The sequence below is a fragment of the Microbacterium algeriense genome (assembly GCF_008868005.1).
In the GTDB taxonomy this organism is placed as follows: domain Bacteria; phylum Actinomycetota; class Actinomycetes; order Actinomycetales; family Microbacteriaceae; genus Microbacterium; species Microbacterium algeriense.
The window spans coordinates 677,832-774,412 of record NZ_WAAO01000003.1 but is presented as its reverse complement, the minus strand read 5'-3'; the positions used below and the strand labels follow the sequence as shown (position 1 = coordinate 774,412).

Annotated in this window: 93 protein-coding genes and 1 rRNA gene (1 of these 94 only partly in view); 35 read left to right on the top strand and 59 right to left on the bottom strand. The window is 66.9% G+C overall.

Annotated elements, in window-relative coordinates; all coding sequences use genetic code 11:
* Positions 1-98, top strand: a 5S ribosomal RNA gene (gene rrf, locus F6A08_RS17385); the annotation flags it as partial.
* A gap of 59 nt (positions 99-157) precedes the next feature.
* On the opposite strand, the gene F6A08_RS17380 is transcribed toward rrf, so the two are convergent.
* On the bottom strand, positions 158-949 hold the full coding sequence (locus tag F6A08_RS17380; protein WP_420846047.1) for an IclR family transcriptional regulator: 792 nt from the start codon (positions 947-949) through the stop codon (positions 158-160).
* A gap of 58 nt (positions 950-1,007) precedes the next feature.
* On the opposite strand from F6A08_RS17380, the gene hutH reads away from it, so the two are divergent.
* Genes hutH through hutI form a run of 3 tightly spaced genes read left to right on the top strand, consistent with a single transcriptional unit; the run spans position 1,008 to position 5,391 of the window.
* The gene (gene hutH, locus F6A08_RS17375) at positions 1,008-2,549 is read left to right on the top strand and encodes a histidine ammonia-lyase (RefSeq protein WP_151460126.1); all 1,542 of its coding nucleotides are present in this window, start codon (positions 1,008-1,010) and stop codon (positions 2,547-2,549) included.
* Positions 2,542-4,215 (top strand): urocanate hydratase, encoded by a 1,674-nt coding sequence (gene hutU / locus F6A08_RS17370; RefSeq protein WP_151460125.1) that lies wholly within the window; start codon positions 2,542-2,544, stop codon positions 4,213-4,215. Before hutH ends, hutU begins: the two co-directional genes overlap by 8 nt.
* Before the next feature lie 12 nt (positions 4,216-4,227).
* The gene (gene hutI / locus F6A08_RS17365; RefSeq protein WP_151460124.1) at positions 4,228-5,391 is read left to right on the top strand and encodes an imidazolonepropionase; all 1,164 of its coding nucleotides are present in this window, start codon (positions 4,228-4,230) and stop codon (positions 5,389-5,391) included.
* 30 nt (positions 5,392-5,421) lie between these two features.
* Here hutI and F6A08_RS17360 read toward each other — a convergent pair whose 3' ends face one another.
* From F6A08_RS17360 to F6A08_RS17345, 4 genes are read right to left on the bottom strand one after another with little or no spacing between them, the layout of a single operon-like run.
* Positions 5,422-7,287 carry a glycogen debranching N-terminal domain-containing protein gene (locus tag F6A08_RS17360; RefSeq protein ID WP_151460123.1) on the bottom strand — a complete coding sequence of 622 codons (1,866 nt, stop codon included), beginning with the start codon at positions 7,285-7,287 and terminating at the stop codon, positions 5,422-5,424.
* A complete protein-coding gene (locus tag F6A08_RS17355) occupies positions 7,284-8,126 on the bottom strand; it encodes a carbohydrate ABC transporter permease (RefSeq protein ID WP_124894603.1) in 843 nt (280 codons plus the stop codon). The genes F6A08_RS17360 and F6A08_RS17355 overlap by 4 nt, the downstream gene beginning before the upstream one ends.
* Positions 8,123-9,220 carry a carbohydrate ABC transporter permease gene (locus F6A08_RS17350; protein ID WP_151460122.1) on the bottom strand — a complete coding sequence of 366 codons (1,098 nt, stop codon included), beginning with the start codon at positions 9,218-9,220 and terminating at the stop codon, positions 8,123-8,125. The genes F6A08_RS17355 and F6A08_RS17350 overlap by 4 nt, the downstream gene beginning before the upstream one ends.
* A gap of 2 nt (positions 9,221-9,222) precedes the next feature.
* Entirely contained in the window at positions 9,223-10,473 is a 1,251-nt protein-coding gene (locus F6A08_RS17345) for a sugar ABC transporter substrate-binding protein (RefSeq protein WP_151460121.1), read from the bottom strand.
* A 148-nt stretch (positions 10,474-10,621) separates the two neighbouring features.
* On the opposite strand from F6A08_RS17345, the gene F6A08_RS17340 reads away from it, so the two are divergent.
* Complete coding sequence (locus F6A08_RS17340; protein ID WP_124894606.1) at positions 10,622-11,626, top strand: LacI family DNA-binding transcriptional regulator; 1,005 nt, start codon at positions 10,622-10,624, stop codon at positions 11,624-11,626.
* Positions 11,627-11,641: 15 nt separating this feature from the next.
* Here F6A08_RS17340 and F6A08_RS17335 read toward each other — a convergent pair whose 3' ends face one another.
* Positions 11,642-12,904, bottom strand: a complete 1,263-nt coding sequence (locus tag F6A08_RS17335) for an MFS transporter (protein ID WP_151460120.1) — start codon at positions 12,902-12,904, stop codon at positions 11,642-11,644.
* Positions 12,905-12,986: 82 nt separating this feature from the next.
* On the opposite strand from F6A08_RS17335, the gene F6A08_RS17330 reads away from it, so the two are divergent.
* The 7 genes from F6A08_RS17330 (at position 12,987) to F6A08_RS17300 (ending at position 19,843) form a co-directional block, all read left to right on the top strand.
* Positions 12,987-13,289 (top strand): ArsR/SmtB family transcription factor, encoded by a 303-nt coding sequence (locus F6A08_RS17330; protein ID WP_017202000.1) that lies wholly within the window; start codon positions 12,987-12,989, stop codon positions 13,287-13,289.
* Positions 13,290-13,540: 251 nt separating this feature from the next.
* Entirely contained in the window at positions 13,541-14,107 is a 567-nt protein-coding gene (locus F6A08_RS17325) for a TetR/AcrR family transcriptional regulator (RefSeq protein WP_151460119.1), read from the top strand.
* 102 nt (positions 14,108-14,209) lie between these two features.
* The gene (locus tag F6A08_RS17320) at positions 14,210-15,628 is read left to right on the top strand and encodes an MFS transporter (RefSeq protein WP_151460118.1); all 1,419 of its coding nucleotides are present in this window, start codon (positions 14,210-14,212) and stop codon (positions 15,626-15,628) included.
* A gap of 216 nt (positions 15,629-15,844) precedes the next feature.
* Entirely contained in the window at positions 15,845-16,624 is a 780-nt protein-coding gene (locus F6A08_RS17315) for a DUF2520 domain-containing protein (protein ID WP_151460117.1), read from the top strand.
* Positions 16,621-17,487 (top strand): pantoate--beta-alanine ligase, encoded by an 867-nt coding sequence (gene panC / locus F6A08_RS17310; RefSeq protein ID WP_151460116.1) that lies wholly within the window; start codon positions 16,621-16,623, stop codon positions 17,485-17,487. The genes F6A08_RS17315 and panC overlap by 4 nt, the downstream gene beginning before the upstream one ends.
* A 52-nt stretch (positions 17,488-17,539) precedes the next feature.
* Positions 17,540-18,409 carry a 3-methyl-2-oxobutanoate hydroxymethyltransferase gene (gene panB, locus F6A08_RS17305; protein ID WP_151460115.1) on the top strand — a complete coding sequence of 290 codons (870 nt, stop codon included), beginning with the start codon at positions 17,540-17,542 and terminating at the stop codon, positions 18,407-18,409.
* Between the two features lie 99 nt (positions 18,410-18,508).
* Entirely contained in the window at positions 18,509-19,843 is a 1,335-nt protein-coding gene (locus tag F6A08_RS17300; protein ID WP_151460114.1) for an HNH endonuclease signature motif containing protein, read from the top strand.
* Positions 19,844-19,858: 15 nt separating this feature from the next.
* On the opposite strand, the gene F6A08_RS17295 is transcribed toward F6A08_RS17300, so the two are convergent.
* The 3 genes from F6A08_RS17295 to F6A08_RS17730 form a co-directional block, all read right to left on the bottom strand.
* Positions 19,859-20,062, bottom strand: coding sequence for a helix-turn-helix domain-containing protein (locus F6A08_RS17295; RefSeq protein ID WP_017201993.1), 204 nt, complete (start codon positions 20,060-20,062; stop codon positions 19,859-19,861).
* Positions 20,062-20,550, bottom strand: a complete 489-nt coding sequence (locus tag F6A08_RS17290; RefSeq protein WP_017201992.1) for a DUF2975 domain-containing protein — start codon at positions 20,548-20,550, stop codon at positions 20,062-20,064. The genes F6A08_RS17295 and F6A08_RS17290 overlap by 1 nt, the downstream gene beginning before the upstream one ends.
* Positions 20,551-20,635: 85 nt before the next feature.
* The gene (locus tag F6A08_RS17730; RefSeq protein WP_192576811.1) at positions 20,636-22,267 is read right to left on the bottom strand and encodes a glycosyltransferase family 2 protein; all 1,632 of its coding nucleotides are present in this window, start codon (positions 22,265-22,267) and stop codon (positions 20,636-20,638) included.
* Between the two features lie 191 nt (positions 22,268-22,458).
* Between F6A08_RS17730 and F6A08_RS17275 the strand changes: the two genes are divergently transcribed.
* The 3 genes from F6A08_RS17275 to F6A08_RS17265 all read left to right on the top strand — a co-directional run bounded on the left by F6A08_RS17275 (position 22,459) and on the right by F6A08_RS17265 (position 26,939).
* Positions 22,459-23,070 carry a PadR family transcriptional regulator gene (locus F6A08_RS17275; protein ID WP_026049694.1) on the top strand — a complete coding sequence of 204 codons (612 nt, stop codon included), beginning with the start codon at positions 22,459-22,461 and terminating at the stop codon, positions 23,068-23,070.
* A gap of 45 nt (positions 23,071-23,115) precedes the next feature.
* A complete protein-coding gene (locus tag F6A08_RS17270; RefSeq protein ID WP_151460113.1) occupies positions 23,116-24,888 on the top strand; it encodes an ABC1 kinase family protein in 1,773 nt (590 codons plus the stop codon).
* 68 nt (positions 24,889-24,956) lie between these two features.
* On the top strand, positions 24,957-26,939 hold the full coding sequence (locus tag F6A08_RS17265) for a BCCT family transporter (RefSeq protein ID WP_017201989.1): 1,983 nt from the start codon (positions 24,957-24,959) through the stop codon (positions 26,937-26,939).
* A 19-nt stretch (positions 26,940-26,958) separates the two neighbouring features.
* Here the strand turns inward: F6A08_RS17265 and F6A08_RS17260 are convergent, their stop codons facing one another.
* Positions 26,959-28,563 carry an SDR family oxidoreductase gene (locus F6A08_RS17260; RefSeq protein WP_151460112.1) on the bottom strand — a complete coding sequence of 535 codons (1,605 nt, stop codon included), beginning with the start codon at positions 28,561-28,563 and terminating at the stop codon, positions 26,959-26,961.
* A gap of 90 nt (positions 28,564-28,653) precedes the next feature.
* Here F6A08_RS17260 and F6A08_RS17255 point away from each other — a divergent pair, with 90 nt between their 5' ends.
* The 3 genes from F6A08_RS17255 (at position 28,654) to F6A08_RS17245 (ending at position 30,762) form a co-directional block, all read left to right on the top strand.
* Positions 28,654-29,874 (top strand): MFS transporter, encoded by a 1,221-nt coding sequence (locus tag F6A08_RS17255; protein ID WP_202814839.1) that lies wholly within the window; start codon positions 28,654-28,656, stop codon positions 29,872-29,874.
* A 91-nt stretch (positions 29,875-29,965) separates the two neighbouring features.
* A complete protein-coding gene (locus F6A08_RS17250; RefSeq protein ID WP_151460111.1) occupies positions 29,966-30,448 on the top strand; it encodes an SRPBCC family protein in 483 nt (160 codons plus the stop codon).
* On the top strand, positions 30,445-30,762 hold the full coding sequence (locus F6A08_RS17245; RefSeq protein ID WP_026049692.1) for an ArsR/SmtB family transcription factor: 318 nt from the start codon (positions 30,445-30,447) through the stop codon (positions 30,760-30,762). The genes F6A08_RS17250 and F6A08_RS17245 overlap by 4 nt, the downstream gene beginning before the upstream one ends.
* 9 nt (positions 30,763-30,771) lie before the next feature.
* On the opposite strand, the gene F6A08_RS17240 is transcribed toward F6A08_RS17245, so the two are convergent.
* Positions 30,772-31,326, bottom strand: coding sequence for a MarR family winged helix-turn-helix transcriptional regulator (locus tag F6A08_RS17240; RefSeq protein ID WP_017201984.1), 555 nt, complete (start codon positions 31,324-31,326; stop codon positions 30,772-30,774).
* Positions 31,326-31,565, bottom strand: coding sequence for a hypothetical protein (locus F6A08_RS17235; RefSeq protein WP_017201983.1), 240 nt, complete (start codon positions 31,563-31,565; stop codon positions 31,326-31,328). The genes F6A08_RS17240 and F6A08_RS17235 overlap by 1 nt, the downstream gene beginning before the upstream one ends.
* A gap of 125 nt (positions 31,566-31,690) precedes the next feature.
* Here F6A08_RS17235 and F6A08_RS17230 point away from each other — a divergent pair, with 125 nt between their 5' ends.
* A complete protein-coding gene (locus tag F6A08_RS17230; RefSeq protein ID WP_151460110.1) occupies positions 31,691-32,134 on the top strand; it encodes a MarR family winged helix-turn-helix transcriptional regulator in 444 nt (147 codons plus the stop codon).
* Positions 32,135-32,204: 70 nt separating this feature from the next.
* Positions 32,205-32,528 (top strand): DUF7882 family protein, encoded by a 324-nt coding sequence (locus F6A08_RS17225; protein WP_124894618.1) that lies wholly within the window; start codon positions 32,205-32,207, stop codon positions 32,526-32,528.
* A gap of 154 nt (positions 32,529-32,682) precedes the next feature.
* Here the strand turns inward: F6A08_RS17225 and F6A08_RS17220 are convergent, their stop codons facing one another.
* From F6A08_RS17220 to F6A08_RS17210, 3 genes are all read right to left on the bottom strand, one after another.
* Positions 32,683-33,435, bottom strand: coding sequence for an SDR family NAD(P)-dependent oxidoreductase (locus F6A08_RS17220; RefSeq protein WP_017201980.1), 753 nt, complete (start codon positions 33,433-33,435; stop codon positions 32,683-32,685).
* A gap of 1,169 nt (positions 33,436-34,604) precedes the next feature.
* Complete coding sequence (locus F6A08_RS17215; protein ID WP_083512992.1) at positions 34,605-35,324, bottom strand: RES domain-containing protein; 720 nt, start codon at positions 35,322-35,324, stop codon at positions 34,605-34,607.
* Positions 35,240-36,001: a hypothetical protein gene (locus F6A08_RS17210; protein ID WP_017201976.1), complete on the bottom strand. Its 762-nt coding sequence runs from the start codon at positions 35,999-36,001 to the stop codon at positions 35,240-35,242. The genes F6A08_RS17215 and F6A08_RS17210 overlap by 85 nt, the downstream gene beginning before the upstream one ends.
* Before the next feature lie 258 nt (positions 36,002-36,259).
* Between F6A08_RS17210 and F6A08_RS17205 the strand changes: the two genes are divergently transcribed.
* Positions 36,260-40,018: a hypothetical protein gene (locus tag F6A08_RS17205; protein ID WP_151460109.1), complete on the top strand. Its 3,759-nt coding sequence runs from the start codon at positions 36,260-36,262 to the stop codon at positions 40,016-40,018.
* Between the two features lie 51 nt (positions 40,019-40,069).
* Here the strand turns inward: F6A08_RS17205 and F6A08_RS17200 are convergent, their stop codons facing one another.
* Positions 40,070-40,720, bottom strand: a complete 651-nt coding sequence (locus F6A08_RS17200; protein WP_151460108.1) for a hypothetical protein — start codon at positions 40,718-40,720, stop codon at positions 40,070-40,072.
* A gap of 280 nt (positions 40,721-41,000) precedes the next feature.
* Between F6A08_RS17200 and F6A08_RS17195 the strand changes: the two genes are divergently transcribed.
* The 3 genes from F6A08_RS17195 (at position 41,001) to F6A08_RS17185 (ending at position 45,080) form a co-directional block, all read left to right on the top strand.
* A complete protein-coding gene (locus F6A08_RS17195) occupies positions 41,001-43,733 on the top strand; it encodes an NACHT domain-containing protein (protein ID WP_151460107.1) in 2,733 nt (910 codons plus the stop codon).
* 76 nt (positions 43,734-43,809) lie between these two features.
* The gene (locus F6A08_RS17190) at positions 43,810-44,127 is read left to right on the top strand and encodes an ArsR/SmtB family transcription factor (RefSeq protein ID WP_040568244.1); all 318 of its coding nucleotides are present in this window, start codon (positions 43,810-43,812) and stop codon (positions 44,125-44,127) included.
* Entirely contained in the window at positions 44,124-45,080 is a 957-nt protein-coding gene (locus F6A08_RS17185; RefSeq protein ID WP_017201972.1) for an arsenate-mycothiol transferase ArsC, read from the top strand. Before F6A08_RS17190 ends, F6A08_RS17185 begins: the two co-directional genes overlap by 4 nt.
* Here F6A08_RS17185 and F6A08_RS17180 read toward each other — a convergent pair.
* From F6A08_RS17180 to F6A08_RS17160, 5 genes are all read right to left on the bottom strand, one after another.
* Positions 45,062-45,640, bottom strand: coding sequence for a winged helix-turn-helix domain-containing protein (locus F6A08_RS17180; RefSeq protein ID WP_017201971.1), 579 nt, complete (start codon positions 45,638-45,640; stop codon positions 45,062-45,064). The two genes, F6A08_RS17185 and F6A08_RS17180, sit on opposite strands and share 19 nt — an antisense overlap.
* A gap of 104 nt (positions 45,641-45,744) precedes the next feature.
* Positions 45,745-46,518: a phosphate ABC transporter ATP-binding protein PstB gene (gene pstB / locus F6A08_RS17175; protein ID WP_225855885.1), complete on the bottom strand. Its 774-nt coding sequence runs from the start codon at positions 46,516-46,518 to the stop codon at positions 45,745-45,747.
* Positions 46,519-46,610: 92 nt separating this feature from the next.
* On the bottom strand, positions 46,611-47,525 hold the full coding sequence (gene pstA, locus F6A08_RS17170) for a phosphate ABC transporter permease PstA (protein WP_017201969.1): 915 nt from the start codon (positions 47,523-47,525) through the stop codon (positions 46,611-46,613).
* Positions 47,525-48,481, bottom strand: coding sequence for a phosphate ABC transporter permease subunit PstC (gene pstC, locus F6A08_RS17165; RefSeq protein WP_017201968.1), 957 nt, complete (start codon positions 48,479-48,481; stop codon positions 47,525-47,527). Before pstC ends, pstA begins: the two co-directional genes overlap by 1 nt.
* 14 nt (positions 48,482-48,495) lie before the next feature.
* Complete coding sequence (locus F6A08_RS17160) at positions 48,496-49,461, bottom strand: PstS family phosphate ABC transporter substrate-binding protein (protein WP_026049689.1); 966 nt, start codon at positions 49,459-49,461, stop codon at positions 48,496-48,498.
* Positions 49,462-49,713: 252 nt separating this feature from the next.
* On the opposite strand from F6A08_RS17160, the gene F6A08_RS17155 reads away from it, so the two are divergent.
* Positions 49,714-51,183, top strand: a complete 1,470-nt coding sequence (locus F6A08_RS17155) for an FAD-dependent oxidoreductase (RefSeq protein WP_017201966.1) — start codon at positions 49,714-49,716, stop codon at positions 51,181-51,183.
* Here F6A08_RS17155 and F6A08_RS17150 read toward each other — a convergent pair.
* Both F6A08_RS17150 and F6A08_RS17145 read right to left on the bottom strand, forming a co-directional pair.
* Positions 51,157-52,329, bottom strand: coding sequence for an MFS transporter (locus F6A08_RS17150; protein WP_017201965.1), 1,173 nt, complete (start codon positions 52,327-52,329; stop codon positions 51,157-51,159). The genes F6A08_RS17155 and F6A08_RS17150 overlap by 27 nt on opposite strands.
* Positions 52,326-52,670 carry an ArsR/SmtB family transcription factor gene (locus F6A08_RS17145; RefSeq protein WP_017201964.1) on the bottom strand — a complete coding sequence of 115 codons (345 nt, stop codon included), beginning with the start codon at positions 52,668-52,670 and terminating at the stop codon, positions 52,326-52,328. Before F6A08_RS17145 ends, F6A08_RS17150 begins: the two co-directional genes overlap by 4 nt.
* Before the next feature lie 83 nt (positions 52,671-52,753).
* Between F6A08_RS17145 and F6A08_RS17140 the strand changes: the two genes are divergently transcribed.
* Entirely contained in the window at positions 52,754-54,058 is a 1,305-nt protein-coding gene (locus F6A08_RS17140; protein ID WP_151460106.1) for an FAD-dependent oxidoreductase, read from the top strand.
* A gap of 61 nt (positions 54,059-54,119) precedes the next feature.
* Positions 54,120-54,278, top strand: coding sequence for a hypothetical protein (locus F6A08_RS17725; protein WP_017201962.1), 159 nt, complete (start codon positions 54,120-54,122; stop codon positions 54,276-54,278).
* A gap of 96 nt (positions 54,279-54,374) precedes the next feature.
* Here F6A08_RS17725 and F6A08_RS17135 read toward each other — a convergent pair whose 3' ends face one another.
* The 10 genes from F6A08_RS17135 to F6A08_RS17090 form a co-directional block, all read right to left on the bottom strand.
* A complete protein-coding gene (locus F6A08_RS17135; protein ID WP_017201961.1) occupies positions 54,375-55,775 on the bottom strand; it encodes an FGGY-family carbohydrate kinase in 1,401 nt (466 codons plus the stop codon).
* A complete protein-coding gene (locus F6A08_RS17130; RefSeq protein WP_017201960.1) occupies positions 55,772-57,271 on the bottom strand; it encodes an FAD-binding oxidoreductase in 1,500 nt (499 codons plus the stop codon). The genes F6A08_RS17135 and F6A08_RS17130 overlap by 4 nt, the downstream gene beginning before the upstream one ends.
* A gap of 42 nt (positions 57,272-57,313) precedes the next feature.
* A complete protein-coding gene (locus tag F6A08_RS17125) occupies positions 57,314-58,090 on the bottom strand; it encodes an SDR family oxidoreductase (protein WP_017201959.1) in 777 nt (258 codons plus the stop codon).
* 10 nt (positions 58,091-58,100) lie between these two features.
* A complete protein-coding gene (locus F6A08_RS17120; RefSeq protein WP_017201958.1) occupies positions 58,101-59,585 on the bottom strand; it encodes an NAD-dependent succinate-semialdehyde dehydrogenase in 1,485 nt (494 codons plus the stop codon).
* On the bottom strand, positions 59,582-60,535 hold the full coding sequence (locus F6A08_RS17115) for an NAD(P)-dependent oxidoreductase (protein ID WP_017201957.1): 954 nt from the start codon (positions 60,533-60,535) through the stop codon (positions 59,582-59,584). The genes F6A08_RS17120 and F6A08_RS17115 overlap by 4 nt, the downstream gene beginning before the upstream one ends.
* A gap of 23 nt (positions 60,536-60,558) precedes the next feature.
* Positions 60,559-61,077 (bottom strand): formaldehyde-activating enzyme, encoded by a 519-nt coding sequence (gene fae / locus F6A08_RS17110; protein WP_017201956.1) that lies wholly within the window; start codon positions 61,075-61,077, stop codon positions 60,559-60,561.
* On the bottom strand, positions 61,077-62,018 hold the full coding sequence (locus tag F6A08_RS17105; protein ID WP_017201955.1) for a glycine betaine ABC transporter substrate-binding protein: 942 nt from the start codon (positions 62,016-62,018) through the stop codon (positions 61,077-61,079). The genes fae and F6A08_RS17105 overlap by 1 nt, the downstream gene beginning before the upstream one ends.
* A 62-nt stretch (positions 62,019-62,080) precedes the next feature.
* Entirely contained in the window at positions 62,081-62,878 is a 798-nt protein-coding gene (locus F6A08_RS17100; RefSeq protein WP_017201954.1) for an ABC transporter permease, read from the bottom strand.
* A complete protein-coding gene (locus tag F6A08_RS17095; RefSeq protein WP_017201953.1) occupies positions 62,875-63,912 on the bottom strand; it encodes an ABC transporter ATP-binding protein in 1,038 nt (345 codons plus the stop codon). The genes F6A08_RS17100 and F6A08_RS17095 overlap by 4 nt, the downstream gene beginning before the upstream one ends.
* Positions 63,905-64,618: an ABC transporter permease gene (locus tag F6A08_RS17090; RefSeq protein WP_017201952.1), complete on the bottom strand. Its 714-nt coding sequence runs from the start codon at positions 64,616-64,618 to the stop codon at positions 63,905-63,907. Before F6A08_RS17090 ends, F6A08_RS17095 begins: the two co-directional genes overlap by 8 nt.
* A gap of 69 nt (positions 64,619-64,687) precedes the next feature.
* On the opposite strand from F6A08_RS17090, the gene F6A08_RS17085 reads away from it, so the two are divergent.
* On the top strand, positions 64,688-65,536 hold the full coding sequence (locus tag F6A08_RS17085) for an IclR family transcriptional regulator (RefSeq protein WP_017201951.1): 849 nt from the start codon (positions 64,688-64,690) through the stop codon (positions 65,534-65,536).
* A 143-nt stretch (positions 65,537-65,679) separates the two neighbouring features.
* On the opposite strand, the gene F6A08_RS17080 is transcribed toward F6A08_RS17085, so the two are convergent.
* Positions 65,680-66,087: an arsenate-mycothiol transferase ArsC gene (locus F6A08_RS17080; protein ID WP_017201950.1), complete on the bottom strand. Its 408-nt coding sequence runs from the start codon at positions 66,085-66,087 to the stop codon at positions 65,680-65,682.
* A 91-nt stretch (positions 66,088-66,178) separates the two neighbouring features.
* Here F6A08_RS17080 and trxB point away from each other — a divergent pair, with 91 nt between their 5' ends.
* From trxB to F6A08_RS17055, 5 genes are read left to right on the top strand one after another with little or no spacing between them, the layout of a single operon-like run.
* A complete protein-coding gene (gene trxB, locus F6A08_RS17075; RefSeq protein WP_151460105.1) occupies positions 66,179-67,153 on the top strand; it encodes a thioredoxin-disulfide reductase in 975 nt (324 codons plus the stop codon).
* A complete protein-coding gene (gene trxA, locus F6A08_RS17070) occupies positions 67,150-67,476 on the top strand; it encodes a thioredoxin (RefSeq protein ID WP_017201948.1) in 327 nt (108 codons plus the stop codon). Before trxB ends, trxA begins: the two co-directional genes overlap by 4 nt.
* Positions 67,473-68,564 carry an ACR3 family arsenite efflux transporter gene (gene arsB, locus F6A08_RS17065; RefSeq protein WP_026049682.1) on the top strand — a complete coding sequence of 364 codons (1,092 nt, stop codon included), beginning with the start codon at positions 67,473-67,475 and terminating at the stop codon, positions 68,562-68,564. Before trxA ends, arsB begins: the two co-directional genes overlap by 4 nt.
* 2 nt (positions 68,565-68,566) lie before the next feature.
* Positions 68,567-69,562 (top strand): metalloregulator ArsR/SmtB family transcription factor, encoded by a 996-nt coding sequence (locus F6A08_RS17060; RefSeq protein ID WP_017201946.1) that lies wholly within the window; start codon positions 68,567-68,569, stop codon positions 69,560-69,562.
* 28 nt (positions 69,563-69,590) lie between these two features.
* Entirely contained in the window at positions 69,591-69,998 is a 408-nt protein-coding gene (locus F6A08_RS17055) for an arsenate reductase ArsC (protein ID WP_017201945.1), read from the top strand.
* 194 nt (positions 69,999-70,192) lie between these two features.
* Here F6A08_RS17055 and F6A08_RS17050 read toward each other — a convergent pair whose 3' ends face one another.
* From F6A08_RS17050 to F6A08_RS16990, 13 genes are all read right to left on the bottom strand, one after another.
* Positions 70,193-72,520, bottom strand: coding sequence for a zinc-ribbon domain-containing protein (locus tag F6A08_RS17050; RefSeq protein WP_192576810.1), 2,328 nt, complete (start codon positions 72,518-72,520; stop codon positions 70,193-70,195).
* Entirely contained in the window at positions 72,517-73,560 is a 1,044-nt protein-coding gene (locus tag F6A08_RS17045) for a TniB family NTP-binding protein (RefSeq protein WP_017201943.1), read from the bottom strand. Before F6A08_RS17045 ends, F6A08_RS17050 begins: the two co-directional genes overlap by 4 nt.
* On the bottom strand, positions 73,557-75,593 hold the full coding sequence (locus F6A08_RS17040) for a Mu transposase C-terminal domain-containing protein (protein ID WP_029264081.1): 2,037 nt from the start codon (positions 75,591-75,593) through the stop codon (positions 73,557-73,559). The genes F6A08_RS17045 and F6A08_RS17040 overlap by 4 nt, the downstream gene beginning before the upstream one ends.
* Entirely contained in the window at positions 75,583-76,410 is an 828-nt protein-coding gene (locus F6A08_RS17035) for a TnsA-like heteromeric transposase endonuclease subunit (protein ID WP_164743619.1), read from the bottom strand. The genes F6A08_RS17040 and F6A08_RS17035 overlap by 11 nt, the downstream gene beginning before the upstream one ends.
* Before the next feature lie 575 nt (positions 76,411-76,985).
* A complete protein-coding gene (locus tag F6A08_RS17030; protein WP_017201940.1) occupies positions 76,986-77,192 on the bottom strand; it encodes a hypothetical protein in 207 nt (68 codons plus the stop codon).
* Between the two features lie 350 nt (positions 77,193-77,542).
* Entirely contained in the window at positions 77,543-78,352 is an 810-nt protein-coding gene (locus F6A08_RS17025; protein WP_029264083.1) for an RNA polymerase sigma factor, read from the bottom strand.
* A gap of 324 nt (positions 78,353-78,676) precedes the next feature.
* On the bottom strand, positions 78,677-78,931 hold the full coding sequence (locus tag F6A08_RS17020) for a hypothetical protein (RefSeq protein ID WP_081859903.1): 255 nt from the start codon (positions 78,929-78,931) through the stop codon (positions 78,677-78,679).
* A gap of 420 nt (positions 78,932-79,351) precedes the next feature.
* Positions 79,352-80,197 carry a F510_1955 family glycosylhydrolase gene (locus tag F6A08_RS17015; protein ID WP_017201937.1) on the bottom strand — a complete coding sequence of 282 codons (846 nt, stop codon included), beginning with the start codon at positions 80,195-80,197 and terminating at the stop codon, positions 79,352-79,354.
* Positions 80,198-80,340: 143 nt separating this feature from the next.
* Positions 80,341-80,937, bottom strand: a complete 597-nt coding sequence (locus F6A08_RS17010; RefSeq protein ID WP_026049681.1) for a DUF305 domain-containing protein — start codon at positions 80,935-80,937, stop codon at positions 80,341-80,343.
* Positions 80,938-81,023: 86 nt separating this feature from the next.
* Entirely contained in the window at positions 81,024-81,461 is a 438-nt protein-coding gene (locus F6A08_RS17005; RefSeq protein ID WP_151460103.1) for a DUF6153 family protein, read from the bottom strand.
* A 50-nt stretch (positions 81,462-81,511) separates the two neighbouring features.
* A complete protein-coding gene (locus F6A08_RS17000; protein WP_151460102.1) occupies positions 81,512-83,659 on the bottom strand; it encodes a heavy metal translocating P-type ATPase in 2,148 nt (715 codons plus the stop codon).
* A 55-nt stretch (positions 83,660-83,714) separates the two neighbouring features.
* Positions 83,715-84,038: a heavy-metal-associated domain-containing protein gene (locus tag F6A08_RS16995; protein WP_017201932.1), complete on the bottom strand. Its 324-nt coding sequence runs from the start codon at positions 84,036-84,038 to the stop codon at positions 83,715-83,717.
* A 32-nt stretch (positions 84,039-84,070) separates the two neighbouring features.
* Positions 84,071-84,352 (bottom strand): metal-sensitive transcriptional regulator, encoded by a 282-nt coding sequence (locus F6A08_RS16990; protein ID WP_026049679.1) that lies wholly within the window; start codon positions 84,350-84,352, stop codon positions 84,071-84,073.
* Positions 84,353-84,513: 161 nt separating this feature from the next.
* Here F6A08_RS16990 and F6A08_RS16985 point away from each other — a divergent pair, with 161 nt between their 5' ends.
* Positions 84,514-85,080 (top strand): TlpA family protein disulfide reductase, encoded by a 567-nt coding sequence (locus tag F6A08_RS16985; protein WP_017201930.1) that lies wholly within the window; start codon positions 84,514-84,516, stop codon positions 85,078-85,080.
* The gene (locus tag F6A08_RS16980; protein ID WP_017201929.1) at positions 85,077-85,838 is read left to right on the top strand and encodes a cytochrome c biogenesis CcdA family protein; all 762 of its coding nucleotides are present in this window, start codon (positions 85,077-85,079) and stop codon (positions 85,836-85,838) included. Before F6A08_RS16985 ends, F6A08_RS16980 begins: the two co-directional genes overlap by 4 nt.
* Positions 85,839-85,936: 98 nt before the next feature.
* Here the strand turns inward: F6A08_RS16980 and F6A08_RS16975 are convergent, their stop codons facing one another.
* The 12 genes from F6A08_RS16975 to F6A08_RS16920 all read right to left on the bottom strand — a co-directional run.
* A complete protein-coding gene (locus F6A08_RS16975; RefSeq protein WP_026049678.1) occupies positions 85,937-87,292 on the bottom strand; it encodes a M23 family metallopeptidase in 1,356 nt (451 codons plus the stop codon).
* A gap of 193 nt (positions 87,293-87,485) precedes the next feature.
* The gene (locus F6A08_RS16970; RefSeq protein WP_026049677.1) at positions 87,486-88,169 is read right to left on the bottom strand and encodes a copper resistance CopC family protein; all 684 of its coding nucleotides are present in this window, start codon (positions 88,167-88,169) and stop codon (positions 87,486-87,488) included.
* A complete protein-coding gene (locus tag F6A08_RS16965; RefSeq protein WP_151460100.1) occupies positions 88,166-90,064 on the bottom strand; it encodes a bifunctional copper resistance protein CopD/cytochrome c oxidase assembly protein in 1,899 nt (632 codons plus the stop codon). The genes F6A08_RS16970 and F6A08_RS16965 overlap by 4 nt, the downstream gene beginning before the upstream one ends.
* Positions 90,061-90,576 (bottom strand): DUF3515 family protein, encoded by a 516-nt coding sequence (locus tag F6A08_RS16960; protein WP_036304312.1) that lies wholly within the window; start codon positions 90,574-90,576, stop codon positions 90,061-90,063. The genes F6A08_RS16965 and F6A08_RS16960 overlap by 4 nt, the downstream gene beginning before the upstream one ends.
* The gene (gene lnt / locus F6A08_RS16955; RefSeq protein WP_017201926.1) at positions 90,561-92,162 is read right to left on the bottom strand and encodes an apolipoprotein N-acyltransferase; all 1,602 of its coding nucleotides are present in this window, start codon (positions 92,160-92,162) and stop codon (positions 90,561-90,563) included. The genes F6A08_RS16960 and lnt overlap by 16 nt, the downstream gene beginning before the upstream one ends.
* Entirely contained in the window at positions 92,146-93,096 is a 951-nt protein-coding gene (locus F6A08_RS16950; RefSeq protein WP_017201925.1) for a cytochrome c oxidase assembly protein, read from the bottom strand. The genes lnt and F6A08_RS16950 overlap by 17 nt, the downstream gene beginning before the upstream one ends.
* Before the next feature lie 25 nt (positions 93,097-93,121).
* The gene (locus F6A08_RS16945) at positions 93,122-93,457 is read right to left on the bottom strand and encodes a DUF6804 family protein (protein ID WP_017201924.1); all 336 of its coding nucleotides are present in this window, start codon (positions 93,455-93,457) and stop codon (positions 93,122-93,124) included.
* A complete protein-coding gene (gene lspA / locus F6A08_RS16940; RefSeq protein WP_263971446.1) occupies positions 93,454-93,966 on the bottom strand; it encodes a signal peptidase II in 513 nt (170 codons plus the stop codon). Before lspA ends, F6A08_RS16945 begins: the two co-directional genes overlap by 4 nt.
* Before the next feature lie 19 nt (positions 93,967-93,985).
* Positions 93,986-94,654: a copper resistance CopC family protein gene (locus tag F6A08_RS16935; RefSeq protein WP_017201922.1), complete on the bottom strand. Its 669-nt coding sequence runs from the start codon at positions 94,652-94,654 to the stop codon at positions 93,986-93,988.
* Positions 94,647-95,561, bottom strand: a complete 915-nt coding sequence (locus F6A08_RS16930) for a cation diffusion facilitator family transporter (protein ID WP_017201921.1) — start codon at positions 95,559-95,561, stop codon at positions 94,647-94,649. Before F6A08_RS16930 ends, F6A08_RS16935 begins: the two co-directional genes overlap by 8 nt.
* Before the next feature lie 9 nt (positions 95,562-95,570).
* Positions 95,571-96,557: an NAD(P)-binding domain-containing protein gene (locus F6A08_RS16925; protein ID WP_040568255.1), complete on the bottom strand. Its 987-nt coding sequence runs from the start codon at positions 96,555-96,557 to the stop codon at positions 95,571-95,573.
* On the bottom strand, positions 96,557-96,581 hold the 3' end of the coding sequence (locus F6A08_RS16920; RefSeq protein ID WP_151460099.1) for a DsbA family protein. The gene runs 641 nt beyond the window's last position; 25 of the gene's 666 nt are visible here — the last part of the coding sequence; the start codon falls outside the window, past its right edge; it ends in the stop codon at positions 96,557-96,559. Before F6A08_RS16920 ends, F6A08_RS16925 begins: the two co-directional genes overlap by 1 nt.

The window sequence follows — 96,581 nt, the reverse complement described above, 5'->3', positions numbered from 1 at the left end:
GGGAAACGCCCGGTTACATTCCGAACCCGGAAGCTAAGCCTCACAGCGCCGATGGTACTGCAGGGGGGACCCTGTGGGAGAGTAGGACACCGCCGGACTCCTTTTAAACAAGAAAGCCACCCAATGCTGGGTGGCTTTCTTGCGTTAACGCGCATGCTCACCGCTTCAAGCGGGCCTCGAGCATGGCCGCGCACTCCTGGACCGCGGCGGCAAGCAGCTCCTCGTCCAGATCCGCGCGGCCCCACGTCACCGCGACCGCCGCTACGGGCCACCCCGCAGCATCGAGCACCGCTGCTCCCACGCTGCGCAGCCCTTCCGCGATCTCGCTGTTCTCCGTGGCATACCCGCGAGCCCGCACGTCCCGCAGCAGCTCCCGCAGCTCCCGTGGCGTCTGCGGCCCCAACCCGGTGCGGTCGGGGAACGCCGAGACATCCGGGTAGAGGGCCCGCACCTGCTCCCGCGGCAGCGCCGCGAGCATGGCCCGCCCCGAAGCCGTGAGGTGCGCGGGAAGCCGCACTCCCACATCCGTCACCAGCGCCGGCCGTCGCGGCGCGCGTTCCTCCACGACGTACAGCACGTCTCCCCCGCTCATCACGGCCAGGTGCGCGCTCTCTCCCAAGCGGTCCGACAGCGCAGCCACCAGGGGGCGCCCTCTTCGCGCCAACGGCTGCTGCCGCGTGTACCCGCCGGCGAGCTCGAAGGCCGAGGTGCCCAGCCCCCACCGTCGCTCCTCCCGCAGATGCAGCACGAACCCGTGCGCGGCGAGCGTGGTGAGCAGGTGGTACACCGTCGACCGCGGCAGCTCGAGCTCGCGCGCGATCGCCGACGCCGCCACCGGCGCAGGCCGCGCGGCGAGATAGCTCAGGATGCGCAGCGTGTTCTCCGCGGCGGGCACCTGAGCGGCAGGCGCCCCTGGTTCCGTCGATCGTTCCCGCTTGTCTGGGATCACAGACACAGCATCGCATGATCGGGTGCCGCTGGCGACACCTCGGGTGTGGAATCGAACCATGACCGAACTCGCACCCGTGCTGGTCGGAGCGGCTCCGCTGTCGCCCGCCGATGTCGTCGCCGTCGTCCGTCACGATGCCCCCGTGCAGCTCGACGCCGAAGCTCTCACCCGCGTCGCCGAGACACGGCGTGTGGTCGACGGCCTCGCCGCCGACCCGAACCCGCACTACGGTGTCTCGACCGGATTCGGCGCGCTGGCGACCACCTTCATCGCCCCTGACCGTCGCCTGCAGCTGCAGGCCAGCCTGATCCGCTCGCACGCCGCTGGCACCGGCGCCGAGGTCGAGCGCGAGGTCGTCCGCGGCCTCCAGCTGCTCCGCCTGCAGACCCTCGCCTCCGGACGCACCGGCGTGCGCCCGGTCGTGGTCGAGACCTACGCCGCCCTGCTCAACGAGGGCATCACCCCCGTCGTGCGCGAGTACGGATCGCTCGGCTGTTCGGGTGACCTCGCCCCTCTCGCGCACATCGCCCTGGCCGCGATGGGCGAAGGCGACGTGCGTGACGCATCCGGCGCACTGGTCCCCGCTGCCGAGGCCCTGGCCGCCGCGGGCATCGAGCCGCTCACCCTCGTGGAGAAGGAGGGGCTCGCGCTCATCAACGGCACCGACGGCATGCTCGGCATGCTGGTGCTCGCCCTGCACGACCTGGAGACGCTCCTGCTCACCGCCGACCTCGCCGCGGCCATGTCGGTCGAGTCCCAGCTCGGCACCGATGCCGTGTTCGCCGCCGACCTGATGGCGCTCCGCGCACAGACGGGCCAGGCCGAGTCCGCGGCCAACCTCCGTGCCTTCCTCGGCGACTCCCCCATGGTCGCGAGCCACAAGGGCCCGGACGACGGCCGCGTGCAGGACGCCTATTCGCTGCGCTGCTCGCCCCAGGTGCACGGCGCGGCCCGCGACACCCTCGCCCACGCGACGCTGATCGCTGGACGCGAGCTCGCCAGCGTGATCGACAACCCCGTCATCACGCTCGACGGACGCATCGAGTCGAACGGCAACTTCCACGGCGCTCCCGTCGCCGCGGTCCTCGACTTCCTCGCCATCTCGGTCGCCGACGTCGCCTCGGTCTCCGAGCGCCGCACCGACCGTGCGCTCGACCCGGCCCGCAGCCACGGACTCCCGCCGTTCCTCGCCGACGAGGTGGGCGTCGACTCCGGTCTCATGATCGCGCAGTACGCGGCGGCCGGCATCGTCTCCGAGCTCAAGCGTCTCGCGGTCCCCGCCTCGGTCGACTCGATCCCCTCGTCCGCCATGCAGGAGGACCACGTCTCGATGGGATGGGCCGCCGCCCGCAAGCTTCGCCGCGCGATCGACGGGCTCGGACGCGTGCTCGCCATCGAGATCCTCACCGGCGCCCGCGCGCTCGACCTGCGAGCACCGTTGCAGGCGGGACCCGCGACCGGCGCCGTGCGCGACCTGGTCCGCACCGTCGCCGCAGGTCCCGGCCCCGACCGCTTCCTGTCCCCGGACATGGAAGCCGTCACCGCCCTCGTCCAGTCGGGCGCCGTCGCCCGCATCGCAAAGGAGCACACTCATGGTTGAGACTTCGACCGACGCAGCAACGCAGCCGCGCGTCGTCCGTGCCGCCCGCGGCAACCAGCGCACCGCGAAGAGCTGGGGCGCCGAGGCCGCCAAGCGCATGCTGATGAACAACCTCGACCCCGAGGTCGCCGAGCACCCGGAAGATCTCGTGGTCTACGGCGGCACGGGCAAGGCCGCCCGCAGCTGGGAGGCGTACGACGCGATCGTGCGCACCCTCGACGAGCTCGAACCGGATGAGACGCTGCTGGTGCAGTCGGGCAAGCCGGTCGGCGTGTTCCGCACACACGAGTGGGCACCGCGGGTGCTCATCGCCAACTCGAACCTGGTCGGGGACTGGGCGACGTGGCCCGAGTTCCGCAAGCTCGAGGAGCTCGGGCTCATCATGTACGGGCAGATGACCGCCGGCTCCTGGATCTACATCGGAACTCAGGGCATCCTGCAGGGGACGTACGAGACCTTCGCCGCCGTGGCCCGCTCGCTCGGCCGTGACTCGCTGCGCGGCACCCTGACGCTCACCGGCGGTGCCGGGGGAATGGGCGGCGCCCAGCCGCTCGCCGTGACCATGAATGACGGGGCGGTGCTGATCGTGGACGTCGACGAGTCGCGCCTCGCCCGCCGCGTGGAGCACCGCTACCTCGACGAGTACACGACCGACCTCGACGCCGCCGTCGCGCGCGTGGTCGCTGCCAAGGATGCGGGCGAGGCTCTGTCGGTCGGCGTCGTCGGCAACGCGGCCGAGGTGTTCCCCGAGCTGCTGCGCCGCGGTGTGCCGATCGACATCGTGACCGACCAGACCAGCGCTCACGACCCGCTCGCCTACCTCCCGCTCGGTACCACGGTGGCGGACTGGAAGGCCGAGGCCGAGCGCGACCCGGAGGACTTCACGCGTCGCTCCCGTGCATCGATGGCAGCGCACGTCGAGGCGATGGTCGCTTTCCAGGATGCCGGCGCCGCGGTGTTCGACTACGGCAACTCGATCCGCGCCGAAGCGCAGCTGGGCGGCTTCGACCGGGCGTTCGCGTTCCCCGGATTCGTGCCGGCCTACATCCGCCCGCAGTTCGAGGAAGGGCGGGGACCGTTCCGCTGGGCTGCGCTCTCGGGCGACCCCGAGGACATCTACAAGACCGACCGGGCGATCGCCGAGCTCTTCCCCGAAGACGCCGCCCTGCACCGCTGGCTCGAGAAGGCCGGGGAGAAAGTGCACTTCGAAGGGCTGCCCGCCCGCATCTGCTGGCTCGGGTACAAGGAGCGCCACCTCGCCGGACTCAAGTTCAACGAGATGGTCGCCTCGGGTGAGCTCTCGGCTCCGATCGTGATCGGTCGCGATCACCTCGACTCCGGGTCTGTCGCCTCTCCGTACCGCGAGACCGAGGCGATGAAGGACGGCTCCGACGCGATCGCCGACTGGCCCCTGCTGAACGCCCTGCTCAACACGGCGTCCGGCGCCTCCTGGGTGTCGCTGCATCACGGCGGCGGCGTCGGCATCGGCCGCTCCATCCACGCCGGCCAGGTGACGGTCGCCGACGGTTCTGACCTCGCCGCCCAGAAGCTGGAGCGCGTGCTGACGAACGACCCCGGCACCGGTGTGATGCGCCACGTCGACGCCGGGTACGAGCACGCCCGCGAGGTCGCCCGCGAGCGCGGCCTGAACGTGCCGATGCTCTGAGAGGGTGAGGACATGTCCACGCTCATCACGAACATCGCCGAGGTCACTACCAACGTCCCCACGCGCGATGACCGCACCGGGACCCTGACCGATGCGGCGGTGCTGATCGACGGCGAGCGGATCGCCTGGGTCGGCCCCGCCGCGGACGCTCCGGCCGCCGACGAGGTGGTGGACGCTGCGGGGCGTGCCGTGATTCCTGGGTTCGTCGACAGTCACAGCCACCTCGTCTTCGGGGGCGACCGCGCCGCCGAGTTCGAGGCGCGCATGGCGGGGCAGAAGTACGCCGCCGGTGGCATCCGCTCGACCGTCGCCGCCACCCGTGCCTCGACCGATGACGAGCTGCGCACGCGCCTCCGCGGCTTCCTCGACGAGATGCTCGCGCAGGGCACGACGACCGTGGAGATCAAGAGCGGCTACGGGCTGAGCGTCGCCGACGAGGAGCGCCTCGTGCGCCTGGCGGCAGAGGTGACACCGGAAGTGACGTTCCTCGGCGCACACGTCGTGCCCGCGGAGTACGCCGACCGCCCGGACGAGTACGTCGACCTGGTGACCGGGCCGATGCTCGACGCCTGCGCTCCGCACGCGAAGTGGATCGATGTCTTCTGCGAGACGGGCGCCTTCACGGTCGCGCAGTCGCGGCGGGTGCTGGAAGCCGGCATCGCCCGCGGCCTCGCCCCCCGCGTACACGCCAGCCAGCTCGGTCCGGGAGAGGGCGTGCGGCTGGCCGTCGAGCTCGGCGCTGCATCTATCGACCACGGCACCTACCTGGCGGACGCCGACATCGACGCGCTCGCCGGCTCCGACACCGTGCTCACCCTGCTGCCGGGGGTCGAGTTCTCGACGCGGCAGCCGTATCCGAACGCCCGACGCCTGATCGACGCGGGAGTGACCGTTGCCCTGGCCTGCGACACGAATCCGGGGTCGAGCTTCACCTCGTCGATGCCGTTCTGCATCGCCGTGGCCGTGCGCGACATGGGGATGACCCCGGCCGAGGCCGTCTGGGCGGCGACGGCGGGCGGGGCGAAGGCACTGCGCCGCGACGACGTCGGCGTGATCGCGCCCGGCGCCAGAGCCGACCTCGTGCTGCTGAAGGCGCCGACCCGCATCCACCTCGCCTACCGACCGGGCGTTCCCCTCGTCGACACCGTCTGGAAGGACGGACGCGAGATCCGCTGAGGCTCGCGGGCGCTCAGCCGATCGCCCCGGTCATCCGAGCGCCTGGGCGACGACGACCGCGGCCGCAGCCGACCACGCCTGCGGCCGGCACGCGGCAGGGTACGGGATGGGGGCGCCGCCCGGCACCCACGCATCACCGGAATGCAGCTCCGGCACGCGATAGTCGAACCCCTCCGCCAGGTCGAGCAGCTGCTGCGCGACGACCCGCGCCTCGGCGTCGAGGCTGGCGCGCAGCATCCCGTGCGCGGCGATGGCCGTGTCATGCGCCCACACGCTGCCGCCGTGATAGCTCAGCGGCCAGTAGCCCGCGGCATCCGTCGACATGGTGCGGATGCCGTAGCCGCTCGACATGCTCGGCGCGGTCAGCAGCGCAGCGCACGCCCGCTCCTCGTCGGGATCGAGGATGCCGGTGCCGATCAGGTGCCCGATGTTGCTGGTGAGGGTGTCGACCGGTGCGCCGTGCGCATCCAAGGCGATCGCGGGGTAACGGCCCTCCGGCGTGGTCACCCAGTACGCGGCACGGAACCTCTCGCGCAGGTCCGCCGCCCACGCCCGCAGCTCGGTGGCGCCGGATTCGCCGAGCGCGTCGAGCAGCTCGGCCCCGCGGGTCGCCGCTTCGTAGGCGTAGCCCTGCACCTCACTGAGGGCGATCGGCCCCTCGGCCAGGCGTCCGTCCCGCCACTGGATCGAGTCGCCCGAGTCCTTCCAGCCCTGGTTCGCGAGTCCGTGTCCCGACTCGTCCTTGTAGTCGATGAAGCCGCTGCCCGAGGCGTCGCCGTGCACGGTCATCCAGGTGAGGGCGGCGCGAAGGGCCGGAAGCAGTGCGCGCACCTCCGACAGCGGCATCCCGGCGTCACGCGCATCCGCGAGCAGACAGATCCACAGCGGCGTCGCGTCCACCGTGCCGTAGTACAGCGGCGGCAGGTGCACGCCCTCATTGGGCAGGGAGAGCGTGCCGCTGCGCAGCTCGTGCGGGATTTTGCCCGGCGCCTCCGCCGTCGACGCGTCGTGGGTCGTGCCCTGGAGGCGGGCCAGCACCCTCAGGGTGGACGCCGCCATGTCGGGGTCGACGGCGAGGGCGAGGCGCGCGGCCCAGAGCGAGTCGCGTCCGAAGAGCGTGAAGAACCACGGGGCGCCCGCGGCGTAGAACGCATCGTCCGGGTCGGCGGGCAGTGCGAGCCGGAGGGCGGAGAGGTCGGCCGCGGCCTGGTCCATCCAGCGTGCTGCTCGCGGGTCGCCGGACGACGGTGCCGGCACCATGCGCGACGGGCGAGCGGCGGTGACGACCAGGGCGGGATCGTCCAGGGCGAGCGACCAGTCCGCGACGACGGACCCTCTCGGCGGCACGGTCGCCTCCCACCGCAGCACGAGCGCATCGCCGTCGCGCGTGACCGCGGCCTCGGGAGCCGCGAGCGTGAAGGAGGCATCCCCCGCACGGCAGACGGATCCGTCCCAGCTCCACGCCGCGCTCGCGGCCGATCCCGCCTTGACCTGCTGCATCGGGGCGAAGTCCGGGACGACGCGCACGGTCACCACCACCGCGGTCGCGGTGCCGAGGTGCGAGGCGACACGGATCCGCTCCGAGAACGACCCGGCGGCGACCCGGCGATCGCGGTCCATCCGCACCTTCGGGTCGGCGGATGCGTCGTCGAGCCCGCGCAGCAGATCCGTCAGGACCGTCTGCTGCGGCACGGGTGAGGAGCAGCCGATGGACTCGAGCGCTGTACCGTCGACCGCGATCTCGATGCTCCGGATGTGCCGGACGTCGCCGTGGTAGATGCCGTGGATCGGGGCATCGCCCATGCGCCCGGCGCGGTCCGACCACGCCTGGGTCGGCGCTTCCAGCATGATCACGGCGTCGTCCAGCAACGGCTGCAGGGGTGGGGTGGGAGTCATTCCTTGACGGCTCCTTCGGTGGAGTTCATGATGCGGCGCTGGAAGACGAAGAACATCACGGCGACGGGGATCGTCATGATGAGCGCGGCCGCCAGCTTGAGCGGGTACTGCGTGCCCTGGCTGAGCTGTCCGCTCGCGAGAGAGGCGACGCCCTTGGTGAGCGTGGTCAGTGCGGGGTCGTTGGTCGACACGATGAAGTGGCTGAGCTCGTTCCAGGACCCCTGGAACGACAGGATGATGATCGTCACGAGCGCGGGTGTCGCCATCGGCAGCACCACGGACCAGAAGATCCGGAACGTGCCGGCGCCGTCGATCCGGGCCTGCTCCTCCACGGACTCCGGGATCGACTCGAAGAAGTTCTTCATGATGAACACGCCGGCCGCGTCGACGAGCAGCGGCAGGATCATCCCGGCATAGGAGTTGAAGATGCCGAGCTGGTTGATGACGAGGAACTTGGGGATGAGCAGCACCACGGTCGGCACCGACATCACCGCGATCAGTGCCGCGAAGACCACGCCGCGCCCGCGGAAGCGGAGGCGGGCGAGGGCGTATCCGGCGAGCGAGTTGAAGAACACCCGGCCGAGGGTGACGAAGATCGTCACGATCGCGCTGTTCACGAACCACGACGGGAAGTCGGAGTTGCGGAACAGGCGCTCGTACGCCGCGAACGTCCACACCTCGGGGATGAGCGTGATGCCGCTCGTCGCCGCATCCTCATCGGTCTTGAAGCTCGTCGCGACCTGGATCAGGAACGGGTAGATGTAGATGACCGCCAGGACGATCAGCAGGGCGTAGAGCACGATCTGCCAGGTCAGCTGCTTCGCGGAGAGTCGCCTCATGACGATGCTCCCTTCGACGGCGACTCGTACGCGCGGATGCGGCGCTTCGAGACCGGCCGGTCGCGCAGGACCCACCGCTGCAGCAGCGTGAAGACGACGATGATGACGAACAGGATGAAGGCGATGGCTGCACCCTGACCCCACTCCTGGTTCTGGAAGGCCGTCTGGTACGACAGGTAGGCGGGGGTGAGCGTGGTCTTGCTCGGCGCCCCTCTGGTGCCCGTGTAGATCTGGTCGAAGACCTGCCAGCAGCCGATCAGGCCCAGCGTGAGCACGGTGAACAGTGTCGGGCGCAGTTGGGGGAGCGTGATGCGCCAGAAGCGCTGCCACCCGTTCGCGCCGTCCATCATGGCGGCTTCGTCCACGTCGGCGCCGAGGTTCTGCAACCCGGCCAGGAAGATGAGCATGAACGTGCCGGAGGTCGTGAAGACGGCCATCAGGATGTAGGCGCTCATGGCGACCGAGGGGCCGGCGAGCCACTCCCACCAGGACACGCCGAGCGCGCCGCCCTCGGTCAGGGAGGCGGGACCGGTGTCGACGCCGATCGTGCCGAGGGCGAGGTGCAGGATGCCCCGCGGATCGTTGAACCAGTTGGGACCGTTGATGCCGAACCAGGAGAGCACGTCGTTCACGGCGCCGCTCGCCGTGAACAGGAACGTCCACAGCACGGTGATCGCGACGGTGCTGGTCACGGACGGGAAGTAGTAGGCGGTGCGGAAGAACCCGCGCCCCCGGAGCATCGCACGGTTCACCAGCACGGCGAGGAAGAGGGCGAGTGCGGTCTGCAGCGGCACGACGAGCAGCACGTACCAGGCGTTGTTGCGCAGCGCGGTGCCGAAGTCCTTCGTCGCGAGGCCGCCGTCGCCGAGCACGGCGGCGAAGTTGTCCGCCCCGACGAAGGAGACGGAGCCGGACAGGGGGCTGCCGCGGCCGGCCCAGTCCGACACGCTCACCCAGAGCGCCATCAGGACGGGGATGAGGAGGAACACGCCGAGGATCGCGATCACCGGCGCGGTGAACAGCCAGCCGGCTGCCGCCTCGCCGCGACGGAGCCCGGAGGCCCCACCGCGGCGAGGCGCTGCCTTGACCGCCATGGTTACTCGACGACCGCTTCGAGGTTCGACTGCACCGAGTCGAGGATCGTCTTCGGGTCGGCCGTCTTGAGCGACTCGAGCTGCGAGTTGAAGTCGGCGATGACATCCGCGGATCCGGCCTGGTTCGGCGGGAACTGCGCGTACTCCGCGCCGGCGAGGAACGGCTTCAGGGTCTCGTTCGCCGCGGTCCAGTCAGAAGCGGCGGACTTGATGGACGGCATCGGCCCGAACGCCTCCGAGAACGCGAGCTGGCTGTCGGCGCTGGTCAGGTACTCGACCAGGTCGAGCGCGGCCTGCTGGTTCGGGCTGTCGGCGGCCATGCCCCAGCAGTTGGTGAACTGCAGCGTGCCCTTGCCGCCGGGACCCTCGGGGAGCTCGGCGACGGTGTACTCGAGGCTGCTGTAGTCGTTCGACAGCGCTCCGGTGATCCAGTTGCCCTCGATCACCATCGCCGCGGACTCCTTGCCGAGCGCCTCGCCGCCCCAGCCGGCTCCGACATCCTTCGCGTAGGCGAACGTGCCGTCGGCGAGATGCGCCTTCACGTAGTCGAGCGCCTCGACGTTGGCCGGGTCGTCGGCGATCGCCTTGCCGTCCTGGACGAGGCCGCCACCGGCCTCCGCCATGAAGACGCCGACGCGCTGGTACTCGGCGCCGAAGGCCAGGCCGACGTGCTCGGGGGTCGTGAGCTTCTGCGCGACGGTGGCGAGGTCGTCCCAGCTCTGGGGGAGGTCCGCGTCGGTGAGTCCGGCCTCGGCCCACATCCGGGAGTTGATGACGAGCGCGAGCGTGGAGAAGTCCTTCGGCGCGCAGATGAACGTGTCGTCGACCGTGAAGTTCTCGACGAGCGACGGGTAGAAGTCGTCCTTGTTCGACAGCTGGTCGCCGTAGGCCTGCAGCGAGCCGTTGCTCGCGTAGCCGGACGCCTGGTCGGCGGACAGGTAGAACAGGTCGGCGGGCTCGCCCGCAGCGAAACCCTGCGACAGCTCCTGGTCGAGGTTGCTCGCGACCTGCACCTTCACGTCCGTTCCCGACTCCGCCGACCAGTCGTCGACGGCGGACTGGACGGCGGCCGTCTCGGCATCGCCCGAGGAGCCGATGAGCAGCGTCAGAGCGTCGTCCGAGGACGTGAGTCCCTCCGCATCGTCCTTCTGGTCGTCGCCCGCGAAGCCGGACCCGCAGCCGGTGAGGACGAGCGCGCCGGCGAGCAGCACCGCCCCGGTTCCGAAGACTGCGCGAGTGGTATGCCGTGTCATGGTCTCTCTCCTTTGATGAGTCACTGCGATCGGCGCCCGGGAAGGCTCGTCGGGATCGACACAGAAATTTGAACGATCAAACTCCGTGTGGAATAGGCTAGGCGGCAGTCGCGGGAAGTGTCAACCCGGGCGTGAACGAGGAGGTGCGATGGCGAAGGCGCCCACCGTCGAAGACGTCGCCGAGCGCGCGGGCGTCTCGCGGCAGACGGTCTCGAACGTGCTCAACACCCCGGACATCGTCCGCCCGGCGACCAGGGAGCGCGTCCTCTCCGCGATCCACGATCTCGGCTATCGGCGTCACGCCGCCGCTCGGCGTCTGCGACTGCGCCGCAGCTCGACCATCGGCATCCGCCTCGATCCGTACGTCGGCGGCATCTCCGGCGTCGTGCTCGACCGCTTCGTGCATGCCGTCACCGAGCGGGCGAGCGAGCGCGGCATGCGGATGCTCGTCTATGCCGCACGCACGCGGGAAGAGGAGATCCAGCGGCTGTCGGAGCTGTGGGAGGGGTCCGAGATCGACGCCGCGATCATCACCGGCACCTCGCGCGACGACCCGCGCGTGCGCAGCCTCGACCAGGACGGGCTGCCCTTCATCTCGTTCGGCCGGCCGTGGGGGGAAGACGACATCGCCGATCCGCGCCACCTCTGGGTCGACGTCGACGGCGCCGCGGGAACACGCGCCGCGACGGAACACGCGCTGACCCTCGGGCGCCGGGTCTCGTTCCTCGGGTGGCCGACGGGGTCGGGGACCGGCGACGACCGCGAGCGCGGCTGGCGGGAGGCGATGGCTGCGGCCGACGCCCCGGGGGAGCGGCTGACCGCGGAGGAGGGCGTCCCCCACGCTCGAGCCTGTCTGGACGCCGCGCTCGCCGCAGGGCAGGTGCCCGATGCCCTCGTGTGCGCCAGTGACTCGCTCGCCGTCGGCGCCCTGCTGGCCGTGGCCGCTGCGGGGCTCACGCTGCCGGTGATCGGGTTCGACAACACCCCCACGGCCGAGGCTCTGGGCTTCTCGAGCGTCGAGCAGCGCCCGGAGGATGTGGCGACGGCGATCCTCGAGCTCCTGATGGGCCCGACGGGGGAGATCGTCGCCCCGCGCAGCCTGCAGGCCGGCTCCGCGCATGCGCTGATCACGCCGGAGCTGATCGTCCGCTGAGGCGCTCTGCGGCTGCTATGCCGCCCGGCGCAGACGCAGCGCGAACGCGATACCGGCGAGGGCGATCACCACGACCCCGTACCCGACGCACACGGCCTCGAGCCCGACCGCCCCGACGAGCGCCCCGGCGATCACGGCCGGCACCCCGAACGCCAGGTACGACAGCAGGTAGATCGCGGCGAAGGTGTCGGCCCGCTCGGTCGCGGGGATCTTCGGCGCGAGGGACGCGACCACCCCGGAGAAGGCCGTCCCGAAGCCCATGCCGGTCACGGCGGCGGCAGCGAGGTAGAACGGCAGGGACGTGACGCTCAAGGCGATCAGCGACAGCAGGGTGCCGACCGCGAGCGCCGCCGTGCCGAACAGCACCATCGACCGGGCCGCGATCTTCCGGAGGGTGAACGCGGTGACCGCCCCGACTCCCGCGAGCAGGACGACGCCGAGCCCCTGCCAGACGTGCGCCTCACCCCCGAGCTCACCCCGCACGATCGTGGCCCCGAGCGACAGGAACAGCCCGCCCGTCGCCCACCCCGCGATCACGGCCGGAGCTCCGCGCCAGAAGTCGGACCGGATCGCGGACGGGATCGTCAGCCGGAAGCTCAGCGACGCCCAGGCCCCTGCCTTGCGCGGCGCGGTCTCCGGCACCCCCAGGAACAGCACCGCGATCACGAGGTAGACCGTGCTCAGGGGCGCGAACACATCCAGCAGCGCCTCGCCGCTGAGGTCGAGCATCACGGCCGAGACCAGTGCTCCGAGCGCGAGACCGATGCCCGGGCTGAGGGCGTTCCACAGGGCGGCGACCCCCGCCCGACCGCCCGGCGCGAAGTCGAGGGCCGTGGCGGAGAGGGCGGAGAGGAGCAGCCCGCTGGCGACACCCTGCAGGATGCGGGCGAGGAACAGCACGGCGACGGCATCCGCGTGCCAGAACAGCAGCATGCTCCCCGCCAGCAGCACGAACCCGGCGACCACGACCGGGCGGCGGCCGATGTGGTCGGACAGCGAGCCGGCGGTGAGGAGCGTCAGCAGCAGTGAGCCGGCGTAGACCGCGAACACCGCGCTGATGACGATCGCGTCGAAGCCGATGTCGTGCGCGAGGACCGGGTAGAACGGCGACGGTGCGCTCGCCCCGGCCGCCATCAGGATCTGCGCCGCCACTGCGAGGGGGAAGCCCAGGCGCGAGCGGCCTGCGGTCCGTGGCGCGGTACCGGAGCGGGACGATGAGCGAACCGGCGCGGACGCGGTGGGGACAGGCGGGGCGACGATCGGCTGAGTGGGGGTCATGGCTGCTCCTCGTAAGGTTCGAGAATCATCGAACTATCGGAGCGTACTCGCCATCCACTTATTGTTCAACTATTATCGAACCATGCCTGGCGATCTTCCTCACCCGGAGCGCTCCGAGATCCAGCTCACGGACGTGCTCTTCGCCCTCAGCGACCCGGAACGCCTCGCCATCACCCGCCAGCTCGCCGACGGTCCCCTCGACATGGCCTCGTGCCACGCCACCGACCCGAACCTCCCGAAATCGACCAAGTCGCACTTCATGAAGGTCCTGCGCGAAGCCGGCGTCATCCGCAACGAGCCCAACGGGCGTCGACGGATGCTGACACTCCGCCGCGACGACCTCGACGCCCTCTTTCCCGGTCTGCTGGACTCGGTCCTGCGCTGACGCCGGGCGCTTCGACAAGCTCAGCGACCCAAGGGTAGGGCGCTTCGACAGGCTCAGCGACCCAGGGTACGGGAGGGCCAGCGACCCAGGGTACGGCGCTTCGACAAGCTCAGCGACCCAGGGTAGGGGAGGGCCAGCGACCCAGGGTGCTGCGCTTCGACAAGCTCAGCGACCCAGGAAAGGTGCGGGCTGAGAGACCCGAGAAGGGGGAGAGCTTGCCGAAAGGAATGAGTGAGTGTACAGTCACTCATATGTCCACCACTCGCAGTTCGATCCTCTCCACTGCCGATGCGCGGCGGCCCTTGGTCGCTTCGGCCGCGGTGGCGGCCTTCGCGCGCGGCGGGTACCACGGAACGACCGTCGCCGACGTGGCACGCGAGGCGAAGATCTCCCCGGCGTACGTCTTCAAGCTCTACGCGGGCAAGGAGGCGCTGTTCGTCGCCGCGCTCGAGGCCTGCTTCGACGCGATCCTCGTGGCGCTCGAAGAGGGCGCAGAGGCTGCGGTCGATCCGTCGCCCGACGGCATCCTCGACGCGATGGGCGACGCCTACGCGCATCTCATCGCCGACCGGAAGCTGCTCATGCTGCAGGTGCACGCGCAGTCCGTCGCAGAGATCCCCGCGATCGGCGAGGCGCTGCGCGTCGGACTCGGCCGGGTGGCCACCTTCGCGCAGAGCCGTTCGCATGCCGCGGACGACGCCGTGCAGCGCTTCATCGCCTACGGGCAGCTGTGCCACCTGATCGTCACGACCCAGCTCGACGGGCGGCCCGAGGAGTGGGTCGCCGCATTGACCAAGGGGATCACGCACCCGGACTGATTCGCGCCCCGGGTGCTGTCCCGTCTTTTGCTGTCCATCAGAGTGAGTGAGTAATCACTCATAACACCATCCGATGTCCCTCATCCAGAACGGGAGTACCCCATGACCACTCTGACCATCCCGACTGCCGCGACGGCACCGCGCAGCACACATCGCTGGCTGGCTCTCGGCGTCCTCGCCCTCGCGCAGTTCCTCGTCGTGCTCGACGCCTCGATCGTGAACATCGCCCTCCCCGTCCTCGGTCGGCAGCTCGGCATGGACACCGCCGCGCTCGCCTGGGTGATTACGGCGTACGTGCTCGCGTTCGGCGGACTGCTCCTCCTCGGCGGGCGGCTCGCCGATCGCTACGGGCACCGCCGGGTGTTCCTCTTCGGAACGGCGGGTTTCGTCGCCGCCTCCGCCCTCGCCGGGTTCTCCGTCTCGAGCGAGATGCTGCTCGGCGCTCGCGCACTGCAGGGCGTCTCCGCCGCGCTCCTCGCCCCGGCCGCTCTCGCCCTGCTGACCCACCTCTTCCCGGATGACAGGGAGCGCACCACCGCGCTCGGCGTCTGGGGCGCCGTGGCCGGGATCGGCTCGGCCGCGGGCGTGCTGCTCGGCGGGGTGCTCACCGCGACCCTGGGCTGGCAGTCCGTGTTCTTCGTGAACGTCCCGGTCGGCGCGCTCGTGCTGATCGCGATCCCGCTGCTCGTCACCCGCGACGGCGCGCGGACTCCCGGCCGACTGGATGCGGCGGGCGCGGTGACCGTGACGGCAGCGCTGGTCGCGCTCGTCGGAGCCCTCAGCGCTGTGGAGCAGCTCGGGTTCCTGCACCCGCTCCCGCTCGTGCTGTTCGCGGCGGCGCTCGTCCTCGGTGCCGTCTTCATCGCGGTGGAGCGTCGTGCCGTCGAACCGCTCGTCCCGCTGTCGGTGTTCCGCAACCGCAACCTCGCGCTCGGCAACGTCGTCATGCTGCTGGGCGGCGCGGCGATGGTCGCCCTCTTCTTCGCCCTGTCCGTCTTCATGCAGGCCGTGCTCGGCTACGACGCGCTCACGGCCGGGCTCACGCAGCTGCCCCTCGCCGGTGTGCTGGTGCTGGTCGCCGGCGGAGCTCCTGCCCTCATCGCACGCCTCGGCACCCGTCCCGTCCTGATCGGATCGCTCCTCGTCCTCGCCGTCGGCCTGCTGTGGCTCGCCGCCGCGCCGTCCGACGCGGCGTTCCTGACCCAGCTGCTGGGTCCGACCGTCCTCATCGGGATCGGGCTGGGCGGCGCCGTCGTCGCGACCACCCAGCTCGCGGTCGACGGCGTCGCCGGGGGAGAAGCGGGCCTCGCGGGCGGCCTGATCAACACGAGCCAGCAGATCGGAGGAGCGGTGGGACTCGCGGTCCTCGGCACGGTGGCCGGGCTGCGCACCGCGGCGCTCACGGCGAGCGGCGCCTCCGCGGCCGACGCGATGACCGGCGGGTTCTCGTGGCTGTTCATCGGCGCGGCCGGCCTGGCGCTGCTGGGTGCGGCGACCGTCGCGGTCTGGCGCCGCGGCTGACGGGGCCCGCACCATACCCCGGAGCGTGGTTCGCGCTCCGGGGTATGGTGCTGCCTCACTGAGAGCAATCAGCACGTTTATTGGTCGCTGATACCTGCAGAATGCCAAGCAGATCGTGACTTTCTCGGTGCTATCTGCTCTGCGATTTGGCGGTGGCGCACTTCCCGGCGGATACTGCTGACACCCGAGACGCCACCGAAGGAGCCCGGGAAACCCATGCAGACCGCACTGCTCGCCCCCACCGCCACCCTCGCCGTCCTCGGCGGAGGCCGGCTCGGCGTCGTGCTCGCCCGGGCGCTGTCGGACGCCGGGTTCGCGGTGCACGGCCCCTTCGGGCGTGGCGCGAGGATCCCCGAGGTCGACGTCGCGCTGCTCTGCGTGCCGGACGCCGAGATCCCGGAGGCCGCATCCGCCGCTCGCCCGCATGTGCGACTGGTCGGTCATGTCTCCGGCGCCACGCAGTTGGGCGATGCCGACTTCAGCCTGCACCCGCTGCAGACGTTCACGGGCGCCGAGTCGTCCGACGCCTTCCACGGGATCGGTGCCGCGATCGCCGGGCGCACGCCGGACGCGCTCGCCGTCGCGGAACAGCTCGCGCTCGCTCTCGGAGCCCGTCCGTTCGCAGTCGACGAGGCGCACCGTGCGAGCTATCACGCGGCGGCGTCCTTCGCCTCCAACTTCGTGCTGACGCTGCTGGACGCCGCGGAGGAACTCGCGTCCTCGGCGGGGCTCCGAGCCGGCGACGCCCGACGGATCCTGGCGCCCCTGGTCCACCGCACGGTCGACAACTGGGTCGCCACCGGGGCACGGGCTGCGCTCACCGGTCCGATCGCCCGAGGCGATGCGCGCACGGTCACGCGACAGGGCGCGGCGATCGACGAGGACGCTCCGACCCTCCGTCCGCTCTTCGACGAGCTCGTCACCGCGACGCGGAGCCTCGCCGCCGCGCCCGCGGAGCCGGCCAGGGCCGCGGACGCGGAAGAGGGAGCCGCATGAGGATCCTGCGCACGATCGCCGACGTCCGAGCCGCCGTCCGTGCCGCCCGGCGAGACGACCGCACCGTCGGGCTGGTGCCCACGATGGGCGCCTTCCACGACGGGCACCTCTCGCTCATGCGGACGGCCCGCGCGGACTCCGACCTCGTCGTGGTATCGCTGTTCGTCAACCCGACGCAGTTCGGTGCGAACGAGGACCTCGGCTCCTATCCGCGTGACGAGGCCCGCGATGCCGCGCTGGCCGAGGCCGCGGGCGTCGACATCCTCTTCGCCCCCGATGTCGCGGAGATCTACCCCGACGGCTTCGCCACCACCATCCACGTGGCGGAGCTCACGGACGTGCTCGACGGCGCGAGCCGCGGGCCGCATCACTTCGACGGCGTCGCCACCGTGGTCACGAAGCTCTTCGGGATCGTGCGACCGGATGCGGCGTACTTCGGCCGGAAGGATGCGCAGCAGGTCCTGGTCGTCCGCCGCGTCGTGCGCGACCTCGACCTCGACGTCCGGATCGTCCCGTGCCCGATCGTGCGCGAGGCGGACGGACTCGCCATGAGCTCGCGGAACGTCTACCTCGACCGCGCCTCGCGCGCCAGGGCGACGGCCCTGAACCGCGCCCTCGACGCGGGCGAGGCGGTGTTCGCCACCGGGGAGCGCGACGCGGAGGCCATCCTCTCCGCCGCGCGGCGCGTGCTCGACCACGCCGGGATAGCCCCCGAATACCTCGAGCTTCGCGACGCCGAGACCTTGCGGGACGTCACGACGGTGGAGCGCGATGCACTGCTCGCGGTCGCCGCCCGGGTCGGCGGCGCTCGGCTGATCGACAACCACCTGCTGACCGTCTCCGATGCGAAGGGCGCCGAATGATGTGCACCACCCCGAGGAGCGCGAACCTCCGCCGCATCACGGGAGTGCGCCCATGAGCGCGCACGCCGCCCCGCGCGCTCGGGTCACGCTGGCGGGTCTCGTCGCGAAGAAGGCCGGCAGAGAACCCATCGTGATGGTCACCGCGTACGACCACCCCGGCGCGCAGATCGTCGAGGCGGCGGGCGTCGACATCGTGCTGGTCGGCGATTCGGCCGCGATGACCGTGCTCGGCTACGACAGCACGGTACCCGTCGCGGTGGACGAGATGCTCATGCTGACGAAGGCCGTGCGCCGCGGTCTCACGACGCCGCTGCTCGTCGGAGACCTGCCCTTCGGGTCGTACGAGGCCTCGGACGAGCTCGCGATCGCGACCGCCCTGCGCTTCGTCAAAGAGGCGGGCTGCGACCTGGTGAAGATCGAGCGCGGCGGCACCACCGTCGAGCGTGCGCGGGCACTCGTCCAGGCGGGCATCCCGGTGGTCGGACACGTCGGGCTCACCCCGCAGACGGCCACGGCGCTCGGCGGATACCGCGCCCAGGGACGCACCGCCGAAGCCGCGCTCGCCGTGATCGACGACGCTGTGGCGCTGCAGGAGGCGGGGTGTTCGCTGCTCGTCGTGGAAGCCGTGCCCTCCGAGGTCACCGCGGCCGTCGTCGCGCTGCTGGAGATCCCGGTGATCGGGATCGGAGCGGGAGCGGATGCCGACGGCCAGGTGCTCGTGTTCCACGACCTGCTCGGTCTGTACGACGGGGGAGCCGCTCGGTTCGTGAAGCGCTATGCCGAGCTGCGCACGGCGGCCGTCGCCGGGGTCGAGGCCTACGCGGCGGAGGTCCGCGGCGGCGTCTACCCGGCTGCCGAGCACGGCTATGCGATGGCCGAGGGCGAGGCCGCACGGCTGCAGGAGCTGCTGGCCGCGCGCTGACGCCTCCGCTCGGGTGAGGGGGATTGCGGAATGCCGGCATGCGTTCGAACAAAGCTTCGAAACTCGAGGCGATCCGAGATAAAATGAAGCATGTCGAAAATGTCCGGGTTGCACGAGGCGATGTCTCGCCTCGACGAGGCCTGGGCTGACGCCGACGACGCCGGTGACCTCTCGCGTGAGCAGCTCATCACGGTCGTCGAGGCGATCGGTCTGCTGCAGCGGCGCCTGGATTCCGTGCACGTCGACGTGGCGGCAGGCATCGCGCGCGAGTCGCGCCCCGAGCTCGGCGCCGAGAGCCTGGCGAAGCAACGCGGCTTCCGCACGGCGGCGAAGCTCATCGCGGCCGCCACCGGAATCTCCACCGGCGAGGCCCAGCGGCTGGTGAAGGTCGGAGAGGCGACTGCCCCGAGAAGCGACCTGATCGGCTCGCGGCTTCCGGCTCGATACCCGCTCATCCGAGAAGCTCTCGGCTCCGGCGCTCTGGGCGCGCAGGCGGCGGCCCTCCTCATCGCACTTCTCGATCGCTGCCGTATCGCCGCGGGAGCCGAGCGCATCGCCGAGGCCGAGCGGCTGCTGGTCGCTGCGGCCGAGGGGCTCGAGCTCGATGCCGTGCGCAAGCTCGTCGTCCGCGCGGAGGCCTGGCTCGATCCGGACGGCGTCGAGCCGCGCGCCGATGAGCAGCGCGCACGCCGTTCTCTGCGGATCTTCGAGCGCGGCGGCATGGTGCATCTGCACGCCCAGCTCGACCCCGAGACGGCGGCCCCTGTCGTCACCGCGATCCGCGGCTATGTCTCCGCCGCATTCGCCGCCCGCTCCGACGCGCCCTTCCCCGGCGCGCCCGACGCGGACCGTCGCACCGTCGCCATGGTCCAGGCCGACGCCCTCTCCGTCTTCTGTGCTCACGTGCTCGGCTGCCGCGGCGATCGGGTTCCGCTCGCGGGTGCGACCGTGGTGGTCCGGGTGGGGCTGGAGGATCTTCAGTCCGGGCCGGGCTCCGCGACGATCGACGGACTCGACCAGGTGGTCGACATCGGGGCGGCGCGGCGGATGGCGGCCAGCGGCGGCGTGATCCCCTGGGTTCTCGGTGGTGCCAGCGAGATCCTCGACTGGGGCAGGGAGAAGCGACTGTTCACGCGAGCGCAGCGTCTGGCTCTCGCCGAGCGCGACGGTGGCTGCGCCATGTGCGGACTCCCGCCCGAGATGACCAGGGCTCATCACATCCGTTGGTGGCAGCGGGATCGAGGGCCGACCGACCTGTCGAACGGCATCCTGCTCTGCGAGACCTGCCACCATCGCATCCACGACAACGACTGGGAGATCGTCATCGAGGGTTCGGGGGTGAGCGGTCGGCCGTGGTTCATCCCGCCCCGCGCCGTCGATCCGGATCGAACTCCGCGGCTCGGCGGACGCGCACGGTTCGACATCGCGGCATAGCGACGATCGGCGCGGCTAGGGCTCCCAGCGCAGCAGGTCACCCGGCTGGCAGTCCAGCGCCTGACACAGGGCGTCCAGGGTGGTGAAGCGCACCGCCTTCGCGCGGCCGTTCTTGAGCACGGCGAGATTGGTCGGAGTGATGCCGATCCGCTCGGCAAGCTCCCCGACGCCGATCTTCCGCCGCGCCATCATCACATCGATGTCGACCACCACCGGCATCAGATCACCTCGTCGTCGAGCTCGGAGCGCAGCGACCGCGCCTCCACGTCGCGCGCGATCGCCTGGCGCAGCAGCGCCTTCATCACGACCACCAGCAGTGCCATCCCGGCCAGCACCACGCCGGCGCCGCCGATGAGAGCCACCACGCCCGGGGCGATCGACCCCGGCGCGAGGACGGCGGCGAGGATCCACGTGAGCGCCGCGGCCACCAGGATCGCGCCGATGATCACATCGACGGGCCGGAACGACGACTCCGAGAAGATTGAGCCGCGGCGCACCTTCGTCAACAGGATCCACACGCACACGCCGAACACCTGCATCGTCGCCACGCCGAGCCCGATGATCGACACGACCAGGAGGCGCCCCCACAACTCGCCCTCGGCCAGATCGAGCCACAGCAGCGGCAGGATCAGCGCCTGCACCGCCACCGAGCCGACCAGGGCCAGAGCGATCACGACCCGCAGCACCGCGATCGTCGTCTTCGCCACGTCGCCACCTCCCGAAAACCATCGAATGACAACGAGAATCTATCGTTAATCGTTCGATCCGGCAATCGGAAGCGATGAGAGACCGTTACCCCCGGCGCAGCCGAGACCGCACGCGGCGAGCCGTCCGCGCGACGGCATCCCGCCAGGCGCCGCCCGGCCACTCGCGGCGCAGCTGCACCGTTCCGTCGGCGTCGACGGCCAGCTCGCAGCGCCGACCGGCGAGCAGCGGCGAGCGACCGGCCTTCTCCAGCGCCCCCGGTGCAGCCGTGAGCGGCGCCGTGAGGTTCCACCCCGCGCGCCGGACCGTCACCGCCAGCGCCGCCGACCTGGCCTTGCCGTCGCCGAAGACCTTCACCGGGTCGACGGCGAGCGGGATGGCCGTGAGGTTCTTCGGTCGCTTGTCGGCGAGGCGGCGCTCGGGTTCCGACTCGGTCGCCGGTGCCGCTCCGGCATCCGACGCGGCCTGCGCGGCGAGTCCGATCCGGTCGTTCCTGGTCTCCTTGCCGACGATCAGGAGCCCATCCAGCAAACCGTCCAGCGAGGTCAGCGGCAGCGACACGAGCCGCTCCGTCGACCCCGCCTTCTCGAAGACCAGGGCCTCTTCGCCGTCCCGCGTGATCCGGACGCGCACCGTGAGGTGGAGTCCGCCGCCGCGCGACCAGCGGGCCGCCGTCACCGTGGCGGTGCACTCCATCCCGGCCTCGAACTCCGCCAGCCGCACGAGGTCCTCCCGGCGGTCCGCTCGCAGCAGGCCGGCGCGGATGCGCTGCGGGAAGGAGAGGCCGGCGTCGACGCCGGGGCCGAACCGCCGCTGCACCAGCGGCACCACCACATCCAGCAGCCGCTCGCGGTACTCCGCCGGGTACTTCACCATCCGCCGTCCGGCGATCCGGTTGAGGATCTTGCCTCGGAACCAGTGCCGCAGCAGTCGGTCGCGCACGCGACCAGGCTCGGTGTTCGCCTCGACCACATCGAGCACGGTCTCCAGGTGCGGGAAGTACGACTCCGGCTCGATGCGCGCCGAGCTCGCGCTGCCCGGCTGCTTCACCCACGCGTAGCAGGGCTCGCTCGCCAGGATCGAGATCGTCTCGGCGGCGAAGTACGCCTGCATGACGAAAAGGTGGTCCTCGAGGCGCACCTTGCCCTCCGGGAAACGGATGCCGTGCTCGCGCAGGAACGCCGTGCGGAACATCTTGTGCGGCGTCAGCATCTCCAGGAGCGGATCCTGTCCGAGCACCGCGTGCGGGATGTCGCGGCGGAAGATGCGGGCGGGCAGCTTCCGGCCGATCCCGACCTCCTTGCCGACCACGACGTCCGAGCCGTTCTGGTCCGCGTAGTCGCACAGCTTCTCCAGGGCGCGCGGGAACAGCCGGTCGTCCTGGTCGACGAACTGCACGTACGTTCCGCGGGCGGCCTCGACGCCGCGGTTGCGCGGAGTGCCGGGCCAGCCCGAATGGGGCAGTGACAGCACCCGGATGTTCGGTCGGGTGCGAGCGGCCTCGGCGAGTCGCTCGGCGGTCTCCGGGCCGGATCCGTCATCGCACAGCAGGACCTCGAAGGCGTCCCGGTCCAGCGTCTGCGCGTCGAGCGAGGTGATCAGCTCGTCGAACGACGCCTTCGGCTGGAACACGGGCACCACGACGCTGACCCTGACGCTCCCCGTCGGCTCTCCGCCGGTGCCGTCCCCGATCGTGCCTTCTCCGGTCGTGCTGCTCATCACTGCTCTCTCCCCCACTGCTCTCGAACCCCGCCATGCCTGCTGATCAGCCAAGCATCCCTTCCTGGACGGCGCACCAGGCTTGCGGCGCGCTGGACGGTATGCACAGGAACGCTCCCACCCGAAACTCCCACCCCACATCCAGGCTGAACGATATATCGTTGACTATCGTTCACGACTGGGAGGTCATCATGAGCAACGCATTCCCGTCCAACCCGTTCGGCGGAGACGGCAGCACCGGCGGCGGTCTCTTCGGACACGGCTTCGGCGGACCCAACGGCCCGGCCGGCGCGCTCTTCGAGGCGATGGACCAGCTCCGCAAGTCGTTCGAGTCCCGTCCGTCCGGCGGTTCTCGCATGGCGCGCGGCGACGTCCGCACGGCCGTGCTCTCGCTCCTCGCCGAGCGTCCGATGCACGGCTACCAGATCATCAACGAGATCGCCGAGCGCAGCGGCGGCACCTGGAAGCCCAGCGCCGGCTCGGTGTACCCCACGCTGCAGCTGCTCGCCGATGAGGGCCTGATCGAGGCCGAGGAGCAGAACGGTCGGAAGACCTACTCGCTCACCGAGGCCGGCCGAGACGTGGCCGCCGAGGCCACGGAGACCCGCGCGCCGTGGGAGCCCGCGAGCAAGGACGGCAACCGCGACAACGCTCGCTTCAGCGCACTGCCCAAGGCCGGGGTCGACCTCGCCGCCGCAGCCGCGCAGGTAGGACGCAGCGGTTCGCCCGAGCAGGTGCAGCAGACCATCGAGGTGCTCGACGAGGCCCGCCGTAGGCTGTACTCGATCCTCGCGCAGGACTGACCGCGCAGTGCGGCATCGGGTGGGGACCTGCGAGAGGACCACGCGATGACGGATGCTGCGGCACAGGGCGCCCACCGCGCCCGGTACCGCCGCATCCTGTCGTTCGCGGGCCGTGAGTTCCTGAAGATCTGGTGGTTCGAGCTCGTCCTGCCGCGCTTCGGCATGAGCGGCATCGCCGAGCGCACGCGCGGGCAGCGGATGCAGCATTTCGCGCGGCGCTTCCACGTGCTGGCTGTCGACCTGGGCGGCCTCATGATCAAGGTCGGGCAGTTCATGTCGTCGCGTCTCGACGTGCTCCCGCCGGAGATCACGAAAGAGCTCGAGGGTCTGCAGGACGAGGTGCCGGCCGTGCCGACGCCGAAGATCCGCGCGCTCGCGGAGGCCGAGCTCGGGATCCCGCTCGAACGCGCCTACGCCTGGTTCGACGAGACGCCCGTCGCCGCCGCCTCCCTCGGGCAGGTGCACCGCGCCCGACTCTCGGCCCTCGACGCCGCGGACACCGGGCTCGAAGAGGTCGTGGTCAAGGTGCAGCGACCGGGCATCGGCGACATCGTCGCGGTGGACCTCGCCGCCCTCCGCCGCGTCGCCCGCTGGCTGACCCGCGTGCGGATCGTCGCCGACCGCGTCGACGCGCCCGCCCTCGTGGAGGAGTTCGCGACGACCAGCCTCGAGGAGATCGACTACCTGCACGAGGCCGCGAACGCCGAGAGGTTCCGGGAGAACTTCGCCGACGACCCGCGCATCGATACGCCGGAGATCGTGTGGGAGCGCTCGACGCGTCGCGTGCTCACACTGTCGGACGTGACCGCGATCAAGATCAACGACACGCACGCACTGCGCGCGGCGGGCATCGATCCGGCCGAGGTGGCCGCCGTGTTCGCCGAGGTCATGTTCGACCAGGTCTTCACCCACCGCTTCGTGCACGCCGACCCCCACCCGGGGAACATCTTCGTCACGCCTGTCCCTTCGACGAGCTCAGGGACCCAGGCTGGCGCAGGGGCCCAGGCTGGCGTAGGGACCCAGGCTGGCGCAGGGACCCGGGATGGCGCAGGGACCCAGGGGCGGTTCCGGCTCACGTTCATCGACTTCGGGATGATGGCCGAGGTGCCCGACAGCCTCCGCGACGGACTGCGCACGCTCCTCATCGCCGTCGCCAGCCGCGACAGCAGGAGCCTCGTCGCCGCCGCGCAGGAGATCGGCGTGCTGCTGCCCTCCGCAGACACGGCCGAGCTGGAACGCGCCCTCACCGCGCTGTTCGCCCGCTTCGGGGGCATGGGCTTCGCGGAGCTGAGCACGGTCGACCCGCGGGAGTTCCGTGACTTCGCGGAGGAGTTCGGCGACATGGTGCGCTCGCTCCCGCTGCAGCTGCCCGAGAACATGCTGCTGCTGATCCGCGCGGTATCGCTGACCTCGGGCATGTGCAGCGGCCTCGATCCTGCGTTCAACGTCTGGGATGCCGCGGAACCTTACGCCGGACGGCTGCTTCGCGATGAGAGCGGGAACCTCGTGCAGGAGTTCGCGGGTCAGGCCATGGACACCATAACCACGACGTGGCGGCTGCCCGGTCGCATCGACCGCATCATCACGCGCATCGACGACGGCAACGTGTCGTTCGACACCTCGCGGCTGGAGCGTCGCCTCGACCGGCTCGAGGGCATCGCGCGACGCATCGCCTCGGGTGTGCTGTTCGCCGCGATGCTGATCGGCGGCGCACTGCTCGTCCCGTCGCTCCCGCCGCTCGGGATCACCCTGATCTGCGTGTCCGTGCTCCCGCTGCTGCACTCGCTGTTCGCCGGCGTCCGCCGCCGCTCCCGCTGAGCCCCTCGCACCTGCACGATCTGCGGTCCGGCCACGCCGCCGCGCCTCGCGTGGAAAGATGGGTTCTCATGGATACGCCTGACGAGAAGCCCACCGAACGCTCCGCAGGAGGTCCGACCCCGCGCCCGCGCACCGACGCGATCGTGACCGGGACGCACCGCCAGGCGGTCAAGGCCTCCGAGGCCGCACGAAAGATCGTCCGGGACATCACGACCGTCCCGCCGCGCAGCGTGCACCCCGCGCTCGTCCCCGGGGTCTCGGTCGAGGAGACGGGCCGCACCTACCGCACCGACCCGCTCGTCTTCGGCGTCGCCGCCGCGTTCGCCATCGCCTTCATCGCGTGGGGCGTGTTCGCGGGGGACAACCTCGCCGGCACCACGAGCACGGTGCTCGCGTGGGTCGTGGAGTACTTCGGGTTCTTCTTCACCACGATCGCCACGATCATCCTCGTCTTCATGCTCTTCGTCGGCTTCAGCCGCTACGGGCGCATCCCGCTCGGACGCGACGATGAGGAGCCCGAGTTCTCGATGTTCTCGTGGATCTCGATGCTCTTCGCCGCGGGCATGGGCATCGGCCTGGTGTTCTGGGGTGCCGCGGAGCCGCTGACGTTCTTCGAGAACCCGCCGCCCGGCACGGTCGAGGCGAACACCCTCGAGGCGATGCATACGGCGCAGACCCAGGTGCTCTACCACTGGGGTCCGCAGGCGTGGGCGTTCTACGCGCTCGTCGGCGGCGCCATCGCGTACGGCGCCTACCGCCGCGGTCGCACGCCGCTGATCTCGTCGATCTTCGCCCCGCTGCTGGGCGAGAACCGCACGACGGGCCCGGTCGGCCGCACGATCGACATCTTCTCCATCATCGTGACCCTGTTCGGCACGGCCGCCTCGCTGGGCCTCGGGGCGCTGCAGATCGGACACGGCGTCGAACTCGTCAGCGGTGCCGGCCCGCTCGGCAACGGCATCCTCATCGCAGTGATCGCGGTGCTCACGGCGTGCTTCATCGCCTCCGCCGTGTCGGGCGTCTCCAAGGGCATCCGCGCGCTGTCGAACATCAACGCCGTGGTCGCCATCCTGCTGGCGTTCTTCGTGTTCTTCGTCGGCCCGACGCTGCTGATCCTCAACGTCATCCCGTCGGTCGCCGTGCAGTTCCTCGGCGATCTGCCCACTATGATCGGCCGTTCCGCCTCGCAGGGTGAGGCCGCGCAGGCCTTCCTGTCGAGCTGGACGATCTTCTACTGGGCGTGGTGGATCTCCTGGTCGCCGTTCGTCGGCATGTTCATCGCGAAGATCTCGCGCGGCCGCACGCTGCGCCAATTCGTGTCCGTCGTCATCGTCGTGCCGTCCGCGATCTCACTCGTGTGGTTCGCGATCTTCGGCACCACGGCCATCCAGCAGCAGATGGACGGCGCGGGCCTCGTGGTCGACCCGCCGGAAGAGGTGCTGTTCGGGGTGCTGGAGAACCTGCCATTCCCGCTGATCACCAGCATCGTGCTGATCATCCTCATCGCGATCTTCTTCATCACCGGTGCCGACTCCGCCTCGCTCGTGATGGGCACGCTCTCGCAGCAGGGCCGCCCGGAGCCGTCACGCTGGGTCGCCGTGGTCTGGGGTGTGCTCGTCGGCGTGATCGCCGCCGTGCTGCTGGTGAGCGGAGCCGAGGGGAGCGGGCTGCAGTCGCTGCAGAACGCGACGATCATCGCGGCGCTGCCGTTCGCGATCATCATGGCGTTCATGATGATCGCGTTCATGAAGGATCTGCGGCGCGATCCGCTGATCCTGCGCGACCGGTATGCCAGAGCGGCGGTTCGGCACAGCGTCATGGCCGGGCTCGAGGAGTACGGCGACGACTTCGCGCTCGTGCCCGTCGAGTACGACCACTCGGAGGACGACCTCGCCTGGATCGACGAGGACACCGTCGACGACACGCTCGCCGAGGTGTACGAGGCCGCGACCGAGGCGATCGACATCATCCCGCCCGCCGAGGTGGAGGCCGCGGTGGACGCCGCGCTGGATGCCCCTGCGGACGACCCGGCGCCTCCCCGCGCCGACTGACCTTCTCGAGATCAGGCGATCACGCCGGATCAGGCAGTTCCTCGTCGGAACGGCCTGATCCGGCGTGATCGCCTGTTTTCGCAGGAGCGGTGGGCTGCTCTGCGGCCGCAGTGATGCGCGCGGCCATGCCGGCGAAGATCAGTCCGTGGAAGGGCAGCACCGCGAGCCAGTACAGCCGACCGGTGAGCCCGCGGGGGAAGAACACCGCGCGCTGCTCGTACCGGGCGCCCTCGACATCCGGTACGGCGCGGAGCTCGAGCCACGCCTCTCCCGGCACCTTCATCTCGGCGCGCAGCCTCAGCAGATGACCCGCCTCGGTCTGCTCCACCGCCTCCACCCGCCAGAAGTCGATCGCATCGCCCACACGCGCGGCGGTGCGACTCCGGCGTCCGCGGCGCAGCCCCACGCCGCCGACGATGCGGTCCATCCACCCTCGGATCGCCCACAGCAGGGGCGAGGAGTACCAGCCGTTCTCGCCGCCGATGCCGAGGATCACGCGCCACAGCTCCTCGACAGAGGCGGCGGTCCTGACCGAACGGGCGTCGGTGAACACGGTGCGTCCCGCCCAGTCCGGGTCGCTCGGCAGCGGGTCGCTCGGCGCACCGGAGACCTCCGCATCCTGCCAGCTGGTCTCCACATCGTCGGCCTCCACGCGTCCGAGGGCCAGGCCGACGGCGCGCCGATACGGCGTCAGTCCATCCGCGGGACGCGGGATGAGGTCGTCGACCGCGTGGTCCTTCATGATGCACTCGTTCTGCAGCGACGCCACGAGCGGCCGCGCGATCGACCGCGGCACGGGAGTCACCAGGTTCACCCAGTGCGAGGCGAGGCCCGGGGTGAGCACGGGCAGGGCGGCGATGGCCCGCTGCGGCAGGCCGGCCTCGACCGCGTAGCCGTTCATCATCTGGCCGTAGCGGAGCACATCCGGCCCTCCGATGTCGACGGCGCGGTTGACCTCTGGCGCGACGCGGGCGGCGCCGAGCAGGTAGTGCAGCACGTCGCGCACGGCGATCGGCTGGATGCGGTTGCGCACCCACTTCGGCGCCGGCATGTAGGGCAGCACGTCGGTCAGGTGCCGGATCATCTCGAACGACGCCGACCCGGAGCCGATCACCACGCCCGCCTGGAGCACGAGCGTCGGCACGCCCGAGTTCAGGAAGATCTCCCCCACGTGCACCCGCGAACGCAGGTGCGGAGACAGGTCCACGTCCTCGGGATGCAGCCCGCCGAGGTAGACGATGCGCTGCACCCCGGCGCGCACGGCCGCTGCGGCCACGGTGCGGGCCGCACGCTCGTCGCTCTCCTCGAACCCGGCGCCCGCGGTCATCGAGTGGATGAGGTAGTACACGACGTCCACATCGGCGACGGCACGGGCCACCGCGTCCTCGTCGTCGGCGGAGCCCTCGACGATCTCGCAGTCCCGGCCCCAGGGGAAGGACGCCGCCCGCTGAGCGTCTCTGGCGAGCACGCGCACGCGGTAGCCGGCGTTGACGAGGCGAGGGGTCAGCCTCCCGCCGATGTATCCGGTGGCCCCGAGCACCAGCGCGCGCGGGGCGGTGCCGTCGGCGCGGGGTCGGGCGCGCAGCGTCTCTTCGCGGCCGGTGGGCTGGGTGAGCTCGGTCATGGGTCGAGCGTACGTCCAGCCGGGCGTCCGGAGGACGGGCTTGCGGAGGGGGAGGAGGCTCAGTAGGGACGTGCCTGTACGATCGAGGACATGCTGTCTGTCGAATCGATTCGATCCGCGCCGGATCAGGCTTCCCGCCGCGCCCGTGTCGCCGTGTCCGCACTGTTCCTGACCAACGGCGCCCTGTTCGCGAACATCCTGCCGCGCTACCCCGAGATCAAGGCATCGCTCGGCCTCGACAATCTCGGCTACGGCGTCGCGATCGCGGCTTTCCCGGCGGGCGCGATCGCGGCGGGACTCCTCGCCGCGGTGCTGATCCGCCGATTCGGCTCGGCCCGCATCGCCGTGATCGGAACCGTGCTCACGAGCCTGGGGCTGCTGTCGGCGGCGCTCGCTCCGTCCGGAGTGCTGTTCGCTATCGCGCTGCTCCTCGGCGGAGCGTCGGATGCCATCACGGATGTCGCCCAGAACGCGCACGGACTCCGCGTGCAGCGCCGCTACGGCCGCTCGATCATCAACTCCTTCCACGCGATCTGGTCGATCGGCGCGGTGCTCGGCGGGGTGATGGCCGCGATCGCGATCGCGCTGCGGCTGCCCTTGGGCGTGCACCTCGGGATCTCCACGGCCGTCTTCGCGACGGTCGCCCTCGTCGCGCTGCGGTTCTGCCTTCCCGGACGCGACGACGAGACCGAGGCGGATGCCGCCGCGGAGCCGTCCGCGCTCGCGGGCGCCGTGCGTCGCGGCGTGCGTCCGCGGACCGTGATCGCCGTCATCGCGCTGACCCTCATCGCCATGGCGGGCGCCGTCGCCGAGGATGCGGGCAATTCCTGGGCGACGCTGTATCTCGCGGATTCCCTGGGGGCTGCCGCCGCGATCGCCCCGCTCGGCTTCATCGCCCTGGTCGGCGCGCAGTTCGTCGGACGTCTGCTCGGGGATCCGCTCACCGACCGCTTCGGGCAGCGGTGGGTGGCCCGGATCGGCGGTCTCATCGCCGCGGTGGGGATGACGCTCGCCCTCGTCTTCCCGAGTGTGCCGGGGACGATCCTCGGGTTCGCGGCGGTCGGCTTCGGCATCGCGACCCTCATCCCCGCGGCGATGCACGCGGCGGACGAGCTCCCCGGTCTGCGACCCGGTGTCGGGCTCACGGTCGTGTCGTGGCTGCTGCGCCTGGGCTTCCTACTGTCGCCGCCGTTCGTGGGGTACATCGCCGAGACGCAGAGCCTCCGGGTGGGACTCATCGTCGCCCCGGCCGCCGCCCTCGTCGCGGTGCTGCTGGCCGGATTCCTCGACAAGCGCAGAACTGCAACATAAGGGTTGCACTGAGCGAGACCGATGTGCAACTCTAGAGTTGCAGTCGGCGCAGGGCCGACGAAGAAGGCGTGAAGCACCGAAAGGAAGCATCATGGTGAACATGACCCACAACGAGGCATCGGTCGTCGACGAGGAGACCTTCTCGGTCCGGCGAAGCATCCAGATCGCGGCACCGATCGAGAAGGTCTGGCGTGCCGTCGCAGAGCCCGAGCACGTCTCCCGCTGGTTCGGCCGAACCGTGCTGGACGGTACCGGGGTCGGGGCGACCGGGACGATGACGTTCCCCGACTACGACGTGATCCCCCTCCGGATCGAGGAGTACGACGAGCCGCGGCGCATCGCGTACCGCTGGAACAACGACGACGCGCTCGGGAAGCTGCCGGATGCCGTCGACGAGGCGACCTCGACCGTCTTCACCTTCACGCTCGAGGAGTCCGACGGCGGGACACGGCTCACCGTCGTGGAGTCCGGTTTCGAGCGCACCTCCGACCCGCTCGCGAACCTCGAGGCGCACCGCACGGGGTGGGACCTGGAGCTCGACAAGATGGTGGCACTGGTGGAAGGCGAAGCGTGACGACAGGAACCCTGACGCCCATGTTCGCGGCCCTCGCGGACGAGACGCGGTGGAGCATCCTGACGGCGCTCGGTGAGGGGGATGCTTCGGCGTCCGCCCTCGCCGGGCGTCTTCCGGTGAGTCGCCAGGCGATCGCGAGGCATCTGAGCGTGCTGCAGGAGGTCGGGCTCGTCGAGCCCGTGCGCGCCGGCCGCGAGCTGCGTTTCCGCGTGGTCGGAGCGGAGCTGTCCGCGACCGCGCAGAAGCTCGACGCGATCGGGCGCGAGTGGGACCGTCGCCTCGCCGCGATCAAGGAGATCGCCGAAGGACTCTGAGCCCCGGCGTCACTCCGACTTCTCGGGGCCCTCGTGGTCGCGGATCACATCGCGCAGCTCCTGGTCGAGGTCGGAGGCCTCTTCGATCGCTGCCGTCATCCCCGCGAGGAATCGCGTCACGACCGCCCGCTCCTGGTCGGAGAGCTCGTCGACCAGCGTGAGCATCCGGCGGTGCATCGCGCCGAGGGTGGCGCGCACCTCCTCGTCGCTGCTGACACTGGGGACGATCACCCCGGCGCGCCGGTCCGTGGGATGCGCCTCGCGACGGACGTGGCCGCCCTTCTCGAGGCGGTCGATCAACGTCGTCGTCGATGCGGTCGAGATGTCCAGCATGCGGGCGATGTCGATCGGGCGGACGATCCGGCCGGCGCGCTGCTCCCGGAGGAGGAAGCGCAGCGCCATGAGGTCGGTCTCGTTCATGCCCATGGACGCCCGGGTGCGCGCGCGCATGGCGGTCTCGGCGGAGCGGTAGCGGCGCAGCATGTTCAGCACATCGACCGTGCTGACGCTCTCGCCGTCGGGGTACCAGTAGCCGGATCGGGCGTACTCCTGTGGTTCGGACATCACTCCACCTCGCCGTCTTCGCCTGTGCCCACCGGCTCCCGCTCCAGCATCTCGATCGCGCCCGTTGCGACCTCGGCCGGGACGATGCGGAGGAAGCCGCCGGTGATCGCGTCGTTCTCCGCGACGATGATGCTCTCGATCCGGTGCCGCGCCACGGCGGGGAACTGCTCCTGCAGCTGGTCGAGCAGCTCGGTGTACCCGATGTACTTCGCGTCTTCGAGGCTGACTCGCTCGAACATGGCATCCTTTCGCCGCGGGTTCTCATCCTCTCACCCGGAGAGCCCCTGATCGAACCGGAATTTTGCTAGATAAGCCAGTAACCAGCTGAGCGAGGTACCATGTTCGGCGGGACGGGAGAGGTGACATGGGGAACATGGTGGAGACCGCGACGTCGGAGCTGGCGCGGGGCGTGGATGAACTCCGCCGGGTCGATGCGCAGCTGACGCGGCGGCTCGTCGCGCAGCGGCAGCCGAACGAGACGGATCGCGCGGCCCTGCGGTACATCTCGGCCGCGCCCGCCGAGCAACCCGTCACGCCGGGCGCGCTCGCGGCGCACCTCGGGGTCAGCACCGCCGCCGTCACCTCGGTGATCCGTCGCCTCGCCGACCGCGACATGATCGTCGTCGCGCCGCATCCGGACGATGCGCGTTCGAAGATCCTCCGTCCGTCGTCCCGGGATGCGTCCTCGCCGGCGGACGACATCTCGCGGCGCATCGAACGCCTCGAGAGCGAGTTCTCTCCGGAGCAGGTCGAGGTCATCGCACGGTTCCTCCGACGCCTGACGGAGGAGCTCTCGGAGTCCGAGTGACTCGGATTTCCATTTAGCTAGCTAAACTAGTAATCTAACTTCCATAACATCTCTTTCACGAGGAGGGGTCATGGGACAGCTCAGCTACGCAGGTGAGGCGCAACGGTTCGAACTCGACGACGAGGTGCTCGCGCATCTGCGGCTCGTCACGGTCACGAAGCTGCGCCGAGGGGAGTCGTTTCCGCTGACCGTGCCGACGTGTCGCGGAACCTCCGAGACCCTGTGGGTCCACGCGTCGATCCCGATCCGGTTCGAGGTCCGTGACGACATCGAGCTCCAGCGTCCGCTCCTCGTCAAGATGATGGCGGCGGCGAGCACGTCGACCGGCCTCGACCTCACCGACCTGGAGCTCGCTCCGTCGGGCCTCGCGCCGCGGATGCACGCGGTCGCCTGACCCTCAGCCCGCCTCCCCGCCGGTCGCACTCTCGGGCAAAGCTGTGCGACGGACGAGGTGAGGTGCGAGGCGACGCGACCGGGGGGTTGACGCGTCGCCGCACACGACATCCGGCCACCGGGATTCGGGTTCCCGCTGGCCGGATGTCTGTGGATCAGAGAGCCGTGTAGCCGCCGTCCACGAGGTGGTAGCTGCCGGTGATGAAGCTCGCCGCGTCGCTGGCCAGGAAGGCGACGAGGTTCGCGACCTCATCCGCCTGGCCGAGACGACCGATCGGGTGCTTGCTCACGAGGAAGTCCTTCGCCTCGGGGCCCATGTTCGCCAGCAGCGGGGTGTCGATGAAGCCGGGACCGACCGAGTTCACGCGCACGCCCTGAGCGGAGTACTCGAGTGCTGCCGACTTGGTCATGCCGACCACGCCGTGCTTGGCCGTGACGTAGGCGGGCGAGCCCGCGAAGCCGACGCTGCCGAGGATCGACGCGATGTTGACGACCGAACCGCCGCCGTTCGCGAGGATGGACGGGATCTGCGCCTTCATGTTGCGGAACACCGCGTTGAGGTTGATCGCGATCACCTTGTCCCAGGCGTCGTCCTCGTATTCGGCGGTGGGAGCGCTGGCGCCGCCGATGCCCGCGTTGTTGACGCCGATGCGCAGCGGAGCGAGGGTGTTCGCGAGCTCGACGGAGGAGGCGATCCAGGTGGCGTCGGTCGCGTCTCCGACCGAGGCCTCTGCAGTGCCGCCCGCGGCGCGGATCTCCTCGACGACCGCGTTCGCATGCTCCGCGTTCAGGTCGTTCACGACCACAGCCGCGCCGTTCTTCGCCAGCAGGAGGGCGGTCGAGCGCCCGATCCCGCTGCCTGCTCCCGTCACGATCGCCGAGCGGTTCGAGACGTCGTACTGAGCCACGAGAGACTCCACTTCCGAACGGGCGCGGTGCCGGGAGATCTTCTCGGACGGTCCGTCCTTCCTCCAGCCTACGCCTCGGATCGAGGGGTAGATTCAGGTGAATAGATGTCAGAATCGCGATGAAATCGGACTAAGTCCGATGTAAAGCGCGAAGCCCACTCCCTCACCGAACCGCCTCACGAAGGGGCTGATTCGATCATACGGATGGGGTCGGACATCTCGCCTCAGGGAGCTCTGAATCCCCATGGCGCGCATCTCGGCGACCCAGCGCTCCCCGATCGGCCAAGCAGGACAGCTCTAGCGTCGAAGTTCGTAACCCTGTTCGTTAAGGAGGTTGATTGCGATCTCGAGCAGCGTCCCAATGAACTCGATGAGGTCTGCGATCAACTCCTCGTCTGGTTCGTACAGAGTCCTGCCCATCTGAGGTGTAGATGGGCGCGTCTCGATCGCGTGGCGCAGAGTGGTGATGAACTGCCCGTGCGCGTGGGCCGAAGTTATCGCCCAATAGTTGAAGGTCCGCAACGTGGGGCCTGGAACGCGACTCGCAATCTTCCTTGTGATCGAGGAGGGATCGATCAATGGCGCACTGAGAACGTCCTCTGGATCGGACCCGAGGTTGGTCGCGGTGGTCCTAAGGAAACGCCCCAGCGCGGCTATTCCTTGTTCCGTTCTGTCATCTGGTGTTTGAGCTTTGCGCAGAGCGTTCGTCAGCTTCAGCCCGTGCCTGTACTCGATGCGGGCGATCTCGAGCGCCCTGCGGACTCGAGGAATCGGTGCCGTCCAGGATCCAGATGAGCTCCGCGAGCCCCTCCAAGACAGGACGGAACAAGGTGTAGTCAGCCTGCATATGAAGGAGCAACACGTTCTCCTCGGGGCTAGCGGCAAGCTCCGCCCAGGCGGATACGTGGTCCGCAGCGGTGAGGACGAGCCCGGAGACTATGGCATGAGGGATGACGATGTTTCCTGCGAGGGCTTGATCTTCCTCCGCCATTGACCCCTTTCGAACCGTGGGCACTCCACTCTTGATCGCCGCCGCGAAGTCCCGGAATCCTTCGACAGCACCGCCGAGAGTCTGCAATGTGGAACGCTTTGGCATAGCACTGAGAGTACGGGTGGATCGAGCGTCATCTGATAATCCGAGAATCGCGGACTGCCGTCCTGGGGCGGTTCTATTTCTTAACGCGGTAGCCGAGCCTTTTCACGGCTTTCGCGAGGTACACGTTCGCACTGGATGAGTCCAGTCGGGTGTGCACCAACGGCAGCGGCGGGAACGAGCCCTCGGCGGACGAGAACAGCGTCACCATCGGGCCGAAGTCGATCGATGACACATGGTAGAGCCCGTCGATGCTCGACCCAAGCTGGTCATGGATCGCATTCGCCCAGTTCCGCGTGTATCGCTTAGGCCCCATCTGGATCGAAGAGGTCGTCCCGTTGATCACGGGCCAGTTGCTGGTGAGATCCAGTAACCGAAGCTCACGCGTCGGCCGCCAAGCCGCGAGGGTGTTTCCACGAACGCGCCGATTGATTAGTCGGCCCTTCTGAAACACCTCGCCGAGAGCTGTTGTAGATCCGGCAGCTGCGTACGTCACGCCATAATCGGCATGGTGCTGCTGCGGCTCGGGATGCGGGTCAAAGCGCATGGTTCTGATCGGCCCGAAGTGCCGTAGCTCATCCCACGCCTGTGGGTGAGCACCTCTCGTAGCGAAGACCCGCCAGAGGATCCCATCGAATGATCTCAGGTGCTCACTCGCGTCGAGTGTGAGCGGCGCCGGGGGTGTTGCGGGGACTTTCGCGTTCGACGGGCTCACGTGATGTCGGCGTCTTCGAGGATGTCCACTACGGGTGCAGGATCCTTCGCGGCAGCCAGCCACTCGATCGGCGTCATCCATTCCTGGGGGTCGACAGACTCATCGCTCGACCGCAAGTCGTCTTGAGGTGTTGTCATGAAGCCTTCGACGTCGGCCGGATCCCAGTCGGACGGGATCGCTCGGACGAGCAGCGGGAGGTGGGGGATCGTCGAGACCCTATCGCCGGAAATGAACTGCCATCGAGGGTAGAGGCGGATCCTTCCTGCCCGGAAGCCGTACAAGGTGTTCTTGCTCTGGCGGTGACGCACACTGGAGGCATCGATGCCGAGGAGCGCTGCGACCTCGGATGCGGTGTAGGTGTTGGTTAGGGCGCGCACGTGAGTCTCGCGCTCGAGCTTGGCGATCCCACCGCTGGTGACGAATGCGGCTGCCTCGGCGAGCTCCTCCGGAGTGAAATCGCCAGACTCGATCAGGAAGTTGGCTTCCTGCTCTGTGAGGCCCAGCTCGGTCGATTGACGGTCGGTCATGGCATCGGCGAGCTCGTCGATGAGTGCGTTGAACACGGATACGTCGACGTTTGACGTCTTCGCCACCTGCGCAAGGCGCTCGACACCGGCTTGTACGTCGGTCTTTGCGGGGGCCTTGGTCGCCACGACGAGCTTCGGGTTCCCGTTGAGGAATCGACCTGTCACTGTGCCGCGGTTCACAGTCGCCTCGCGAGCGGAGGCGGCACGAGTGCGACTTTTCTTCACGGCCATCTTGCCTCCTCGTGTCGTCATCTGGTTAGCGCGTACACGCAATATCTTACGCGCGCTTTTGCGTGTATGCACCCCCGCGAGGTGACGAGGTGAGAGCGGTCAAGAGCTCCCTGGCCCGGGAGCAGCGGCGTTGAAGGAGACCTGTCGTCCGCGCGTTCGAGGCGGCACCCCAACTCTTCGCCACCTTCCTCCCCGGCGCAACGCTTTCAACGCTCAGTAATCAGTGCGGATGTCGTTGGCTTACGCTTGAATGCTTGCGTGGGAAAGAGCAAGAAAACTCGGAGAAGCAAGCGGTCTCGATCTCAACCGCGGGCGGTGAGCGCCGCGCGACGGGAGCCCGACGCACTCGAACTGGCCTTTTCAGCGTACGATCCGGACGAGCTCTGGACGCTGATTTTCGCCGCCGCCACGTCCCCCGGCAACAGGCATCGGTCGGTGACATTGGGGAGCAGCTTCGCGGCTGCGCTACGAGCCTCCGCCGCTCCGGCGCCAGACGAATACCAGCCGCTGCCTTCGATCCAAGCACTGTCCGATCTAGCGGCTACCACCTATGGGATCGGCCCGGCGCGTGAAGATTTCATCCCCACCGACCCGACTCGAACTGTCTTCCTCGCGGTCGGCTCTGAGCCGCTGCGCGCGGTGCCTGGCCTCACCGAACGGCCGGTCGCCGACCTCACGCGTGCGCTCAGAATGGCGGAAGCGGTAGACGGTCGGCTTCACAGACGATTTCAATTCGGCATCGCAAACGTGGTGAACGTGGCGATGAAGTACGGCGACTTCTGCGCCCGCCACCTTGCAGACGCATGGGTACCAGCCCCGGACCTCGCGCTCAACGACGAGGTCTCCCTGCCGGACGCGGAGTACGAAGCGACGCGGGCCCTCCTCAACCTGAACCCGCTCGACCACATCGAACTCGGTGAAGCTGATGAAAGGGCGTTGGAATGGATGACGAACTCCGCAAGTCGGGCCACGTTCGACGCGGAGAGTCTCTCCAGCCCGTTCGGGAGGTACCTTCGCTTCGCTGACTCGGCGGGTGCACATCGATGGGTGCCGCCACTTTTCATCCCAGAGATCATGGCCCATGCCGTACGAGAACTGGTGTCTGCGCTCGACCGGGACGGGCAAGCACGACGAGCCCTCCGGAGTTCTTGCCTGAACCAGATTCGCCAGTCCCTATGGCGCTTTTCCAACAGCTTGATCGAAGCTCCTCCCAACAGCGAAGGCCTCGATTCCCCGCTTCGCGGGATTGACGTTCAGTGGTTGGTGCCGGTGAACCCGTCCACTTTCATCGCCGTCTCAGTCATCTACGTCCCCGACCTGGGGGCCGCGCCGGCGCCATACATCGGCTCAGTGGAGCTGGCGAAACAGGTGAGGTCGCAATCAGACCCTGTGCCGGTGCGGATGGCGGGCGGGCGACGAGGAACCGTCAGGCCGGGCGCGGAGGTCATCCCGTTGACGGTGTTCGCTGCGCCCGGTCACATCGCTGTGCCGCAGGCGGTCGGCGAAGCAAAACTCGCGCTCGAAGACCTGACCTGGATCGCGGAAACGGCTACGTCCGACGATGATCTCTACGCATTCACGCGGGACCTGAGCGCTCCCGATTTCCCTGAGAGTTTCGGATGGGAAGCGATCAACTACTGGGAGCCATGGAAAGCCAATGGCAAGTCTTTTTTCAAGGGTGGCGTGGTACCCAATGCCGTCTACTTTGAAGCGCACGCGGGCGAGGCCGAGTGGGATCGAGCGGTAGAGCTATCGGATCTCGAAGTGGCGCTCCTCAGGGTTGGGCTTCCCCCGATTCGAGACCTCCGAGCGGCAGAAGTCGCCCCGGGGCCCGTCGCAAACGTCGCGATGATCGCAGGTGACCCCATGTACGACGCCACCCGCGGTGTCAACATCGCGCCGAGTGTTGACGGGTGGTCTCTCGCTCTCACCGAACCTCCCGTTGCCGTGGCACGGGCGAGCCTGGAGGAAGCATCTGCCGACCACCGACGGTTCTTCTTCGACTTCTGCGGCGGGCTAATCTACGGCTTCGCTGCGCTTGGTGATCGATGGCGTTTCGCGCACCAGGAGATCGATGTGCCCGGATACGTCCTCTACCTCCACGCATCGGAAACGGTCTCGGGTGAACCGCCCGGTGTGGTCACGCCGTATCTCGACCCGCACGCGCGTGCCGTCGACGAACCAGTCAACTTCTTGTGGCGCATCGATGTCGAGGGATTCGCAGACTCGGCGAATGGAGATCCGCACGCGGCGAATCTCCTAACAGCGGATGCAGTGTTCGATCTGCTCCGCGCGGGCGGCATGGATATCGACACCGGAGCGGCGCTCCGCGACCAGTGGCGCACAGCGAGACCCTTTCTCATCTTGGAGATGAAGCAGGCCCGGACCACTCTCAATCACCTGCCTGATCCGTGGCGTCTACGACCCTCTGATGAGAGCCGCATGGTTGCGGCTTTGGGACGACGACTCCACGACGCCGGCGTTCAACCGGGAGAGTACCGAGCGGACGACGCGAATCGACTCATCCGCGAGCATCTTGCGCCCCTTGCTCTCGAGACCCTGACTGAAGGAATCAAGAGACACGACGTGAGCGAGGTGGTGCTCACGGGGATGGAGCAGCTGGCGAGGGTGATGGACAGTGCCATTCATCAGCAAGACGATCTATCCCGAGTCGCAGCGAATCTCGCGACCGAATGGGATCCGCTCACCCGCACGGCCGAGCTCTCGGCGGAGACACTTCAGCTTCGTCAGTGTAACGAGATCGTGGTGGAGGCTGCCTTGCGCATCCTGGGCAATCCGGCGGCGGTGAAGCCGATCACTCCTCAGGAGTGGAGCGGTCTTCTTGCCGCCGCAGATGCGTACCTCACCGCGACCACGCTGAGTGAGCGGATGTATCACCAAGTCGCGCCCGCAGTCATCAACCTCAGCCCGATGTACGAGCTGGCAGTTGACGACGATCCGCATCCCGACGCATCGGCGTGGGGCCTGCGAAACGACGAACTGACCCGTGCAGCTGCGAGCGTCCGATTGCACGGCACTCAAGACGACGACTCGCTGCAACAGGCGAACGAAGAAGACGACGTCGAAGATGCGTTCCAGCCGGCATGGGGAGCGACGTCGCAGGACATGCTCGCCGCACTCGCCACCCTCGCAAAGTGGGAAACGTTCGAGCCAAGCAGGACGACCGCGCACGTCACCGTGGCCGAGGCAACAGCATGGGTCTGTGACGCGCTGGGCCCGGACGCGGATGAGTCGCAGAGAACGCGTGTTGACGCCGCTATTCGGATGCTCACCAGCACGGCCGTCCAGATGCAAGCCGTGGAGTGGAAACCCTGGCAAACGCGCACACGGCGTCACCGGCTCCTCGTGCAACCGCTGGTGCAAGACTCGGACGGACGACTCATTATCAGCCCGCAGTACTTACTGACGTCCTTCCAGGTCTACTACCGCCACCTCCTCCAAGGAGTTCTTCCCTGGGCGGGAGACGTTCCCCAGCCTGTCAGCAACGCGCTTGCGGATCGCCGTGCGCGCCGCAATATTCGGTTCGAAAGATTCCTTCAAGACCGGCTAGAGGAACTCGGCTACACCACGGTCGCCCGCGTGAAACCCAACGACCACGCGCGACTCGGCGTGCCGATTCTCACGACCGAAGTTGACCTCGTGTGCGGACGCCCTGGCGATAGCACCATCTGGTTAATCGAGGCGAAGGATCCTGCGTCGGTGCACGGATTCGCTGAGACGGCACGCCAACTGCGCACCTTCTTCCGGGACCAGGTAGGAGACCGCGGGGCCAAGCCCTGCTACGCCACGCAGCTAGCCCGCAAGGAGAGCGAACTAGCGCCCCACGTCGCGAGCATTGCGACGCGCCTCGGACTCGGGGACCCGCCTGAAGGCGAGCAGTTTCGCCTGAGCACGCTCTTCGTAACCCGAAATCTCACTCCGGCAAACTACGTCGACGAGCGGTATCGGGTTGAGACGGCGACGGAGTTTCTCGCAGCTCGAGGCCAAACGCCGTAGGTGACATGCGAGAGCGGCGGCGCGCACGAATTCACGTCCCCAGCAGGAGCTCTATCGCCACTTCTGAGCCTCGATGATCCGAGCCAGGGTCTCCGCGTCGCCGCCGCGCCTGAACCATTCCACAGGGCTCTGGTGCCCGTCGGTGACCATGATCGACTGGGGCGTCGCCATGAGAGCCGATACCGACACCCATCCTTTGTCTTTCACAATGTCGATGATCTCGGTCAGGTGCGGCAGGATTTTTCCTGGCGACGAGAGACTGAACTGCCACGACGGAAACCGTCTGGAGTGGGCAACATCGACGGCGTACAACTCGCCACGATCGGCGGCGGCGAAGAGCGAGTCCTCGTCCATACTCAAGAAGGCAGCGGCTGCGGACGCGGACATGGTTTGAAGCACGCCCGTCAGAAGGGTGCTCGCTTCGCTCGCCAGAAGACCGCCGCGAGCAACCCGAGTCGATGTCTTCTCGAACGACTCGGGCGTGAAGGCCTTGGACCGGGTGAGATAGCTGATCTCCTGCGGCGTCAGCTCTTCCTGGTCCGCGATCGGTCGCTCTGCGAGCAGCTGGTCAGTCAGCGCTCGAACGATGAAGTCCCCGTCGGCGTTCAACCGAGCGACGGCGTCAGTGAACGCCGCGATCACATCGGTGGATGGCTGTGCTTGCCAAGGGCGGGGCCGTGGCTGGCCATCGGTTTCATCCATGTGCGACAGCGTAGATGAGCCTTCACCGGAAGGGGAGGGTTCCCTGGGCATTGACGTCGAGGATCCGATCGGTTCAATGGCAGGCGGGCGGAGCTCAGGCCTCGCCCTACTCGGCTCAAATGTGCGCGCTGGTGATCGGATTGGGATCGTTTCTCGTCGCCGGGAGAACCCCGTACGGTCGAACGCGTTCGCTCGCCGGTTCAGCCGGATAGGCAGCAGCACTGGTACAGAATGTCTCTAATGCGCCTCATAGGCGTCGACGTTGACCCGGAGGGACTCTGTGGGCCACTACAACCTCAACCGAATGGGCTGGCAGCAGTTCGAGCACATGCTCCAAGCGCTTGCAAAGGCTGAGCTGGGCAATGGTGTCCGGCCGTTTGGGTCAGGTCGCGACGCGCAGCGCGACGCCACGTTCGACGGCCGCGTCGACTTCCCGGTCGGGGCGGGCGCGAAGTGGGATGGCTACGGCGTCATTCAAATGAAGTACAACGAGAAGCCTGTATCGACGACGGCTGACTGGCGTTGGTTCCTTGACGAGGTCCGCTCCGAGCTGCGTGGTTGGCTCGTAAAGAGGAGGGTCGGCGAGAAGACGCCGGAGTACCTGCTGTTCTCCACCAACGTTGTGCTGACGGGGACCAAAGACACGGGCGGCCGCGACCAGTTCGACCAGCTTCTTGCAGCCAACGCGGAAGATTTGGGGCTGCGTGGGTGGTACGTGTGGGACTACGACGAGATTCGCGTCATGCTCGACACCCACACGTCCATTCGACAGCGATACCTGGAGCAGATCGTCACCGGCGACTTTCTTGCGCAAGTCGCCGAACTGCTCCCGGAAAAGACAGCTCTCGAGGTGGACCGGCTTGCTGGGCATGCAGTCGCCGAGCTCATCAACAGGCAATGGGTTCGAACGGGCGACGCGGGGTACAACGACGCGTCGAAGGTGAGGCTCGCGGACATCGCTATCGATTTGCCGTTCACTGCGGAGGCGCGCGCGGGCGAGGAGGGCCACCTGCGGTTGATGACCGCGGCCGAGACGGTGCAAATCGGAGACCTCCACTTGTCGACCGTCTCAGGGCGGGGGCCTCGCGGGGTGGTCATCGTTGGAGGCCCAGGTCAGGGCAAGAGCACGATCGCCCAAGTGATCGCCCACACGTATCGTGTCGCCTTCCTCGCTGACACAAACGTCGCGGAGTACGGCGAGAGGGCGCAGCTCGCCTTCGATGGCCTCGACGCACGGCTCAGAAAGGCGGGAATCCCGAACCCGCAGAAACGTCGGTGGCCGTTCGTGATCGAGCTGGCAAAGGCGGGGGCCGCAATCGCATCCTCCCCGTCGACGTTTTCATTGCTCACCTACATTGCAGATTCCATCCTGATTCGGGGGAAGAAGTCGGACCCAGGGGCGTTGCTGGACTGGTTGCGCACCTGGCCGTCATGCCTCGTGCTCGACGGCCTTGACGAGGTGCCTGACGCGAAGATCCGCAGCCGGCTCATCGAGGCCGTCACAGCGCTAGTGAGCGAGCTCAGCTCTGAGAAGGCGGACGTGCTCTTCGTCGCCACAACACGCCCACAGGGATACCGGCGGGAGTTCGACGATGCGTTTCCCTGCACGCAGATCATCCTGTCTGAACTCACCGAGACAGAAGCGATTAGCTACTCGGAAGCACTCACCGCGTTGCGGGCGGTCGACGATCCGGACCTCGCCGAGCAGGTTGCACAAAGGCTCATCACGGCCGTCCATGAACGAGTGACGCAACGACTGATGACCACACCGTTGCAGGTGACGATCATGACTGCTCTCGCTGAAGAAGCAGTCGACCTTCCGACGGATCGATTCGAGCTGTTCGACCGGTACTATCGCGTCGTCTACGACCGTGAACTGGCGAAAAGTGAAGCCTTCACGGAACTGAAGTCGCTGCGCCCACACATCGACCATCTTCACGAACAGGCCGGGCTCAAGCTGCAAGCAAGAACTGAGCGACCAGGTAACTCGGACGCTATCCTCACGAAAGCCGAGATCTCCCGTATCCTATGCCGCCGGCTGAGCGCGGCTGGGTTCGAAGAGAGTGAATCGGAGTCGATCGCGACGACTCTCCTCAAACTGTCGACGGAGCGACTGGTCATGCTCGTCTCCCCGAAGACATCGAAGTATGAGTTCGAGGTGCGATCGCTGCAGGAATACATGGCGGCTCGCGCGATCACCGATGGTGACGAACAGGTCGTCTTGCAGAACCTGCGCGAACTCGTTCCATCAAGTCACTGGCGCAACACGTGGCTGCTCGCGGCGGGCCGCCTGCTGAAGCGTCGAGAGCACCTCATCGATGACCTCATCAACATCGTCGTTCAATACGACACTCAAGCCGCCGAGTCGCCGATCACAGCCCTCGGCGCGAGCCTCGCCGGCGACCTCTACCTCGACAACTTCGGGATCGAGTTCCCGGCGACACGACGCAAACTCCTCAGCGCCGCTGTGAACCAATTCGCAGATCTCGCTGATGGCATGCCGGCCGGCGTTGCGAACCTTCTGGCGACTGCGTTGGAGCAAGGCGAGCGAGAGCAGGCCATCGTGCTTGAAGCCCTGCACGAGCTCAGCCGCGAGAACCCTGCAAACCTCGCCACCCGCGCATTGAGCGACAATAGTGCCGGTATGTCAGATCTCGCCAAGCAGGCACGAACGACCTTGACCGAGGGGCGGAAATACATCAGACCCGAACCCGGACCGATCCACGCTGATGCGGCGATCCTCGCACGCGCTCTCGCCCGGGCATCCAACCCGACGGCGGAGGTCCTCCTCCTTGTCGAGCAACTGCAGACGCCTGGTGCTGTCTGGCGGGGACGTTCGCTCGGAGTCTCGGTCGACATGCTGATTGCTCTTGAGCGGGATGCCGCTCGTCCCGCCCTTGCAGCTGCTGCGAAGAGCTTGTCGCAGAGCAGTCCGGCAAGCGCAGCCCTCAGTATCGAGCTACTTCGGTTGCACGCCGCGTCGAAGCTTCGCGGCGACATGTTCGCGAAGTAGTCGCGTCTCAGTCCCGCACGTTTCGAGCACCGGCACGTCTGAGGGGGTCGCAAGGTTCGGCAACTAGAATCCTGGCATGACCGCTCAGCCTGCACCGAAGCCTCGGGTCGGAGCTGCGCTCAATCGTGGTGCGGCCGAAGAGCTGGCGCGGACGCTGAGGGCGGTCGCTGATCCGACTCGTCTCCAGATTTTGAGTATCGTGCTGGGCTCGGCTGATGAACGGGCGACCGTAGGTCAACTGACGGAGGCGCTGGGGCTGCGGCAGCCGACAGTGACCCATCACGTCCGCATTCTCTTGGACGACGGGTTCCTGGCACGTGAGCAGGACGGCAAGCTCGGCTGGCTCTCCGTGCACCCGACGCGCCGCAGCGCCGTTGAGGATTTTCTGCGGTGAGCGAGGAGTCGCAGCACCGAGTGGGAAGCCCTCTCGGCGAGCGTGCTGCCCGGGAGCGCGCAGGTCAAGTGTCGGTTCTCGGTAACCCCGACACGCTCCGTGTTCTCAGCGTGCTTGCTTCCGGTATCAAAGCGCCGGACATAGCGGTTGTGCTGAATGCCGATCTCTCGGTCGTCGAGCAAGCAATCCACTCGCTGGAGCTCGTCGATCTCATCCGCAGCGATGACGATGTCTGGGTGCCGACCGTCGATGCCTGGGTCCGTTTCGGGAGACTGCTGTTGAGTGAGTCGATTGAGCCGACAACCCCCGAGGCTCCCGTCACGGCTCTCCCACGCGCTGTGGCCACCGTCGTTGACGACCTCTCTTACAGATTCAGTTCAACCTTCAGCCGCGAGACAGTGGCCGGTTATGTCGCCCAAAGCTACCTGTTGCTGAGCCAGCGAACGCGAGTGCGTGAGCACCTGTTGACGATGACCGCTCGGTACGCGGCCGACCGCTTGGACGCACTGGCGACTAGTCAGGGCCTGGTTCTCCGTGACACTCCTGAGGTCCTGTTTGTGTGCGTTCAGAACGCGGGGCGGTCGCAGATGGCTGGAGCCCTGCTACGTCATCTTTCGGGCGGCCGGGTGCACGTGCGTACCGCAGGTTCCTCACCGGCGGAGGGTGCACACCCTCGTGTTGCCGCTGCGCTCGAGGAAGTGGGCGTGGAGCTGTGGGGAGAGTTCCCGAAACCGCTGACCGATGAAGTGGTGCGTGCCGCCGACTACGTCATCACGATGGGGTGTGGGGATGCGTGCCCCGTCTTCCCTGGGCGCCGCTACATGGAGTGGGATCTACCGGATCCGTTGGAGCTCGACCAAGACGGTCTTCGTGGCGTTCGAGACGACATTCGCGCCCGGGTGCTACAACTCCTGGTCGAGCTCAAAGTGGAGCCTCAGGACGCGAGCCGGTAGCCGGCGACTCGCACCGTCTCGATGAGGGCTTGTGCGGGGGCGAAAGTCGCCAGCCGTGCGCGCAGCTTCGTCATGGCGACGCGAACAGAGGCGTGCGGATCCTCAAGGTCGGAGCCGAAGGCGAGGGCGAGTGTGTCAATGCTCACGCTCTCCGGGTACGCGCGCATGATCTGATGCAGGAGTTCGAATTCGCGCGGAGGAAGCAACAGCGCATGCTTCTGCCAACGGAGGCTGCGGTGCGTGATGTCGAGGGTCAGTTCCCCGAATCGGAGGGTGCGGTCCAGCGGCCCTGTCCGTGGGTGCAAGCGGGCCAATTCACGCAATCGGTCGGGGGTGATGGGGAGGCGGATGGTGCCACGCATTCCTGCCCGCATCGCGGCTTCAATCATCGACGTCTCCGTGTCTTCGCTCACCCCGAAGAAGATCGGTCCTCCGCACACCGGCTCGGCGATCTGCACGATGGCCGCCAGCCGGTCAACTGACTCCCCGCCGGCGAGGACGAGCGACGCCTCGTAGTCGTGGGCCAAGTCTGCCAGCGCATCGACGATCTCAGCGTGCACCGCTATCGGGACGCCTGCATGCCTGAACTCAGCGAAGCTTCCACGAAGGATCTCCGAACTGCGTCCGTGCAGAACGAACCGCGGGTCACCACCAGACGGGGAGGTCATCCGAATCGTCCGCTGATGTAGTCCTCCGTGCGCTGGTCTTGCGGCTGCTCGAAGATGTTGCGGGTGAGGTCGTACTCGACGAGCACGCCGGTGCGGTCACCGGTGCTTTCGTCGGCGAGGGCGGTGAAGAATGCGGTGCGATCGGCCACGCGTGCTGCCTGCTGCATGTTGTGGGTGACGATGATGATCGTGTAGTCCTTGCGGAGCTCGTGCATGAGGTCTTCGATCCGAGACGTGGCGATCGGGTCAAGGGCGGAGCAGGGCTCGTCCATCAGGATCACGTCGGGTTGCACGGCGATCGTCCGCGCGATGCACAGGCGCTGCTGTTGACCACCGGAGAGACCGAACGCGGATTGTTTGAGCTTGTCCCTCACCTCGCCCCAGAGCGCGGAGCGGGTCAGTGCCTCTTCGACGAGGTCGTCCATGTTGTCGACTTTCATCCCGGTGACCCGGGGGCCGTAGGCGATGTTGTCGTAGATCGATTTCGGGAACGGGTTGGGCTTTTGGAACACCATGCCGATCCGCCGACGAACCTCGATCGGATCCACGGCCTTGGCATAGATGTCCTCGTCTTGGAAGAGGACGGTGCCCTCCACGCGGGCACCATCGACGAGGTCGTTCATACGGTTCAGGGAGCGCAACAGCGTTGATTTTCCGCAGCCGGAGGGTCCGATTAGCGCGGTGATCTCGTTACGCCCGAACTCGAGGTTGACGCCGGTCACGGCCCGGAAGTCGCCGTAGTACACATTGACGTCTTCGCAGCGGATCAGGCCACTGGGGGTGGCGGCGAGCCGTCGTGTTTCTGCGGCATGGAAGTTCGTGTGCGTCGCTGTCGCGGCGCTGCCTGTGGGAGTGCTCATGGTTACCACCGTTTCTGGAACTTGTTGCGGATGAAGATCGCGAGAGCGTTCATCAGGATGAGGACGGCGAGCAGCAGGATGCTGGTGGCGCCGGCGAGTTCGTGGAACCCTTCTTGCGGGCGGCCGGTCCAGTTGAAGATCTGGATCGGCAGCGTGGTGTAGCCACTGAGGAGCCCGTTCGGGTCGAAGGTGATGTACACCAGCGCGCCGAGCACGAGCAGCGGGGCGGCCTCCCCGAGTGCGCGGGAGAGCGCGAGGATGGAGCCGGTCGCGATCCCGGGAACGGATGCGGGGAGCACCTGTCTCCACGTCGTCTGCCATTGGGTGGCGCCGAGTGCGAGGGATCCGTCGCGAATCTCTCGCGGGACCGCGCGCAGTGCTTCTCTGGTCGCGATGATGATCACCGGCAGGATGAGCAGCGTCAGGGCGAACGCCCCGCCGATGACGATGTTTTTGTTGGTGACGCCGAGCATCGAGAGGAAGGCGAGCGCGAGCAGCCCGTACACGATCGAGGGCACTGCGGCGAGGTTCTGCACGTTGAGTTCGATGAACCGGTTGAACCACCGCTTCCGGTCGGCGAACTCTTCCAGGTGCACGGCGGCGGCGATCCCGAGCGGGAGTGTCATCACGGCGGTCGCACCGATGGCCCACACGGATCCGAGGATGGCGGGCCGGGCTCCGGCCTCGTCAGGGTCGGCGGAGGGGAAGTTGAACAGCAGCGCCGTGGAGAGCTTGTTCTGCCCGGTGAGGAAGATCGTGATCAGCAGTGTGATGAGCACCGCGAATGCGACGAACAGGGAGAGCCACAGCAGCACAAGGAACGCGAGTGCGCTCGGTCGCATCTCACCGTTGCGGCCGGTCGCGATGGGGGCCGAGGCGCGCAACGGTTGCGTCGCGGTCGTCGAGGTGGGGGACATCAGTAGGCCTCCCGGAAGCGGCGGACGAATCGGATGCTGATGAAGTTGATCAGCAGGGTGATGAGGAACAGCAGCAGCCCGACCGCGAACAACGTGTTGTATTCGAGGCTCCCGACACGGGAGTCGCCGAGGGCGGCGTTGGCGATGAATCCCGTCATCGTCTGCCCCTGATCGAGCGGGTTGGTGACGAGCTGTGCTTGGTTGCCGGCGGCGATGGCGACGATCATGGTTTCGCCGACCGCTCGGGAGATGCCCAGCACGACGGCCGCGACGATCCCGGACAGGGCGGCGGGGAACACGACACGGAGGGTGGTCTGCATCCGGTTCGCTCCGAGCGCGGCGCTGCCCTGGCGGAGCGCCTGCGGGACAGCGGACATGGCGTCTTCTGCGATCGACGCGATCGTCGGGATGATCATCACACCCATAACGAGGCCCGCCGCGAGGACACTGAACGCCCCGGTCGGAAGGTGGAGCCAGTCCCGCAGGACGGTGCCTTGCACGAACTGCAGGGCGAAGAATCCGTAGACGACCGTGGGGATGCCAGCGAGGATCTCGAGCAAGGGCTTGAGGACCTTGCGGACGCGGGGGCGGGCGTACTCGGCGAGCAGCGTTGCAGCCCCGAGCCCGAACGGCACCGCCACGAGCAGCGCGATGAGCGTGGTCCACAACGTCGCGGTGACCAGGGGCAGCACGCCGAACGATGCGTCGGCGAAGCGCGGCGCCCACCGGGTGCCGAACAGGAACTCCAGGACCGGGACCTCGGCGAAGAAGCTCAGCGACGGGATAAGCAGCGCGATGAGGATCCCTACCGTCGTCACGACGGTGACGGCTGCAGCCAGGCGCAGGGCGAGCTTGATGAGGAACTCGCCGGGGCGGCGGCGGCCGGCGAAGCTGCTGGCGGGGGCAGGGGCCCGGCCGGAAGCCGGACCCCCACGCCGTTCAATGATGGCGGTCATGGAGAGTGCGGTGCTCAGCCGAGCGAGGCGAGCTCGTCGGTGGCGATGGTGACCTGCTCCTCGGTCAGCGGCACGAACAGTGCACGCTCAGCGATCTCCGCGGAGTTGGCGACGTAGAAGTCGATGAACGACTTCACCTGCTCCTTGTCGACGTACGAAGCGTTGTTGACGTAGATGAACAGGGGGCGACCCAGCGGCGTGTAGGTGCCGTCCTGCACGGTCTCGGTGCTCGGCAGGACGCCGTCGACGGCGACTGCCTTGATGACGCCTTCGTTCTCCTCAACGTAGCTGAGACCGAGGAACCCGATTGCGCCGACGTCTCCGGCGACACCCTGGATGGTGATGTTGTCATCTTCGGAGGGGCTGTAGTCGGTGCGGATCGCACCGTCCTCGCCGTTGATCGCCTCGGTGAAATAGTCGAACGTTCCTGAGTCGGTGCCGGCGCCGAAGAGCGTGATGGCCTGGTCGGGGAAACTGGAATCGACCTGATTCCAGTTCGTGATCTCGCCTTCCGCTTCGGGACCCCAGATCAGGTTGAGCTGCTCGACGGTCAAGTCCTCCGCCCAGTCATTCTCCGGGTTCACGATGACCGACAGGCCATCGTTGGCGGCGATGATCTCGGTGTACTCGATGCCAGCGGCCTCGCACTCGGCGGCCTCCTCGTCCTTGATCGGACGTGACGCGTTGGACACATCCGTTTCACCGGCGCAGAACGTCTTGAAGCCACCACCGGTTCCCGACGTCGCGACCGAGACGTTCACGCCGCTCTCCTCGTCGCGGAACAGATCGGCGGCGGCCTCAGTCAGCGGGGCGACGGTCGATGAACCGTCGGTGTTCACCGAACCGGTCAGTCCGCCTCCGCTCGCGCCGGATCCAGAGGTGTCGCCACCAGAGGACTGCCCGCCGCACCCGCTCAGGGCTAGTGCCCCGATCACGACCAATGCGGTGGACGCGAAGATCTTTGCTGTGGACTTTCGCACGTGTGCTTCCTTCATCTCAGGTATTCGAGGGATGAAGCAGTCAAATCGCCGCTTCACATAGATGCTTGTCTATCCGACGTAGTTATAGAAGGCTATCTATATGAACGCGGGGTGAACGGGGGCGAAAGGGTTCGTTGATCTTCCCGCCCGGGTGTCGGATCGTGCCGTGATCGACGCGATGATCAGGTGCGCGGACGTCGCGCGCGTCAGTGAGGCTTCGCAGGCGGCGAGGTCTCGACAGAAAGGACTCACATGCACCTGGTCGTGATCGGGGGAAGTGACGCAGGAATCTCCGCGGCGCTCCGTGCCCGAGAGGTGGACGAATCCGCTGATGTGACGGTCGTCGTTGCCGATGCATACCCGAACTTCTCGATCTGTGGCATCCCTTACTACTTCTCGCGGGAGGTGCAACCGTGGCAGTCGCTCGCACATCGCACGCTTGCCGATCTGGAAGCGGCCGGTCTCCAGGTGCGCACCAACACGCTCGCGACGGGCATCAGCGTCAATGCCCGCACACTCACCGTGCGGAACAACGGTGGAGCGGAGTCCGCCATTCCTTACGATGCGCTCGTCGTCGGGACGGGCGCATCCGCCTCGACGGCGGGTATCCACGGGACCGACCGGCTCGGGCCTGCGGACGGGGTGCATACGCTCCACACGATGGGTGACACCTTCGCTCTTGAGAACTACCTCGATGAGCATCAACCGTCGACGGCAATCATCATCGGCGCGGGGTACGTCGGCCTCGAGATGGCCGAAGCGCTCACCATCCGCGGGCTCCAGGTCACGCAGCTGCAACGCGGACCCCAGGTGCTCTCCACCCTCGACACGGAACTCGGAGCGCTCGTGCGCGACGAGCTCGACCGCAACGGCGTCACGGTGGAAACGGGCATGCAGGTGCACGATATCGGCCGCGACAGCGGGCTCCTCGCGGTCCAGGGCACCCGCGACGGTGCCCCGTTCGTGCGTCGCGCCGAGCTGGTCCTCGTCGTGGTGGGTGTGCGCCCCAATGTGGAGCTCCTCACCGGAATCGGGGCACGAACCGGAGCCGGCGGCGCCGTCATCGTGGACGAACGGATGCAGACAGGGATCCCGCAGATCTGGGCGGGCGGGGACGGTGTGATCACCCGTCATCGCCTTCTCGGCGACACGTATCTTCCGCTCGGCACGACCGCGCACAAACAAGGGCGAGTCGCGGGCGCGAACGCGGTCGGCGCCGATGCGCGATTCCACGGCAGCCTGGGAACCCAGGTCGTGAAGGTGTTCGACCTGGTGGCTGCCCGCACGGGCCTTCGAGATCACGAAGCCGAAACCGCGGGGCATCGACCGCACAGCCACACCGTCACTGCCGACGACCACAAGCGCTACTACCCCGGTGCCACCCCCATCCACATCCGCGTGACCGGAGACTTCGAATCGGGGCGTCTCCTCGGCGCGCAACTGCTCGGATCGCGCAGCGCCGAGATATCCAAGCGCGTCGATACGTTCGCGACAGCACTGCACCACAGCATGTCCGTAGACGCGATCAGCGACCTCGACCTGTCCTATACCCCGCCGCTCGGCTCCCCCTGGGATGCGGTGCAGATCGCTACCCAAGCGTGGAGCACGTCAACCCGCGCAGCGGGATCAACGACCCCTGTCCACGCCGGTGCGTCTCGCAGCTCGGAGGCGGGCGGCATTGACCGGGCGGCGAGATCAGGTGAAGCGGGCGAAAATGAGTGAAAGCCCGGCGAACCCGACAGCAACCCATGCCATGGCGGAGTACGACCCCGTCGCCACCGCGATGAGCGGGCCGAGTGCGGGACCGACCGCACCGATCGCCGTGATCGGTGCGGCGAAGACACCATTGATCGAGCCGTAGTTCCGCGTGCCCCACCGGTCAGCGACGGCAGAGCCCTGCACGAGCGTCTGTGCACCGCGCACGGCTCCGACCCCCACGCCGATACTGATGAGCAGCCACGGCGGCCCAGGCACGATCGCGAGCAGAGCAAGCCCGATGACGCTCAGCCCCGCCGTCGCCGCCAACGCCACCCAGGGTGCGGCGGCGTGTGGGATGGCGACATACAGCAGTCGGCCGATCACCTGGCCGGCGCCGAGCAGCCCCAGCGCCCAAGCGGCGACCTCGTACGTCATCCCCTTCTCAGTGAACAGAGGAATGATCGCGAGTGTGACGCTGAACAGCGCCGCCGCCAAGGTGAGCATCGACGCCTCAAGCATCCAGAAGCGCCGCGTGCGCACCACGCTCGCCACCGTATGGTGATCGGCCGACGCATCATGGACGACGGGCGGCCAGGACGACTCGAGAAAGAACCAGTGCAGCGGTGTGGTCGTCACCACGAGGACGACGGCGAGGACAAGAAACACCGACCGCCAATCCATCACCGTCAGCAACACGGCGACGATAGGAGCGAAGACGGTCGACGCCAATCCTCCCGCGAGGGTGAGGATCGTCATCGCACCCCGGCGGCGGTCTCCATACCGGCGAGCGATCACCGTGAACGCGGCCTGGTACAACACCGCGGCCTGCGCGGTCCCCGCCACGATCCACCCCGCCGTGAACACGACAAGATTCGGCGCGGCCGCGACGATGACCAGCCCACCCGCACCGACAATGCTTCCCACGGTCATGATCATCCGAGGCCCACGCTCGTCGAGCCAGCGCCCGACAACGACGCCCGCGATCGCCGACGCAGCGAGTCCACCCGAGAACGACAACGTCACCAGCGCCACGGGCCACCCTGTCGCGTCCGCGATCGCGGGCGAGGCGACGATCAACGCATAGAACAGAACCCCCCAGCTGATGACCTGCCCCAGCGACAGCGCGACAAGCCGCCCCCCGAACCGGGAGCCCGGGGCCCGGGCCGTCACACCGAACGCAGGGTGTCCGCGGCGGCGTCCAGCGCCCCGTCGGTGATCGCGAAGTATGCCCACTTCCCTCGCTGCTCGCGGGTGACAAGCCCCGCGTCGGCGAGCAACTTCATGTGGTGCGACACCGTGCCCTGCGACAGTCCGACCGGCGCGGTGAGGTCGCAGATGCACGCCTCCCCACCGTCACCGGCGGCAATCAGCGACAACAGGCGCACCCGTGTCGGATCCCCGAGCGCTTTGAACACCCGTGCGACGCGCTCCGCGTCCTCGACCGTGATCGCTGCTGTCACCCGAGGGGCGCAGCAGGACGTCGAGGTGTCGAGGGTGGCAGGAAGACTCATGACACCAGTATCGCACGCATTGACAAACTTCGATAGGAGGAGCAGGCTATTCATATTGAAGTTTTTCGATTTGAGGAGATGTGATGAACGAGCTTCCCGTCGTAGTCATCGGCGCCGGCCCCCAAGGGCTTGCTGCGGCCGCCCACCTGACGGAGCGTGGCATCGCCGTGACGGTCGTTGAGCGAGGCGATGAGCCAGCTGCTGCGGTGTCCGAGTGGGGGCATGTGCGCCTGTTCTCCAGCTGGCCGGAACTCACCGACACGGCCGCCCGGCGTCTGCTGGAGCCGACCGGGTGGACCGCACCGCACTCGGGCTACCCCACGGGAGCCGAATGGGTCGCCGGCTACCTGGACCCGCTCGCCCGCGTCTTCGGTGACCGCGTCGTCTACTCGACGACCGTCACCGGTGTCGCCCGCAAGGGCCGGGATCTGATGGTCGACAGCGGCCGTAAGGGGCAGCCGTTCATCGTGCATACCCGGGACACGCAGGGGGCAGAAGGGCGGATCTCCGCGCGCGCCGTCATCGACGCCAGCGGCACATGGACGCTCCCGAACCCTGCCGGGGCGGACGGGCTGCCCGCGCTCGGCGAGCGGGCCGCGGTCGCGGCCTCACGGATCTCGTACCGCATCCCGGAGGATGTCTCCGCGTGTGCGGGGCAGCACCTGGTCGTGATCGGTGCCGGGCACTCCGCAGTGCATGCCGTCCTCCGGCTGAGCGAGCTGGCGCGCAGAACCCCAGGCACCCGGGTGACGTGGCTGCTGCGTCGCGGTACGACGGGCAACGTCTTGGGTGGTGGAGCGGGCGATGAACTGCCCGAGCGTGCAGCTCTGGGCACCCGAGCGCGCAAGGTGATCGAAGCCGGTGTTGTCGAGGTGGTGACGGGCTTCCGCGTCGCCGAGTTCCACGACGAGGCGGCGGGGCTGCGCATCGTCGCGGAGAACGGCAAGGAGGTCGACGGGGTGTCCCGCGTGTTCGCGCTGACCGGATTCCGCCCCGATGTGAGCATCCTGTCGGAGATGCGCATCGACCTGGATGCGTCCTTGGAGGCGGTCGCCGGGATCGCGGAAGAGATCAATCCGAACGTCCACTCCTGCGGATCGATCGGCGCCACCGGGGCCCGCGACCTCACCCAGCCCGAGCCGGACTTCTTCATCGTCGGCGCGAAAAGCTACGGGCGCGCCCCCACCTTCCTCGCTCTCACCGGGTTCGAGCAGGTTCGCAGCGTCGCCGCCCACCTCGCGGGCGACCATGCAGGCGCCGAGCGCAATGAGCTCGTCCTTCCCGACACCGGCGTCTGCGGCGGATCCGGAGACTTCGACGGGGCCGGCAGCAGCTGCTGCGCAGCGCCCGTCATCCAGCTCGAGCCCACCCGCGTCGCCGTCGGCTGACCGGCCGCTCGAACCACCACCCAGCGCCCCGCGGGGCGCAATCAACCCAAGGAGTACTCACATGGCCAACCAGCTGATCGAGAAGAACGTCACGATCGAAGACCCCCGCGACGGCACCCCGCTCGCCGTCACCATCCAGCTCGAGCTGGATCTGTCCGACTGTGCATGCACGCCGCGCACGCCCTCCCTGGGCAACCCAGTTGGATACGGCTCCAAGTAGACCTGGACGTCGAACCTCGGCCCCGCGAAGGGGAGCTCTTCCACCTCGGGCGAGCTCCCCTTCTGCATGTATCGCGGGACATCTGCCGTGAGTGGCTTATGGGGAGAACAGCGTCCGCACGCGGGGAATCACTCGTCTGTACGTCTGACGGACTTCCCCGTACGCGCTGACGAGTTCGAGGTCGGGCTGAATTTCTTGTCCTGTCCCCACCATGGCAGTGATGGCGTCAGCCCAGGTGGGGTGCAGCCCCGTCCCGACGGCCGCGCAGATCGCTGCCCCCATACCAGCTGCGTCACGTACACGGGGTGTGCGCACGGGTACCCCATATACGGCAGCCAGGATGCGCAGCATGAGATCCGATTCGCTTCCACCGCCGGTGACGATGAGGGAACGACGGTCTCGCCCGAGCGCGCGGCGCGCACGGGCGTCAGCGCTCTCGGTCTCGATCGCGAGCGCCTCGAGGATCGCCCGATAGATGTGGAACCGTCCCTGCGTGCCGTCGAAGCCGACCAGCGCCCCGCGCCGCCACGGCTCATCCGCGGGCGCGAGCCAGTCCAGAGCAGCGACGAGGCCGCCCGCGCCAGCCGGGACGTTGTCGGCACCGCGGTTGAGGTCATCTTCCGACGTTGCCTCGATGGACCCGGATACGACGTCGCGGAACCAGCTGACCGTCCACATGCCGCGTCGCACTCCGGCGCTTTCGTAGAGGTATCCGCCGGGCTGTGACGAGAAGTTCGTCCACACGTCTGGATGCGGTGGCAGCGGACGATCCCCTGGCGTCATGGTCGCGACGTACGTGCCCAGGGACAACAATGCGTCCCCCTCGTCCTGGAGCCCTGCACCCAGGGCTTCGACGGCCTTGTCGTTCGACGTCGCGATCACGGGGATTCCCGCGGGCAGACCGAGCAGCAGTGCTACCTCGGAGGCGAGAGTGCCGAGTGCCTCGCCTGGAGCGACCAGGTCGAACAACATCTCCCGTCCCAGACCCACACGCTCATACTCGGCGGCATCCATGCTCCAGGCCCAGTGTGCAGTGTCGATAGGCCAGCTGCCCTGTACGTTGCCCGCGGCATCCTGGCGCTCTCCGGTGAGCTTGTGAGTGATGTACCCCGACGAAGTTGTGACGTACACCGCCTCGTCGGTTTCACGCTCGTACGCGCGCGGCAGACGCTCGTCCATCCAGCTCATGACCGGCTGGGCGAGCGATCCGTCAGCGCGCAGCACGGCCCGGCAGAAGCGGATCGTGCACAGGCCGATGCCGCGGATCTCGGCCGGATCCCCCGCGAAGTCGGCGACCGCGGCGCGCGTCGCGGCGACGATCGAGTCCCACAGGTCGTCGTCCGGATGCTCCCATCGACCCGGCGCGGGCGACGAATACGGCCGCAGCGCGACACGGGCGCTCGCGTGCACGGTCCCGTCGCCGTCGACGATCAGGACCTTCGTGCTCTGCGAGCCGTTGTCGATCGCGACGACGTACCCCGCCGCCGACGCGCTCACGCCCGCGTCGCCATCTCGGCCTCGGGCGTGGCGACGTCGTCCAGGGGATAGATGGTCCCGCGGTTCATGATCCCGCGCGGGTCGAGCCCGTCCTTGAGGGTGCGCAGCAGCCGGTAGGCGCTGCCGTGCTCCTCATGTGTCCACGGCGTGCGGTACTTGCCGATGCCGTGGTGGTGCACCATGGAGCCGCCGAGGCGCAGTGCCTCCTCCACGACGATCGCGTTGAGGGGCTCGTGGTACTCGGTGATCTCTTCGCGCGGCTCGCAGGCGATGTCGTAGTCGTAGACGAAGTACAAGTTGGTGCCGGTCTGGTAGCTGTGCGAGGAGTGCGCGCCGAGCATCCGCAGGTCCGCCGCGCGCGGGAACTCGGTGCGTGCGCGGCGCATGACGGACTCGAACAGTTCCTCGACGCCTGACCAGTCGATCGATACCTCGGTCGTGTAGCCGAGGCGCGCCTTCTCGAGCATCTCGCGCTTCTCGGCGTCGATCTTGTCCTGCCCCCAATTGAGGTTGTCGAACCAGTTCTCGATCAGTGCGGGGTCGACCTTCTCGTGCGGGATGCTGGCGAAGATTTCCTCGACGCCGGCGGCTGTGGCGTCGGCCACGCCCTTCGGTCCTTCGGCGACGACCACGACCACGGCCTTGCCGTCGGCGAAGTGCGAGAAGTGCTGCGCGGCGTCCTCCTCGGAGTACGCGCGTGCCACCGACGGGCGGTAGCCGGCGACGATGATCTCGCGGAGACCTGCCACGCCCGCCGGGAGCGAGTCGACGAGGTACCCGAGGAAACGATTGTTCTCCGGCTGGTAGGTGAACACCTTGACGGTGACCTCGGTGATGACGGCAAGCGCGCCCTCGTTGCCGATCATGATGTGGCGGATGTCGGGTCCGGCGGCGCGTCGCGGCACGTTCTTGATGCGTACGACCTCGCCGTCGGGCAGCACGGCTTCGAGCCCGATCACCATGTCCTCGATCCCGCCGTACAGCGTGGAGAACTGGCCGATGGACCGGGTCGCGACCAGTCCACCCATCTGCGCGAGCGGCTTCGACTGCGGTGAGTGCCCCGTCGTGAGGCCCTGCGCCCGAAGGGTGTCTTCGAGCAGCTGCAGCGGAACGCCGCACTGGGCCGTGACCATCATGTCGACGGGGTCGATGTCGAGGATCGCGTCCATTCGCGAGCCGTCGAGCACGATCGAATCCTCGACGATCGTCTCGAGTCCGCCCTCGGTCGCGGTGCGGCCGGTGCGGGGCACGACGTTGACGAGGTTCTCGTCCGCGAACGCGAGGATCGCCGACACGTCGGCGGTGGACCGCGCGTAGGCGATCGCGGAGGGGATCGGACCGTCGAAGATGCCGTGCACGGATGTGTACTTCTTGAAGCGGTCGACGCTCGCCTCGCGCAGCGCCTGCGCCTCGGTCTCGACCTGGTCGGTGCCGAGGATCTCCTGCAGTCGGGTGACGATCTCCTCACGTGAGAGAGCGGATCGTGAAGTGACCATGGGGAAGGTGTCCTGTTCGTTGAGGGTGTGGGGGCGCCGCGGTCAGCGCACCAGGTAACCGCCGTCGACGGACAGCACGTGCCCGTTGACGAAGTCGGAGGCGGGGCTCGCGAGGAAGACGGTCGCGCCCATGAGATCGGCGACGTCCCCCCACCTCCCCGCCGGCGTGTGGTCGACGATGCGCCGGTTCGCCTCCGCGTCCCCACGCGTCTCGGAGGTAATCGGGGTGGCGAAGTATCCCGGGGCGATCGCGTTGACCTGGATGCCGTGTCCGCCGAGCTCGTCGGCGTACGCCTTCGTGAGCCCGGCGATGCCGTGCTTGGTCGCGGCGTACGCGGGAGATCCGAGTCCCCCGAGGAACGAGAACAGCGAGGCGATGTTGATGATCTTGCCCGAGCCCTGCGGGATCATCCGCTTCGCGGCCTCGTGCGACATTTCGAACGCGGCGGTGAGGTTCACCGCGACCATGGGGTCCCACTGCACGCGCCCGAACTCGGTGACGTCGGCGATGCGGCTGATCCCGGCCGAGTTGACCAGAACGTCCACGCCCCCGAACGCCTCGACGCATGCGTCGATCACGCGCGCGGGTGCGCCCTCCGCCGTGATGTCGACGCGGAGTTCCCGGTAGCCGACACCCGCCTCGGCGAGGAGAGCTGCGGTCTCGCCGCCGTCGTCGAACAGCGTCGGAACGAACATGTCGGCACCCGCTTTGGCGAGAGCGAGGGTGAACGCCTGGCCGAGACCGGTGTTGCCCCCGGTGACGATCGCCCGCTTGCCCCGGAGGGAGAAGTGGTCGAGGGAGAAGTCGGTGATGTGCACGGATGATCCTTCAGGAGTGGGTGCCGACGAAGGGATCGGCGATGCCGATGTAGGTCGTCTCGAGGTACTCGTCGATGCCCTCGAAGCCGCCCTCGCGACCGATGCCGGACTGCTTGACGCCACCGAACGGCGCAGCCGGGTTCGACACGAGTCCGGTGTTGAGGCCGAACATGCCGGTCTCCAGACGCTCGGCGAGGCGCAGCGCCCGGTTCAGGTCGCGGGTGTACGCGAAGCACACCAGCCCGTACTCGCTCGCGTTGGCGAGGCGCACGGCCTCGTCCTCGTCGCGGAACACGGTGATGGGCGCGACGGGTCCGAAGATCTCCTCCTGGAGGATGCGGGCGTCCTGCGGCACGTCCACGAGCACGGTCGCCGGGTAGAAGTAGCCGCGCCCCTGGGGGATGCTGCCGCCGAGTGCGATGCTCGCTCCGTCCTCCAGCGCGCCGGATACGAGGTCGGCGACCTTCTTGCGGGTCGACTCGTCCACGAGCGGCCCGAGGGTCGACTCCGGGTCGGTGCCGCGGGCGTTGACGTACCCTGCCATGCGTTCAACGAGCCGCGAGGTGAATTCCTCCGCCACGCTCTCGTGCACGAGGAAGCGGTTCGCGGCGACGCAGGCCTCGCCGCCGTTGCGGAGCTTTGCGAGCAGGGCACCCTCGACCGCGGCGTCCACGTCAGCGTCGTCGAACACGAGGAAGGGGGCGTTGCCTCCGAGTTCCATCGAGACGCGGAGCACCTGGTGCGCGGCGTCCGCGATGAGGCGGCGCCCCACTTCGGTTGATCCGGTGAACGAGAGTTTGCGCAGTCGCGGGTCGGTGATGAGCGGGCCCGTGACCGCGCCGGCGCGGGTCGTGGGGATGACGTTCACGACGCCGTCCGGCACTCCGGCCTCGCGGAGCACCTCGGCGAACAGGAGTGCGGTGAGCGGTGTGAGCGCGGCGGGCTTGAGCACCGAGGTGCAGCCGGCCGCGAGTGCCGGCGCGATCTTGCGCGTGGCCATCGCGAGCGGGAAGTTCCACGGGGTGATGAGCAGGCTCGGACCGACCGGTCGCTTCGCGACGAGCAGTCGGTTGCGGCCGTCGGGAGCGGTGGCGTATCGCCCGGAGATGCGGGGTGCTTCTTCCGAGAACCAGCGCAGGAACTCGGCGCCGTACGCGACCTCGGCGCGCGATTCGGCGAGAGGCTTGCCCATCTCGAGCGTCATGACGAGTGCGAAGTCCTCGGCGCGGGCCGTGACGAGCTCGAACGCCCGGCGCAGGATCTCCCCGCGCTGTCGCGGAGCAGTGGCGGCCCAGGCGGTCTGCGCCGCAGCAGCAGCGTCGAGTGCGGCCATGCCGTCCTCGGGCGTCGCATCGGCGACATGGGCGAGCACCTCACCCGTCGACGGGTCGTGCACCTCGAAGGTGTGGCCGGAGGTCGCTTCCCGCCACTGACCGCCGATCAGCAGGCCGGTGGGGACGGAGGCGATGACCTCGGCCTCGCGTGCCGCGGTCATGCGGGCATCTCCCGACGGAGGTCGCGGCCGAGTAGTTCCTCGTAGAGACGCACGGGCGTCATCTCCCCGGCGCGGTCGCCGTAGCTCGCGCGGGCTCGACGGAAGATCTGCTCGACGAGGGAGGACAGCTCGACCGGCATCCCGACCGAGCGGGCCAGATCGACGGAGAGACCGAGGTCCTTGCAGGCGAGGGCGATCGCGAAGCCCTCGTCGTAGTCGCCGTGGTCGAGGATCGACAACACGTCGCGTGAGACGAAGGTGCTGTTCGCGGGGCTCGCGATGAGCGCGTCCCGCAGCACGCCAAGGTCGACCCCCGCGGCGACGCCGACCGACAGCACCTCCGCCGTCGCGACCAGGTGGGAGAACCACAGCTGGTTGATCATGAGCTTCACGGCGTAGCCTGCGCCGGGCCCGCCGACGTGCAGGATCCGCTCCGGGTCCCCCATCGCCTCGAACACGGGACGCAGCCGCTGCACATCGTCGGCGTCACCACCGACGAAGATCTGCAGCATCCCGTTCGCGGCGCCCACTGACATCCCACTGACGGGGGCGTCGAGCAGGTGCAGTCCGCGGCCGGCGGTCGCGGCGCGCACACCGTCCAGCACGTCCGGCACCGAGGTCGACATGTCGATCCAGGTACCGCCGTCCGGCAGCCCCACCACGAGGCCGTCAGGCCCCGAGGCGACGGCCTCGACGTGCTTGGGCGTCGGCAGCATCGTGATGATGAGGTCACTGGCGGCGGCGACCTCGCGAGGGGTCTCAGCCCACCGGGCACCGCCCTCGATCAGGTCGGACGCCGACTCGCGGCGCAGATCGGTCACGACCAGCGGGAAGCCCGCGGCCTGCAGGTTGCGGGTCATTCCTGACCCCATGTTGCCGAGTCCGATGAACCCGACGGTGGGTCGGGTCCCGACCGGCGTTGGGTCGAGGACGGGGGTGGGAGAGCTCATGGGTGATGCGTGTCCTTTGTGGATCAGGCGGATGCGGTGGAAGGGGTGTAGAACGGATTGGTCGGCGCGTGCCGGGCTTCCAGCACGGCGTCGAGCTTGGGCAGGCCCGCCGCGCCGTTCGCGAGCGCGGTGCGTGTCGCCTCGCGGTTGTTGCGGTAGACCGTGTCGGCGTCGTCGGCCGCCGGATTGACCCACACTGCGGCGATGAGGGCGTGCGTGTCGGCAGCCTCGCGCGGGATCACACCGTCGGCGACGGCGTCGGCCACGCCCGCAGCGACTCCGGCCTGCGCCGGGCCCCAGATGAGGAGGCCGTGCTCGTCACCCGCCGGTGCGGCCTTCGTGACGAACAGCGTCAGGGGCTTCACCGGGAGGGAGGGGCGGAGCACCGCCACGAAGGGCACGTGCCCCTGGCTGGGGCTGGCGAGGGCAGTGGCCCACGCCGTCCCCGCAGGTCCCTCGCGGTGGCCGAGCACGGTGTTGATGTGTGCGGCGTTGACGCCGTCGCCGACGAAGCTCTCGCCGAGCTGGATGGTCGAGGTCATCAGATGAGTCCCTGCTCCTCGAGCCAGTCGATCGCGATGTCCTCGGGGTCCTCACCGTCGACATCGGCCTTGGCGTTGAGCTCCTGCATGACCTCGGTGGTCAGCAGCGGGCTCAGCTCGGCCAGCACGTCGGCGATCGCCGGGTACTCGTCGAGGGTGCTCTGCTTGAGCGTGAAGCCGCCCTGGTAGCTGGGGAAGAACTCCTTGTCGTCTTCCATCACCACGAGGTCGAGGGCGGGGATGCGGCCGTCGGTCTGGAAGACCTCGCCGAAGTTGCAGTCGTCGCCCTTCTGGGTCGCCGTGTAGATGACGCCGGTGTCGAGCATCGTGACGTTCGAGTCCGGGGCATCGAAGCCGTAGGCGGCCTTGAGACCCGGCCAGCCATCGTCGCGCGTCGAGAACTCGCTCTCGATGCAGAACGTCTGATCGGCGCTCGGCAGGGCTGCGACATCACTCAGCGTCTTCACGCCCAGCTCGTCAGCCTCCTTCTTACGGATCGCGAAGGCGTAGGTGTTGTTGAACGGCGCGGGGTCGAGCCACGCGATGCCGTTCTCGGCGTCCGCTCCCTTGACGGCATCGAACTGCGCCTCGGCGCCCTGCACCGGCGTCGTATTGCCGTTGTACGTGATCCACGACGTGCCGGTGTACTCCCAGTAGCCGAGGAACTGGTCATTCTCGAGCGCCTGACGCACGTTGGCGGAGCCGACGAGCTTCGTGTTGGCCTCGACGTCGGCACCGTGCGCATTGAGCAGTTCCGCCGTCATGTAGGCGAGGATGTACTGCTCCGAAAAGTCCTTCGAGCCGATCTCGCCAGTGAGACCTTCCAGCTCGTCGCCTTGGGCTCCGGAGCCTCCGCCGGCACCGGACGAGCAGCCGGTGAGGAGCAGAGCGCCGGCGGCGATGGCGGCGAACGAGGCGGTGGCGATGGTGCGTGTGTTCATTGCAAGTTCCTTTCGGGAAGGGAGTGTGCTGTGCATGTGAATTAGTGGTGGAGTGGTGGTGCTCAGAGGCCCTTGGGTCGAACGATGTCCTCCACGACGCCGGCGGCCCAGTCGATGAGCACGGCGATCGAGGCGACGAGGATCGCTCCGACGACGAGAACGGGATAGCGCTGCAGCTTCAGGCCGTTGATGATCATGTCGCCGAGACCGCCGGCGTTGATGAAGGTCGCGACCGTGGCCACACCGACCGCGAAGACGAGCGCGGTGCGGAGTCCCGCGAGGATCACGGGCGAGGCGAGCGGCAGCTCCACTCGGCGCAGAACCTGTGACGGGGTCATGCCCATGCCCCGGGCCGACTCGCGGATGCTGGGATCGACCTGGGCGAGGCCCGCGATCGTGTTCTGCAGCACGGGCAGGAAGGAGTAGATCACGAGTGCGAGCAGTGCCGTCGTGAATCCCGTCTGCCAGACGATTGCGAGCAGGATCACGACGCCGATCGCCGGCGTCGCCTGACCGATGTTCGCGATGCCGATCACGACGCCGCGGAACACCTTCGATCGGGAGCGGCTCACCGCGATGCCGGCGGGGATCGCCAGCACAGCCACGAGCACGGAGGCGATGATCGACAGCACGAGGTGCTCGCCGATGCGGGCCGTGATGTAGTCGGCGTTGAGCGTGCGCTGCTCGATCGAGTCGAGGTCGAGGCTCGACACCCACACGTAGGTGAGCACCAGCACGACCGCGACGACGATGAGCGGCATCAGGCGGCGCAGCAGCACGGGCATGCCGCGTCGGGGCGCGGACTGCGTGCGCAGCATCGTGGTCGCGGAGGGCACGACCTGGGGGCCGGTCACGGTCACGCCTCCTCGGCGCGACGCGCGGGGCCTTCGGAGCCCAGCGCTGCCGAGATGGCCGCCTGGTCGATCGAGCCGACGACCGCCCCGGCGCGGGTGACGTTGACGCGCGCGGCGCCGGTCAGCACCAGGGTGTCGAGGGCCTCGCGCAGCGAGGAGTGCTCGTCGACCGTGACGGCCGGGGCTGCGGCATCCGCGGATCCGATTCGCGCGTCCGTCACCGGGATCAGAGCGAGACGCTTCAGGGCGGCCCCCTCGCCGATGAACGATCGTACATAGTCGTTGGCAGGCTCGGCGAGGATGCGCGCCGGAGTGTCGAACTGCTCGATCTGGCTGCGATCGCTCAGCACTGCGATGCGGTCGCCCATGCGGATCGCCTCTTCGAAATCGTGCGTCACGAAGATGATGGTCTTGCCGATGTCGGCCTGAATGCGCAGGAACTCCGCCTGCAGCTTCTCCCGCGTGATCGGGTCGGTCGCACCGAAGGGCTCGTCCATGAGCATGACGGGCGGATCGGCAGCCAGTGCCCGGGCCACTCCGACACGCTGCTGCTGCCCGCCGGAAAGCTGACGGGGGTATCGCTGTGCGAACGTGCCCGGGTCGAGCTGCACGGTGCGCAGGAGCTCGTCCACGCGCTCGGCGATACGGGCTTTGGACCAGCCGAGCAGCTTCGGCACGATCGCGATGTTCTCGGCGATCGTGAAGTGCGGGAACAGGCCGATCTGCTGGATGACGTAGCCGATGTGCCGACGCAGCTCGTTGCCGTCGAGCGACAGCACGTCATCGCCGTTGATCCGGATCGACCCGGAGGTCGGCTCGATGATGCGGTTGATCATCTTCATCGTCGTGGTCTTGCCGCAGCCGCTGGGGCCGACGAACATGATCAGCTCGCCGGGCTCTACACGCATCGAGAAGTCCTCGACGGCGGGCCTCTGCTGACCCGGGTACTGCTTGGTGATGTGGTCGAGGACGATGTCGACGCCGCCCTGCTGCGCCGCGAGGGAGGTGAGAACGCCGGTGTTCGTTGTGATGTCAGGCACGGAGACCCCTTGAGGTGGTGAGGCGGGCGACGAGCACGAGGATGCCGTCGAGGACGAGCGCGAGGATGATCACTGCGACGGTGCCCGTGAGCGCGTAGTTGAGGGCGTTCTTCGAACCGAGCGAGCTCAGGCCCTTGAAGATGTACTCGCCGAGCCCGGGGCCGGCGACGTAGGCGGCGATCGCCGCGATCCCGACCGTGAGTTGGGCGGCGACACGGATGCCGGTCATGATGACCGGCCAGGCGATCGGCAGCTGCACCGTGAAGAGGATGCGGGTGGGGCCGAGGCCCATGCCCCGCGCCGACTCGAGCACCGAGACCGGTACTTCGCGGAGTCCCACGACGGTGTTCCGCACCACCGGGAGCAGCGAGTAGAAAACGAGGGCGACGACGGTCGGCAGCCACCCGAGGCCGAGGACGGGGCTCAGGAGGGCAAGGAGGGCGAGTGACGGGATGGTGATCGCGACAGCGGCGGCCGTGAGCACGGTGGTGCGGGCGATGCGACGGTTGCGGACCAGGATGCCGAGGCCGATGCCGATAATCGCCGCGAGGACGACTGAGACGACGACGACGACGAGGTGATCGCGGGTGAGCTCAAGAATGTCGTCCGCGCGACGCGTGAGGAAGGCCATGAGGTCTTCCCAGTTGAATCCGGTCAAGAGGGCTCCTGTCTCGTCGTTGAGGCCGGTACCGGGGATGAGACTCACGGTAGCCTTTGTGGCCATTTCGTCAAAGAGCGTTGTGTATATGGCAACCGCTGACGCTACACTCTTACCGTGACCACCACCTCCGGCGGCCCTCGCCGCAATTCCTCCGGCCTCGGACGCGACATCGAGATCCTCGAGCTGCTCGGCGGCGACGAGGCGTTGCGCTCCGGCGGACTCGGCGTCTCGCAGGTGGCACAGCTCACCGGGCGGGACAAGGCGGTCGTGTCACGCACACTCGCGACGCTCGCCGAGACCGGACTCGTCGAACGCGATGAGGAGTCGCTGCGCTACCTGCTCGGGCCGCGGCTATACGCCCTGGCGGCGCACACGGCCACGTCGACGCTCGTGCACGCCTCGCGCAGCATCCTGCGACGACTTGTGCAGTCCACGCGCGAGACGAGTCACCTGTGCGTGCTGCGCGGCGGCAACGTGCTTACGCTGCTTAGCGAGCTGAGCCCGCACGACGTGCGCACGACCGGCTGGGCGGGCACCACCACGGCCGCGTGGCGCACTCCCTCGGGTCGTGCGCTGCTGAGCGACTGGGACGAGGAGTCCCTCGCACGCTGGTATGACGACCACGGGCAGGATCAGCCCCTCGTCGGCCGTTTCGACCAGGCTGACCCCTCCGGATTCCCGGTTCTGGACTCTCCCCCGCCGGGCAACTCTCCGGTGACGGATCTCGCGAGCCTGCACACCGAACTCGGCCGTATCCGCGAGCAGGGCTACGCGCTATCGGACGAGGAGCTCGAGTTCGGGGTGGTGGCAGCCTCGGCGCCGATCATCGACTTCACGGGACGTATCGTCGCAGCCGTGAACGTAAGCGCCCCGAAGGCGCGAATCGGGCACCGCCTTGAGGCGCTTGGCGCGCTCGTCTCGCGAGCTGCGCGCGAGCTGTCGACGCGTCTAGGTATGGTCTGAACTCGCCGAAGGCGACGGCCGCGACGGCCAGAGGTATTGAGGTCGATGCAAGCCTGCCATGCTCTGAGGTGTACCGCCCAGGCGGGAGTGGTGATGAAGGTTGAGCGTGCCTGCGCTGCGAGGATCTTCCTTGAGGGGCCTGGCTACTCCAACAGTCGGGCTGCCAGTGCCCGCACCTTGAGATCGACCGAATCGCGCAGGTCACGAACCGAGTCGCTGTCCACGGACCAGTCCGCAGGGTCGGGGAACTCCCACTGCACGAGCTCGCCGGAGACCGGCCCGGGTAGTTCCAAGCCCGGCTTCATCAGCACCACCACATCAGCGTTCGCGAGGTCGTCCGGGGTGACACCGCGCGGTACTGCCGCTGATGTGTCGATGCCGAGGTCGTCGAGGGTCGCGGCGACCGCGGGGTTGATCGCGGCAGCGGGGTGCACTCCGGCGCTGTCTGCGATCAGTCGATCGCCAGCATGCCGGGCCAGCAGGTGCGCGCCCAGCTGCGAGCGTCCCGCATTGTGCGTACAGATGAACAGCACGGTCTGAGGGTCTGTCACGTCATCCTTCTCTCCTCCGGCGAGACACTCGCCGGATCGTTGGTATGACACCAGGCTTGCACGTTGCATTGATAAGTGTCAATATAGACGCATGTCGATTCAAGAGGTTGAGCTAGTCATCATCGGATCCGGGCCCGCCGGGTATACGGCTGCGGTGTATGCGGCGCGGGCGGGCCTTGCCCCTGTCGTGCTTGCCGGTTCCGTCACCGCCGGCGGTGCGCTCATGACAACCACCGAGGTGGAGAACTTCCCCGGTTTCGTCGACGGTGTCCAGGGTCCGGAGTTGATGGAGTCGATGCGCGCGCAGGCTGAGCGCTTCGGTGCCCGCATCCTTCTCGACGACGCTGTCGCGGTCGACCTGGCAGGGCCGGTGAAGACGGTGCGCACCGGATCGGGTGACACGTACCTGGCGCGTGCGGTGATCCTCGCCATGGGGTCCGCGTACCGCAAGATCGGACTGGCCGACGAAGAGCGTCTCACCGGCCACGGGGTCTCCTGGTGTGCGACCTGCGACGGCTTCTTCTTCCGCGACCAGGAGATCGTCGTGGTCGGCGGTGGCGATTCGGCGATGGAGGAAGCTCTGTTCCTCACCCGGTTCGCGTCGAAGGTCACCGTGGTGCACCGCCGCGACACGTTCCGCGCCTCACAGATCATGGCGCAGCGGGTGCTCGAGCACCCGAAGATCGACGTCGCCTGGAACAGCGAAGTGGCCGGCATCCTCGGGACGGACAAGGTCGAGGCGGTCACGCTGCGCGACACGGTCTCCGGGGCGGAGCGCGAACTCTCCGTCACTGGGGTCTTCGTCGCCATCGGGCACGACCCGCGCTCCGAGCTCGTCGCGGGCTCCGTCGACACCGACGCCGACGGGTATGTGCGGGTCGTCCACCCGTCCACCCGCACCACCCTCGACGGCGTCTTCGCCGCCGGCGACCTGGTCGATCACACCTACCGGCAGGCCATCACCGCAGCCGGTACGGGCTGCGCGGCCGCCCAGGACGCCCAGCACTACCTCGCGGCCCTCACGGACACCGCGCCCGCATTCGATGCCCAGGAGGTCCTCGCATGAGTTTCCCGATCGTGGTCACCGACGCCACATTCCAGAACGAAGTCACCGACTCCGAGATCCCCGTCGTGGTGGACATCTGGGCCACCTGGTGCGGTCCGTGTAAGCAGATCGCACCGCTTCTGAACCAGCTCGCCGTCGAGTACGACGGGCGGGTCAAGATCGTGAAGCTCGACGCCGACCAGAACCCGGCCACGGTGACCGCCATCGGCGTCACCTCGATCCCCACGCTGGTCTTCTACAACCAGGGTGCGCGCGTTGACATGCTCATCGGCGCCCACGCCAAGCCCGTAATCGCAGAGAAGATGGAGGCGCTCCTCGCATGAGCACCGCAACCGCACCCACCCCCACAACGACGACCCGCCGCCTGTCGACCCTTGACCGATGGTTGCCGCTGTGGATCGGACTGGCTATGGTCGCCGGAATCCTCGTCGGCCGCTTCATCCCTGGCGTCTCCGACCTCCTCGCACACATTGAGGTTGGCGGCATCTCTGTGCCGATCGCTCTCGGCCTGCTGGTGATGATGTACCCGGTCCTCGCGAAGGTCCGCTACGACAAAGTCGCCGCTGTCACCGGCGACAAGAAGCTACTCATCTCCTCACTCGCTCTGAACTGGGTCGTCGGACCGGCACTGATGTTCGCCCTCGCCTGGGCGTTCCTTCCGGATCTCCCCGAGTACCGCACCGGCCTCATCATCGTGGGCCTGGCCCGCTGCATCGCGATGGTCGTCATCTGGAACGATCTCGCCTGCGGCGATCGGGAAGCCGCCGCCGTCCTTGTCGCCATCAACTCCGTGTTCCAGGTCATCGCCTTCTCCCTGCTCGGTTGGTTCTACCTCACCGTGCTCCCCGGATGGCTCGGACTGGACTCGCAGGGACTGGAGATCTCGGTCTGGCAGATCGCCCTCAATGTCCTCGTCTTCCTCGGCATCCCCCTGATCGCCGGCTTCGCCTCCCGCCTGATCGGGGAGCGTGCGAAGGGCCGCGACTGGTACGAAGAGAAGTTCCTTCCCAAGATCGGACCGTGGGCGCTGTACGGCCTGCTGTTCACGATTGTGTTGCTGTTCGCCCTGCAGGGCGAGCAGGTCACCAACCGGCCGTGGGATGTGGCCCGTATCGCCCTCCCGCTGTTGGCGTACTTCGCCGTGATGTGGTTCATCGGACTGTTCACCGGGAAGGCGCTCGGGCTCGGATACGCCCGATCCTCCACGCTGGCGTTCACGGCCGCGGGCAACAACTTCGAACTCGCCATCGCCGTCGCCATCGGCACCTTCGGGGCCACCTCCGGTCAGGCCCTCGCCGGCGTCGTCGGCCCACTGATCGAGGTCCCCGTGCTCGTCGGACTCGTTTACGTCTCCCTGTGGGCGGCCCGACGCTGGTTCCACACCAACCCGTACACCGCTGAAAGGATGTAGCCATGAACGTCACACTGACGACCACCGGCGACACCTGCAGTCCCGTCGCCACCCACGCGATCGGCATCGACGCTGCCACCTCGGTCGCAGCGACGCTAAAAGCGCTGTCCGACCCGCTCAGGCTGCGCATGCTGTCGGCCATCGCCTCCGATCCCCGCGGAGAATCGTGCGTGTGCGACCTGGCCGAACTGGCCGACGTCTCCCAGCCCACCGTGTCGCACCACCTGAAAGTCCTCAAAGACGTGGATGTCCTCGTCTCCGAGCGGCGTGGCACCTGGGTCTGGTACCGCATCAACCCGAACCGCCGAGGCGCGGTCACCGCTCTCCTGGACTCGTTCGCACCTGCGACCGTGAGTGAGCCGTGGAGCGTTGAGCACACGGATGCGAGCACTCGACCCGACTTCGACGCGCGCGTGACTCATCTTGCCGATGAGCTCGCCGCCGAGATTCCGGAGGTTGACGCGGACGTGGTGCTCACCATCGTCCGCGAGTCGTACACGTCCCTTGCCCGCACTGCTCGCGTCACCTCTGCATTGATCCCCTTGACCGAGAGGTTCGCCCGGCAGCGCCTCGCTGACCTCACCAGAGACCGCGTCTCTTCCGTCCCGCAGGTGCTGTTTGTGTGCGTCGCGAACGCCGGACGCTCCCAGCTCGCCGCAGCACTCGTGAATCAGATCAGCGGCGGCAAGGTCGTTGCGCGCTCCGCAGGGTCGAATCCCGCGGACGTCATCCACCCCCATGTGCGATCATTGCTCACGGACATCGAAGGTGACATTGCCGCCGATCGGTATCCCAAGCCGCTCACCGACGACGCGGTGCGCGCGGCAGATGTGGTCGTCACGATGGGCTGCGGGGACGTTTGCCCGATCATCCCCGGCGTTCGGTACGACGACTGGGCGGTGGGTGACCCCGCTCTCGCGTCTCGCGAAGGCGTCGAAGCGATCCGTGACGATATCGCCGCACGCGTCCATGTTCTCGTCGACGACCTTCTCCGCTAACCCCTCTACCGCCCATTCAGGAGCAAACATGACTGACACCACCGTCAAGCCGTCCGTCCTCTTCGTCTGCGTTCACAATGCCGGACGGTCGCAGATGGCGGCCGGGTTCCTCCGCGAGATCGCTGGCGACCGTATCGAAGTGCGCTCGGCCGGGTCCATGCCTGCGGATCAGATCAACCCCACCGCCGTCGACGCGATGCAGGAACTTGGTATCGACATCACCGCCGAGCAGCCCAAGGTCCTCACCACCGAGGCGGTGCAGGCCTCTGACGTCGTGATCACCATGGGTTGTGGCGACGCCTGCCCGTTCTTCCCCGGAAAGCGCTACGAAGACTGGAAGCTCGACGACCCCGCTGGCCAGGGCATCGACGCCGTACGGCCCATCCGCGACGATATCCGTGGTCGCATCGAACAGCTGGTGAGCGAGCTCCTCTGAGAAGCGCACGCGCTCGACAATCCGCGACGCTGACGTGAACGGCGAGTCGGCAGTGCGACCTTGGTCAGGCCTTCAGCGCTTCTCGACTCGCTCGCGTTTGGGCGAGCAGCGAACACGTGAGCCTTTGTCCTTCGTGCTCGAGGGGGTCAGCATTGCCAAGTGCGAGCTCGATGGCGTTGGAACCTGGAGTGTCGCTATTTGCGGCATTCGGGGCAGCGGGCGTGAGGCCTGCGGGTTCTGGTCTGAACTCTCGATGGCCATGTATACCCGCAGGCACAGTGCCAGGTGACTTTTCTCCCCGATCCCACGGTGACCTCGGTGGGCGAGAGGGCGTTAGAGGAGTCCCACTGCGCTGCGAGATCGGGTCGCAGGGTTGCAAGGTCGGTCTCCCCTGGGATGGGTAGCTTTCCTGTGCAGTAAGGGCAGCCGCAGCCGGACGTCCGGTTTTTGACTGTCGCGGGCCACGAGTGATTGCGGTGGCAGATCCACGACACTTTCACGTGGGAGGAGACCGTGACCTGATTCGGTGAGCAGTCGTTGCTGGGATCCCATTGCGCGGCAATATCGGGTCTGCGTGTCGCGAGGTCAGTGGCTCCCGGGATAGCGACCCGGCCGGAGCATGACGGGCAGCCTGAGCCTGCGTGTCGGTTGGCGACGGTCGCTGGCCAGGTGTGGTTTTCTGCGCACCGCCATTGGGCTTCATAGGAACTACTGACGGTCACTTCGGACGGTGTCCGGTCGTTCGCTCCTGGGGTGCGGTCCCATTCCGAAGCCAAATGAGGATCGAGAGTCCCCAAGTCATTGAACCCCGCGAGGACGACGCGATTCGCACACACGGGGCATCCCGTCTTGTCCTTCGTGCGGCCCCAGACGGGGAGCTCCCATGTGTGACTCAGCGCGCAGCGCCATACTGCGGGGTAATCCGAGCCCGCGGTGACCTCACAAGCGGACTTGGAGTTGACGCGGTCCCATTGTTCGGCGAGATGAGGGTGAGTGGTGGCGAGGTCATTGAAACCGGCGAGGGTGCGTTGATTGGAGCAGTACGGGCACCCGTGTCCTGAGCAACGGTCACCGACAGCCGCGTCCCAGCTGTGGTCGCAGTGGCCGTGCCACCAGACGACACGGTCCGATCCGGGGGTGACTGTCTCCGGAGTGATGGAGCTGTCGTTGAGTTCGTGATCCCACTCTGCTGCGAGGCCGGGGTGAAGAGTGGCTAAATCTGTTTCACCCGGTATCGCCCGGCTACCGCTGCAATAGGGGCATTTGCTTTCTTGCGTGGTGCGGGAGCGCACCTGGGCGGGCCAGGTGTGCTCGTGAGCAGTACACCTCCAGTTGATTTTCCGGGCGGAGGTGGCGCTCACGTGATGGGGGTCCCCCCGGTTGGCTCCTGGGGTAGTGTCCCATTCCGCGGCGATGTCTGGCCGCAGGGTGCCGAGATCGGTGTGTCCCGGCCAGAAGTCCATGCCGATGCAATATTCGCAGTTGGTCTCGGCAGAGCCTCGCACGTGGGGGCTTGCTTCCCAGGAGTGCCCCTCCTCGCACAACCACCACGCTTTGTGAGAGACATCGACTCCGGACCAGGGGTCGCGGGTGGGCGGGTTGCGATCCCAGTCCCATTCGGAGATGGCTTTCGGGTGGCGGAGGATCCACAGCGGGTAGTTGGCGGTGGTGTCGAGGATGCGGGGGACGTCGACGGTGTCGAGGGCGGCTTCCAGGGGGCGGAATTTCGTGGGGATGGTGTGGCGGCGGAGGGGGCGGAGCCAGAGAATCACGCGTTCGACGAGGATGTCGCTGTTGGTGAGGCCCAACGTTGCGGTGATGTCGAGTCGTAGATCTGCCGCCGACTGAGTGCGCCATCGTGCGCAGTGTGCACGATTGGACAAGATCTGCAGAACGCGCACCGTCGCGCGGTACAGATGTGCGCGGCGATCGATCTCGCGTACCGCGCTCATCAAGCACGGATTCTGCCCGGTCTCTGCGTTCTGGGCGGAGAGCGTTTCGTTGTCGCGCACCATGGCCCACACTTGACCGTGCAGTTGTGTGGTGACCCGACCAGTGGCGACGAGTCGACGGAAGGAGAGTTCCGCGTTCCGAAGCGTGGGATCGAAGGGAACGATCACCTGGGTATCGGGTTCGGTTCCGGGACCGACCCACACCATCTGCCTCGGGTGTCGGAGACAGAAGTTTTCCCGATCGTGGGGAATTTGCTCGATCGTCTCCCCGGCACTGCATAGGCGGCACAGGAAGCGCTGCGGGTAGGCCCGTGTGGAGTCCGGTTGCGCTAGACGCTTCATGCGGAGGTAATGACCGGCTGGGCGCCCTGCCGTCGCCTCGACCGTCCGAGCGGCCGCTTCGTCGTCGATCCAGACGCGGTGGATGTTCGGTTGCGCTCGGCTGGTCAGTGCCCTCTCGGCGAAGTCGAACGGTACTCCTGCGGCGCGGCATTGCCGCTGCGCGTAGGAGCGTGGCGTCTCAAGATGATGCCACTTGGGTCGTTTCGCCCACGCCTGCGTGCTGATCATGCGGCGTCCACCAGGTCGTCCAGGGTGACGTTGTGTGTGTTGAGCGTGGTGCGCCGGAGAGTATCGAGAACCCCGAAGAGTCGCTCGCGGGTTACGGTCTCCGAGGTGCGCGATTCGTCGCGCAAGATGGACGCGACGAGGCGGTCCACGATCATCGCGAGAACGGCGAGTTTCCCGTCGGCGGCGTGGACTAGCGTGCCGGCGTTGCGGGTGAGAAGGCCGTGGGCGTGCCCGCATAGTGGTAGGAAGCTGTCGAAGGTGGCGACCCATTTGATCCATTGTTCGAAGTCCTCTTGGACGGCGGGGTCGATCTTGTCGAGTGTGACGAAGTCACATCGTGCGCTGACTTGCAGGCCGTCGCCCGTCTTGAATGCTTGGTCGAGATTGATTCCAACCAGGACGACGGTCGCACAAGACTCGTTCTGGAGGGCTTTGATGACACTGGAGGGTTCAGTCCCGCCGAGCTTGTGCGCTTCGTCAATCACGAGCAGCTTCGTGCCGTGACGGTGGAGGGCCTCGACGGCAAGCTTCCTCAGCCTGTCGGTGGCGATCTGTTTGGGGAGAACGATGGTGGGGGCGAGAAACTCCACGATCTGGGCAAGGAGAGCTTTTCCGGTCGAGTGTTCGGTCATCTCCACCCAGACGACCGGTGCGTCTCCGTCTCTGAGGTAGTCGGGGTGTTGGGCTGCGTGTCTGCGTTCTACGGATCGAGCCAACAGGAGAGCGAGCTCTGTCTTGCCGGAGAACATCGGCGCGGATATCATCAGCCCGCGCCGCGAGTTCTTCAGCCGAGGGTTGATCCGGATGAGGTCCTCCAGAATGCGAGCGCAGACCGCTTGCTCGCGTGTCTTCACCCTCAGCGTCAGCCGGAGAAAGTCTTCGCGAGCTTGGTCGTATAGCTCTCGAGCTTCACTGTCCAGATCTCTGTACTGACGGAAGGTGATCTTCGGCGGGGATGCGGGCTCGGCGTCGAATGCTTCTCGAAGCCCTGCAAGGCTGGTCTTGCGGTCATGGTGGAGGACGAGTGGGGTGATCTTCATGAATCAAGCTCCTCTGCTTGCGCGAGATCTATGTCGGGGGATGTCCAATCGATGGTGCTGATGTCGACGGGTTTGGCCCATTGCCGTAGTGGGATCGGTGTCGTTGTCGAGGGGCCTGGTTCACGTTGCGCTTCGACCTTGAGGCGCTGTTGCTCCCGTTTGTGCTGGGTGCGCTTCCGTTTGTCTCCTCGTTCGCGACTTTCGACGTGGTCGATCCACTCGCGGCGGCGGTCGGGATCGTCGATTGCGGCGTCGGGGTATCGGGCAAGGAGTTTCATGTCGATCTCGGCGACCATCGGTGCTGTCTTCTCCCGCAGAGCGATGTCCCAGCACTCGATCCACACACCGGTTTCTGGGTGACGCACCCAGACGGCATTGGCGTTGTAGGGGTCGAAGCTCACTGGGAATTTCCTGGCTTTCGCGGATCCCGGTTCAGCGCCCGTGAGGGAGCGATTGCGGAGATCTTCCAGGTGGGATGAGTCGTAGCGGCGATTGTGGAGTTCGATCCCTGCACGACCGATCATGCGCCGTTCCGTGGGCAAGAGCGCGAGGTACTCCTCAACTCCGAAAGGCACCGGGACGCCGGGTCCTACAGCGAACAGTTCGGTGTACATCTGATTCGGGGTGAAGATGCGCCCTGGGGAGCTCGTCGACTTCAAGCCACGGTGAGGCCTGTTCAGGTAGATGTTCGTTATCCAGCTGTCGAGGATGAGGCGAAGCGAATCCAGGGTGAGGGTGGGGTCGTCTTTGGCGGCCCGATGGGCGACGGAGTTCCCCACGAAACCGGCCAGCCATGCGGCGAAGTCTGTCGAGAGGGTGCCGAAGTTGCGCTCTACGTGTGGCTTTACCGTCGGCGTTCTGGAGGGGGCAAGTTCCCTGTGGATTCCGTACGCGCTGCAGGCATCTCTGAACGTGCGGGACCGAAAATCTGCTCCGCCGTCGATAGTGATCGATCGCGGGAAGATCCACGGGAGGGCCAGAGAATCGTCAGTGAGGTAGGGGTTCACCTGCTTCATCAGGTCAGAAGGCAACGTGGCTGATCCCGCGAGGGTGGCTGCTCCCGAACCAGGTACGGCTTTGCGCCCGATGACAGCCCGGGCGAGCAGGAGTGCATGGTCGAATCCGCCAGGGCTGTCCGCGTGAATCGCCCAAGCGAGCGGTACCCGGCTTGCGACATCGAGAAGCACGGTGAGTGTCGGCCGGAACTCACTGTTCTCATCCCAGACGAGAACGTCGAGTTTCGTTGAATCGATCTCGCATCGCTCCCCAAGTTGATAGGCAGCCCCGGAGTAGTACTGACGCTTGGGGCTGTTATCGGTGTTTCGCCGGGTGGTCGCTTTGTCGAAGCTGTAACGGCCGGCCGCCCGCTCGTTGATGTAGCCCTGGAGGGTGCGAGCCTTGATCTCGCATAGAGGATCGCCCGGGTAAGTGGTCTCGAGCTCTCGCCTCACCAAGACAGCGCACCGGCGTTTGCTGCTCGTCGACTTGTCCGTTTGGCGATCGAGGAATCGATCGATGATCGTCACCAGCCGTGCATCTGCCCGGCTGATGGAGAGTCGCTGCTCGCCCTTGCGATGCATGCGGGCATTCAGCCCGGCTGCACCGTCTTGCTGGTACGTCTTCCACAGGAGGTGAAAGGTGCTGCGCGCTCGCCCAAGTGACGTGCCTTTTAGCTCGAGCAGCTTCGCGTCAACGCGTGCGTTCTGAGTTGTCAGCGCAGGGTCGTATTGTGCCCGAGAAGCGGAGGCCAACGGATCCATCGGCCTGCCCGTGAACGCCTCAAGGAGATGGGCTTCCATATCGCATACGTCGGTCGGCCATGCATCCCCGTCCGGTCGAAGAGATACGCTGCGATCCCGTTGGGCTGTTCCGGCCTGGAGCAGGAACTCGTCTACGGACATGATCAGGTGTCGATCGGGCGCGTGTTCAGAGCGGAGCTTCACCTCCAGGCCAGGAATGATGTGGACCCAGACCCAGCTCTCGCCGTCAATCTCGAAAGAGTCTCCGAGCTTCAGTTTGCGTTCATCGGACACTGATCGCGTCCGTTCTCTCCCGATGTGCGGTAGTCAGTAGCGTGTTGCTATTGAATACGGACGACAAGTCGAGCGCGAGAAGTCTGCGCCAGGCGAGGTTGTCAACCCATGCGCACGCTAGAAGCGGGCAATCTGGAGACGCCAGCTCACACAACTCCCGGCGTGTTTTGCCCTGAGTAGCTGCGTCGAGGATCTTGTCCTCGATGTCCGCCGACGGCCTGCAACGGTCATGACGCGACGCCGACAACCATTCGACCACGCGAGTCGCATGGACGCTGTGACCGGAGAGCACCTCGTAGTGCCAGCCGAGCGTTGCCGACAGCCGTGCGGTTTCATCGAACTGCAGTTGCACGGACTCGTCGATGCGTTCCTTCGGCTTCACATCTCGGACGGCGTAGGAGCCGTCCGACATCTGCAACAAGAAATCCGGCACGTGCCAATGACCGGCCATCGGTGAGCGGACGCCGAACACCACGCCAAACGGCTGCGACCACACCCTTTCGACCTGTCCGGCAAAATCGAGCCACATCAACTCGTCGCGCTCGAACTGAGACTCACACCACACGTGGCTGCGGGTGCGACTCCAGAAGTACTCAGATCCTGTGAAGAAGTGGCTGGCGCCCTTCGATACTCGAACCTTCATGGGGTCGATGACAGACCAATCCAAACGGCCGAGACTTCGGTCGACCGGTGCGAACGAGGTGTTGTTCGCATAGCCAGTCTCCGAACGATGATCACGCGGCACCCAGTGCAGCTCCGACTCTTTCGAGAACCGTCGACGAGCGATCATCCGTGCGATCTCAGCTGGCTTCATCATCACTCCCGGAGGGAGGCGGAGTGCCGGTAGGCACATCTTCGTCGCCTGCGCCCAGGATCAGCCCGGTCGGCTTCGACGGGCTTCCGACACACCGGCGCGGACCGGATATCGTTCGATCTGATCTCGAGTGGCCCGACGTGAAGCGAGAACCGCATCGTTGGTCGCCCGATGTCACTCGGGACTCCACCGGCTTCCGTCGCAAGGTCTAGGCAACGCAAGGCCAGACTTGAACGAACGAGGGGAAAGCTCCCCCACTAGCCTTCGGGTGAACAGTACTCGCCGCCGGCTTCCGGTGAACATTGCCGGCTCCGGCGCTGCGGCAGACATTGAGATGCCGGTCGGCGTTGCCGTCCCGGGCGCTCACGCCTTGGCGTCCGCGGAGACCGTTGCGGACCCCGACCTCGTGAGACTGACCATCCCGCTCCCCCAGTGCAGGACCCGTCCCGCACGAGATGCTCGACGGGAACCTCGTCATCGACAAGGTGAACTACTGACCGCCACCGACGGGGTTCTGGAGGCCCTCGACTTACACAACGAGGGCCTGCACGTGTGCACGTGCAGGCCCTCAGGTTCGATTAGACGCGCTGGCTGATCGTGCCGCCCGGGTTGCGGTTGGCGGTCGATTCGGTGACGAACCGGCCCGACGACGCGGAGCGGTGCACCGTGGTCGAGTTGCTCGTGCCGGAACCGACACGTTCGGTGGTGGTCTTTCCGGGCCAGCGGGCCGCAGCGGCCTTGGAGACGAAACGACCGGTGGATGCAGAGCGACGAACGGTTCCCATGGGAACTCCTTCACTGATTGGTGCCGGGGTGCCATGAGATGGAGCGCCGCTAGTCTGCGGCTGCCAACTCCGGTACAGTCAGTGCTCTGGATGAGACCTGACCTTCTCAGGGCTTGTGAGCCGTCCCGTTACCGCGGGGCGGCTCTTTTCCGTTGTGATCCCGACATCTCGGTATATGTCCGCCGCTGGTCACTTCCCCTCGCGGCCTCTCAACTGCTTCGATTGAGTCTTGCCCGTCATCGATCGCGAGACGAGCGACTGCGCTTTGTTGGCGGAAACGGTTCGGCGTGCCGCCTTCGCGTTCTGGGTCCCGAAGGACGAGCGCTCGATCTTGCCTCGAAATTCACTGCTCATGCGGACTCCCGGTTCTGTCGTACTTGCTGACGTGCGCGCGCGATCGCCGACTCCACCGCTTTCGCGGTCATGCCAAGCTTCTCGCCGATCTCCGCGTGCGTGAAGCCATGCGTCACGTTCAGATAAAAGGCTGAGCGGACACGCTCGTCCTTGATGCTCCCGAATGCACGACGCAGCTCGTCCTTGATGTGCGCCGCCTCGCTCGCGTCGGGAGCAGCCGACGTCGACGGACCCTCCTCGAAGTCGTCGGCCCAGGCCGCTGCGGGCGGCGGAGCCTGCGGCTCCGCATATGAACGCAGCTCTTCTCGACGCCAACGCTTGTAGACGTTGCTGAACTGCAGAAGGCACTGGCCCACGAAGAACGTGCGCAGGGAAGCTCCCTTGGCGGGGTCCCACTTGCCCGGGACGAGCACCTTGTCTCGGAACGCGGTGAGGGCGAGCACGATCGTCTCATCCGCCAGGCTCTCGGCCTCTTCGATCATCGAGCCCGGGCGGGGCTCAGGCTCCAGTGCGCCGAAGCCTTTTCGCTTCACCTCGCCACGAATCTGCCCTTTGTAGATCCACCCGCGGATGACAGCCCACCCGTACTTCGCGATCTCATTCGCGAACAGATCGTAGTTCCGGCCACGGTATCCGCTGGCCTGGAGTGCGGTCGCGAGTTCGCGGTCTCCAGCGAGCCGGTCGAAACGTTCCTCGGCGCGATCGCGGTCTGCCTCGGCCAGCCAGGCCTGATCCGTTGCCCACGCGATGAGAGTAGGAACGCCATCGGGGGACGAATGCCCTTCGGGCTCGTCGTTACCGGTCATAGCGTTCCCTCACGATCCTGGTCAGCTCATAGTCACCACGATCCCTCATATGTCCGACATTGCAGACTTCCCCTCGCCTCTCGCAAGAAAATGTTGAGCAACCTCACGGTTCGGTGCCGCCCGCCGTACACGATCGTTTGCGGCGTGGTTTCGCATTCGGTTCTACTGGTGGTGCCGCAAGCGAGGCCTCGGACCCATCTCCGCTTTCCAAAATCTCCCGCTGAAGACGCGAGTGAGCACAGCAGGAGGGAGCGTGCAGCAGACGACCCGCCGAAAACGATCGTTTCCGGCGAGTTCGCGTCGCCCGTCATCGTGCGCCCGCCGTTAACGTTCGCCGGTATCTGCTTTCGGCAGACGTTTCCGGCGTTCAGGTAGCGGGTCTCGCTCGTCGTCCGCCGATGCGAGTTGGCGAGGATGGTTTCGTTCCGCGCGGAGTTGTTGCTCGATCTTGGCGTGTGCTTTTCGTTCGTTGCGGTCGGCTCTGATGATGGACCGCAGGACGAACCAGAATGCTGCGACGACGGCGATCGTGGGGATGACGGACCAAAAGGCGTTGGTCCAGTAGTCATTGAGATTCATCCGCGCCTCCCGGAGGTTCACGCAGCACGAGCGCCAGTCCGACGATCGCGAGGATGAACGCTGTTTCGTAGCTTCCGAGCGTGTATGCCCAGAGTGACCGTTGGTCTGGAACGGTTGTGTCGATGAGGAGATGAGTTGCGATCAGTGCGACGGCGGCCAGGAGAAGGAAGGCCCCGATACGTACGAGGCGATCGTGACGCCGCTGTGGGGACATGTGGCTGGTGCGCGTGGGAACGTGTGCTCGTGGACGGTGCCGAGCTGGGTGCAGGTGGCGGGTCATCTGAATATGGCTCCGATGAGGTAGAAGCTCGCAAGGGCGAGAAGCAGGGCGAGGACTGTGGCGCACGCGATGAAGACGGATATGCGTCGGAAGGGATTGCGGCGGGGGACCATGGGTGGCCGTTCTGGTGGTGGCGTTCTCTACCGGGCGGGGGCGAGGATGGTTGTGTCGTCGGCTGTGATCTGGACGATGCCGCGGTCGTCGACAACGATGAAGCGTTCGTCATCGATCGCGGTGAAGGCCTGAGCGGCCCCTTGAAGCGCGTCGAGGCGTTGCCATGTTCCTTCGGTGTTCTGTGACCAGAGGGCACCGTCGGTTCCGACTCCTGCGAGCGAGCCATTGGGTTTGGCGTCGAGTGTGTAGAGCAGCGGGGCGTCGGCGACGGGGGTGAAGGTGGCGCCGTTGTCGGTGCTGAGGAGCAGTCCTTCTTCCGCGGCGGCGTAGAGACCGTCGCCGGTGGCGGCGAGGTCTGCCGCGGCAAGTGTTGCGCCGCGGGTCCATTCGAGACCGTCGTCAGTGCTGATGAGCAGATCGACGCCATCGGAGGCGATCCCGTAGAGAGTGCCGTCTGGTCCGGCGGTGAGGACATGGAAGTCCGTACTGCCAGTGAGGGCGATCGGTGACCACGATTCGCCGAAGTCGTCACTACGAATGACACCTAGGTTCGGGGAGCCGAGCTCTGCGGGTGTCTGTGTGCCCGGGTGACCGGATGCGAAGAGGGCGTCGTCGAGGACGGTAAAGCCCATCGCATCGAAATCGTGGCCTCCGATGGGACCGGCGATCGCACCTTCAGGAGTGAGGGTGAAGAGTCCTCCGTGGGTGGCTATGAAGAGGTCCTCACCGCGGGGGTCAGCGGCAACACCGTGAATGTGTTGGATAACGGGGGGGACCGCGTTGGTGCCGGAGGCCTGCGGCACGGCGCAGCCGGTGAGGGCGACGGCTGCGAGAGCGATCGCGAAAGCGGGTAGGGGCGAGTGGCGGTTCATGAGACTCCGACGTGAAGAAATGCATGCAGGTGCGCGAGCGGTACGCGAATGAGAGTCGCGACATGGCACCAGCGCGGTGGCGTGGGTTACTGCGAGAAGGCCAGTTCGGGGGTGCGGGCGAGCGCCGCACCCCCGAAGGTAGATCAGAGTGTGTCGAGGAGGTCTTTCATCGTGGCGATCTCCGTGGTCTGTGCCTCGATGATCGTCTCGGCCAGGGCGACCGCGTCACTGTTCTGGCCGTTGTCGACTTCGTCTTGGGCCATTTCGACGGCACCCTGGTGGTGCTCGATCATCTGCTCGAGGAACAGACGGCTGGCGTCCGCCCCGGTGGCATCTTCGAGGGCCTGCATGTCGTCGTCGGACATCATGCCGCCGCCGTGGTCCATGCCTTCCATGTTGGAGGTATCAGCGCCCCACTCTTCGAGCCACTGCTCCATCTTCTGGATTTCGGGGCCCTGCGCTGCCTTGATCTCTTCCGCGAGGGCGGCGACGCGCTCGTTGACGCCGTCCTTGCTGAGGAGCATGTCAGACATCTCGATGGCCTGAGCGTGGTGCTCCTTCATCATGCTGGCGAACATGATGTCGGCGTCATTGGCGTCCGCCGACGCCGGGGCGGAGCTGCTGCTCTCGTGATTCATGCCGGGCATATCGCCTCCGCCGGAGGTGTTTCCAGCGCAGCCGGCAAGGGCGAGCACAGCAGTGAGAGTGAGTGCGGCGGTCGCCGCAAAACGGGTCTTCATGATGGTTCTCTCCAAGAGTCGATGATGGTGCCCAGCGAGACAGGCTGGGCGAGGGGGCGTTGCCCATAGAACGGGCATGCCAACCATCAGGTGCGACTGATGCAGAGAACGGTGAGAGACGGCGGCCGCAGCGGGTACAGCGCGCCGCGAAGCGCAAAACGTGAAAGGAGCGGACCAGGGGTTTCGGTGAGTGAGCGCCACCAGGCGGGCGGCCGGGTGACCAGCACTACGGCGATGAGGAGCGCGAGAACGCAGGCCATCCACGACATGCCGTGATCGTCAGAGCACGTCGCACAGCCCGTCTCATCCATCGCTGCAGCTTCGCCTGAGGCGTGTGCGGGGTGAGCGTCGGCATGCGCGGGTGCGACCGCGATGGTTTCGCTGTGCCCGGAGGGCATGGTGTGCGTGTTCATCGAGTGCATCGCCAGAAGCCCGAAGATCACGGAAAAGGCGACGGCGACGACGGTCAGGAGGGTGCGGGTGAGGGTGCGCTGGTCATGCACGCGCCGTGCGATCGTCGTCAACACTGTCCCACCTCCCTTTCTTCCAGGGTACGTCGCCGCCGCCCATGCGCCTACTTGTCGACGACGGCGTCCGGGCTGAGGTTCAGCCGTCGCAGCAACTGCGCATTCAGCGCGACAACGATCGTGGATAGTGACATCAACACTGCACCGACCGACATCGGCAACACGAACCCGACGGGGGCGAGCGCACCGGCAGCCAACGGCACCGAGAGAAGGTTGTACCCGGCGGCCCACCAGAGGTTCTGTTTCATCTTCCGGTAACTGGCCCGCGACAGCTCAATCACGGAGATCACCGATCGGGGGTCGTCGCTGGCGAGGATGACACCTGCGGAGGCGATCGCAACGTCCGTTCCTGCACCGATCGCAATCCCTACGTCTGCCTGGGCGAGGGCGGGGGCGTCGTTCACGCCGTCACCGACCATCCCGACCTTGCGGCCTTCGTTTTGCAGTTCTTTCACCTTGGAGGCTTTGTCCTCCGGACGGACCCCGGCGAAGTACCGGTCGATACCCAGCTCGCCGGCGACGGACGCGGCGACCGCGTCAGCGTCACCGGTGATCATGACCACCTGCACGCCGCGCTCGTGAAGCGCAACGACCGCGTGACGCGACTCGGAGCGGATTTCATCCGCGAGGCGCAGCGCGCCCGTCACCTGACCGTCGACGAGCACGTGAAGGATGATCGCACCCTCACCGCGCCACTCGTCGGCAACCGGCAGCTCGGCGGCGTGTTCTTGCTCGAGCATGTACGGGCCACCGACCTGCACGACACGTCCGTCAACGCGGGCACGCACCCCGACAGCGGGGGATGACTCGAAGTCGGTTGAGCGTGGAACGGTGAGCGTCTTCTCTTTTGCCGCGTTGACGATCGCGCGGGCGAGGGGGTGCTCGGAGTCTGCTTCCGCCGCGGCCGCCCACGCCAACAGCTGATCGGCGTCGGTCCCCGTGACGGGGTTGATGGCGGTCACCGCGGGGGTGCCCTTGGTGAGCGTGCCCGTCTTGTCGAACAGAACAGTGTCGACGGTGCGCATGCTCTCCAGCGCGAGACGATCCTTGATGAGCACGCCCCCGCGGGCGGCGCGCTCGGTCGCGATCGACACGACCAGCGGGATCGCCAGGCCCAGCGCGTGCGGGCAGGCGATCACCAGCACCGTGATGGTGCGGATGACGGCGGCGTCGGGTAGGCCAACAACCGTCCAGACGATCGCGGTGATCGCTGCGGCGCCGAGCGCGAACCAGAACAGCCACCCTGCGGCCTTGTCCGCGAGCCGCTGCGCCCGAGACGACGAACTCTGCGCCTCGGTGACCAGCTTCTGAATCCCCGCGAGAGCGGTGTCCTCACCGATGGCCGTGATCTCCACCCGCACTCCGGAATCCGTGGCGACGGTACCGGCAATGACCGGGTCGCCATCGCTGCGGCGCACCGGCCGGGATTCTCCGGTGATCATCGACTCGTCCATGCTGGCCGATCCCTGAACGATGCGCCCATCGGCGGGGACCCGCCCGCCCGGACGCACGACCACGACATCGCCTACCTGCAAGTCCGAGGGCGCGACCGTTACGGTCGTATCGCCGTCGACCTTTTCTGCCTCGTCAGGCAGCAACGCCGCTAAGGAATCCAAGGCCGATGTCGTCTGCGCGAGCGAGCGCATCTCGATCCAGTGACCAAGCAGCATGATCACGATCAGCAGCGCCAGCTCCCACCAGAAATCCAACTCGTGGTGCAGCATGCCGAGGCTCGCACCCCAGGACGCCAGGAATGCCACGGTGATCGCAAGGGCGATCAGCAGCATCATCCCGGGCTTGCGTGCACGGAGCTCGCTCACGGCACCCGTGAGGAACGGGGCCCCGCCCCACACATACATCACGGTCCCGAGAACCGGGGACACCCAACCCACCCACGCGGCGTCGGGCAATGGGTACCCGAGCAGCATCGAGAACATCATCGAGAACCCAACCACAGGGGCCGCGAGGACCAGCATGATCCAGAACAACCGCCGGAACTGACCGACATGATCGCCGTGACCGCCGTGACCGCCGTGACCGCCGTGACCGCCGTGACCGCCGCGGCTCGTGTGACCAGCGTGCTCTGGGGGAGCACCGTGGTCGTGGCTCATCGCCGTGTGGTCATGCTCCGTTGTCGGCACGCTGCCGTGATCCTGATGCGCAGTGTGTTCGTGGTGCTGGTCATGCTGGCTCATCGGAAACTCCTTGCTCGGATGCACCCGGATCAGCCGGGCGCAAACGGATAGCGACTCAGATCGGGGAGGTCGCGAGGGTGTAGCCGGCCTCTTCAACCGCAGCCCGTACAGCCGTGGGATCGATAGGGGCGGCGCTGTGGACAATCACGCGGGATGCCCCGCCGGCATTCAGGTCGACCGTGACACCGTCGACACCATCGATGGCGTTCAGCTCATCGCTGACGCTGGAGGCGCAATGCGAGCATGTCATCCCCGCAACCAAGATCTCGGCCGAGACCGGGGCCGCGACAGGCGCGGATGCGTCAACGGATGAAGGGGCAGCGCAGCATGCGCACCCCGCATTCGCGTCCTTCAAGCCGAGTTCGATGCGATCAGTCATGATGTGCTCCTTCGAGTAGACAGACGTAGTAGTTATGAACGGACGAGACGAGCGATCGCTTCGTTGGCCTCGCGGACCTTCGCCGCAGCCACCTCGCCTCCCTCAGCACTTGCCTGAGCGACACAATGAGCGAGATGGTCACTGAGTAGCGACAACGCCACCGTCTCGAGGGCCTTCGTCGCCGCAGACACCTGCGTCAAGATATCGATGCAGTACTTGTCCTCATCAACCATTCGTGCGATACCTCGCACCTGACCCTCTACCCGGCTCAACCGCTTACGCAGATCAGCCTTGTTGCTCTCGTAGCCGTTCACTCCCAAAAAGATACCCCCTAGGGGTATATAACACAATGCATGCGAGTCTATTCCCGGTCGGGAAGTGTCCGAGGCAAAGGTGACGCATAGGTGATCTGTGTAAGGTTCGAAATATGCGTCGAAGACCCCGCTTTCGTGCCGTTCGTGGCGCGGTCGGGGCCATGCTCGCTGTGTCCGTGATCGGTCTGAGCGGGTGTGCGCCGGATCCGGTCAGCGATTCCTTCCTCAAGGGTGAGAACACCGGGTATGTGGCCGCTGGCGGCGCGATCGTCGAGATCCCGATCGACGAGCGGAGCGAACCGGTCGACTTCAGCGGCATCACTGAAACTGGTGATGATTTCGACAGCGCAGACAACGCCGGCAAGGTCACGGTGGTGAACTTCTGGTACGCCGGGTGCGCGCCGTGCCGCATCGAGGCGAAGGATCTCGAAAGCGTCTGGCAAGAATACGGCGGCGAGGATGTAGCTTTCATCGGCATCAATACCCGCGACCAGGCCGACACTGCCCAGGCTTTCTCTCACGAGTTCGGCATCACCTACCCGAGCCTGATCGACGTGAACACGGCCGAGGCGAAACTCGCTTTCTCCGAGGTCGTGCCGATCCAGGCGACACCGACGACTCTCGTGCTCGACAGGCAGGGCCGTGTCGCCGCCCGCATCATCGGACCCATCGACGGCACCTCGATCCTCTCGACGCTCGTCAAGGACGCTCTGGCGGAGACACCGTGAACGCCGACACCATCATCGGGTCCGGTGCGCTCTGGCTCGCAGTCCCCGTCGCGATGCTCGCTGGCCTCGTGTCGTTCTTGTCGCCCTGCGTGCTCCCGCTGGTCCCCGGCTACCTCGGCTTCCTTGGCGGGGTGGTCGCGCCGGACTCGAAGGGTCGCGCGACGAACGCAGTCGCGCCCCAGCGCCGTCAGCTCGTAGTCGGCGTACTGCTGTTCATCCTCGGCTTCAGCGTCGTCTTCGTTCTCATCACCGCGCTGGGCGGCACGGCCGGCGTGTTCTTCCTACGCTGGGGCGACCTGGTCACACGCATCCTCGGAGTCGTCATCATCCTGATGGGGCTCGTCTTTCTCGGGTTGTTCAATTTCGCCCAGCGGGAGGTCCGCTTCCACGTCGGCTCCCGGGCCGGAATCGCAGGGGCGCCGCTACTTGGAGTGGCACTTGGTATCGGCTGGGCACCGTGCATGGGTCCGACGCTTGCCGCGATCATCGCGCTTTCGTTCAATGCTGGCGACCCTGTCCGTGCCGGCTTCCTCGGCCTCGCGTATTCGCTCGGCCTCGGCATCCCGTTCCTGTTGGTCGCATTCGGGTTCGGTTGGGCGGCGAAGACGGTCGAGTTCCTCCGTCGTCACATCCGGGTGGTGAACGTATGCGGAGGCATACTGCTGATCGTCCTCGGAATCCTGATGGTGACAGGGCTGTGGACCGACATCATGTCGCGGCTGACGGCGGTGATGGGTAGCGTCATTCTCCCTCTCTGAGATCCCTAGCAAGGATGTCGCGAGTGACGACTGGAGCAGCCCTCTCTACCCAACTGGTCATTGTGGGTGGCGCCACTTCGTGCTCCCATGTCGGAGCCTTAGATATAGACGCCGCGGTCTTCCATGAATCGGACGGGGTTGGTGTAACCACCATTGATGTAGACCTCGAAATGCAGATGGCAACCGAAGGAGCGTCCAGTGTCACCCGCGTAAGCGATGACCTGGCCCGAATTGACCCATTGCCCCCTGCCAACGAGGATGCCACTGGGTTTGATGTGCGCGTACCCGGTGCTGACGCCCCCGCCGTGTTGGATGCGGACGTAATTGCCGTAGTTGCCGTTCGCGCCGGCGTAGTCCACTGTTCCGGAGTTGGCGGCGTAGATCGCCGCTCCGCAGCCATTGGCCATGTCCGCGCCGTAGTGGTAGCTCGAGGAGCAGCCCTGCGAACCGCAGATCGGGGTCCGCGGGCCGTAGCTTGAACTTCGGCCGCCCCCGTGGGGCCGGACCCAACCGCCGCTACCGGCAGAGCCTCCGCCGCCGCCGTTGCCGCCACCGTTGGCTGCCGCTTCCGCGGCTTCGCGTTCGCGACGGGCGCGCTCTTCGGCCTCGCGCGCGGCCACACCCGACTGGTAACCAGCGACAGTCTGCGTGGTGGTGTCTTTCAGCGCGGCGAGCTGCGCCTGCATCGTCTCGAGGTTCGCGGCTTGCTCGTCGAGCGCGGCCTGTGCGGCGTCGGCCGCTTCTTGTGCCGCAATCATCTTCTGCTCTGCGACCTGCTGCAGGCGGTCTCGTTCGTCGCGGGCAACCTTCGCCTGATCGGTCAGCGATTGGGCGGTGTTGCGCGCCGAGATTGCGCCATCGTAGACCGACCGGTTGTACTCGAGAAGCTTGTCCATGGTGCCCAGGCGTGACAGGAGCTCATCGGCGTTGGCCGCGGAACCGGAGAAGAACAGTTGCAGTGCTGAATCATCTCCACCGTTGCGATACAGCTGTGCCGCAACTTGACCGGCCCTGCGCGCAGAGGTTTCGGCAATCGCTGATTGTTCGTCCGCCTGCGCCTGCAGGCTCTGAGCTTCCGTGATCGCAGCGAAGTACTCCTGCTGCGCTGCATAGAACTCGTCGGAGGCTGTATCGGCAGCAACCTGAGTCTCAGCGACCTTCCGCGTCAAGGACTGGATCAGCCCTTCGATTCGGGTGATCTCGGCAGCCTTGGCAGCTTCGTTGTTCTTGGCGCGTTGCACATCGTCCCAACTCGGGTACGACGCAGCGTACGCCGCTGAGTCGCCGGAGCCGATGCCGAGTGCAGCGAATGCAGCGACACCGAGCGCGCCGAGCCCGAAAGCGCCACGTCGAGTAACACTCAGCTTCCAGAACGAGTCGCGTTCGGCGGGCGTGGGTGCACAACCGCATTCTTCAGCCGCCTCCGTAGCCGCAGAGACGAGTCGTCCGTTCACTGTGCCCTCTCCTCGAGCTCGGCTTCGTGGATTCTGCTGCCATGGGCGCGCAGATTGGCCACGCTTGCATTGCCCGCCGTCTGGTCCATCGGCCGTACGTGGCCGCCGAAGTCGCGCCGACTCGCTCGTGATCTCTGATCAGTGGCCCATATCTGTCGCATCGAATTCGAGTTCGACTGTCCTGACACGAAGTTCACGCTTTCGGGTCCGTGTGGATGTCGGGGCTCACCTTGTTGTGTTTGTTCTTTTTCACTTGCCGTACGACAACGGTGGTGGCGATCACCGCGGCACCTATGACAGCCACGGCGATGATGAGCGGGATCGCGATCGAAGCCACCTCGTTCTCGCCTGCGGATGCCGCCGGGGCAGGGGTGTCCGCTGCGGGAGGTTCGGTAGTTGGCACAGCAGAGGGCGACGCCTTTGCCGGTTGCATCCGTGATTGTTCGTTCCCGCATGCTGGTTGGTCCCATCCCAGCCCTGGCTCGATGCCGGTGGGAGCGTACGTGAACGTGAAGCTCTCGGATATGGGGTGACCGTCGCTGGAGACGGCGTTCCAAAGCACGGTGTAGACGCCGGGTTCTCCGAGTGCGACCGGGGTGGTGAGGATGTTGCGGTCGATGGTGGAGCAGCTGGATTCGTAGAAGAGGCCGTCGGGTCCTTGCACTTGGGCGAAGCTTGCCTGGCTGAAGTCAATGAGTTCCCCGCTGAACGTGAGAGCGACGTCGTCGAGTTGGGTGACGGTTTCGTCTGCCCCGGGCACGGTGTCCAGGAGGTTGTCGTGCGCGAGAGCTGCGGGGGCCGGTGCGGCCACGATTCCCAGTGCGATGAGGGCAAGAAGTGTGCTGGCGAGCCAGCGGGTGCGGTGGGTGGAGGTCACGGGCGTGGGTCCTTTCGTCCGGCGGGCACGGGGGTGCTGTCGGTAGGTCTGTTGTTGCGTTTCGTGTGGAGGACGGAGAAGCCGGTGAGGATTGCGAGCATTCCCGCGATCATCAAGGTGGCGGCTCCGGCGAGGGCCTGGTCCTGCAGGGGGGTGGGTCCCCACGTGCGCCCCATGGCGCCAAACCACTCCGCGACGATGAGGTCGGAGCGAGCGATAGTGGCGATGCCGAAGAAAGTGGCCACGCCTGTGAGCGCAGTGAGTGAGGCCACACGCCACCGCCCCTCGGGAGTCGTGGACGCGTTCGGGGAAAGCGATCGTACGAAGAGGCACCCGGTGACGAGGAGCTGGCTGATCATCCATTCCGCTCCGAGCTGGTCGTAGAGCGACCATCGGAACAGGTCGGAGTAGTGGAACAACCACAGCGACGTGGCGAACAGGGACGCGGCGACGACGGGGCGACGAGTAAACCGGGCCAGGGGGCTGTGGGCGGCCCAGAGAAGCCATTCGCGCGGTCCTCGGCTTCCATCGTCCCGTGGGTGGATGACCAAGGTTGCGAGGGTGATCGGCGCCGCGAAGACAAGGAGCAAGGGGATCGCGAGACTGAGGAGAGCGAAGGCGAGGAATCGCATACTGATGAGCGAATCGTCATAGGCTGCGATCGGCCCACTGGTCGTCCACAGAAGCGCCCCCATCCCCGCAATCCAGCTGATCGTGCGCCTGGCTGGCCACGGATACCCGCGGCGCCGTGCGCGTCGGACGCCGACGAGGTAGAAGACGATTCCGAAACCCGCGACGAGCACCCAAAGGAGGTCGGGACTCCACGCCGTGAACCATCTCTGCAGGGTGAGTGCGACCGGGACGGGTGCGTCGGTGAGGATCTCCGCGGCGGTGGTCTGCGGCAGGGTGATCGCATCGGCGGGGGCGGCGGTGCGGGCGAGGGCGGCGGCGACCCCGCTCGCGACACCCATGAAACCGAGTTCGACGCACACGATCGTCCAGAAGGCGCCACGGCCCTCGCTGGTCTTTGCGATGAGTCGGCGGCGGTAGGCGGCACCCAGGACGCCCATGACCAAAAGCGCGCCGATCTTTGTGAGAAGGAGGATGCCGTACGGTGAGGCCAAATCCTCCCACCGGCCGAGGGCTGTGAGCGTCCGCGCGTATCCCGAGACGGCGACGCCGATGAACGCGATGAGCGCCACCGTCGAGTACCGGCGGAGCAGGTTCTCGAGTTCGCGCGGCGAGCTGATCGGTCGCGCGACGACGAGCAGGATGAGACCGCCGAGCCATATTGCTGCTGAAATGACATGCAGGACGAGGGACATGACCGCGGGATCGTGGTTGGCGAGCTCACCCGAATGACCCTGGGTGGCCATGGGTATCAGGCTGATGATCGCGAGCACGGTCGTGAACAGCACCGCCCCATTGCTGCGAACAGCGAATGCGAGGACTGTCACGACCGAGGCGAGGATCACGGTGATAAGCCATGATCGTCCCAGCTCCGTGTCGAGAAGAAAGCGGCCCAATTGCGCACCGAACTCGGCGTTCAGGCTCACTTGCGGATTGAACGACGACAGGAAGGTGAGGAAAGCCACCACCCCGCTTGAGATGGTGAGGGTCGCGGCGCCGGCGGAGGCGATATCGAGCGCGACGGTGAACGGTTTCCCCCCTGAGGGGAGAGCGAACACCGCCAGCACCAGGGGCCCGAGCATTGCCGCACCGGAAAGATTGACGATCAGCTTCGCGGCCGGGAGTCCCCATCGCACGAGCGCTCCAGGGTCATTGGTGAGTCTTGGTGCAGCTCCTCCACCGATCGCGAGCCCGACCACCGCAGCGATGAGTGCGGCGACAACGAGAATCGTCGGACCAACAATCCGGAGAACAACGGGATTCATGGAGCGGTATCTCCCGTCTCATCGCCTACGACGTCTGGGTCTTCGGTCACAGGTGCCGTGCATTCACCGGTCTTGGGGAGCTGCTGGATCGCCCCGGCGAGAGATTCAAGAACCGCGTCTGCCGACAGGGTGGTGGTGTCCACGTACACCTGGGCAGCTGGCTCTCGGCCGTAGGTTGTGAGCCGCAGATTCGGGGTGTCCTCCTCGTCGACGATCCAATCGACGCCACCCAAGCTGACACATTGCAGCGTGGTGGGGGCCGGGGGCTCCGACCCGCAGGTGAGGAGCACGCTGCTGGGGGTGCCCCATGCTGCGGTGGCCTGAGCGTCCGTCCAGACGCGATCCTGGTCGCCTATCGAGTCCGGTAGTCGTACGGTGACCTCTGCGCACAGCGGGTCATTCGCGTTTGCTGCGGGCTCGAGGTGGACGGTGGGTGCGCAGCTGCTGAGTAGAAACAGTGCGCAGAGTGCCGCGACAGAGGTCAGAATCTTGAGTTTCACAACTTCATCCATCCGTCTTCCTGGGAGTGAGCATCCGACCGCCGCTGTCGGATCGACACGACGAGCAGCGCGAGTACGCTTCCGATACTGAGTGTCCAGCCGAGCCACGGCATCAGCACGACGGCGAGGGTCGTGCCGGTGCGGAGGGGGACCTCGGTGATCTTCGCCGCGGTCGTGTCCACCGCAACCTGAGCCAACACTTTTCCATCGCGGCCGATGACTTGACTGGTCCCGGTGGTGGAGACGTTGACGGCAGTTCTCCCTGTTTCGAGCGCGCGCATACGGGCGATGGCCAGCTGTTGGAGGTTCTCGTCGGTGCCTCTGAAGTCCGCGTTGTTGGTTTGAAACACGAACATCTGCGCACCAGAGGCCGCGCTTTGGTGGATGACGTCGTTGTAGATGACGTCGAAACAGATGGCCAGACCGATGGGCACATCGCCAACGTTCATGAGGGGTGTGTTGGAGCCGGGCGTGTACTCGCGTTGTATCAATCCGATGAGGTCGGGGGCGATGGCTTCGTAGAACCAACGGTCCGGGACGTATTCGCCGAAAGGGACGGGGTTGGCCTTGTCGTGGAGCTGCTGCGGCCCGGCGCTGGTCCACAGCATCGAGGTGTTGAACGTGTCGGCTCCGCGGGTGGTCGCCGCATTCACCAGTGCCGGAGCGCCGGCACCCTGCACGAGTCGATCAAGGCGGCCCGCGACGGCGACATCGCGCAGGGGATCGGCGTCGACGGCCCCTTCTGGCCAGACGAGAAGGTCCATCTCACGGTCCAGAAGAGGAGCGGTCGCTTCTTCCTGCGCGCGCAGGATGTCACCTGTTGTTTTGGTGTCGAAGTAGCCGCTGGGACCGTTGCCCTGCACCCATCCGACGCGCAACATTCCCGCTTGCTCAGTCGGGAACAGAGGGACGGCTATCGCGGCAACGACGATGACCGCCGCTGCTGCTGCTGGCTCCCATCGGCGGAGGATGAGGGCTTCCACAACGCTCGCGCAGACCAGGACTGTCAGGAAGGACAGCCCGGTGGTCCCAACCCAGGATGCGGCCTCCGCGAGCGGGCTCTCGGCGAGACTGAAACCGACGCGCGCCCATGGGAACCCGGTGTACGGCGTGCTACCCATCAGCGTTTCTCGCAGCACCCACACCCCGGCGACCAGCAGAGGGGTAAACGCGCGGTACCCGTATCCGGTCCGGGTGGTGGCTCGATAGGCGAGTGCGATCAGCACGCCGCCGGCACCGAACAGCAGAGCTTCCAAGCCAGCCAGCGCGACCCACGGGATAGGCCCCAGAAACCGTGACACCCATGCCAAGTGGGTGAAGTAGAAGGCCGCGCCGTAGACGAGGGAGATCAGGAACGCCCCGGGTAGAGAACGTCCGCGGAGCGTCCACAGCCCGATGGTTACGCTCACGAATGCTGCGGGCCACCACCCGTATGCGGGGTAGGCGAAATCCAGTATTCCTCCTGCGACGGCGGCCGCGATGATCGCTACGGAAAACGGCACCGCAACAGGCAGGCGCGCGTTGTGCTCTCTGGGGTTGCCGCGCCTCGATCGAACGAAAATGGGGGGTCCCACCAACGGGTCAGCGGTCACGGTCATGAGAGCTCAGATTTTTCAGATAGGCGTTGTACGTGTCGAGGTCGGCGTTCCCATGCACGTCGGCGTACCGGTCCGCCGCGGCAGCACGAGCGGTGTCGCTGCGGAACCAACGATGCATCACGTAGATCAACATCAGCACGGTCGGGGCTTCGCCGTAGGACCAGGCCAGAGCACCGGCTAGCTGCTGGTCAGCGAGGGGATCGATGCCTAGCGCCTCTGTGGGGGCGACGAACGAGCCGACCAGGATCGTGCTGGCCATCATGAGGAACACCCCGAAGAATGCGTGGAGCGCGGCTTCAGCAAACACATCCAGCGCACGGGCACCGTGACCCAACCTGACCGGCAGAGGATCGGAGGACAAGATGGGGATGGTGAACAGCATGCCGGCGAGGAGGAATCCGACCTCGAGCGCGACGTGACCCGTGGGGAGAGTGAGGATGGAATCGGCAGCACCCGCAAGGTAGATGCCGTAGAACGCGAACAGGTAGAGCGGCACAGTGGCCCACGGGCTAAGTACCCATCTCGCGGCCGGGCTTCGAAGAGCACTGTGGGCCGCTGTGAGGACTACCCGTCCCGCTCCGTGATGCGGTGTTGCTCGCAGAAGAAGGGTTCCGGGTGAGCCGAGGACCAGTAGCGGCGGCACCATCATCATCAGAGTGAGCTGCTGGAACATGAAAACGGACACCAGCGCCTGGCCATACGTTTCAACGCCCAGGCCAGTGACCGCCGCGAGGAGAACGCACCCGAGAAGGAAGCTGACCGTCCGCCACACGGGCCAACGACGCCCGTGCGTCCACAATCGGATCGCTCCGACGAGATAAAGCGCAGCGAGGATCCCCGCGACGATGGGTAGCACCGGAAGAGGAATGTCGGCCGGTGCGAGGAACGTCTGCAGTGACGGGGGACTGTCCGGGATCTCGCCGCTCACACGCATGGTCGTGACGCGAAGCTCACGCCGCTCACTTCCGGATCACCTTGATCGTCGCACCCGCTGCCAAGAAGACCACGGCCGCGACGGGCTGTGCTGTGGTCCACACGACACCGGAGAAGGGGAACGGCATCACCGGATTCCAGAGCACGGCGATCGCGAGGAAAACCGGGATCCACCACCAGTGGCGTGCCTGCAGCGCAAACCACCCGACGATCAGCCCGAAAATCGAGGCGATGAAGAGGACGAGCGGTGCCCAGTTCGCCTGGAAGAGCGCCGGGGCCAGGAACAGGATCGCGGCGGCGACGAGGCTGGGGGCCAGGGCATTCCGCTGGTAAGTGGAGGGGACGCGTTCTTTGGGACTCATGGGTGAACCGTTTCTTCGGCGGGTACAGGGTCGACGGGATCGGGGCGGGACGCGGGGTCTGGCCGGCGACGGCTTGTGCGCAGACCCGCGACGATGAGGAATACGGCACCGATGCCGAGAGCGACATCGGCGAGGTTGCCGATGAACAGGTTCCCGTAGGCGAGGAAGTCGGTGACGTGCCCGATCCCGAACGCGGGCGGCGAGAATAAGCGATCGATGAGGTTTCCGATCGCACCGCCCACGATGAAACCGAAACCAACCGCCGACCAGACGTTCCGGGCTCGGATGGCGGCACCGATGAGGACCGCGGTGACAGCGACCCCGATGACGGTGATGACCCATGTGGAACCTTCCCCGAGCGAGAAGATCGCCCCGGGGTTGAAGGCCAGTTGAAGACCGAGCCAGTCACCGATCAGCGGTATACGCGCATCTTGCCGCAACGTGTTCAGAGCAAGAGTCTTGGTGCCTTGATCGATCAGGATGACGATGGCGGCGACGATGAGCATCACGGCCGACCGGCGGACTCGATCACGCATCGGCGTCGTTCTCCGTAGCTGCGGCATCCTTGGCGGCCTGTGCGCGGTCGCGCTGGTGACGCTGGCGCCCGGCCATAACCACTCCCACAACGCCGATCCCCAGAATCAGTGCTAGACCCGAGAGGAAGAACAGGGGCAGCAGTTCGAAAGCGCCGCCGCCGGATGCCGTGCCACCGTATGTTTGCGCGGGTCGGGCCGGTTCCGGCTCCTCGGTTGGGGAGGTTTCAGGGGTGGGGCTTGTGGTCGGAGTGCTGGGTTCCGTGGCCATCGCGGGCGTGACGGTGTAGACATACTCTCCGCTGATCGGGTGTCCGTCGGCGGAGACGGTCTTCCAGCGGACGGTGAAGATGCCGGTTGCGGCGTCCGGGGAGAGGTGTTGGGTGATCGAGTCACCGCTCACCGTCGGCGGGTCGACGGCGACGTTTGCTCCGCTTTCATCGATAACCTCGACGACCGTTGCGTCGTCACCACCGGTGAGGGTTCCGGTGAACATCAGAGAGATCTCGTCGGGGGATCCGTTGATGGTCGAGTCGGCGGTGGGGTACGACGAAACGAAGTCGTCATGAGCGGCGGCCGGAGATGCAGCCCCAAGTACGACGGATGCCGACAACAACAGGGTGGTGAGGACGGCAGTGGTGCGTGCCGAGAGGCGTTTATGCATGGGTGTCGTGCTCTCCGGGGTGGGATTCGGGTTCAATCTGGAAGGTGGAGTGTTCGATGCTCACGGCGAAATGTTCGCTGACGCATTGCTGAAGTGATGCCAGCAGTTCGGCGGAAGCTTCCATCGTGACGGTGTCATCGACCACAACATGGGCGGTGAGCGTGGGGAGGTCGGTCGAGACCTGGGTCGCGTGGAGGTCGTGCACCGCGACCACGTGCGGAAGGGCGAGGATGTGGCGGCGAACATCCTCGAGGTCGAGACCGGCAGGTGTGGACTCCAACAGGACCCGGCCGGATGCTCGCAACAGGATGAGGGTGCGGGGAATGATGAGTAGCGCGATTAAGACGCCCGCGACAGCGTCCGCCTGATACCAACCGAAAACGGCGATGAGGATGGCGCTGGCGATGACGCCGACGGAACCGAGGGCATCGTTGACGACCTCGAGGAACGCGGCGCGCATGTTGAGATTGCGCCCGCGGCCGCTGAACAATACGAGCATGGAGGCGATGTTGGCGACGAGACCGACGATGCCGAAGAACAGCAGACTTCCCGAAGCGATCTCCGGGGGCTCGAACAGCCGACGTACGCCTTCCACGAGCGCGAAGATGCCCACTCCGAGCAGCAGAGCTGCTTGAGCGAGTGCACCGAGCACCTCAGTGCGTTGAAGACCGAAGGTGTACTTGGGAGTCGGGGGACGGTTCATCAGATGCGCAGCGGTGACGGCCATCGCCAACCCGACGACATCGGTGAGCATGTGCGCCGCATCAACGAGCAGTGCGAGGCTGCCTGTGATGATTGCCCCGACTACTTCGATGATGAAGACCGAGGAGGTGATCGCGAACGCGATGACCAGGCGATTGCGGGGAGTGGCGTCACCGATACCGTGACTGTGCCCTGTTTCTGTCATGGTGCTCCTTTATGGCCGTCCGACGATTAGCCGGGCGACGGTCGCCGCTTCACGGCTCGCCCCAGCGAGGGTGTCAGCGTCCGCCCGGGAGTATCGCGGCATGCCAACAGTGAACAGTCCGGGGATGCGTGCACTGACGTGTAATGGCTGCCCGGGGGGCTCCGAATCGGGCAGCCATCCGTCTGCCGGCTCGTACCCGGTCGCGAGGATCAGGGATTGCGGCTTCATGGACGCCCCATCGGCGAACATCACGGTGTCTCCGTTGACCCCCGTTACGGCGGCGGCATGAGTGACGTCTGTCGAAGCTGCGCGGGGGCGTGCCTCGGACATCGGACCCTTACGTCGCAGCCTTGACCAGATGGGCCGCTCTGATGCCCGTGGTGGTTCCGCTCGAGTCGCGAGGGTGACGTCGTGGGAGGACGTGAGTTCTTCAGCAATCTCCACTCCGCTGTATCCGCCGCCAACGATCAACACGCGGCCGGGGGGTATCTGCGCGGGGTCGAGGTACTGGCTGGAATGCAGCACAACACCGGGCACTGCCAGTTCCTGGCGCCACCCCGGTATGCGCGGCACGGCGGCAGCTCCCGTTGCACAGACCACATTTCGTGTTTGCACTTCCCCGGCGGAGGTCGACAGATGCAGCGTGGATCCGTCGCCCAACCGGTTGACTCCAAGAGCTCGTGTGCTCCACACGGTCTTCACACCGATGGCTTTCTCCACCGAAGACAGATAGTCGGACATCTCATCCGCACTCGGATGACGATCTTCATCGCCCGGGAAAGGGAACCCGCGGACGACACTGTGGCGTGCCGCACTGCGCAGTTTCATCGACTGCCACCGTGTGGCCCAGCTTCGTTGACCGGGGGGTGCAGAATCGATGATCACGAAGTCTTTCTGTGGCTCAAGCCCGGAGGACCTGAGCGCGGCGGCTGTCGCCAATCCGGAATGCCCGGCGCCAACGATGATGACGCGACGGTGCGATAGCGAACGCGCCATCATTCAGCACCGTTCACCGCGGCT

Coding starts and splice junctions, on each gene's coding strand:
- F6A08_RS17035 (WP_164743619.1), bottom strand. CDS start 76,410: ATGATGAAGCCAGCTGAGATCGCACGGATGATCGCTCGTCGACGGTTC.
- pstA (WP_017201969.1), bottom strand. CDS start 47,525: ATGTCCCCCACCTCGACGACCGCGACGCAACCGTTGCGCGCCTCGGCC.
- F6A08_RS17230 (WP_151460110.1), top strand. CDS start 31,691: ATGGGGAACATGGTGGAGACCGCGACGTCGGAGCTGGCGCGGGGCGTG.
- F6A08_RS17295 (WP_017201993.1), bottom strand. CDS start 20,062: ATGCCGGTGGTGGTCGACATCGATGTGATGATGGCGCGGCGGAAGATC.
- F6A08_RS17190 (WP_040568244.1), top strand. CDS start 43,810: ATGACCGCTCAGCCTGCACCGAAGCCTCGGGTCGGAGCTGCGCTCAAT.
- F6A08_RS17340 (WP_124894606.1), top strand. CDS start 10,622: ATGGCGAAGGCGCCCACCGTCGAAGACGTCGCCGAGCGCGCGGGCGTC.
- F6A08_RS17335 (WP_151460120.1), bottom strand. CDS start 12,904: ATGACCCCCACTCAGCCGATCGTCGCCCCGCCTGTCCCCACCGCGTCC.
- F6A08_RS17030 (WP_017201940.1), bottom strand. CDS start 77,192: ATGGGAACCGTTCGTCGCTCTGCATCCACCGGTCGTTTCGTCTCCAAG.
- F6A08_RS17255 (WP_202814839.1), top strand. CDS start 28,654: ATGCTGTCTGTCGAATCGATTCGATCCGCGCCGGATCAGGCTTCCCGC.
- F6A08_RS17015 (WP_017201937.1), bottom strand. CDS start 80,197: ATGAACCGCCACTCGCCCCTACCCGCTTTCGCGATCGCTCTCGCAGCC.
- F6A08_RS17240 (WP_017201984.1), bottom strand. CDS start 31,326: ATGTCCGAACCACAGGAGTACGCCCGATCCGGCTACTGGTACCCCGAC.
- F6A08_RS17250 (WP_151460111.1), top strand. CDS start 29,966: ATGGTGAACATGACCCACAACGAGGCATCGGTCGTCGACGAGGAGACC.
- trxA (WP_017201948.1), top strand. CDS start 67,150: ATGAGTTTCCCGATCGTGGTCACCGACGCCACATTCCAGAACGAAGTC.
- F6A08_RS17275 (WP_026049694.1), top strand. CDS start 22,459: ATGAGCAACGCATTCCCGTCCAACCCGTTCGGCGGAGACGGCAGCACC.
- panC (WP_151460116.1), top strand. CDS start 16,621: ATGAGGATCCTGCGCACGATCGCCGACGTCCGAGCCGCCGTCCGTGCC.
- F6A08_RS17025 (WP_029264083.1), bottom strand. CDS start 78,352: ATGACCGGTAACGACGAGCCCGAAGGGCATTCGTCCCCCGATGGCGTT.
- pstC (WP_017201968.1), bottom strand. CDS start 48,481: ATGACCGCCATCATTGAACGGCGTGGGGGTCCGGCTTCCGGCCGGGCC.
- F6A08_RS17055 (WP_017201945.1), top strand. CDS start 69,591: ATGACTGACACCACCGTCAAGCCGTCCGTCCTCTTCGTCTGCGTTCAC.
- F6A08_RS17260 (WP_151460112.1), bottom strand. CDS start 28,563: ATGACCGAGCTCACCCAGCCCACCGGCCGCGAAGAGACGCTGCGCGCC.
- F6A08_RS17200 (WP_151460108.1), bottom strand. CDS start 40,720: ATGGATGAAACCGATGGCCAGCCACGGCCCCGCCCTTGGCAAGCACAG.
- F6A08_RS17215 (WP_083512992.1), bottom strand. CDS start 35,324: ATGGATGACGCCGATCGAGTGGCTGGCTGCCGCGAAGGATCCTGCACC.
- F6A08_RS16930 (WP_017201921.1), bottom strand. CDS start 95,561: ATGACAGAAACAGGGCACAGTCACGGTATCGGTGACGCCACTCCCCGC.
- F6A08_RS17210 (WP_017201976.1), bottom strand. CDS start 36,001: ATGGCCGTGAAGAAAAGTCGCACTCGTGCCGCCTCCGCTCGCGAGGCG.
- hutU (WP_151460125.1), top strand. CDS start 2,542: ATGGTTGAGACTTCGACCGACGCAGCAACGCAGCCGCGCGTCGTCCGT.
- F6A08_RS17115 (WP_017201957.1), bottom strand. CDS start 60,535: ATGAGCTCTCCCACCCCCGTCCTCGACCCAACGCCGGTCGGGACCCGA.
- F6A08_RS17360 (WP_151460123.1), bottom strand. CDS start 7,287: ATGACTCCCACCCCACCCCTGCAGCCGTTGCTGGACGACGCCGTGATC.
- F6A08_RS17050 (WP_192576810.1), bottom strand. CDS start 72,520: ATGATCAGCACGCAGGCGTGGGCGAAACGACCCAAGTGGCATCATCTT.
- F6A08_RS17355 (WP_124894603.1), bottom strand. CDS start 8,126: ATGAGGCGACTCTCCGCGAAGCAGCTGACCTGGCAGATCGTGCTCTAC.
- F6A08_RS17020 (WP_081859903.1), bottom strand. CDS start 78,931: ATGAATCTCAATGACTACTGGACCAACGCCTTTTGGTCCGTCATCCCC.
- F6A08_RS17130 (WP_017201960.1), bottom strand. CDS start 57,271: ATGGTCACTTCACGATCCGCTCTCTCACGTGAGGAGATCGTCACCCGA.
- F6A08_RS16950 (WP_017201925.1), bottom strand. CDS start 93,096: ATGCGTGTGAGCGGCGAGATCCCGGACAGTCCCCCGTCACTGCAGACG.
- F6A08_RS17000 (WP_151460102.1), bottom strand. CDS start 83,659: ATGAGCCAGCATGACCAGCACCACGAACACACTGCGCATCAGGATCAC.
- F6A08_RS17725 (WP_017201962.1), top strand. CDS start 54,120: ATGGCCAACCAGCTGATCGAGAAGAACGTCACGATCGAAGACCCCCGC.
- F6A08_RS16925 (WP_040568255.1), bottom strand. CDS start 96,557: ATGGCGCGTTCGCTATCGCACCGTCGCGTCATCATCGTTGGCGCCGGG.
- F6A08_RS17140 (WP_151460106.1), top strand. CDS start 52,754: ATGAACGAGCTTCCCGTCGTAGTCATCGGCGCCGGCCCCCAAGGGCTT.
- F6A08_RS17145 (WP_017201964.1), bottom strand. CDS start 52,670: ATGAGTCTTCCTGCCACCCTCGACACCTCGACGTCCTGCTGCGCCCCT.
- F6A08_RS17010 (WP_026049681.1), bottom strand. CDS start 80,937: ATGAAGACCCGTTTTGCGGCGACCGCCGCACTCACTCTCACTGCTGTG.
- F6A08_RS17225 (WP_124894618.1), top strand. CDS start 32,205: ATGGGACAGCTCAGCTACGCAGGTGAGGCGCAACGGTTCGAACTCGAC.
- F6A08_RS16995 (WP_017201932.1), bottom strand. CDS start 84,038: ATGACTGATCGCATCGAACTCGGCTTGAAGGACGCGAATGCGGGGTGC.
- F6A08_RS17120 (WP_017201958.1), bottom strand. CDS start 59,585: ATGACCGCGGCACGCGAGGCCGAGGTCATCGCCTCCGTCCCCACCGGC.
- F6A08_RS17330 (WP_017202000.1), top strand. CDS start 12,987: ATGCCTGGCGATCTTCCTCACCCGGAGCGCTCCGAGATCCAGCTCACG.
- F6A08_RS17155 (WP_017201966.1), top strand. CDS start 49,714: ATGCACCTGGTCGTGATCGGGGGAAGTGACGCAGGAATCTCCGCGGCG.
- F6A08_RS17265 (WP_017201989.1), top strand. CDS start 24,957: ATGGATACGCCTGACGAGAAGCCCACCGAACGCTCCGCAGGAGGTCCG.
- F6A08_RS16965 (WP_151460100.1), bottom strand. CDS start 90,064: ATGAATCCCGTTGTTCTCCGGATTGTTGGTCCGACGATTCTCGTTGTC.
- F6A08_RS17345 (WP_151460121.1), bottom strand. CDS start 10,473: ATGACACGGCATACCACTCGCGCAGTCTTCGGAACCGGGGCGGTGCTG.
- hutH (WP_151460126.1), top strand. CDS start 1,008: ATGACCGAACTCGCACCCGTGCTGGTCGGAGCGGCTCCGCTGTCGCCC.
- hutI (WP_151460124.1), top strand. CDS start 4,228: ATGTCCACGCTCATCACGAACATCGCCGAGGTCACTACCAACGTCCCC.
- F6A08_RS17235 (WP_017201983.1), bottom strand. CDS start 31,565: ATGTTCGAGCGAGTCAGCCTCGAAGACGCGAAGTACATCGGGTACACC.
- panB (WP_151460115.1), top strand. CDS start 17,540: ATGAGCGCGCACGCCGCCCCGCGCGCTCGGGTCACGCTGGCGGGTCTC.
- F6A08_RS17350 (WP_151460122.1), bottom strand. CDS start 9,220: ATGGCGGTCAAGGCAGCGCCTCGCCGCGGTGGGGCCTCCGGGCTCCGT.
- F6A08_RS17730 (WP_192576811.1), bottom strand. CDS start 22,267: ATGAGCAGCACGACCGGAGAAGGCACGATCGGGGACGGCACCGGCGGA.
- fae (WP_017201956.1), bottom strand. CDS start 61,077: ATGACCTCGACCATCCAGCTCGGCGAGAGCTTCGTCGGCGACGGCGTC.
- F6A08_RS17320 (WP_151460118.1), top strand. CDS start 14,210: ATGACCACTCTGACCATCCCGACTGCCGCGACGGCACCGCGCAGCACA.
- F6A08_RS17105 (WP_017201955.1), bottom strand. CDS start 62,018: ATGAACACACGCACCATCGCCACCGCCTCGTTCGCCGCCATCGCCGCC.
- F6A08_RS16935 (WP_017201922.1), bottom strand. CDS start 94,654: ATGCATAAACGCCTCTCGGCACGCACCACTGCCGTCCTCACCACCCTG.
- F6A08_RS17300 (WP_151460114.1), top strand. CDS start 18,509: ATGTCCGGGTTGCACGAGGCGATGTCTCGCCTCGACGAGGCCTGGGCT.
- F6A08_RS16985 (WP_017201930.1), top strand. CDS start 84,514: ATGCTCGCTGTGTCCGTGATCGGTCTGAGCGGGTGTGCGCCGGATCCG.
- F6A08_RS17315 (WP_151460117.1), top strand. CDS start 15,845: ATGCAGACCGCACTGCTCGCCCCCACCGCCACCCTCGCCGTCCTCGGC.
- F6A08_RS17060 (WP_017201946.1), top strand. CDS start 68,567: ATGAACGTCACACTGACGACCACCGGCGACACCTGCAGTCCCGTCGCC.
- F6A08_RS16945 (WP_017201924.1), bottom strand. CDS start 93,457: ATGAGTCCCAAAGAACGCGTCCCCTCCACTTACCAGCGGAATGCCCTG.
- arsB (WP_026049682.1), top strand. CDS start 67,473: ATGAGCACCGCAACCGCACCCACCCCCACAACGACGACCCGCCGCCTG.
- lnt (WP_017201926.1), bottom strand. CDS start 92,162: ATGACCGTGACCGCTGACCCGTTGGTGGGACCCCCCATTTTCGTTCGA.
- F6A08_RS16960 (WP_036304312.1), bottom strand. CDS start 90,576: ATGGATGAAGTTGTGAAACTCAAGATTCTGACCTCTGTCGCGGCACTC.
- F6A08_RS17045 (WP_017201943.1), bottom strand. CDS start 73,560: ATGAAGATCACCCCACTCGTCCTCCACCATGACCGCAAGACCAGCCTT.
- F6A08_RS17270 (WP_151460113.1), top strand. CDS start 23,116: ATGACGGATGCTGCGGCACAGGGCGCCCACCGCGCCCGGTACCGCCGC.
- F6A08_RS17325 (WP_151460119.1), top strand. CDS start 13,541: ATGTCCACCACTCGCAGTTCGATCCTCTCCACTGCCGATGCGCGGCGG.
- trxB (WP_151460105.1), top strand. CDS start 66,179: ATGTCGATTCAAGAGGTTGAGCTAGTCATCATCGGATCCGGGCCCGCC.